Origin of the sequence: Nocardia sp. NPDC050793 (assembly GCF_040654065.1) — a bacterium.
Classification (GTDB): domain Bacteria; phylum Actinomycetota; class Actinomycetes; order Mycobacteriales; family Mycobacteriaceae; genus Nocardia.
Genome location: NZ_JBFAHG010000005.1, coordinates 343,834 through 459,176 on the forward strand (window position 1 = coordinate 343,834; position 115,343 = coordinate 459,176).

At 69.6% G+C, this 115,343-nt stretch carries 102 protein-coding genes and 1 pseudogene (2 of these 103 only partly in view); 39 read left to right on the plus strand and 64 right to left on the minus strand.

Features of this window, described 5'->3' with window-relative positions:
* The 8 genes from AB0H50_RS19655 to AB0H50_RS19690 form a co-directional block, all read left to right on the plus strand.
* Positions 1-558 carry the final stretch of a nitrite/sulfite reductase gene (locus AB0H50_RS19655; RefSeq protein ID WP_357454325.1) on the plus strand. 1,239 nt of this gene lie to the left of the window's left edge, so the window shows 558 of its 1,797 coding nt (coding positions 1,240-1,797); the start codon falls outside the window, past its left edge; the stop codon is at positions 556-558.
* Between the two features lie 34 nt (positions 559-592).
* Entirely contained in the window at positions 593-1,312 is a 720-nt protein-coding gene (locus tag AB0H50_RS19660) for a phosphoadenylyl-sulfate reductase (RefSeq protein ID WP_357454328.1), read from the plus strand.
* Positions 1,291-2,238 (plus strand): sulfate adenylyltransferase subunit CysD, encoded by a 948-nt coding sequence (cysD, locus tag AB0H50_RS19665; RefSeq protein WP_179830894.1) that lies wholly within the window; start codon positions 1,291-1,293, stop codon positions 2,236-2,238. The genes AB0H50_RS19660 and cysD overlap by 22 nt, the downstream gene beginning before the upstream one ends.
* A 1-nt stretch (position 2,239) precedes the next feature.
* Positions 2,240-3,535, plus strand: coding sequence for a GTP-binding protein (locus tag AB0H50_RS19670; RefSeq protein ID WP_357454332.1), 1,296 nt, complete (start codon positions 2,240-2,242; stop codon positions 3,533-3,535).
* 1 nt (position 3,536) lies between these two features.
* The gene (locus AB0H50_RS19675) at positions 3,537-4,346 is read left to right on the plus strand and encodes a sirohydrochlorin chelatase (RefSeq protein ID WP_357454335.1); all 810 of its coding nucleotides are present in this window, start codon (positions 3,537-3,539) and stop codon (positions 4,344-4,346) included.
* A gap of 225 nt (positions 4,347-4,571) precedes the next feature.
* Positions 4,572-4,910 (plus strand): helix-turn-helix transcriptional regulator, encoded by a 339-nt coding sequence (locus AB0H50_RS19680; protein ID WP_357454338.1) that lies wholly within the window; start codon positions 4,572-4,574, stop codon positions 4,908-4,910.
* A complete protein-coding gene (locus tag AB0H50_RS19685) occupies positions 4,907-5,737 on the plus strand; it encodes an ImmA/IrrE family metallo-endopeptidase (protein WP_357454341.1) in 831 nt (276 codons plus the stop codon). The genes AB0H50_RS19680 and AB0H50_RS19685 overlap by 4 nt, the downstream gene beginning before the upstream one ends.
* Positions 5,734-6,378 (plus strand): hypothetical protein, encoded by a 645-nt coding sequence (locus tag AB0H50_RS19690; RefSeq protein WP_357454344.1) that lies wholly within the window; start codon positions 5,734-5,736, stop codon positions 6,376-6,378. The genes AB0H50_RS19685 and AB0H50_RS19690 overlap by 4 nt, the downstream gene beginning before the upstream one ends.
* A gap of 218 nt (positions 6,379-6,596) precedes the next feature.
* Here the strand turns inward: AB0H50_RS19690 and AB0H50_RS19695 are convergent, their stop codons facing one another.
* Complete coding sequence (locus AB0H50_RS19695) at positions 6,597-7,196, minus strand: TetR/AcrR family transcriptional regulator (RefSeq protein ID WP_357454347.1); 600 nt, start codon at positions 7,194-7,196, stop codon at positions 6,597-6,599.
* Positions 7,197-7,298: 102 nt separating this feature from the next.
* Here AB0H50_RS19695 and AB0H50_RS19700 point away from each other — a divergent pair, with 102 nt between their 5' ends.
* Positions 7,299-8,720, plus strand: coding sequence for an MFS transporter (locus AB0H50_RS19700; protein WP_357454349.1), 1,422 nt, complete (start codon positions 7,299-7,301; stop codon positions 8,718-8,720).
* A gap of 8 nt (positions 8,721-8,728) precedes the next feature.
* Positions 8,729-9,421: an SGNH/GDSL hydrolase family protein gene (locus tag AB0H50_RS19705; RefSeq protein ID WP_357454352.1), complete on the plus strand. Its 693-nt coding sequence runs from the start codon at positions 8,729-8,731 to the stop codon at positions 9,419-9,421.
* Positions 9,422-9,512: 91 nt separating this feature from the next.
* Here AB0H50_RS19705 and AB0H50_RS19710 read toward each other — a convergent pair whose 3' ends face one another.
* The 3 genes from AB0H50_RS19710 to AB0H50_RS19720 form a co-directional block, all read right to left on the minus strand.
* Complete coding sequence (locus AB0H50_RS19710) at positions 9,513-9,638, minus strand: hypothetical protein (RefSeq protein ID WP_357454355.1); 126 nt, start codon at positions 9,636-9,638, stop codon at positions 9,513-9,515.
* Positions 9,639-9,762: 124 nt separating this feature from the next.
* A complete protein-coding gene (locus AB0H50_RS19715) occupies positions 9,763-10,446 on the minus strand; it encodes an MspA family porin (protein WP_357454358.1) in 684 nt (227 codons plus the stop codon).
* A gap of 310 nt (positions 10,447-10,756) precedes the next feature.
* Entirely contained in the window at positions 10,757-11,704 is a 948-nt protein-coding gene (locus AB0H50_RS19720; protein ID WP_357454361.1) for a WYL domain-containing protein, read from the minus strand.
* Between the two features lie 96 nt (positions 11,705-11,800).
* Between AB0H50_RS19720 and AB0H50_RS19725 the strand changes: the two genes are divergently transcribed.
* A complete protein-coding gene (locus AB0H50_RS19725) occupies positions 11,801-12,214 on the plus strand; it encodes a VOC family protein (protein WP_357454364.1) in 414 nt (137 codons plus the stop codon).
* Between the two features lies 1 nt (position 12,215).
* Here the strand turns inward: AB0H50_RS19725 and AB0H50_RS19730 are convergent, their stop codons facing one another.
* A complete protein-coding gene (locus AB0H50_RS19730) occupies positions 12,216-13,016 on the minus strand; it encodes an HAD hydrolase family protein (protein ID WP_357454367.1) in 801 nt (266 codons plus the stop codon).
* A 40-nt stretch (positions 13,017-13,056) separates the two neighbouring features.
* Positions 13,057-15,252: an Hsp70 family protein gene (locus AB0H50_RS19735; protein WP_357454370.1), complete on the minus strand. Its 2,196-nt coding sequence runs from the start codon at positions 15,250-15,252 to the stop codon at positions 13,057-13,059.
* A gap of 542 nt (positions 15,253-15,794) precedes the next feature.
* Between AB0H50_RS19735 and AB0H50_RS19740 the strand changes: the two genes are divergently transcribed.
* Positions 15,795-16,556: a glucose 1-dehydrogenase gene (locus tag AB0H50_RS19740; protein WP_357454373.1), complete on the plus strand. Its 762-nt coding sequence runs from the start codon at positions 15,795-15,797 to the stop codon at positions 16,554-16,556.
* Between the two features lie 105 nt (positions 16,557-16,661).
* Here the strand turns inward: AB0H50_RS19740 and AB0H50_RS19745 are convergent, their stop codons facing one another.
* From AB0H50_RS19745 to AB0H50_RS19780, 8 genes are all read right to left on the minus strand, one after another.
* Positions 16,662-18,248: an FAD-dependent oxidoreductase gene (locus AB0H50_RS19745; protein ID WP_357454376.1), complete on the minus strand. Its 1,587-nt coding sequence runs from the start codon at positions 18,246-18,248 to the stop codon at positions 16,662-16,664.
* 13 nt (positions 18,249-18,261) lie between these two features.
* Positions 18,262-19,266, minus strand: a complete 1,005-nt coding sequence (locus AB0H50_RS19750; protein ID WP_357455321.1) for a diiron oxygenase — start codon at positions 19,264-19,266, stop codon at positions 18,262-18,264.
* 180 nt (positions 19,267-19,446) lie between these two features.
* A complete protein-coding gene (locus AB0H50_RS19755; protein WP_357454379.1) occupies positions 19,447-20,514 on the minus strand; it encodes an Hsp70 family protein in 1,068 nt (355 codons plus the stop codon).
* Positions 20,515-20,997: 483 nt separating this feature from the next.
* Complete coding sequence (locus tag AB0H50_RS19760; RefSeq protein WP_357454382.1) at positions 20,998-21,993, minus strand: sulfate ABC transporter ATP-binding protein; 996 nt, start codon at positions 21,991-21,993, stop codon at positions 20,998-21,000.
* Positions 21,990-22,796 carry a sulfate ABC transporter permease subunit CysW gene (gene cysW, locus AB0H50_RS19765; protein ID WP_357454385.1) on the minus strand — a complete coding sequence of 269 codons (807 nt, stop codon included), beginning with the start codon at positions 22,794-22,796 and terminating at the stop codon, positions 21,990-21,992. The genes AB0H50_RS19760 and cysW overlap by 4 nt, the downstream gene beginning before the upstream one ends.
* Entirely contained in the window at positions 22,793-23,593 is an 801-nt protein-coding gene (gene cysT / locus AB0H50_RS19770; RefSeq protein WP_357455324.1) for a sulfate ABC transporter permease subunit CysT, read from the minus strand. The genes cysW and cysT overlap by 4 nt, the downstream gene beginning before the upstream one ends.
* A 129-nt stretch (positions 23,594-23,722) precedes the next feature.
* Positions 23,723-24,769, minus strand: coding sequence for a sulfate ABC transporter substrate-binding protein (locus AB0H50_RS19775; protein WP_357454388.1), 1,047 nt, complete (start codon positions 24,767-24,769; stop codon positions 23,723-23,725).
* A gap of 208 nt (positions 24,770-24,977) precedes the next feature.
* Positions 24,978-25,067 (minus strand): Ms4533A family Cys-rich leader peptide, encoded by a 90-nt coding sequence (locus tag AB0H50_RS19780; protein ID WP_309546086.1) that lies wholly within the window; start codon positions 25,065-25,067, stop codon positions 24,978-24,980.
* A gap of 71 nt (positions 25,068-25,138) precedes the next feature.
* Here AB0H50_RS19780 and AB0H50_RS19785 point away from each other — a divergent pair, with 71 nt between their 5' ends.
* The gene (locus tag AB0H50_RS19785) at positions 25,139-26,200 is read left to right on the plus strand and encodes a M48 family metallopeptidase (protein ID WP_357454391.1); all 1,062 of its coding nucleotides are present in this window, start codon (positions 25,139-25,141) and stop codon (positions 26,198-26,200) included.
* A 142-nt stretch (positions 26,201-26,342) separates the two neighbouring features.
* Here AB0H50_RS19785 and AB0H50_RS19790 read toward each other — a convergent pair whose 3' ends face one another.
* Positions 26,343-26,615 (minus strand): hypothetical protein, encoded by a 273-nt coding sequence (locus tag AB0H50_RS19790; RefSeq protein WP_357454394.1) that lies wholly within the window; start codon positions 26,613-26,615, stop codon positions 26,343-26,345.
* 126 nt (positions 26,616-26,741) lie between these two features.
* Here AB0H50_RS19790 and AB0H50_RS19795 point away from each other — a divergent pair, with 126 nt between their 5' ends.
* Positions 26,742-28,688: a glycoside hydrolase family 15 protein gene (locus tag AB0H50_RS19795; RefSeq protein ID WP_357455327.1), complete on the plus strand. Its 1,947-nt coding sequence runs from the start codon at positions 26,742-26,744 to the stop codon at positions 28,686-28,688.
* Positions 28,689-28,702: 14 nt separating this feature from the next.
* Here AB0H50_RS19795 and AB0H50_RS19800 read toward each other — a convergent pair whose 3' ends face one another.
* From AB0H50_RS19800 to lepA, 3 genes are all read right to left on the minus strand, one after another.
* Positions 28,703-30,493, minus strand: coding sequence for a dynamin family protein (locus AB0H50_RS19800; protein WP_357454397.1), 1,791 nt, complete (start codon positions 30,491-30,493; stop codon positions 28,703-28,705).
* A 66-nt stretch (positions 30,494-30,559) separates the two neighbouring features.
* Entirely contained in the window at positions 30,560-32,710 is a 2,151-nt protein-coding gene (locus tag AB0H50_RS19805) for a hypothetical protein (protein ID WP_357454400.1), read from the minus strand.
* Between the two features lie 221 nt (positions 32,711-32,931).
* On the minus strand, positions 32,932-34,782 hold the full coding sequence (lepA, locus tag AB0H50_RS19810) for a translation elongation factor 4 (protein ID WP_357454403.1): 1,851 nt from the start codon (positions 34,780-34,782) through the stop codon (positions 32,932-32,934).
* Between the two features lie 246 nt (positions 34,783-35,028).
* On the opposite strand from lepA, the gene AB0H50_RS19815 reads away from it, so the two are divergent.
* Entirely contained in the window at positions 35,029-35,580 is a 552-nt protein-coding gene (locus tag AB0H50_RS19815; protein WP_357454406.1) for a type II toxin-antitoxin system PemK/MazF family toxin, read from the plus strand.
* A 54-nt stretch (positions 35,581-35,634) separates the two neighbouring features.
* Here AB0H50_RS19815 and AB0H50_RS19820 read toward each other — a convergent pair whose 3' ends face one another.
* The 3 genes and pseudogenes from AB0H50_RS19820 to AB0H50_RS19830 all read right to left on the minus strand — a co-directional run bounded on the left by AB0H50_RS19820 (position 35,635) and on the right by AB0H50_RS19830 (position 37,139).
* Positions 35,635-36,423, minus strand: a complete 789-nt coding sequence (locus AB0H50_RS19820) for an aquaporin (RefSeq protein ID WP_357454409.1) — start codon at positions 36,421-36,423, stop codon at positions 35,635-35,637.
* Between the two features lie 93 nt (positions 36,424-36,516).
* Positions 36,517-36,627 (minus strand): annotated as a pseudogene (locus AB0H50_RS19825) (transglutaminase family protein); the annotation flags it as partial.
* Between the two features lie 374 nt (positions 36,628-37,001).
* A complete protein-coding gene (locus AB0H50_RS19830) occupies positions 37,002-37,139 on the minus strand; it encodes a hypothetical protein (RefSeq protein WP_357455382.1) in 138 nt (45 codons plus the stop codon).
* A 405-nt stretch (positions 37,140-37,544) separates the two neighbouring features.
* Between AB0H50_RS19830 and rpsT the strand changes: the two genes are divergently transcribed.
* Together rpsT and AB0H50_RS19840 are read left to right on the plus strand one after the other, a co-directional pair.
* Entirely contained in the window at positions 37,545-37,808 is a 264-nt protein-coding gene (gene rpsT, locus AB0H50_RS19835) for a 30S ribosomal protein S20 (protein ID WP_357454412.1), read from the plus strand.
* A 161-nt stretch (positions 37,809-37,969) separates the two neighbouring features.
* On the plus strand, positions 37,970-38,218 hold the full coding sequence (locus AB0H50_RS19840; protein ID WP_245668855.1) for a hypothetical protein: 249 nt from the start codon (positions 37,970-37,972) through the stop codon (positions 38,216-38,218).
* Between the two features lie 67 nt (positions 38,219-38,285).
* Here the strand turns inward: AB0H50_RS19840 and AB0H50_RS19845 are convergent, their stop codons facing one another.
* The 3 genes from AB0H50_RS19845 to holA all read right to left on the minus strand — a co-directional run bounded on the left by AB0H50_RS19845 (position 38,286) and on the right by holA (position 41,353).
* Positions 38,286-38,498, minus strand: a complete 213-nt coding sequence (locus AB0H50_RS19845) for a hypothetical protein (protein ID WP_357454415.1) — start codon at positions 38,496-38,498, stop codon at positions 38,286-38,288.
* A 114-nt stretch (positions 38,499-38,612) separates the two neighbouring features.
* On the minus strand, positions 38,613-40,130 hold the full coding sequence (locus AB0H50_RS19850; protein WP_357454417.1) for an LCP family protein: 1,518 nt from the start codon (positions 40,128-40,130) through the stop codon (positions 38,613-38,615).
* Positions 40,131-40,381: 251 nt separating this feature from the next.
* On the minus strand, positions 40,382-41,353 hold the full coding sequence (gene holA, locus AB0H50_RS19855) for a DNA polymerase III subunit delta (RefSeq protein ID WP_357454420.1): 972 nt from the start codon (positions 41,351-41,353) through the stop codon (positions 40,382-40,384).
* A gap of 339 nt (positions 41,354-41,692) precedes the next feature.
* Between holA and AB0H50_RS19860 the strand changes: the two genes are divergently transcribed.
* Entirely contained in the window at positions 41,693-42,208 is a 516-nt protein-coding gene (locus tag AB0H50_RS19860) for a hypothetical protein (protein WP_357454423.1), read from the plus strand.
* On the opposite strand, the gene AB0H50_RS19865 is transcribed toward AB0H50_RS19860, so the two are convergent.
* The 16 genes from AB0H50_RS19865 to AB0H50_RS19940 all read right to left on the minus strand — a co-directional run bounded on the left by AB0H50_RS19865 (position 42,170) and on the right by AB0H50_RS19940 (position 59,998).
* Positions 42,170-44,926, minus strand: a complete 2,757-nt coding sequence (locus AB0H50_RS19865) for a ComEC/Rec2 family competence protein (protein WP_357454425.1) — start codon at positions 44,924-44,926, stop codon at positions 42,170-42,172. The genes AB0H50_RS19860 and AB0H50_RS19865 overlap by 39 nt on opposite strands.
* A complete protein-coding gene (locus AB0H50_RS19870; RefSeq protein WP_357454428.1) occupies positions 44,923-45,738 on the minus strand; it encodes a ComEA family DNA-binding protein in 816 nt (271 codons plus the stop codon). The genes AB0H50_RS19865 and AB0H50_RS19870 overlap by 4 nt, the downstream gene beginning before the upstream one ends.
* Positions 45,739-46,744: 1,006 nt before the next feature.
* Entirely contained in the window at positions 46,745-46,951 is a 207-nt protein-coding gene (locus AB0H50_RS19875) for a hypothetical protein (RefSeq protein WP_357454431.1), read from the minus strand.
* Positions 46,948-47,790, minus strand: coding sequence for a DegV family protein (locus AB0H50_RS19880; protein WP_357454434.1), 843 nt, complete (start codon positions 47,788-47,790; stop codon positions 46,948-46,950). The genes AB0H50_RS19875 and AB0H50_RS19880 overlap by 4 nt, the downstream gene beginning before the upstream one ends.
* Positions 47,791-48,522 carry a diglucosylglycerate octanoyltransferase gene (gene octT, locus AB0H50_RS19885; protein WP_357455330.1) on the minus strand — a complete coding sequence of 244 codons (732 nt, stop codon included), beginning with the start codon at positions 48,520-48,522 and terminating at the stop codon, positions 47,791-47,793.
* A 1,186-nt stretch (positions 48,523-49,708) separates the two neighbouring features.
* Complete coding sequence (locus AB0H50_RS19890; RefSeq protein ID WP_357454437.1) at positions 49,709-50,368, minus strand: histidine phosphatase family protein; 660 nt, start codon at positions 50,366-50,368, stop codon at positions 49,709-49,711.
* Entirely contained in the window at positions 50,365-50,769 is a 405-nt protein-coding gene (gene rsfS, locus AB0H50_RS19895; RefSeq protein ID WP_357454440.1) for a ribosome silencing factor, read from the minus strand. The genes AB0H50_RS19890 and rsfS overlap by 4 nt, the downstream gene beginning before the upstream one ends.
* Before the next feature lie 6 nt (positions 50,770-50,775).
* Positions 50,776-51,417 (minus strand): nicotinate-nucleotide adenylyltransferase, encoded by a 642-nt coding sequence (gene nadD, locus AB0H50_RS19900; protein WP_357454443.1) that lies wholly within the window; start codon positions 51,415-51,417, stop codon positions 50,776-50,778.
* A 151-nt stretch (positions 51,418-51,568) separates the two neighbouring features.
* Positions 51,569-52,000 (minus strand): hypothetical protein, encoded by a 432-nt coding sequence (locus AB0H50_RS19905; RefSeq protein ID WP_357454446.1) that lies wholly within the window; start codon positions 51,998-52,000, stop codon positions 51,569-51,571.
* Positions 52,001-52,013: 13 nt separating this feature from the next.
* Complete coding sequence (locus AB0H50_RS19910) at positions 52,014-54,140, minus strand: ATP-binding protein (protein WP_357454449.1); 2,127 nt, start codon at positions 54,138-54,140, stop codon at positions 52,014-52,016.
* Between the two features lie 164 nt (positions 54,141-54,304).
* The gene (locus AB0H50_RS19915) at positions 54,305-54,982 is read right to left on the minus strand and encodes a hypothetical protein (RefSeq protein ID WP_357454452.1); all 678 of its coding nucleotides are present in this window, start codon (positions 54,980-54,982) and stop codon (positions 54,305-54,307) included.
* A 101-nt stretch (positions 54,983-55,083) separates the two neighbouring features.
* Positions 55,084-55,962, minus strand: coding sequence for a hypothetical protein (locus tag AB0H50_RS19920; protein WP_357454455.1), 879 nt, complete (start codon positions 55,960-55,962; stop codon positions 55,084-55,086).
* Positions 55,963-56,024: 62 nt separating this feature from the next.
* Positions 56,025-56,363, minus strand: a complete 339-nt coding sequence (locus tag AB0H50_RS19925; RefSeq protein WP_357454458.1) for an MmcQ/YjbR family DNA-binding protein — start codon at positions 56,361-56,363, stop codon at positions 56,025-56,027.
* Position 56,364: 1 nt separating this feature from the next.
* Entirely contained in the window at positions 56,365-57,792 is a 1,428-nt protein-coding gene (locus AB0H50_RS19930) for a VWA domain-containing protein (protein WP_357454461.1), read from the minus strand.
* 3 nt (positions 57,793-57,795) lie between these two features.
* Positions 57,796-58,671: a MoxR family ATPase gene (locus AB0H50_RS19935; protein WP_357454464.1), complete on the minus strand. Its 876-nt coding sequence runs from the start codon at positions 58,669-58,671 to the stop codon at positions 57,796-57,798.
* A 61-nt stretch (positions 58,672-58,732) separates the two neighbouring features.
* Entirely contained in the window at positions 58,733-59,998 is a 1,266-nt protein-coding gene (locus AB0H50_RS19940; RefSeq protein ID WP_357454467.1) for a glutamate-5-semialdehyde dehydrogenase, read from the minus strand.
* Between the two features lie 117 nt (positions 59,999-60,115).
* On the opposite strand from AB0H50_RS19940, the gene AB0H50_RS19945 reads away from it, so the two are divergent.
* The 5 genes from AB0H50_RS19945 (at position 60,116) to AB0H50_RS19965 (ending at position 66,647) form a co-directional block, all read left to right on the plus strand.
* Entirely contained in the window at positions 60,116-60,994 is an 879-nt protein-coding gene (locus AB0H50_RS19945; protein WP_357454470.1) for a ribokinase, read from the plus strand.
* Positions 60,995-61,114: 120 nt separating this feature from the next.
* Positions 61,115-62,476: a glutamine synthetase family protein gene (locus AB0H50_RS19950; protein ID WP_357454473.1), complete on the plus strand. Its 1,362-nt coding sequence runs from the start codon at positions 61,115-61,117 to the stop codon at positions 62,474-62,476.
* Entirely contained in the window at positions 62,476-63,576 is a 1,101-nt protein-coding gene (locus AB0H50_RS19955) for an amidohydrolase family protein (protein ID WP_357454476.1), read from the plus strand. Before AB0H50_RS19950 ends, AB0H50_RS19955 begins: the two co-directional genes overlap by 1 nt.
* A 301-nt stretch (positions 63,577-63,877) precedes the next feature.
* Positions 63,878-65,101, plus strand: coding sequence for an RtcB family protein (locus AB0H50_RS19960; protein ID WP_357454479.1), 1,224 nt, complete (start codon positions 63,878-63,880; stop codon positions 65,099-65,101).
* A 127-nt stretch (positions 65,102-65,228) separates the two neighbouring features.
* A complete protein-coding gene (locus tag AB0H50_RS19965; RefSeq protein ID WP_357454482.1) occupies positions 65,229-66,647 on the plus strand; it encodes a lipase family protein in 1,419 nt (472 codons plus the stop codon).
* A 69-nt stretch (positions 66,648-66,716) separates the two neighbouring features.
* On the opposite strand, the gene AB0H50_RS19970 is transcribed toward AB0H50_RS19965, so the two are convergent.
* Positions 66,717-67,199 (minus strand): hypothetical protein, encoded by a 483-nt coding sequence (locus AB0H50_RS19970; RefSeq protein WP_357454485.1) that lies wholly within the window; start codon positions 67,197-67,199, stop codon positions 66,717-66,719.
* 181 nt (positions 67,200-67,380) lie between these two features.
* On the opposite strand from AB0H50_RS19970, the gene AB0H50_RS19975 reads away from it, so the two are divergent.
* Positions 67,381-69,513, plus strand: coding sequence for a RecQ family ATP-dependent DNA helicase (locus AB0H50_RS19975; protein ID WP_357454488.1), 2,133 nt, complete (start codon positions 67,381-67,383; stop codon positions 69,511-69,513).
* A gap of 128 nt (positions 69,514-69,641) precedes the next feature.
* On the opposite strand, the gene AB0H50_RS19980 is transcribed toward AB0H50_RS19975, so the two are convergent.
* Positions 69,642-69,950: a hypothetical protein gene (locus AB0H50_RS19980; RefSeq protein ID WP_357454491.1), complete on the minus strand. Its 309-nt coding sequence runs from the start codon at positions 69,948-69,950 to the stop codon at positions 69,642-69,644.
* Entirely contained in the window at positions 69,947-70,198 is a 252-nt protein-coding gene (locus tag AB0H50_RS19985) for a DUF6364 family protein (RefSeq protein ID WP_357454494.1), read from the minus strand. The genes AB0H50_RS19980 and AB0H50_RS19985 overlap by 4 nt, the downstream gene beginning before the upstream one ends.
* A gap of 106 nt (positions 70,199-70,304) precedes the next feature.
* Here AB0H50_RS19985 and ligD point away from each other — a divergent pair, with 106 nt between their 5' ends.
* From ligD to AB0H50_RS20020, 7 genes are all read left to right on the plus strand, one after another.
* On the plus strand, positions 70,305-71,264 hold the full coding sequence (gene ligD / locus AB0H50_RS19990) for a non-homologous end-joining DNA ligase (protein ID WP_357454497.1): 960 nt from the start codon (positions 70,305-70,307) through the stop codon (positions 71,262-71,264).
* Between the two features lie 162 nt (positions 71,265-71,426).
* Complete coding sequence (locus tag AB0H50_RS19995) at positions 71,427-72,377, plus strand: D-isomer specific 2-hydroxyacid dehydrogenase family protein (protein WP_357454500.1); 951 nt, start codon at positions 71,427-71,429, stop codon at positions 72,375-72,377.
* A gap of 262 nt (positions 72,378-72,639) precedes the next feature.
* Complete coding sequence (locus AB0H50_RS20000; RefSeq protein ID WP_357454503.1) at positions 72,640-73,626, plus strand: alpha/beta hydrolase; 987 nt, start codon at positions 72,640-72,642, stop codon at positions 73,624-73,626.
* A 1-nt stretch (position 73,627) separates the two neighbouring features.
* Complete coding sequence (locus tag AB0H50_RS20005; RefSeq protein WP_357454506.1) at positions 73,628-74,527, plus strand: SDR family NAD(P)-dependent oxidoreductase; 900 nt, start codon at positions 73,628-73,630, stop codon at positions 74,525-74,527.
* 10 nt (positions 74,528-74,537) lie between these two features.
* Complete coding sequence (locus AB0H50_RS20010) at positions 74,538-75,458, plus strand: ferritin-like domain-containing protein (protein WP_357455333.1); 921 nt, start codon at positions 74,538-74,540, stop codon at positions 75,456-75,458.
* 11 nt (positions 75,459-75,469) lie between these two features.
* A complete protein-coding gene (locus tag AB0H50_RS20015) occupies positions 75,470-76,975 on the plus strand; it encodes an NAD(P)/FAD-dependent oxidoreductase (RefSeq protein WP_357454509.1) in 1,506 nt (501 codons plus the stop codon).
* A 154-nt stretch (positions 76,976-77,129) separates the two neighbouring features.
* On the plus strand, positions 77,130-77,891 hold the full coding sequence (locus tag AB0H50_RS20020) for a MerR family transcriptional regulator (RefSeq protein WP_357454511.1): 762 nt from the start codon (positions 77,130-77,132) through the stop codon (positions 77,889-77,891).
* A gap of 6 nt (positions 77,892-77,897) precedes the next feature.
* Here the strand turns inward: AB0H50_RS20020 and AB0H50_RS20025 are convergent, their stop codons facing one another.
* Together AB0H50_RS20025 and AB0H50_RS20030 are read right to left on the minus strand one after the other, a co-directional pair.
* The gene (locus tag AB0H50_RS20025) at positions 77,898-78,809 is read right to left on the minus strand and encodes an ABC transporter permease (RefSeq protein WP_357454513.1); all 912 of its coding nucleotides are present in this window, start codon (positions 78,807-78,809) and stop codon (positions 77,898-77,900) included.
* Positions 78,796-80,076 (minus strand): glycosyltransferase, encoded by a 1,281-nt coding sequence (locus tag AB0H50_RS20030; RefSeq protein WP_357454516.1) that lies wholly within the window; start codon positions 80,074-80,076, stop codon positions 78,796-78,798. The genes AB0H50_RS20025 and AB0H50_RS20030 overlap by 14 nt, the downstream gene beginning before the upstream one ends.
* A gap of 68 nt (positions 80,077-80,144) precedes the next feature.
* Between AB0H50_RS20030 and AB0H50_RS20035 the strand changes: the two genes are divergently transcribed.
* The 3 genes from AB0H50_RS20035 (at position 80,145) to AB0H50_RS20045 (ending at position 84,194) form a co-directional block, all read left to right on the plus strand.
* Positions 80,145-82,754, plus strand: coding sequence for a cytochrome P450 (locus AB0H50_RS20035; RefSeq protein WP_357454519.1), 2,610 nt, complete (start codon positions 80,145-80,147; stop codon positions 82,752-82,754).
* A 135-nt stretch (positions 82,755-82,889) separates the two neighbouring features.
* Positions 82,890-83,990, plus strand: a complete 1,101-nt coding sequence (locus AB0H50_RS20040) for a methyltransferase (protein WP_357454522.1) — start codon at positions 82,890-82,892, stop codon at positions 83,988-83,990.
* Positions 83,991-84,020: 30 nt separating this feature from the next.
* Entirely contained in the window at positions 84,021-84,194 is a 174-nt protein-coding gene (locus tag AB0H50_RS20045) for a hypothetical protein (RefSeq protein WP_357454524.1), read from the plus strand.
* 3 nt (positions 84,195-84,197) lie between these two features.
* Here AB0H50_RS20045 and AB0H50_RS20050 read toward each other — a convergent pair whose 3' ends face one another.
* The 8 genes from AB0H50_RS20050 to AB0H50_RS20085 form a co-directional block, all read right to left on the minus strand.
* The gene (locus AB0H50_RS20050) at positions 84,198-85,133 is read right to left on the minus strand and encodes a hypothetical protein (RefSeq protein ID WP_357454527.1); all 936 of its coding nucleotides are present in this window, start codon (positions 85,131-85,133) and stop codon (positions 84,198-84,200) included.
* Between the two features lie 73 nt (positions 85,134-85,206).
* Positions 85,207-85,827, minus strand: a complete 621-nt coding sequence (locus AB0H50_RS20055) for a nitroreductase family protein (protein ID WP_357454530.1) — start codon at positions 85,825-85,827, stop codon at positions 85,207-85,209.
* Positions 85,824-86,810 (minus strand): ScbA/BarX family gamma-butyrolactone biosynthesis protein, encoded by a 987-nt coding sequence (locus AB0H50_RS20060; RefSeq protein ID WP_357454533.1) that lies wholly within the window; start codon positions 86,808-86,810, stop codon positions 85,824-85,826. Before AB0H50_RS20060 ends, AB0H50_RS20055 begins: the two co-directional genes overlap by 4 nt.
* Complete coding sequence (locus tag AB0H50_RS20065) at positions 86,807-87,730, minus strand: nucleoside-diphosphate kinase (RefSeq protein ID WP_357454536.1); 924 nt, start codon at positions 87,728-87,730, stop codon at positions 86,807-86,809. Before AB0H50_RS20065 ends, AB0H50_RS20060 begins: the two co-directional genes overlap by 4 nt.
* A 5-nt stretch (positions 87,731-87,735) precedes the next feature.
* On the minus strand, positions 87,736-88,827 hold the full coding sequence (locus AB0H50_RS20070; protein ID WP_357454539.1) for an SDR family oxidoreductase: 1,092 nt from the start codon (positions 88,825-88,827) through the stop codon (positions 87,736-87,738).
* Positions 88,820-89,083, minus strand: coding sequence for an acyl carrier protein (locus AB0H50_RS20075; RefSeq protein WP_357454542.1), 264 nt, complete (start codon positions 89,081-89,083; stop codon positions 88,820-88,822). The genes AB0H50_RS20070 and AB0H50_RS20075 overlap by 8 nt, the downstream gene beginning before the upstream one ends.
* Positions 89,080-92,505 (minus strand): AMP-binding protein, encoded by a 3,426-nt coding sequence (locus AB0H50_RS20080; RefSeq protein WP_357454545.1) that lies wholly within the window; start codon positions 92,503-92,505, stop codon positions 89,080-89,082. Before AB0H50_RS20080 ends, AB0H50_RS20075 begins: the two co-directional genes overlap by 4 nt.
* Before the next feature lie 16 nt (positions 92,506-92,521).
* Positions 92,522-95,386 carry a PEP/pyruvate-binding domain-containing protein gene (locus AB0H50_RS20085; protein WP_357454548.1) on the minus strand — a complete coding sequence of 955 codons (2,865 nt, stop codon included), beginning with the start codon at positions 95,384-95,386 and terminating at the stop codon, positions 92,522-92,524.
* 219 nt (positions 95,387-95,605) lie between these two features.
* Between AB0H50_RS20085 and AB0H50_RS20090 the strand changes: the two genes are divergently transcribed.
* The 3 genes from AB0H50_RS20090 to AB0H50_RS20100 all read left to right on the plus strand — a co-directional run bounded on the left by AB0H50_RS20090 (position 95,606) and on the right by AB0H50_RS20100 (position 98,325).
* Entirely contained in the window at positions 95,606-96,319 is a 714-nt protein-coding gene (locus AB0H50_RS20090; protein WP_357454551.1) for an ESX secretion-associated protein EspG, read from the plus strand.
* Between the two features lie 147 nt (positions 96,320-96,466).
* A complete protein-coding gene (locus AB0H50_RS20095) occupies positions 96,467-96,841 on the plus strand; it encodes a hypothetical protein (protein ID WP_357454553.1) in 375 nt (124 codons plus the stop codon).
* Complete coding sequence (locus AB0H50_RS20100) at positions 96,838-98,325, plus strand: hypothetical protein (protein ID WP_357454556.1); 1,488 nt, start codon at positions 96,838-96,840, stop codon at positions 98,323-98,325. The genes AB0H50_RS20095 and AB0H50_RS20100 overlap by 4 nt, the downstream gene beginning before the upstream one ends.
* Positions 98,326-98,900: 575 nt before the next feature.
* On the opposite strand, the gene proB is transcribed toward AB0H50_RS20100, so the two are convergent.
* The 10 genes from proB to AB0H50_RS20150 form a co-directional block, all read right to left on the minus strand.
* Positions 98,901-100,016, minus strand: a complete 1,116-nt coding sequence (gene proB, locus AB0H50_RS20105; RefSeq protein ID WP_357455335.1) for a glutamate 5-kinase — start codon at positions 100,014-100,016, stop codon at positions 98,901-98,903.
* Between the two features lie 136 nt (positions 100,017-100,152).
* A complete protein-coding gene (obgE, locus tag AB0H50_RS20110) occupies positions 100,153-101,613 on the minus strand; it encodes a GTPase ObgE (RefSeq protein WP_357454559.1) in 1,461 nt (486 codons plus the stop codon).
* Between the two features lie 142 nt (positions 101,614-101,755).
* On the minus strand, positions 101,756-102,022 hold the full coding sequence (gene rpmA / locus AB0H50_RS20115; protein ID WP_068065451.1) for a 50S ribosomal protein L27: 267 nt from the start codon (positions 102,020-102,022) through the stop codon (positions 101,756-101,758).
* Positions 102,023-102,044: 22 nt separating this feature from the next.
* A complete protein-coding gene (rplU, locus tag AB0H50_RS20120) occupies positions 102,045-102,356 on the minus strand; it encodes a 50S ribosomal protein L21 (protein ID WP_068065454.1) in 312 nt (103 codons plus the stop codon).
* A 295-nt stretch (positions 102,357-102,651) separates the two neighbouring features.
* Positions 102,652-105,870, minus strand: a complete 3,219-nt coding sequence (locus AB0H50_RS20125) for a translation initiation factor IF-2 N-terminal domain-containing protein (RefSeq protein ID WP_357454562.1) — start codon at positions 105,868-105,870, stop codon at positions 102,652-102,654.
* 535 nt (positions 105,871-106,405) lie between these two features.
* Entirely contained in the window at positions 106,406-106,822 is a 417-nt protein-coding gene (gene ndk, locus AB0H50_RS20130) for a nucleoside-diphosphate kinase (protein WP_355000843.1), read from the minus strand.
* 237 nt (positions 106,823-107,059) lie between these two features.
* Positions 107,060-107,491: a DUF4233 domain-containing protein gene (locus AB0H50_RS20135; RefSeq protein ID WP_357454565.1), complete on the minus strand. Its 432-nt coding sequence runs from the start codon at positions 107,489-107,491 to the stop codon at positions 107,060-107,062.
* A 43-nt stretch (positions 107,492-107,534) separates the two neighbouring features.
* Entirely contained in the window at positions 107,535-108,905 is a 1,371-nt protein-coding gene (locus tag AB0H50_RS20140) for a folylpolyglutamate synthase/dihydrofolate synthase family protein (RefSeq protein ID WP_357455338.1), read from the minus strand.
* Positions 108,906-108,988: 83 nt separating this feature from the next.
* The gene (locus AB0H50_RS20145; protein ID WP_357454568.1) at positions 108,989-111,670 is read right to left on the minus strand and encodes a valine--tRNA ligase; all 2,682 of its coding nucleotides are present in this window, start codon (positions 111,668-111,670) and stop codon (positions 108,989-108,991) included.
* A 235-nt stretch (positions 111,671-111,905) separates the two neighbouring features.
* Positions 111,906-112,865, minus strand: coding sequence for an NAD(P)/FAD-dependent oxidoreductase (locus AB0H50_RS20150; protein ID WP_357454571.1), 960 nt, complete (start codon positions 112,863-112,865; stop codon positions 111,906-111,908).
* 322 nt (positions 112,866-113,187) lie between these two features.
* Between AB0H50_RS20150 and AB0H50_RS20155 the strand changes: the two genes are divergently transcribed.
* A complete protein-coding gene (locus AB0H50_RS20155; RefSeq protein WP_357454574.1) occupies positions 113,188-113,778 on the plus strand; it encodes an XRE family transcriptional regulator in 591 nt (196 codons plus the stop codon).
* Positions 113,779-113,892: 114 nt separating this feature from the next.
* The gene (locus AB0H50_RS20160) at positions 113,893-114,585 is read left to right on the plus strand and encodes a hypothetical protein (RefSeq protein ID WP_357454577.1); all 693 of its coding nucleotides are present in this window, start codon (positions 113,893-113,895) and stop codon (positions 114,583-114,585) included.
* Positions 114,586-114,591: 6 nt separating this feature from the next.
* On the opposite strand, the gene AB0H50_RS20165 is transcribed toward AB0H50_RS20160, so the two are convergent.
* Positions 114,592-115,343: the 3' portion of a YegS/Rv2252/BmrU family lipid kinase gene (locus tag AB0H50_RS20165; RefSeq protein WP_357454580.1), read on the minus strand. Its footprint extends 217 nt past the window's final position; the window shows 752 of its 969 coding nt (coding positions 218-969); the start codon falls outside the window, past its right edge; its stop codon occupies positions 114,592-114,594.

Below are 115,343 nucleotides of genomic sequence, written 5' to 3' on the forward strand. Positions count from 1 at the left end.
GACCGTATCCGCTTCACCCCGTACCAGAAGCTGATCGTGCTCGACGTCGCCGACGACAAGGTCGAGCAGCTGATCGCCGAACTGGAACCGCTCGGGCTGCAGGCCCGCCCGTCCATCTGGCGGCGAAACCTGCTGGCCTGCAGCGGCATCGAGTTCTGCAAGCTCTCCTTCGTCGAGACACGCAAGCGCTCCCAGGTACTCGCGCCGGAGCTCGAGCAGCGGCTCGCCGACGTCAACGCCCAGCTGGACGTGCCGATCACGGTGAACATCAACGGCTGCCCGAACTCGTGCGGCCGGTCCCAGATCGCCGACATCGGCTTCAAGGGCCAGCTGGTGGACGACGGCGAGGGGAATCAAGTCGAGGGCTTCCAGGTTCACCTCGGTGGCAGCCTCGGACTCGACAGCGGCTTCGGCCGAAAGCTGCGCCAGCACAAGGTGACCAGCGCCGAACTCGGCGACTACATCGAGCGCGTGGTGCGCAACTTCGTCAAGAACCGGAACGCGGACGAGCGGTTCGCCCAGTGGGCGGTCCGCGCCGACGAGGCCGACCTGCGATGAGCACGATCGTGACTCGGCTGACGGGAGATCAACTGTGACAACGAAACTCGCGAACAAGCTCGCCGAAGACGAGCTGCGGGCGATCGCCGAACGCGGCGCGGCCGAACTCGGCCCCGACGCCTCGGCGCTCGACCTGCTGCGCTGGACCGAGGAGACCTTCGGCTCCGGGTACATCGTCGCCTCCAACATGCAGGACGGCGTGCTGGTCCACCTCGCGGCGCAGGTCCGCTCCGGTGTCGACGTGCTGTTCCTGGACACGGGCTATCACTTCGCCGAGACCATCGGCACCCGGGACGCGGTCGAGGCCGTGTACGGGGTCAACGTGATCGACGTCCGCCCGGAGCACACCGTTGCCGAGCAGGACGAACTGCTCGGCAAGGACCTGTTCGCGCGCGACGCGGGCGAGTGCTGCCGCCTGCGCAAGGTGGTGCCGCTGAAGAAGTCGCTGACGGGCTACAACGCCTGGGTCACCGGCATCCGCCGGGTGGAGGCCCCCACCCGCGCCAACGCGCCGCTGATCTCCTACGACGAAGCCTTCGGCCTGGTGAAGATCAATCCGATCGCACCGTGGTCCGACGACGAGATGCATGCCTACATCGAACAGCACGGCATCCTCGTCAATCCCCTGGTGGAGGAGGGATATCCGTCCATCGGCTGCGCTCCGTGCACACGGAAGCCGGAGCCGGGATCCGATCCGCGAAGCGGCCGATGGGCCGGCCTCGCCAAGACCGAATGCGGGTTGCATCAATCATGACCGAGACCATCAGTGAACGCTCCCTAGGCATCTCCGACTTCGACACCCTCGCGGCGCTCGAGTCGGAGGCCATCCACATCTTCCGCGAGGTAGCGGGCGAGTTCGAGCGGCCGGTGATCCTGTTCTCCGGCGGCAAGGACTCCACCGTGCTGCTGCACTTGGCGCTCAAGGCCTTCTGGCCCGCGCCGCTGCCCTTCGCGCTGCTGCACGTGGACACCGGCCACAACCTGCCCGAGGTGCTGGAGTTCCGCGACAAAGTGGTCGAGAAGTACGGGCTGCGCTTGCATGTCGCCAGCGTCGAGGACTACCTGGCCGACGGCAGGCTCACCGAGCGCCCGGACGGCATCCGCAACCCGCTGCAGACCGTGCCGCTGCTGGACGCCATCTCCGAGAACCGCTTCGACGCGGTGTTCGGCGGCGGCCGCCGCGACGAGGAGCGCTCCCGCGCCAAGGAGCGAATCTTCTCGCTGCGCAACGCCTTCGGCCAGTGGGACCCGAAGCGGCAGCGCCCCGAGCTGTGGAACCTGTACAACGGGCGGCACGCGCCGGGCGAGCACGTGCGGGTGTTCCCGCTGAGCAACTGGACCGAGCTCGACATCTGGCGCTACATCGCCAGGGAGAACGTCGAACTCGCGACCATCTACTACGCGCACGAGCGCCCGGTGTACCAGCGCGACGGCATGTGGATGACGCCGGGCGTGTGGGGCGGCCCGCGCGAGGGCGAGGTGCTGGAGACCCGTTCGGTGCGCTACCGCACCGTCGGCGACGGATCGACCACCGGCGCCATCATTTCCGACGCGGCCGACAACGAGGCGATCCTCGCCGAGGTGGCCGCGTCTCGACTGACCGAACGTGGTGCGACCCGTGGCGACGACCGGGTTTCCGAGGCCGCGATGGAAGACCGCAAGCGAGAGGGTTATTTCTGATATGTCCGACCTATTGAGGCTGGCCACCGCCGGTTCTGTCGACGACGGTAAGTCCACCCTGGTCGGACGGCTGCTCTACGACACGAAGTCCGTGCTCGCCGACCAGATCGACGCCGTCACCCGCGCGTCGGTGGACAAGGGTCTGGCCACCCCGGATCTCTCACTGCTCGTGGACGGGCTGCGCGCGGAGCGGGAGCAGGGCATCACCATCGATGTCGCCTACCGTTACTTCGCAACGCCCAAGCGGTCTTTCGTGCTCGCGGACACCCCCGGGCACGTGCAGTACACCCGCAACACCGTTTCCGGCGCGTCCACCGCGCAGCTGGTGATCCTGCTGGTCGACGCGCGCAAGGGCGTCATCGAGCAGACCCGCAGGCACGCGGCGGTGCTCGCGCTGCTCGGCGTGCCGAAGCTGGTGCTCGCGGTGAACAAGATCGACCTCGTCGACGACGCCGCGAGCGTGTTCGCCGAGATCTCCGCCGAGTTCAACAAGCTCACCAGCACCCTGGGCTGGACGGCCGAGGACGTGCTGGAGATCCCGGTCTCGGCGCTGCACGGCGACAACATCGCCAGCCGCTCCGAGAACACCCCGTACTACGACGGGCCGTCGCTCATCGAGCACCTGGAGTCGGTGCCGGTCGACGCCGACAACTCCGGCGCGCACTCGCTGGGTCTGCGCTTCCCGGTGCAGTACGTGATCCGCCCGCGCACCGCCGAATACCCGGACTACCGCGGCTACGCGGGTCAGATCGCGGCCGGTTCGGTGGCGCCAGGTGACGAGATCGTGGTGCTGCCCTCGGGCGTGCGCACGACCGTGGAGCGCATCGACACCCCGGACGGCGAGCTCGCCGTCGCGCAGGCCGGGCGCAGCGTGACGCTGATCCTGGCCGACGAGGTCGACATCTCCCGCGGCGACATCATCGCCGCCGTCGCCGACGCGCCGGAACCGATCGACAGCTTCGACGCGACGGTCTGCTGGCTGGGCGACAAGCCGCTGCGCCCCGGCGCGCGGCTGCTGCTCAAGCACGGCACCCGCACCACCCAGGCCATCGTCGGCGCGCTCATCGAGCGATTCGACGAGCAGCGGCTCGCCGCTGACCCGAACCCGGAAGCGTTGGAGCTCAACGACATCGGGCGCATCTCGGTGCGCGTCGCCGAGCCGATCGCGGCCGACGACTACCGGGCGAACCGGCAGACCGGCAGCTTCCTGCTGATCGATCCCGCGGGCGGAAACACGCTCGGCGCGGGCCTGGTCGGCGATGTGCTGACCGCGGTCGAGGTCGGCACCGAGGCCTGAGATGACCGACGTGTTCGCCCCGCGCGGCATCGGCGCGCAGCCGGTGCCGCCGCGCGGCGACCGTCGATTCACCGCACCCGCGCTGATCGCGGTCGCGCACGGCAGCCGCGATCCGCGGTCGGCGGCCACCATGTCGGCGGTGGTCGCCGAGATCGCCGCCGCAAGGCCCGATCTCGACGTCCGCCTCGCCTTCCTCGATCTGAGCGCGCCCTCGGTCGAGCAAGTGGTGGAAGCCATTGCGGGGCAAGGTCATACGCATGCCATCGTGGCGCCCCTCTTGCTGGGCAGCGCCTTTCACGCCCGCGTCGACCTGCCGGGGCTGCTGGACGCATGCCGCGCCCGGCACCCGCGCCTGCGGCTCACGCAAGCGGACGTGCTCGGCCCCGATCCGCGCCTGATCGACGCGCTGCGGGACCGCGTGCTCGACGCCATCGGGACTTCCACGACCCTCCCTGCGGACCGTGTCGGCGTCGCGGTGGCCGCGGTCGGCTCGTCGTCTTCCGCGGCGAACGCCCGCACCGCCGCGGTGGCGCGCCGCTTGGCCGCGATCACCGGCTGGCACACCGAGATCTGCTTCGCCACCACGGAACCCACGGTGCACGAAGCGGTTTCCCGCCTGCGCGCACGCGGCGTCGATCGCGTCCTCGTCGCGCCGTGGTTCCTCGCCCCCGGCCTGCTCACCGACCGATTGGCTGCCGCGGCCCCGAACCTCACGCACGCCGGCGTCCTCGGCGTGCATCGCGCCATGGCCGAGATCGTCTGGGATCGCTACGCCGCCGCGCGGGCGACCGCCCTACCGCTGTCCGCCTGAGTTCACGGCACTGCCACACGACTCGCACGCGTATTACCGATGCGCGGAATGTCAGACACCGGTGCGCAGAAGGTGCTCGCCGGGCACGCTCGGGCGGGCCGTTGTCGGCTTGCTCAGTGGCCACCGCCGCTCAGCCGACCCAATGACCAGCAGGAATATTGCCGCATCCTCCGAGTTTCCCTATACTGAATCACATCGAAGAAACTTGATTCAGGAGGTCAGCTCGTGCCTGCGACGTCGATCGGTCAGCGAATCGAGCGAGCGCTCGCCGCCGCGAAACTCAGTCAACGCGAGCTGGCCGCCGAGACGGGAATTTCGCAGTCGACATTGTCGCGCACCATTTCCGGCGAGCGAGTGGCCAAGATGAACGAACTGGTCGCGATCGCCCACGCCACCGGTGTCACGCTGGCCGCACTCACCGGAACCTCCCGGGTGCCCGGGCAGGTGCAGTGCGCCGCACGTTCGGCGAACGGTGCCTCGATGGACTCGATGTACGAGCAGATGCTGCACTTCCTCGAGCTCGATGCCTATCTCGATGACCAGGCCATCGCGGCGGTCGTATGAGCGCGGAATCCGAAGGCCGGGAGGCCGCAGAGCGCTTCCGAAAGCAACATCGCCTCGGCGTCCAACCCCTTGGGGATCTGGTCACCTTGATCGAACAGACCGTCGGCGCCGATGTCGCGGTACTCGACACCGACGTCGATCAGCATGGCGTGACGATGCGCCGGGGGGATATGGGACGGGTGTACATCGCTGTGGCCCGAACTACGCGGCCGATGCGGCAGCGGAGCACGCTCGCGCACGAACTGGCGCATGTCGTCTTCGATGACTGGTCCAGTGAACCCGAGGTCGACTCGACCAGCCCGACGGAGAGCCGGGCGAATTCGTTCGCCCGCCATCTGCTGCTCCCGCTGCAAGGAGTGAGTGATCTGGTGGCGGAAGGTGGACGAGGCGGCGAGCTCGTGATGCTGTCGACGGTGGTTCAACGGTTCCTTGTCTCGCCACAGATCGCCGCGATTGCCTTGGCGCAAATCGGATTCATCGATGAGGTCACCAAGAGGCAGTTCATGTCCGAGACCACACCCCGGCTGGCTGCGCGGTTCGGCTGGTCGGATCAGTACCAGGCGATGCAGCTCGAATCGAATCGCCGGAGGGCACCTCAGCGCCTGCTGGCCCGAGCGATCTCCGGCTGGCTGCAGAACGCCGTTTCGATCCAGACAATTGCGCTGCTTAGAGGTCTCGATCCAGCCACTGTCGAGAAGGAGCTGACCGAGGCCGGTCTCGCACCTGCCGAACTCACTCCAGCCTGGAACGACCCGGCCGACCTACCCGAGGCCGGCATCGACCTCGCAGAACTCGACTTCGACTTGGGCGACGGCGGCACGGAATGAGCGCCGAGCCGGTGCTCGACGCCGGGCCCGCGCTGAACTTCCTGGCCGCCAACCAACAACGACTGTTGATCAGCGTGCTTGGAAAGATAAGCACACCCGAGACCGTCGAAAGCGAAGTGCTGCGAAAGTCGAGGACCAATCCCAGGTTCAAGGGCGTCGGATTGACGTGGTCCAAACTGACACCCAAATGGATCGAAATCCTCTGCGATGACGTGACCGATGAGCTGAGTGCGGTGTGCCAACGCGTCGGTGAAACGGGCTTGACCGACCGTAAGAAGCGGGCGAAGGACCTCGGCGAGCTGCTGGTCGTCGCGCATGCGGTTGTTGCGGCCGAACAAGGCCTCGACGTCACCGTGGTCATCGACGACCAGTCCGGCGCGACGATGGCGACTTCTGAAGCGCAGCGTCTCAATCGGTTTCGCGAACAGGGGAAGCCATTCGGCCGGATTGTTCTCGTCAACACCGTAAGCATCCTGGCGCGGGCAGCCGGCGGTTCATACGTACCCAATCGAGCAGCGATGAAGACGATCTACGCCAAGCTGCGTGAGTACGACGACGGTCTGCCCCCGATCACACAGACCACACTGCTATCTCCGCAGCTGTGGCCCCGTGTCGGCGCGCAGACCCTCGGGTCGAACTGATGCGGTCCTGGCATGTCATCGACCGGCTGTCATGCTCGACCTGGGCCAATGCTCGCTCAAAATCCCCGCACCGGCGACAGCCGTCCGCTCGAGGCCCCATACAGGCGGTTCCGCCCGCCACCGCCCGAGTCACCGCCAGCATCGGAACCACGGGCATCACTGGCCAGCCGACATCCACTCGCTGCAGTTACGCCGAAATCGCACGCCCCGAGAGCTTTTCACGACAGTAGCCCGTCGACGATGCGCCGTGCCGTGTGCACCTTGGTCTCGTCGCCGAGTTGGCGCGCCGTGCTGACCGCACTGAGGAGCGCGTCCAATTCGAAGGCGAGGGCGTCCGCGTCCCGGCCGGCCAGGTCGCCCTGATCCTGGGCCTTGCGAATCTCTTTGGTCAGGAAGGCGAGCCAGTCCTCGCGGTCGGCGGCGATCGCGTCGTGCACCGGGCCCGGTCTGCTGTCGAATTCGACCAGGGTGGCGGTGCGGAAACAGCCGCCGGGAAAGACAGGCTCGGTGACGTGGGCGAACCAGCGATCGAGCAGTGCGCGCAGTCGCGGTAGACCGCGCGGCACGCCGAGGGTCGGCTCGATCACCTGCGCCACGAACACCTCCTTCGCCGCCTGCACCGCCGCGAGCTGGAGGGATTCCTTCGAACCGAAGAGCGTGGCGATCCCGCTCTTGCTGATCCCGAGGTCGGCGGCCAAGCGCCCGATGCTCACACCGTTCAGCCCTTCGACCGACGCCACATCGGCGGCGTGCCGGGCGATCGATGCCCGGGAGCGGGCGCCCTTGACCAGGCGCTGATCGGTTGTCGTCTCGGCCATGACCCCATTCTTCCACCGAGCGCTTGCAAATACGAACGGTCGGTCGTACTTTTATTGCACGAACGGTCGTACGTTTTGTTATCGCTTCCCGAAGGAATCTCCATGACCGAGGTGTCCGCACGGACCACCGCCAGTCCTCCCGCGATGAGCGCCACCGCCACGTTGCTGATCGCGTGCGGCGCGGCGTTCATCGCCTTCCTCGACCTCTCCGTGGTCAACATCGCCTTCCCGGCCATCTCCCGCGACTACTCCGACACCGCGGCAACCACGCTGACCTGGGTGGTCAGCGGTTACGCCGTCGCGTTCGCCGCCCTGCTCACCCCCGGCGGCCGGTTCGCCGACGCGCTCGGGCGACGCAGGCTGTTCCTCGTCGCGCTGGCCGGTTTCGCGCTCACCTCATTGCTGTGCGGGCTCGCGCCGAACGCGGCCTTGCTCATCGCGGGCCGGGTGCTGCAAGGCGCGACCGCCGCGCTCATGGTGCCCGCGGCGCTGGGCTTGGTGCTCAGCGTCACCCCGCGCGAAAAGATCGGCGCTGCCATCGGCGCCTGGTCGGCCTCGGGCGGATTCGCCGCGGTCGTCGGACCGGCGATCGGCGGCGGCCTGGTGGAGGCGTTCGGCTGGCGGTCGGTCTTCGTGATCAACGTGCCGGTCGCGCTCGCGCTCATCCTGCCCGCCTTGCGGATTCCGGTATCCGACCCGCGGCCCGTCGGCAACGCGCTACCGGACCCGCTGGGCACGGCGGCCGTCGCACTCGGGTTCGGCGCGGTAGTCGCCGGGGTCACCGAGGGGCAGCGGTGGGGCTGGACCTCGCCGGGAACCCTGGCCGCCCTCGGCGTCGGCGCCGCCCTGTTGGTCACGGCGCTGGTGCGTTCGGCGCGGCACCACAATCCGGCCATCGCGGTGGAGCTGTGGCAGAGCAGGCCGTACGCGCTGGCCAATGCCGCCTCGTTCGTCTTCGGCGCGGCGATGTTCGCCTGGCTGCTGTCCGGACCGCTGTTCCTGGACGCGATCTGGGGCTATTCGGTGCTCGGCTCGGCCGCCGCGCTCACCGTCGGCGCGGTGGTGTCGATGGTGACCGCCACGTTGGCGGGACGGGCGACTTCGCCCGTCGCTCGCCGCTGGATCGGGGTGCTCGGCGCGGTGATGTTCACCGCGACCCTCGCCTGGATGAGCACCGACGCGTTCGGGCCGACGCCCGCGCTGTGGTCGGCCTGGATCCCCGCCGGGGTGCTCGGCGGCGGCGGTGTCGGCATCGTGGTGACGGTGCTCGGCACGGCGGCCGCGAGTTCGCTTCCCCCGCAACAGTTCGCGGCGGGCATCGGGATGAACCTCACGGCGCGACAGGTCGGCGGCGCGCTGGGCGTCGCCGTGCTGGCCGCGGTGTTCGCCGCCCACCCCGGTGACGCGCTCGCCGGCTTCCACACCCTGTTCGCGGTCTGCGCGGGCATCGCCGCGGTGGCGGCCTGCCTGTGCGCCATACCGACGCGGCAGCTCGACCCGGCCGCGGCCACCGTCACCGACTAGGAGTCACCATGACGCACAACGACATTCACACCGAAGCCGACGACCCGATGCTGCTGGCGCCCGACGCGGCCCGCGAACTGCTGGCGGGCGCGCCGTGGCGGCGCTTCGCCGTGCTCGGCGATTCCATCGCCCGTGGCGTCGGCGACCCGAGCCCCGGATACGAGACGACCGGGTGGGCCGATCGCCTCGCCGCCCTGCTGACCTCGGTACGGCCTGGTCTGGCCTACCTCAACACCGGACGCGTCGGGGCGACGACCGCGCAGGTCCGTGACGAACAACTCCAGCGGGTGCTGGAGTTCGAGCCCGACCTGGTGCATGTGACCTGCGGCGGCAACGATCTGTTCCTGCCCGGCGGCGACGTCGACCAGGTGCGTACGAACCTCGACGGGCTGTTCGCCGCGGTGAGCCGCGGTGGCGCACAGGTCATGACATTCACGATGGCCGATGTCTGGGAGGTCGAGCGCATGGCGCCGATGCGGCCGATGCGCGACCGCATGGCGGTACTCAACGACATCATCCGGGACCTGGCCCACCGCTATGATGCGGTGCTTGTCGATTTCTGGGACCACCCGTTGCGGTTGCGGACGCAGGTCATGAGCGCCGATCTCATCCACTTCACGACCAGTGGCCACGCGGTGGTAGCCACGGAAGTGGTCCGGGCGCTGAGCGCACGAATCCTCGCCGACACTGCCGCCAACTGAACTTCGCGACCGAGAACAAACGGATTCGTCGCGATCCGCTCGAGCGGTAGGTCGCCGAGCCGACCGGGACGACCCGCTCCGGCTCGGCGGCCTACCGCACGATCGACGTGGACGCCTGCGCCGGGGCGGCGATTCCGACGAACGCCGCAGCGGCCGCCAACAGCAGCGCCCCCGCGATCAGTTTGCGACCTGCGTTCTCGAAGGTCCTCCAGATCATGGTGGTTCTCGCCTCTCACCGATCGTCGAATGTGCGTGCAGTACACGGCCACTCACCCTGTCCCCAAGGCGAACGGTCGGCCGGTCGTCGCCTTCGCCCCCGACGCACGATCGGGCGTCGCGGCTCAGAACACGAATTGCTGCCCATAACCCGTCGTCTGCACGATGCCGTTGGCGGCGTCGGCGCGGACGGTGATGAACGGCATCGCCGATGCCGGGGTGAGGCATCCGTTGATGTTCAGCGCGGTGTTGGAGTGCGCGAAGGTGAAGGGGAACGAGGAATCCTCGTCCAGGTTCGCCTCGGCGATCACGGCCGCTGTCACGCTGCCCGGGTTGATGGCCACGGTGATCTCCCCACCGATTTCGCTGAAGACGCCGAAGGTGACGTCTCCGCCGAGATCGATGCCGAACTCCCCGGCGAAATCGACGATGACCTCCTCGCCGACATTGATACCGAACGGAACATTCAGGCTCAGCCCGAGAAGTCCGGTGGTGACAGAGACGTTGCCGCCCGCGGCGGCCGCGATGCTGACGTCGATACCATCGGAGATGTCCACCGCGCAGCCGACCAGATATCCGGCGATGATCTTCCCCCTGCGCAGCGGCGAGGCTCCATCGAGGGAGGTCGAGAAGTTCCCGGACACCTTGGCCGAGTGGCCGAACGGGACCCCCAATACGAGATCACCGGTGGACTTGACAAAGTTGGCGTCCACTGACGCGACCAGGTGCATCCCGCCGGAGTCGACCTCCCCCGGCTCGGCGCGAGCCACGTTCTGAACACCGGCAGCGCCTGCGACGACTACCAACACTGCGGTGATCGCAGCCAGGACAGGTGAATGCTTGCGGTTCATAACGCTCCAGTCGAATCTGATCGAAACGGAACTTTCACAAACGAACTCGCACGCCGACCGTCGTCGCGGATACTCCTCGGCGGGTGCGGACGGGCATTCCAAATCTCGCTGTAGCCCAGCGCTGGTAACCGTACAGCAACGGCGAGTCGCCGAGGAAACCGGCGCGCGGTGGGTCGGGAAAGGGTATAGGTGGCGAGCTCGCGCGTCCGCGCCGAGACCGTGACAATTCAGGCGAACCGGCGAATCGTCTGCGCAGGATGGTTTTCGGTCACTCGGCGCTCCCGTACCGTCGCACCAGTTCCGCGCCAAGCCGCGCGAGTTCCTCGCACACCTCCGGCGGGCCGAGCACTTCGATTTCCGCGCCCCACCCCGCCAGCTGCTGGGCGATCATCCGCGGCGTCGGGGCGGTGATCCGAACCTGGACCCGGCCGTCGGCGACCGGGCCGTCCACCTCGCAGTGCCTGCCCTGCTGATCGCGCAGCACCGGGAGCAACGCGGGAGCGATCAGGGCGGTGGCCGATGTGGCCGCGCGGCGCCGCTCCATCGCGCCGACCACCTCGTCCCAGGCCGCCGACAAAGCGAAATCATCCGGCCGGCGAAAGGTTTCGTCGGTCAGCTGCGCATCGACGATCCGGTCCACCCGGAAGGTCCTGCTTCCCTTCTCGGTGCCCGCGATCAGATACCAGATGGCGTCCTTGTCGACCAATCCCCACGGGTCGGCCATCCGTGTCGTCCGGGCGCCCGCCCGCTCGTACGCCAGCCGAACCCGTCGCCGCTGCACGACCGCGCGCTGCAACAGATCCACCACGCCGGGCCGGTTGCGATCCCGCTGACCCCAGCGCGCCGGATCGATGATCACCGCGTCGGCGGCCGCCTCGGCGTCGGCGCGGAAGGTCTGCGGCAGCGCCCGAACCAGTTTGCGCAGCGCCGATTTCACCTCCGGGTTCGCGCTCGCGGACGCGCCGGCCAACAGGAACAGCGCCCTGGCCTCGGGTTCGGACAAACCGCTCAGATCCGTGCGCGCCCCGCCCACCAGCGACCAGCCGCCACCGCGGCCCTGCTGCGGATACACCGGAATGCCCGCCGCGGAGAGCGCCTCCAAATCGCGCCGCGCCGTCGCCACGGAGACTTCCAGTTCCGCGGCGACCTCCGCGGCGGTCACCCTGCCTCGGGCCTGCATCAGCAGCAATGTGGCCACCAGACGATCCGCTCGCATACCGGAAATTCTGCCGCATAAAGTGCTCAATTGGTGAGCACTTTATGCGCGAGGATGGTTCCACCAGCACGAACCGATCATCGAAGGAGCACCGACATGCTGCGCGGAATGGCCACCATCACCTACTACGCCGACGATCTCGAAGCCGCCAAGGACTGGTACGCCGGGTTCCTCGGCATCGCGCCCTACTACCACGTGCCGAACGGGTACTACGAGTTCCGCATCGGCGACTACCAGCACGAACTCGGCATCGTGAACCGCGCCTACGCACCGCGCGGCGCGCGCAACGAGCCGGGCGGGGGCGGCGTCCTGTTCTGGCACGTCGACGACCTAGCGGCCACCTTCCAGCGACTGCTCGATCTCGGCGCCACCGAGTACGAACCGATCACCCCGCGCGGCAACGGCGGAGGTTTCGTCACGGCCGCGGTGGTGGACCCGTTCGGCAATGTTCTCGGGATCATGTCCAACCCGCACTACCTGGAGGTCGTCGGCAAGACCGGCGGCGTGTAGTTCAGCGGCCGAACCAGCGCTCCAGCACCGTGGCGACACCGTCGGCGTCGACGTCGCCGGTCACCTCGTCGGCCAACCCGCGGACGTCGTCGGGCGCGTTGGCCATGGCCACCGAATATCCAGCCCAGCGCAACATTTCGCGGTCGTTGTAGCCGTCGCCGATGGCCAGGGTCGCGGCGCGGGAAATGCCGAGCGACAGGCGCAGACGTTCGAGCGCCCAGCCCTTGGACACCCCGCGGCGCGACACCGTCAGCCACGGACCGAATTCGCCGTGCACCCAGCTCGCGCCGGGCACGGTGAAGGTCCGCAACAGTGTGAGCATCTCGTCCAGCGACCCGTCCGGCCACCAGCCGTTGAGGCGTGGCGTCGGCTCGCTGCTCAGCGCACCGTGATCGACGAGAAGGTAATCGCCGATGGGGAATTCGCCGGGGCTGCCGCCCGTCGCCCAGGTGCCGACGCCGACCTTCTCCACCGCGAAGATCATCTCCGGGAACAGAGCGCGCAGCGCGGCGACGGCGGGCGCGGGGTCGAACGCCTGCACCGCCACGGGCACGCCCCTGGCCACGTCGATGTGCACCGCGCCGTTGGAACACAGCGCATGCCCCTCGACCAGCCCGAGCTCCGCGAGCACCGGACGCGTCGTCAGCAGCGTTCGCCCGGTCGTCACCACCACGTGCGCTCCGGCCGCTACGGCCGCCGCCACCGCGGCGGCGACCCGCGCACTGACCGGCGATCCCGTCTCGAGCAGCGTGCCGTCCACATCCAAAGCGATCAGCCGCGGCGCTCCCCCAAGCACTTTCACCAATCCATTGTGCCCCGCGGCTCGATGACTCGTCTTCGATTCAGCGCCGGGCGCCACCGACTCCGCCGCCACCCCCACCGGCCGAGCCGCCGCCGGACTTGCCCGCACCACCCATACCGCCGGAGCCGCCCGCGCCGCCGCCGAACTTCGAGCCCGACCTGCCGCTGCCGCCGGAAGACGCACCACCGGAAGAGGTTCCGCCGGAAGATGATCGGCCCGACGAGGATGCTCCGCCGCCGGAGGACGCGCCTCCACCCGATGAGGTTCCGCCGCCGGAAGACCCACCGCCGTGTGATGAGGCTCCGCCGCCGGAGGATGCACCACCACCGCCACCGGAAGACGTTCCGCCACCCGACGAATGACCGCCGGAGGCAGCGCCACCGCCCGAAGCCGCACCGCCGCCGGAAGACGTTCCGCCGCCGGAGGAATCACCGGACGAAGCAGCACCACCACCCGAGGACGCACCGCCGCCGGAGGACGATCCGTCGCTCGAAGAATCACCACCGGACGAAGCACCACCACCGGAAGACGATCCACCATCCGAAGAATCACCACCGGACGACGTACTGCCGCCCGACGAGACACCACCGCCTGTCGAACCACCGTCCGCGTCCGGCCCGGACGCCGCACCGGAGCCATCCCCGCCCGTACCGCCGGAAGTCGTTCCCCCCGAGGACGTCCCCTCTGTGCCGCTCACAGCGCCGCCGCGCGCCGGATCTCCGGCCGTACCACCGGAAGCAGCGCCGCCGGTGGACGTGTCGGTAGTGCTCCCCGGCGAGGTCGCTCCCCCGCTAGCCGGTGATCCGGGAGAAGTCGGCGTGCCCGGCTCGGGTTGAGTGTTGCCGGGGACCGAGGGATTCGGGGCCGGTTGGGTGTTCGGCCAGGAGGGCAGGCTGACGCTCGGGATCGTCGGGCGCTCCCACCCGGGCGGGGTCCCCCGCGGTGTCCGCTGGCTGAAGGGCAGCGGATTCACGAACTGGGCCGGGTTGGCGTATTGCTGTCCCGCGTATCGGCCGTTGCCGCAGCAGGTTCGAGGATCGCTGTGGGTCCCGGGGCGGGACTCGCCGACCGAGGGCCCGAACGTGGTGCTGCGCGCGGCCGCCGAGACGCGCCGGTCGTAGCCGCTCCCGTCGAAGTAGGCGTACTGCGCCGGCGTCGCGGGGATGCCCTGCCGGACGGCGCGGTCGAAGACGGTGTCGCCGTTGGGTTCGTAGAGCAGCGTGTCGCCCGGGATCGGTGCGGCGGCCGGGAATCGGTCGAGCACCGGGAGCGATCCGCCGGAGCCGCCGAAGACCGTGGCCGCCGACATGGCCAGCGCCGAAGCGACTGCGGCACTGGAGAACACGGCGACGCGCGGCGCGGGCCGTTCCTCGGTGCTCGCGGGCGCGAAGGTCCGGGCCGCGAACCGCGCGGCGCCGACGGCCACGATATGACCGGGATCGGCCGAAACCACCACCGGGCGGCCGAGTTCGGCCAGCGCGCCTGCCACCTCGGCGGGCCGGGACGCGCCGCCGACGAGCAGCACGCGACCGATGGCGGAGAGGCTGAGCCCGGTGGAGCGCAGGCAGGCGCGCACCACGCCGAAGGAGTCCCTGATGTGCTCGGCGCGCAGAGCGTCGACGTCGACGATGGAGGTCATCGACACCGTGGTCGCGGACGCGCCGGGCCGCGAGTAGCGCGCGATCATGTCCCCCAGCGGGCGACCGCCGAAATCGTAGGAGCGCTGCGGCTTTCCGACGATCGGGTGGTTCTCCCAGTCCGGCCCGACGCGCACGATGGAGACGTCGAGGCTGGTGCCGCCGAGGTCGTAGACGAGGACGAAGCCGGTCTCCAGCGGACCATGTTCGTAGTCCAGCCATTCGGCGGCGGCCACCGGCTCCGGCACCAGCATGACTTGCCGCGCGCCGTTCAGGTCGAGCGCCTGGCGTAGTCGGACGAGTTGTTTGTCGGTGTAGACCGCCGGGTAGGTCGCCACCGCGCCCACGCTCGGCTCGGCCGCCTCCAGCAAGCCGGTGACCACCGCGGCGACGAGGTTGGCCGGGGAGTACAACCGCCCGCCGACGACCAGCGATTCCGGGTCACGCGCCAGATCGGCGAAATCGGTGGCGGCCGAGTTGTATTGGGGAATACCGCCGATGCGGGCCGTGCCCGCCGGGTCGAAGCCGATTGCCGTGCGCTTGGTGCGCACCGTGGGTCGGATCAGACCATCGGTCACCGAAGCCGCTACGGAGTTCACTGAACCGATGCTGAAACCCAGACATGTAGTCATTCGCTATCCCGTCAACGCACCGTGACCACGTCCAGCACACAGTCGAGCCGTGTGGCCGCGGTCGTCTTCCAAACAGCCCCCACAGGTTAGCTGTTCGCGAACTTTCCGGATGCCGAATTGATATGAAACGTTTGGCTTCCGGCAACAATCTGTCGAATACCCAGGTAAACAGTGCCGCACGAAAGGTTCAGCCCCCGCGACACATCGCAAAAGGGCCGCGGCCGACCCGATTCCGCTATCACGCAGCGACTGCTCGTCGCGATCGACGGCGGCCGAAACGGACCATGGGGCGCCCGTGGCAAACGGGGCCACACACACCGACCGGTCGGTAACCGATACTTAGCCAGAACTAATTCCTCGACCACTCGGGCGTGTCGCCCCTGATAGATGACACATCAAATGCGGCGTCCGTTTGCCGCCAGCGATGCCGTCCCACGCTCGGTTGACTGATTACGGCGGCACCGACCGCCGCAACGAAAGAGCAAGCACGGGAAGGAAAGTGAACTCGAATGTCGACACGGTTCGCGGAGCAGGTCGCGGTCATCACCGGCGCCACCTCGGGCATCGGCAAGGCGGTGGCGCTGCGGCTGGCCGCCGAGGGCGCGGCGGTGGTGCTCGGCGCGCGCGGCAAGGACGCCGGTGATCAGGTCGCCGCGGAGATTCGCGCGGCGGGTGGCCGGGCCCTGTTCGTCCCGACGGATGTGACGGTGGAGGCCGACGTGGCCCGGCTGACCGAGACCGCCGTCAGCGAGTTCGGCCGTCTGGACGTGGCATTCAACAACGCGGGCGCGGTGCGGGCGTTCGGACCGGTGGCCGAGATCGATGAGGCCGGCTGGCGCGCCGATCTCGAACTCAACCTGACGGCCGTGTTCTACGGCCTCCGCCACCAGGTGCCCGCAATGGTCGCGTCGGGCGGCGGCGCGATCCTGAACAACGCGTCGAACCTGGGCGTGGTCGGCATGGGCTCGGTCGCGCCGTACGTGGCCGCCAAGCACGGCGTCGTCGGGCTGACCAAGGCCGTCGCGCTGGAATCCGCCGATCAGGGTGTGCGTGTCAACGCGCTGGTGTCGGGCGCGGTGGACACGCCCGCGTTTCGCGACTCGATGGGCGCGACGCCCGAGGGCGAGGCGGCCATCGCGGCGCTGCACCCGCTCGGCCGGATCGCCGCGCCGGACGAGATCGCCTCGTTCTGCGCCTATCTGCTGAGCCGCGAGGCCAGCTTCGTCACCGGCGCTGCTCTCGCCATCGACGGCGGATTCACCGCGCGCTGAACGCCGAACGCCGAACGCCACGACGTTACGTACCGTCGTGGCGTTCGGCAGTCAGTGGCTCGGCAGACCTCATCGCGCAACCGAGCCCGCAGGTACGCCCCGCCTTCAGACCCGGGCGAGCAGCCTGCGCAGCGGCTTCACCAACGGTGCCGCCGCCGCGCCGCCCACGACGACCTCGGGCCTGCGGCCGCGCACCAACCGCTCGAAATCGGCCGCACCGCGCGCGGGTTCGGGCAGACGGCCCGCGTTGTAGTCGTCGGCGAGCTGCCGCACGGTCTGCTGCGCGCAGGACTTGTTGGTGCCGATGAAGCCGGTCGGACCGCGCTTGATCCAGCCGGTGACATAGGCGCCGGGCAGCACCGCGCCCGCCTCGCCGAGCACCCTGCCGTCCGCGTTCGGAATCACACCCGCCTGATCGTCGAAGGGCAGACCCCGCAGCGGCACACCGCGGTAGCCGACCGAGGTGAGCACGAGCCCGGCCTCGATCCGCTCGGTCTCGCCGGTGGCGACGGCCTTGGTGCGTCCGTCGGCCTCGGTGACGAGCTCGTTGCGGCCGATCTCCACACCGGTCACGCGGTCATCGCCGAGCACGGCGGTCGGCGCGGCCAGGTAGCGGAAGACGATCCGCTTGCGCTGCCCGGACGGGCGCTCGGCGACCCGGTTCAGCAAGCGCAGCTTCTGCTCGATCCGGTACGGCAGGTCGGCGGTGATCTCCGGCAGCTCGCCCTCGACCGCGATATCCACGTCGGAGCCGAGCAGACCCACGAATTCGGGCACGGTGAAGGCGGATTCGGCCGGACCGCGGCGGCCGAGCACGACCACCTCTTCGATCTTGCTCTCGCGCAGCGCTTTCAGCGCGTACGGCGCGATATCGGTGCCGACGAGGGTGGCCGGATCGCTCGCCAGGATGCGCGCCACGTCCAGCGCGACATTGCCGTTGCCGACGATCACCGCGCGCCGCTGCGACAGATCGAATCGCGCGTCCGCGTGGTCGGGGTGCCCGTTGTACCAGGCAACGAAGTCGGTGGCCGAGACATTGCCGGGCAGGCCCTCACCCGGGATGCCGAGCTTGCGGTCCGAGGACGCGCCGACGGCGTAGATCACCGCGTGGAAGTGGTCGAGCAGCTCCTCGTGCGAAACGTGCGTGCCGACCTCGATGTTCAGGTACGAACCGAAGCCGGGCTGACCCGAGATCACGTCGAACAGCTCGCTGACCTGCCTGGTCTTGGCGTGGTCCGGCGCGACGCCGTGCCTGGCCAGACCGTAGGGCACCGGCAGCCGGTCGAACACGGTGACCGAGACGTTCGGCTGGGTCAGCAGCTCGTCGGCGGCGTACATCGCCGACGGACCGGAGCCCACGATCGCCACCCGCAGCGGCGCCCGCTCGGCGCGGATCTCCGCCGCAGGCACCGGCCGGGCCAGCAGCGGACGCGGCCGGGACTGCCGGTAGAAGTCGGCGTTGATCTCGATGAAGGGCTTCTGCTCCTCGGTCAGCCGCTTCGACGAGGTGATGGCGTCGACGGGGCAGGCCGTGGCGCACGCGCCGCAGTCCACGCAGGCCTTCGGGTCGACGTACAGCATCTCCGCCGTGCGGAAGTCCGGTTCGTCCGGCGTGGGATGGATGCAGTTGACCGGGCAGGCGTACACGCAAGACGCGTCGCTGCAACAGGATTGGGTGACGACGTAGGGCATGGTCGACCGCCGCTCAGCCCGCGTGCACGACGCGCAGCGGCTCCGAGCGGTAGCGGCTCATCGGACCGTCGATGCCGAGCAGCTTCCACACCCGCTTGGAGATCGGGTTGATCAGGCCGAGCTCCTTGGCGAGCGCCCGCACGTCGACGAAGTAGTCGGCGAAGACCTGCTCGGCTTCCTTGGAGCCGTAGAACAGTTCCTTGCGCACCTTCGCCGGAATGTCGAACTCCTCGAAGAACTTCTTCGGTGGGGTCGCGATGGAACGGCCGAGGATCCACATGACGATCGGCATCGCGATCGACAGCACGAACCGGTTGGCGGCGCTCTGCTCGGGCACGTGGTTCTTCAGGAACTCGTGCGCAAAGGAGATGTGGCGGGCCTCCTCGGCGACGTGGATCGCCATCACGCCGAGCATGATCGGGTGGACCTCTTCGCCGGAGCGCAGGATCTCCTTCTGGATGTGGTCGATCGGCTCCTCGCCCGCGAGCACGGCCATGAAGAACAGGTTCGGGAACTTGGCGGCGACCGGCGCGGCCAGGTACTTGAACTTGCTCACCAGTGGGCCCATGCCTGGCACGTCCAAGCCGATCCGGTTCACCATCTCCTGGAACATCAGGGTGTGGTTGTGCTCCTCGATCATCTCGTGGGAGCAGTAGCGGAACTCGGGCGAACCGTTGGGCAGGCCGAAGTTGTGAATCACCATGCCGCTGATGAGGATCGACTCGAACTGCAGACCGACCTTGGCGACGTTGGCCTGGCGGTACTTGCCGAGCTCGATCTGCTTGCCCTTGGGCAGGGCCAGGTACCAGGGGTGGCGGCCGAGCGGGTCGGCCGACCGCGGCAGGATCCAGCGCTCCTCGCCCGCGTCGGCGGCGTAGTCCGGGTTGTCCCAGTCGATGTCCTCGAACGGGTCGAAGTGCTTGTTCACCGAGCCCTCGGACAGCAGCAGCAGCTTGGCGGCGTATTTCTGCGCCTGCTCGAGATCTGGATCGATAGCGTGCTTCTCGGCTGTCGACATCGTCGTCACTGCCTTCCTCGGGGGACGTTTACCTGTACCTTATAGTTACACTTACGGTCGGTGACGTCAACTCGCCCGCACTGCGGAGGCGGGCCGGGCCCGTGCGGTGCGCGGAAGACTCCGCGAACGAGTCGGCGGCGGCCGGGTGTGTTCACCCGACCGCCGCCGTTGTGACCAGGGTCAGAACAGTCCGAACGGTGCCGATCCCGCGACCGCACCGTCTGCGGGCAGCGCGAAAGCGAGCACGACACCGCACGCGGACGCGGCCGATGTCACCCTGATCAGCTTGCGCCGCGCGCGCAGCAGGCCCTTTCCCCTGCGAGGCGCGCCCGCGGCCGTCTCTTCGGCGGACGCCGCCGTCTGCCGCGCGACCAGCGCCGCGCCGTCCGCGATCGTGCGTTCCGGATCCGGCGCGATGTACACAGGTCGCGCCAGCGCCTCGGCGAGCACGCCGGACACCTCCGACGGGCGGGCCGCGCCGCCGACCGCGAGGACGTAGTCGACGTCGGCCATGGTCAGGTCGGCCCGCCGGAGGCAGCGGTAGACCAGTTCCAGCGAAGCGCGCACGTGCTCGGCGCGCAGGGCGTCGGCGGCCGAACCGTCCAGTGCGCCTACCGCCGAGGATCCACCGCCCCGCGCCGCGACCAGCGCGCCGAACGCGCGCGCGCCGAATTCCGCCGAACGCAGCGGGACGCCGACGATCGGATCGTGCGGATTGCCCGCGCCGACACGAACCAGCGCGACGTCCAGGCTCGCGCCGCCAAGGTCGTAGACCAGGGCGAGGCCGGGCCTCAACGGACCGTGCACCGCCTCCAGCCAAGCCGCCGCCGCGACCGGTTCGGCGACCAGCGCGACATGATTCAGGCCGATCGCGTCCAGCGCGCCGCGTAGCTCGGTCAGTTCGTCGGCGCCGTAGCCCGCCGGATGAGTCAGCGTGACTTCCGCGCCCACCGCCCTCTGGTCGTTCATCACCTCGGTGATGAGGCAGTCGGTGACCACCGCGACGAGCTCCGCGGGCCCGAGCGTGCGGTGGCCGACCCTGGCCGTCGCACCGCCGCGCCTGCCGAGATCGGCGAATTCGGTGATCGCCCTGCCGTGCCGGGGAATCAGGCCGACGCGTGCCAGCCCGGTGCTGTCGAAGGTCAAGGTGGTGCGCCGGGTGACGGACGGTGCGGGTCTGGCGTGCCGTCGGTGGCCGAGCCGACGCGGCGGTGTTTTGGCCGATGCGGTGTCCGCCAACGCGATCACCGAATAGACCGTACCGATGCTCAAACCAAGACCAACTGCCATCGCGTTTCACCCGATCGACGAGCCGATGTGCTTCGAACACCACACAGGCAACCACTCGGCGACCGCCGTGCCAACCACCGGACAGCCGGTTGTCCGCACCCCGCCGGTCACCGTGGGCCCCGGCCCGACCACCGGCGCGCCATCCGACCTGCCCAATCACCCCTGGGACACGCCAGTCGCACGCGATGCCACACGGCGCGTCGCGGATCACCGATCGCCGGTGTGCATTTGCCGGGCGACGCCGCGCCGACGGCACCACACCGCAAGCCAGCTCCGTCAGCAATGCTCCAGCAGCCCACCGGCATTCGACGGCACACCTACGAAACCGTTCTGGAACAGCGCATTCCGCGCCACCGACCGGCGACCACGCATGCCTTCCACACGCTTCACAGCAGTTACAACCTCTGCGAAGGGTGTGAAACCTCTGCGAGGGCCGAATACTCAGCCCGCGGGGAGCTCCGGGATCCGGGTCGCGCGGACGTAGACCGTCTCGCCGTCGGAGAGCCGCAGCGCCTCGGCGTCACCGCGGGTTACCTGGGCGGCGAAGTGGTCGCCGGTGGCGGCGTTGCGCAGTTCGACGCGCACCTCGAAGCCGAGGTGCACGACCCGCTCCACGGTCGCGCGGGTGACGCCCGCCGATTCCGCGGTGCCCTCGTCGGCGGCGCGCGCCATGCTCGCGTCGCGGCCGACGCGAATGTCGTGCGGGCGCACCAGATGTCCGTTCAGCCGCGCGACATCGCCGAGGAAGGACATGACGAATTCGTTGGACGGCCGATCGTAGACGTCCTCGGGGGTGCCGATCTGTTCGATCCGGCCCTTGTTCATCACCGCGATGCGGTCGGCGACGTCGAGCGCCTCCTCTTGGTCGTGGGTCACCAGCACGGTGGTCACGTGGACCTCCTCGTGCAGGCGGCGCAGCCAGGTGCGCAGGTCGGCGCGGACCTTGGCGTCCAGCGCGCCGAACGGCTCGTCCAGCAACAGCACCTGCGGGTCCACCGCGAGCGCGCGGGCCAGTGCCATGCGCTGGCGCTGGCCGCCGGACAGCTGGGCCGGGTAGCGGTGCTGGAAGCCGTCCAGGCCGACGATGCCGAGCAGCTCGTCGACCCGCTTCGCGATCTCGTTCTTGGGCCGCTTGCGGATCTTCAGACCGAAGGCCACGTTGTCGCGCACGGTCATGTGCTTGAACGCGGCGTAGTGCTGGAAGACGAAGCCGATGTCGCGCTTCTGCGGCGGCACCCTGGTCACATCGTTGCCCGCGATGGTGACGATGCCGGAGTCCAGCGACTCCAGCCCGGCGATCGACCGCAGCAGCGTCGACTTTCCGGAACCGGAGGGACCGAGCAGCGCGGTCAGCTCGCCGGACGGGATGTCGATGGTGACATCGTCGAGCGCGGCGAAGGTGCCGTAGTTCTTCCTTGCGTTGGTCACGGTGATCATTTGGCGTCCCGCTTGCGTTCGAGAAGAGTCATGAGAAGAAGAGTCACGAGGGCGATGCCCATCAGCAGGGTCGCGGCACAGTAGGCGCCGAACGTGTTGTGGTCGTTGATGTAGCGGCCGTGCACCAGCAGCGTCAGCGTGAGCGACTGGCCTGGCAGCGCCGAGGACACCATGATCACCGCGCCGAACTCGCCGAGCGCACGCGCGACGGTGAGCACCACGCCATAGGTCAGGCCCCAGCGGATCGCGGGCAGGGTGATCTGCCAGAACGTCTGCCACCGCGACGCGCCGAGGGTGGCCGCGGCCTGCTCCTGGTCGTCGCCGATCTCGTGTAGCACCGGCTCCACTTCGCGCACCACGAACGGCAGTGTGACGAAGATGGTGGCGATCACCATGCCGGGCAGGTTGAAGATCACCTTCAGACCCGTGTTCTCCAGGCCGCCGAGCCAGCCGCCCGCGCCCCAGAACAGGATCAGCGCGACACCGACGACGACCGGCGAGACCGCGAACGGCAGGTCGACGATGCCCTGCACCAGGCTGCGACCCGGGAAGCGCCCGCGCACCAGCGCGATGGCGGTCACCACGCCGAAGACGACGTTCACCGGCACCACGATCGCCACGATGAGCAGCGACAGCTGGAACGCCGAGATGGCCGCCGGCGTGGTGATCGAGTCGATGAACGCGCCGACGCCGTTCTCGAAGGTGCGCCACAGGATGATGAGCAGCGGAAGCAGCAAGAGCACGAACAGGTAGCCAAGTGCCACCGTCCGCAGCGAAATGCGAGTCAGGACGGACGGTTTCATCGGCTCGCCTGCTCCTTACGCGCGCTGCGGTCCGCGAGCAGACGCAGCACGAGCAGCGTCACGAACGAGATCGCCAGCAGCGCCACCGATACGGCCGCCGCGTTGACCGGCCGATCGATCTCGATCTGCTTCTGGATGTATTGCGAGGCCATCTCCGTCTTGCGCGGGATGGCGCCGCCGATCAGCACGACCGAACCGTATTCGCCGATCGCGCGGGCGAAGGCGAGGCCGCCGCCGCTGATGATCGCGGGCGCCAGCGTGGGCAGCACGATCCGGCGGAAGGTGGTCCAGTTGTCCGCGCCGAGCGAGAGCGCGGCCTGCTCGACCTCACGGTCGGCCTCCATGAGCACCGGCTGTACCGAGCGCACCACGAACGGCAGCGTGACGAAGGCCAGCGCCACCACCAGACCGGGCTGGGTGGCGTTGAGGTGGATGTCGATCGGGCTCTGCGGGCCGTAGAGCGACAGCAGCACGATGCTGGCGACGATGGTGGGCAGCGCGAACGGCAGGTCGATCAGCGCGTTGACGACCCCCTTGCCGGGGAAGTCGTCGCGTACCAGCACCCAGGCGATGAGGGTGCCCATCACCACGTTGATCAGCGCGACGACCACCGACACGAGGACCGTGATGCGCAGCGAGTCGAGCGCGGCCGGGGCGGTGATCGCCTCCCAGAAGCCGGACCAGCCGTCCTCGAAGGAGGTCACGGTCAGCGCAGCCAGCGGCAGCAGCACGATGATGCTGAGCCACAGCACCGTGGTCGCGATGCCGAGCGGGCCGACCGAGCCGCTCACCCGCAGCCACGACCAGCGCGAGCGCGCCGGGCGTGCTGTTTCCTTGGTTACGCCGGGACCGGGGGCGGCCCCGGTCTCGGCGGTACTGCTGTCAGTCACAATCGTCCAGTATCCCGTGTGCTGTGGGTCACCCGGCTACTTGGTGGCGTTGTCGTAGATGACCGCGACACTGCCGGTGTTGGGGGCGAACAGTTCCTTGTCCACGACCTTCCAGCCGCCGAGGTCGGCGATCGTCCACAGCTTCTGCGGGGTCGGGAAGTCCTTGGCGAAGTCACTGGCGACCTTCGGGTCGACCGGACGGAAACCTGCCTCGGCCCAGGCCTGCTGACCGGCCGGAGTGAACAGGAAGTCGCGGAAGGCGACGGCCTTCTCCGGGTTCTTGCTGTTCTTCAGCACCGCGACCGGGTTCTCGATCTTGAACGTGGTCGGCGGGATGACGTGCTCGATCGGGTCGCCCTTGCGCTCGGAGAAGATGGCCTCGTTCTCGTAGCTGAGCAGCACGTCACCGGTGCCTTGCAGGAAGGTCTCGGTGGCTTCCCTGCCCGACTTGGGCTGCACCTTGATGTGCTCCGGGGAGACCAGCCTGCTCAGGTAGTCCAGACCGGCCTGCGGGTTCTTGCCGCCGTCGGACTTGGCCGCGTACGGCGCGAGCAGGTTCCACTTGGCCGAGCCGGAGCTGAACGGGTTGGGCGTGACGACCTCGACGCCCGGCTTCAGTAGGTCGTCCCAGTCCTTGATGCCCTTGGGATTGCCGGGACGCACCACGATCGCGACCACCGAGCCGAACGGAATTCCCTTGGTGGCGTCGGCATTCCAGTTCGCGTCGACCAGGCCCGCGTCGACCAGGCGGGTGATGTCGGGCTCCACCGAGAAGTTCACGACGTCGGCCTCGGCGCCGTCCTTGACCTTGCGGGACTGATCGCCGGAGGCGCCGTAGGACGGCTGGATCTGCACGCCCTTACCCGCCTCGGTCTTGTTGAACTCGGGAACGACCTTGTCGAATCCCGGCTTGGGGACGGCGTAGGCGTACAGGTTCAGGGTGCCGCCGCTGCCGTCGGCCCCACCCCCGCCCACCACGTCGCTGGCTCCGCCGCCGCAGGCGGTGAGCACGACCGCCGCTACCGCGGTGAGCGCGGCGGCGGCATAGCGTCGGCGCGGGGCGAGCCAAGTGTTGCGAGACATCCGGGTGGGACCTTTCCTGCGGACCGCCACACGGATCTAAAAGACCGTGGCGGCAAGATATTCGGGTCGATCGGGGAGACCTGCCGCCGATGACGCGGCAGTGGCGCGACTACCGGCCGGAAGCGGCCGACGCGGGGGTCGGGAACGTCTGCGAAAAAGTGCACGCCAGTCTACGGGGCAGGGACGCGCAGACGTGCCCGGTCACCGATCAACGACAGAGAATGTCCGCGACCGCGAGATTGCCGACAGCGATCAACGCCAATTCATGGCGGACCTGCGGGACGGCACTCGAAGACACGGGCAGACTGTAGCAGAGCACAGCTCACGAGTTCGAATCGAAGAGTTCCTGAACAAGGGGGGTTTCATCCCATGACGATCAGTCCGGATCGGGTCCGCACGCGTTTGCCCGGCATCAGCACTCGCGCGTGGGAACATCCCGCCGACCGCACCGCCCTGGTGGCGCTGCGCTCGCTGACCGGATTCGACACGGTATTGCGCACTCTCTCCGGTTTGCTGCAAGAACGCCAGCACCGGCTGCTCTACCTGGCCACCGCCGTCCGCGTGGACGAACGCCAGTTCCGCACGCTGCACGACTTGCGCGCGGACTGCGTGCAGATCCTGGACGCGCCGATCACACCGGAGATGTTCGTGTTGCAGAGCCCGCACGTGAACGCCTTCACCATCGGCATGGACCGGCCGTTCATCGTGCTGACCACCGCGCTGGTCGAGCTCATGGACACCGAGGAGCTGAGGTTCGTGGTCGGCCACGAGCTCGGGCACGCGCTGTCCGGGCACGCGGTCTACCGCACGATGCTCATGCACCTGCTGCGGCTCACGGCGAGCGTCGGCTGGATGCCGGTGGGCGGCTGGGCGCTGCGCGCCATCGTGGCCGCGCTCATGGAGTGGAGCCGCAAATCGGAGCTGTCAGGCGACCGGGCGGGACTGCTCTGCGGCCAGGACGTGGAGGCGTCGGTGCGGGTGCACATGAAGACCGCGGGCGGCGCGTGCGTGCACGAGATGAACCACGGGGCGTTCCTGGCGCAGGCGGACGACTACCAGCGCGCGGGCGACCTGCGCGACGGCGTCCTCAAGCTGCTGAACCTGGAGTTGCAGTCGCACCCGTTCTCGGTGCTGCGCGCTGCCGAACTGCGTCGCTGGATCCAGAGCGGCGAGTACGACCGCGTGCTCACCGGCGACTACCCGCGCCGCGCGCACGACAAGAACACCAGCATCAGCGAGGAGATCAAGGAGGCGGCGCGCACCTACCGGCAGAACTTCGACCAGTCCGAGGACCCGCTGGTCCGCACGGTGCGCAACCTCGGCCGCGACGTCGGCGCGACGATCGGCACGGTCGGCCATGAGGTCGGCGAAACCATCTCCACTCTCGGCAAGCGCCTCGCCGACTGGCGCAACGGCGACGGAGCGAACTGAGCGCGCGGACTGTGCGCAGGCCTCGCAGGCATCGGAAGACCTGCGAGGCGTCGCAAGCCGCTGATTCAGCGGGTGAAGAACCAGGCGATGACGACGAGGACGAGCAGGGCGAGCAGGGCCAGTTGGACCCGGGAGCGTGGCATCAACGCGCTCCGCTCTGGACGGGGCTGCGATCGGCCGTGCGGTCGTCGACCAGGACCGGGGACGGCTCGGCGAGGACCGCGGCGACGGTGACTTCGGCGGCGCGGTCGCGACCGAGCAGCTGCAGCGCGGCGCGCAGCGCGCGGTCGAGCAGGTACGCGATGGCGAAACTCACCGGGACCATACCGACAAGGACAACGAGGAACTGTGGGATGAACGGCAATCCCGCGACCCACAGCTCGAAACCGTCCCACCAACCTGCAACGCGATGCACGGATACCAGCCTACTGGCCCAACCTGAGCAACCGACCGGCGCATTCGGGTGGACGGCGGGCATGGGCGGCACCCATGATGGGGTATGGCGTCAACGGATGATCTGACAATTCGACAGCCCGACGACCTGCCTGTGCTCAGCGCGCTCACCCAGTCCAGGCATCGCGGCGCCCATCCCCCGATCGACGACTACGCCTTCCTGTCCGACTGCGAGACCAGCTGCCTGATCTCGAGCAACGGCGCGGTCGAGTGGATGTGCGTGCCGCGACCGGACTCTCCCAGTGTTTTCGGCGCGATGCTGGATCGCAGCGCCGGGCATTTCCGGATCGGCCCATACGGCGTCAACGTGCCCGCCGCGCGCCGCTACCTGCCCGGCGGCATGATCCTGGAGACCACCTGGCAGACCGACACCGGCTGGCTCATCGTGCGCGACGCGCTGGTGCTCGGACCGTGGCACAACAATATCCAGCGCAGCAAGACGCATCGGCGCACCCCGATGGACTGGGACGCCGAGCACGTGCTGCTGCGCACCGTGAAATGCGTCAACGGCACGGTCGAGCTGGAGATGAGCTGCGAACCGGCCTTCGACTACCACCGCTCCACCGCGCGCTGGGAGTACACCGGCAAGGTCTACGAGGAGGCGACCGCGGTGTGCAGCGCCGATCCGAGCGCGGGCCCGACCCTGGTGCTCACCACCGATCTGCGCCTGGGTCTGGAGGGGCGCGAGGCTCGGGCGCGCACCAGGATGCGCGAGGGCGACCAGGTCTTCGTCGCGCTCACCTGGTCGGATCTGCCCGCCCCCAAGACATTCGAGGACGCCGCGGAGAAGATGTGGATGACCACCGAGTGCTGGCGGCAGTGGATCACCCTCGGTAAATTCCCGGATCACCCGTGGCGCAACTACTTACAACGCAGCGCGTTGACGCTCAAGGGCCTGACCTACGCGCCGACCGGCGCGCTGATGGCGGCGGCCACCACCTCGCTGCCGGAAACCCCCGGCGGCGAACGCAATTGGGACTACCGCTTCAGCTGGGTGCGCGACTCCAGCTTCGCCCTGTGGGGCCTGTACACGCTTGGACTCGACCGCGAGGCCGACGACTTCTTCTGCTTCCTCAACGACGCGACGACCGGCGACAACGGCGAACCCGTTCCGCTGCAAGTGCTCTACGGCATCGGCGGGGAACGCGACCTGGTCGAGAGCGAGCTGGAACACCTGAAGGGCTACGACGGCGCCCAGCCGGTGCGCATCGGCAACGGCGCCTACAACCAGAACCAGCACGACATCTGGGGCACCATGCTCGACGCGGTGTACCTGCACGTGAAGTCGCGCCAGCAGGTCCCCGAGACGCTGTGGCCGCTGCTGGAGCGGCAGGTGAACGCCGCCATCACGCACTGGCGCGAGCCCGATCGCGGCATCTGGGAGGTGCGCGGCGAACCGCAGCACTTCACCTCCTCGAAGGTGATGTGCTGGGTCGCGCTGGATCGCGGCGCCAAACTGGCCGAATTGCACGGCCAGTTCCAGCGCGCCACCGAGTGGTACACGATCGCCGAGGAAATCAGGGACGACGTGCTCGCCAACGGCGTGTCCAGCGAGGGCGTTCTCACCCAGGTCTACGGCGGGGACACCCTGGACGCCTCGCTGCTGCTCGTGGTGCTGACCCGCTTCCTGCCGCCCGACGACCATCGGGTGCGCGCCACCGTGCTCGCGATCGCCGACCGGCTCACCGAGAACGGACTGGTGCTTCGCTACCGCACCGAGACCACCGACGACGGACTCACCGGCGAGGAGGGCACCTTCACCATCTGCTCGTTCTGGCTGGTCTCCGCGCTGGTCGAGATCGGCGAGGTACAGCGGGCCAGGCACCTGTGCGAGCGGCTGCTCGGCTTCGCCAGCCCGTTGCGGCTCTACGCCGAGGAGATCGACCCACGCAGCGGACGGCACCTGGGCAACTACCCGCAGGCCTTCACCCATCTGGCGCTGATCAACGCGGTCACCCACGTGATCAGGGCCGAGGCCCAGCGCGAGGCCGGACAGTTCCAGCCCGCGCACTCCCCGCCGATCAGCCCAGCCTGAGGCGTCCCTGCCGGTTACGCGGCGAGCGAGTCGGCCCGGTCGCGGACGGCCCGCAGCTTGCCCAGGTTGGTGTCGAGTTCGGCGATCCGGTCCTCGCGCCGGTCGCCGTACTTGCCGTAGGCGTCCTCCGCGACGCGCAGCGCCTCGTCGGTGGTGCGCAGCGCGTCGGTGACGATGTCGGTGAAGTGATCGCGCAACGTCCGCTGCATGGCGCGCAACCGGTTTCGCGATTCCTTGCTCACCTGGAAGATCACGTCGTCCATCAGCCTCGCCACCGCCACCTTGGCCTCGGCGCGGCGGCGCAGCTGCCGGTTCTTGCGGTCGTCCCAGATCGCGTTGACGCCCAGCAGCACACCCGCGCCCGCCGAATACCAGTTCACCAGCGACATGCCGAGCAGACTGGTGGCGAGACCGACCATCAGGATGCCGCCGTAGGAACCCCGGAGGCCGGACAGAACCTGTTGGGTCACACTGGCTTTCGCGCTCTCCAGCGACTCCAGCGGCGCTACCTGCTCCAGCACCTCGCCAGGGTTGGTCAGGCGCAGGTCGGGCAGCGGCGGGGTGCGGTTGTCGGCGGGGAACTTCGCCGCCACCTGCTCGCACAGCTCCACCGCGCGGTAGTGCGCCATCACGAAGTTCTCCTCGACGGCCTCGCAAATGCGGGCGTCCAGGTCGGCGCCGAACTCCTTCCAGCCGCGCGCCGGATCGGCCTGGGCGATCTCGGCCTCGGCGTCGCGCACCAGGCTGCGTAGTCGATGGCGTAGGTCGTGCTCGATGTCGGCCATCAGTTCGGTCGCACCGTCGACCAGGGTGACCTGCCAGTTGGCGGTGCGCTGACGCAGCTGATCGGCCTCCTCGCGGGCCGCGAGCAGCTGCTGGGTGATCTGGGCGCGGCGGCGCGGGTCGCGCAGCGCCTCGGCCTCGGTGTACAGGGTGACCGCGAGATGGTCTGCCACCAAACGGATGTCGCGCAGGGCAGCGTCACGGGCCACCGCGTCGGCGCGCGCCACCACGTAGTCGCGCAGGTGGTCGATCAGCTGCGGCACCCCGGACTCGATATCGCGCTGGTAGTTGCCCGCCTGCCGGTGCAGCAGCGCCGAGACCGGCGCCACCGCGAACCCGAGACCGGCCGCGTCCAGCAGATCGCGGTTGCGCTGCTGCACGTGCGACCAGTGTGGGTGGATATCGATCTTGTTGAGGACGCAGACGACCGTCGGACAGAGCTGCTGCACCCGCTGCAGGTACTCCAGCTGCAGCGGGGTCAGCTCGGCCGAGGCCTCGGCGACGTAGAGCACCGCGTCGGCGGCGGCGATCATCGACCACCGGGTGTGCTCGTCGCCCGCACCCGGCGCGTCCATCAGGACGATGCCGTCGGCGAGCAGCGAGCTCGGCTCGGTGAACTCGGCTCGGATCACGCCGTGCGCGGCCAGGGCGGGACCTGGATTCAGCGGATCCACCGGCTGGCGTTCGGTGCGGCCCTGGCCGGTCGACTTGACCAGCGTGGCGCTCGACTCCGGGCCGTACTCCACGATCACCGGTGCGCTCAGCGCGGAATCGGTGGCGCTCACCTGCGCCCCGACCAAGCTGTTCACCAGCGTGCTCATGCCGTTCTTCGGGTCGCCGACGACGACGAGACGGACCCTGGGATCACCGACCCTGGCGCGCACCATGCTCAGCCGGCCGCCGAGATCGTCGCGGCCCGCGGATCTGGCCATCTCCCGCAGTTCGTCCAGTACCCGGATGAGCGGCGCCATCGCGTCCGGATGTTTCACCGTCGCGGACTCCAGTCCGGCTGCGGCAGACAAGCCTCCTCCTAATTTCTCGTGTTCGCGCTCGACCGTGCGACGTGCGTGCTCCCCCGGCGATCCGGGTCAGACCAGTGTCATATCCGGTCCGGCAACAGGATGGTGCGTCTCGGTCATGATGGTGGCCCCCGGCAACAGCCCCGCGTCGAGCCCGCCGTGGTCGATCGGCATCGCCGCGACCGTCTGGTGGTAGCTGACGTGGTCCAGCTCGTCGCTGATCGGGCGGGTCTTCGGCGGTTCGACCACGACCGGCGGTTTGACCGGCGCGACCTGGGTCGGCACGACCGGAACCGACGCGGTCGGCACGTCGATGTCGACCGAAGGAACGGTAGGCGCCTGCGTCGGGATGTCGTACGTCGGGGGTTGTGTGGGCACCGAAACCGTGGGGACGTCGGGCGTCGTCTGACCGCCGGTCGGGTACGTGGTGTCCACGCCGGAACCGGGGTATGTGGTGCCGCCGGTGTTTCCGCCGGTCGTGCCGGTGCTGCCACCGGTGGTGCCCGTACCGCCACCCGTGGTACCGGTGCCGCCGCCCGGGAGGGTGACGTCGTCGTCCGGAGTGGATGGCCGCGGCGTGACGGTCACACCGGGCACCTTGGTGGTCACGTCCGTGCCTGCGCCTGGCGTAGGCACGATCGTCACGGCCGGCGCCTTGGTGACGCCGGGTTCCAGGGTCGGCAGGGTGCCGATGTCGGGCTTGGTCGGCGTCGGGATGCTCGGGGTCGGCACCGTCTTGGTGATCGTGGTCGGCACGCCCGGCGCCGTGGTCCCCGGGTAGATGTCGGTCGGCTTCGGGGTGTCGGTCACCGACGTCGGGCCCGGGGTCGGCCGCGGGGGCGGGTCGAACAGCGCGGGAGCCACGGCCGCGGGGGCGGTCAGCGGGGACGGGCCCGCCGGGGTGCCGATGACGTTCGCGATGGGCGTGGTCGCGGCCTCCGGCTGGATGGTGGTCTGCAACGGGGTGGCCACCACCGGCGCCGCGACGGCGGCCGGCGCGACCGCGGCGGGAACCACGGGAGCGGGCGGCGGCGCGACGGGAGCCACCGGCGCGGGCGCTGCGGCGATCGCGGGAGCGATCGGCTGCGGCGCGGCGACCGCGGGCGCCACATGCGAGACAGGGGCACTCGCGGCGGGCGTCGAGAGGCCGCTCGCGACACCCGTGCCGCCCGCGTTCGGGCTGTGCTGCTCGGCGGCGGCGCGTGCGGAGCCGTTCTCCGGCCGCGGGCTCTCGAGCCAGTCCGAGAAGTCGTCGAGCTGGTCACCGATGTTGGTGCCCGCGGCCGTCTTCACGGTCAGGCCGGCGGACGCCTCGACCCGCAGATCGGTGGTCAGGTACGCGCCGTCGGGCCCGATGCCGAAATCGACGTCGAGATGGGTCCAGACCTCGGCACTCGCGTCGACGCCCAGGTACACGCCGAAATCCCCTGGCGTCCCCACCCCGTCGAACATGTCGCCGGCGCGCAGCGAATTGTCCAGCGGCTGAGTGCTTTCGGCGGCCGACTCACTGTCGCCCGCGGTTCTGGCGGCGGGCAGCTTCGGCGCGAACGGATTGGAGCCCGGCGCGAGGAAGCCCTCGTTACCAGGCATGCCGAAACCGTGTCCGGCCGGGCCGAGCCCGTGGCCGGGCAGGCCGAAACCCTGCTGCTGCTCCCACCATTCGTACGGGGAACCGGCGCCCGGCGCGGACTCGGCCGGCGCGTGCTGGGTCTGCTCCCACGGCCCGGAGTCCGGCGTCGGGGCGAACCCTGGCGTCTCGGCGAAGCCGGGCGTCTGGGCACCTTGGCTGTCCCACCAGTCGTAGGGCGACTCGGTCTCCGTCTCGCCGGGCCGGTTGCCGGTCCAGTACTCCGACGGCGCGGGCACGGGCGCGGGTTCGAGATGGAACTCGGGCACGGGCTGAGGCGCGGCGACGGTGTGCGGCGGCCCCGCCGTGAGCGGCGGCGGCGTCCAATCGGGCTCCGGATCCGGGAAGGTGACCACCGGGCTCGGCAGGTCGGGGTCCGGATCGGTGTTGTGCGTCCAGCCCGCGTTCCAGCTGTCCAATCGCTGGCCGCCGGCAGCCGGGACGCCGCCGCCGTTGGAGGCGATCAGTGCGCCGCCGGTCACATACGCCCCGGCCCTCGCGACACGGGCGACGCCGGTCGCCACACGGTACGCGGTGTCGCCCGAGGGCTCGGCAAGCTCGGTGTCGTCGTCGAAAGGCAGGTCACGCGTCATGCAAGCTCCACATCTCGGGTTTCCGAAGATCCTCATCTCGCCGGGAAGACCGAGTGAAGATCATCTAACGATATCCGGAAAACCCAGCTGTCACATTCTCCAAGACAGGAAAGAGCGTGACGGTAACGAGCACAACAACCTTGCCACCCTGCCAACCGGAACGGAAGCCCCCTTTTCGCGGGCCATTCGGACTGGACGACACCTCAATTGGAGGCGACGGCCTACTTCTTCTCCTTCGGCTTGTCGGCCTGCGCGTCGGAGGACAGCGCGGCGACGAAGGCTTCCTGCGGCACGTCGACGCGACCGATGGTCTTCATGCGCTTCTTGCCCTCCTTCTGCTTCTCCAGCAGCTTGCGCTTACGGCTGATGTCACCGCCGTAGCACTTGGCGAGCACGTCCTTGCGGATGGCGCGGATGTTCTCGCGGGCAATGATCTTCGACCCGATCGCGGCCTGGATGGGCACCTCGAACTGCTGGCGCGGAATCAGCTCGCGCAGCTTGGTGGTCATCTTGTGGCCGTAGGCCTGGGCCGCGTCCTTGTGCACGATCGCCGAGAACGCGTCGACCGCCTCGCCCTGCAACAGGATGTCCACCTTGACCAGCTGCGATTCCTGCTCGCCCGACTCCTCGTAGTCCAGCGAGGCGTAACCGCGGGTGCGCGACTTCAGCGAGTCGAAGAAGTCGAAGATGATCTCGGCCATCGGAAGCGTGTAGCGCAGCTCGACGCGGGTCTCCGACAGGTAGTCCATGCCACCCAGCTCGCCGCGCCGGGACTGACACAGCTCCATGATCGAGCCGATGAACTCGCTCGGCGAGATGATCGTGCACTTCACGATGGGCTCGAAGACCGTGCGCACCTTGCCTTCCGGCCAGTACGAGGGGTTCGTCACGATGTGCTCCGCGCCGTCCTCCATCTCCACCCGGTACACCACGTTGGGCGCGGTGGAGATGAGGTCGAGGTCGAACTCGCGCTGGAGCCGCTCCCTGGTGATCTCCATGTGCAGCAGGCCGAGGAAGCCGCAGCGGAACCCGAAGCCGAGCGCCACCGAGGTCTCCGGCGTGTAGCTGAGCGCGGCGTCGTTGAGCTGGAGCTTCTCCAGCGCGTCGCGCAGATCCGGGTAGTCCGAGCCGTCCACCGGGTAGAGGCCGGAGTAGACCATCGGCCGCGGCTCGCGGTAGCCGGTGAGCGCTTCGGTCGCGCCGTTGCGCGCGGCAGTGACGGTGTCGCCGACCTTGGACTGGCGCACGTCCTTCACGCCGGTGATCAGGTAGCCCACCTCGCCGACGCCGAGCCCGTCGGTCGGCTTCGGCTCCGGCGAGACGATGCCGATCTCCAGCAACTCGTGGGTCGCGCCGGTGGACATCATCTTGATCTTCTCGCGCGGGGTGAGCTTGCCGTCCACCACGCGCACGTAGGTGACCACGCCACGGTATGTGTCGTAGACCGAGTCGAAGATCATCGCGCGGGCGGGCGCGTCGGCGTCGCCGACCGGCGGCGGCACCTGCTTGATCACCTCGTCGAGCAGCTCGGGCACGCCGACGCCGGTCTTACCGGAGACGCGCAGCACGTCCGAGGGCTCGCAGCCGACGATGTGCGCCAGCTCGGCGGCGTAGCGGTCCGGGTCGGCGGCGGGCAGGTCGATCTTGTTGAGCACCGGAATGACGGTGAGGTCTTTGTCCAGGGCCAGATACAGATTGGCCAGGGTCTGCGCCTCGATGCCCTGGGCGGCGTCCACCAGCAGGATCGCGCCCTCACAGGCCTCGAGCGCGCGGGAGACCTCGTAGGTGAAGTCGACGTGGCCCGGCGTGTCGATGAGGTGCATCACGTAGTCGGTGCCGTCGACCTGCCACGGTAACCGGACGTTCTGCGCCTTGATGGTGATGCCGCGCTCGCGCTCGATGTCCATTCGGTCCAGGTACTGGGCGCGCATCGCCCGCTCCTCGACCACACCGGTGAGCTGCAACATCCGGTCGGCCAGCGTCGACTTGCCGTGGTCGATGTGCGCGATGATGCAGAAGTTCCGGATCCGGGACGGATCGGTGAACGTCTTGTCGGCGAAGCTGGCGGGCACTCCACTCCTCAGCTGGGTATCGGCAAACTGTGGTCTATCGTCCCATGGGCGCGGGTGGACGCGGTCCACTGGTCCGTCCCGGACGCTGCACTGTCCCGGTCCGCACCGCCACACCCGGTTTTCCGGGGTGTCCCCCGCGGCGACGGGTCGTTCGAGCGCCCGCGATCCTCTACCGCAAATCTTCAGCTGTGCCAAGCGGATTGCGTGCCGGATGAGAAGTCGTCATCACACCGTTATCCTCCAACGATGGCCCGAAGTTGGAACTCTCTCGGCAAGCAGTTGAGCCTGATCGCGAAGGAGCAGGGTCCCAAGATCGTCCGGCAGCAGGGACCTCGGCTGGTGGAGCGGCTGGTCGGCTCGCTCGCGCAGCGTCGCAACGGCAGCGTGTCCGTGCGTCCCGCCGCGTCAACGCCGGTCCCCACGGCGCAGCGAGCCAGGCAGATCGTCTACTGCCCGCACCTGGACGGACGCGCGGACCCCGGCGAGATCGTGTGGACCTGGGTGCCGTACGAGGAGGACCCGAGCAACGGCAAGGACCGCCCGGTGCTCGTCGTCGGCCGCGATCGCCGCACCCTGCTCGGGCTGATGCTCTCGTCGAATCCCGAACGCGCGCACGACCGCAACTGGATCGGCATCGGCAGCGGCAGCTGGGACCACGACGACAGGCCGAGCTGGGTGCGACTGGACCGGGTGCTGGACGTTCCCGAGGCGAGCATCCGCCGCGAGGGCGCCATCCTGGCCCGCAAGACCTTCGACCTGGTCGCGCACCGACTGGTCGTCGAGTACCACTGGAGCTGAACGCGACGGCCCGATTCCAGCCGTGCCGGAACCGGGCCGTAGCGCGAACCGCTCTCAGCTGATCATTTCCCGGCTCCGCCCGTACAGCAGGCCGTAGATCAGCGCGCCGAGCACGCCGCCGATGAGCGGGAAGACCACGAACGCCCACACCTGGCCTGCCGCGCCCTCCTGGTAGAACGCGACGGCGAGGCTGCGCGCCGGGTTCACCGAGGTGTAGTCGACCGGGATGGAGACCAGGTGGATCGCCGCGAGCGTGACGCCGATGGACAGACCCGCCAGCGGCACGTCCGAGATCTGGTCGGTGGAGGCGAGCACCACGAAGATCAGCAGCGCCGTCAGCATCACCTCGATGATGATCATCGCGGCCATGCCGTAGCCGTTCTGGACGACGACCTCGCCGAGCGGTCCGGTCTTCGCGGACGGGCTGTGCTTGCCCCAGCCGTTGGCGGCGAGGCCGTCGACCCTGCGGTCGTAGGAGGGCAGGTTCTTCGCGATCGCGAACAGCACGAGCCCGGCCAGGAACGCGCCGATCAGCTGCGCGATCGCATAGCCCGCCGCGCTGATCGTGGTCAGCCTGCCCATGATGAGCTGACCTAGCGTGACCGCCGGGTTGACGTGGCAGCCCGAGATCGGCCCGATCGTGTAGACCAGAAATATCAGCGTGAGACCGAAGGCGAGCGCAATCCCGAGCGCGCCGACCCGTTCACCGGCCAGCACCGCGGTACCGACACCGCCCATCACCAGAACGAACGTGCCGAGCGCCTCGGCCGCCCATTTCTTCCAGTCGGGAATCGGCTTGTCCTCGGCCAGTTCCTCGACAACTTCCTGCGCCGTGGGAGACATACAGACACACCTTCCGCCATCTCGAACCCGGTAGACGAGGTACTGCTGCGAAAACGAGATCATTCAAGATCAAACGGTGCTGCAGTGGGGACGCTACGCCAGACGGGTGATCTCTACAACGACTTCGAGATCCGTCGAGCCACCGCCGGAGAAGAGTCCGTTCAGCGGCGGCACGTCCGCGTAATCGCACCCGAAGCCCGCCGAGCCGCGCCCTTCCGGTAGCGCGTCTGGGGGCAGGAATTCGAGTTCGCCGCGCGCCCGGCCGCGCAGGCGCTGCGTCTCACGTCCGGGGCCCGCCCGCTGCTCGAACTCGGCGAGACAGGGCTCGGCGGCCCGCATCGAATGGAACACCGAGGACTGTTCCAGCAGACGAATTCGATGACCGGGCCCGCCTCCAGCGCGCCGCGATGGGTGCGCAGGGAGGTGGCGCGCGCCCGCCGGTCGCGACAGCGTCAACAGGCGGGCGAGGACGTGCGGTCACTTGCCGTGAGAGCAGCCGGCGCACAATCCGGTTTCGATGGGGCGGCCCGAGCGGCAGGAAGCGGTAACTCGTCGTCGTGGCTGAGCGTGGAATCCGATCACCGTGGGACCGGGTCGAGCGGGAAGGCGCGGGCGAGTGCGTCCGAGCGGCGCGCCAGATCCGCGACGTCGATGGGTGCGGGGGCGGCGAGGATTCCCTCGTACGGCTGACGCACGCGGCCGGCGCGGTCGAACATCTGTCGAAGGCCGCCGCGAACCAGCCCGCCCTGCACCCCTGGGCAGCTCCGTCGAGGTTGCCCGCCCGTTGCCCTTCCCCGCCCCTGGAGTCTGCTCGAGTTCGGCGCCCTGGACCGGCCCGAACGCGGGCGGGGAGGCGGAAGTCATGCGAAATCGCGCCACACGCAGCGGTAATGCCGTGTGAGACGCGGGTAGATTTCTTGCATCGCCCGGCCGCCGCCGAGCCGGGTGTCGGCTTCGAACCGGCCGGTCGAACCGGCCCGAGCGCGGCGATTTCGTGTGCCGCGCGGCGGCTGGTACCCTCGATCTTCGGCGTTGCGATACCCGTTTACTTCGGGCGTGTCGCACGCGCAAGACTTCTCAGCACATACCACTCAGCGACAAGGAACACGAGGGAAACAGGCGTGGCCAACATCAAGTCCCAGATGAAGCGGATCCGTACCAACGAGGCGGCGCGCAAGCGTAACCAGTCGGTCAAGTCCGCGCTGCGCACCGCGATCCGCAACTTCCGGGAAGCCGCTGCCGCCGGTGACAAGGAGCAGGCAGGCGAGCGTCTCCAGTTCGCCAGCCGCAAGCTGGACAAGGCCGCCTCGAAGGGCGTCATCCACGCCAACCAGGCTGCCAACAAGAAGTCGGCGCTCGCGCTGGCCTACAACAAGCTCGGCTGATTCGCCGGTCCCGGGCATCCGGGATCCATTCTTCTGACGCCAGCCGCCGTGGCCTCGACGACCACGGCGGCTTTTGTCGTGTCCGACTCGAATCCGAGCCTCGTCGACGAGTTCACCGGACCGTAGCCGAGATGTCGGTGTCGGGGGCTACGATTCCGCGCATGGTAACCGTGTACGCGAATCAGACCGTGGTCAGAGGCGAGGACCTGCCGGAGGTCATCCGCGCCGCCGAGGTGCTCGGGCTCGGCCTGAAGATCGAGAACGTCATGGTCCCCGACGACGACGGTGGTTACTCGCTGGAGTGGATCGTGACCCGGGAAGACGAAGTGCCCGTGTACGACGAATGGGAAGGCCGGTTCGAGGAATCGGACGAGGACGACGACGAGCTGCTGCTCAGTTCGGCGGACTGAGCGTTCAGCTCCACGGACTGAGCGTTCAGCTCGATGGACTGAGCGTTCAGCTCGATGGACTGAGCGTTCAGCTCGATGGACCGAGCGTTCGGCTCCACGGACGCCGTCCCGCGGCCGCGATTCCGGCCGACAGGCGGTTCAGCGTCATCCGTGAGCCGGAGTCCGCGGCTCGATAGATGATCCGCTGGTCGGGATCCTGCACGGGCATCAGCACCTCGCAGGTCACGACCAGCGGACCGACCTCCAGATGCGGCTTGTTCCCGCGCCCCTGCCCCTTCACGTCGTGCCGGTCCCAGGCGCACCGCTGCGCGGAGCACCCGGTCCTCGCAGACCTTTCACACGCCTCGCAGCACCTGCAACCCCTGCGAGGCGTGGAAACGGTCTGTGAAGACCCTCAGTTCACACAGGGGATCTGGTCGCCGGAGATGGTTGTCTCGACGGGTTTGCCGACGTCGGGCACAGGCAGGGTGGTCGGTGTGTACGAGGTAGTGGCCGATGCGCGGGCGAGGGCAGTGGGCATGGTGAAGTCCGAGCCGATGATGACCCTGAGGCGGTCCGTCGGCACGGTCGCGGACCGGATGGCCGGCAGGCCGCCGAGGGTCTGGGCTAAGCGGGCGGCGTCGGCGTCGTTGCCGGATTCGTAGTACACGGCCGAGGTCGAGCCCTCCGAGGATGTCGCGTAGCCGACCGTGCCCGTCTGGTAGCCGTGCGCGGCGAGGGCGGCGGAAACCCGTGCGGCGTAACCGTCTTCACCGCCGGCGTCGAGCACGTCGACGGTGCTGGACAGCAGCGGCGTTGTTTGCGTCGGCGATGTGGTCGGCGCGGTGACGCCGAACGCGGCGCGCACCTCGCGGCGGATGGCGGCCGGGTCGACGATGTTCACGTCTTGGCCGTTGATCACGTCGTACCGCAGCACCGGCAGCGTACGGAACTCCACGGTGGGTCTGGCTGCGGAACCGACGGTGCGCAGGAAGTCGGTGACGTTCCAGCCGTCGGAGAGCACGATATTGCGGTGCGCGACGTCCATCAGGGCGGAGAGCTTGCCGACGTCGGTGAACGTGCCCGCGTTGCGCAACTCTTTGGCGACCGAGGTGAGGAAGGCCTGCTGGCGGTGGGTGCGGTCCAGGTCGCCGTTCTCCAGGCCGTGGCGCTGGCGGACGAAGGCCAGCGCCTGGGCCGGATCGAGGCGCTGGCGTCCGGCCGGGAAATCGGCGCCGGAATAGTCGAGATCGCGCACCGGCTTGCGCAGGCACACCTCGACGCCGTCGAGCGCCTTGGCCAGATCGTAGAAACCGGCGAGGGTGATCTCGGCGAACCGGTCGATCGGCACGCCCGTCAGATTGCGCACCGCCTGCACGATGGAGGCGCGGCCCGCTTCCCGCCCTGCACGCTCCAGCTTCGTGCGATTGGTCTCGCCTCGCGCTTCCAGTTGTTCCTGCACCAACGCTTTCTTCAGGCCGTACGCCTCCTTGATCTTCATGTGGGTGTAGCCCGGGATGCCGGAGACGGCCACATAGTCGTCGCGCGGGATGGAGACCGCGGTGATCTTCTTCATGTCGGCGGGGATGTGCACCAGGATCAGCGTGTTGGCGTTGTAGCCGCCCTGGTCGCTGTCGCCCGCGTGCAGCTGATCGAGGATCTCCTGCGGAAGGTCGTTGCCGTTCTGGTCTTTTCGTGTATCGAGGCCGATCAGCAGGATGTTCATCGCGCCGTCCAGTGATCGCGGCGCGTCATCGCCGAGCGCGCGGGAACGGCCGAAGCCGCCGTCGAAGCCGTTCTCGGCGGCCCAGCCCACGGCGGCGCCGGCCAGCACGAGCGCCGACAAACCGCCCGCCACCACCTTCGCCACCGTGCGGCCGACGCCGCGGCGCTGTATTGAATCAGTCGCGCCACGGCGCGGTGTCGAATCCATCGCGCCACGGCGCGGTGTCGAATCGGACGCACCGCGGCGCTGTGGTTCATCGGTCGCGCCACGGCGCGGTGGTTCATCGGTCGCGGCGCGGCGCGGGGCGAGCAGCCGACGCACGCCGCGAGACGCCCGACGCCGCCCGATGCGGTCGGAAGCATCGATGCGGGAAGCCCGCGCTCGTCGCTTGTCCATCCCAATCCAGTTTGACACGAATTGGGTAACCGATCATTTGCCGCTTCGGTACTCTTTGGGGTTCATCCCGCGCCGTACAGGTCGAGAATGCTCGCCAGTGCGTGTTCCAGGGCGTAACTGGAGTCCGCCGCGCCACCCTTCACGTCGGCGTTCAAGGTCGCGACGACCTGCATGGCGGTGCCGATGGTGGCCGGCGTCCAGCCGCGCGCCTGCGCCTGCGCCTTCTTCACCTTCCACGGCGGCATGCCCAGCTGCTGGGCCAGTTTGAACGGGTCGCCGCGGCCCGCCGAACCGACCCTTGCGATGGTGTGCACCGAATCGGCGAGCGCGTCGGCCAGCAGCACGTGCGGGACACCGCGATCGTTGGCCCACCGCAGCGCCTCCATCGCGCCGGGCCGGTCGCCCGCGACAGCGAGTTCCGCCACGTCGAACCCGGACACCTCCGCCTTGCCCGAGTAGTACTGCCGCACCGCGGCGACATCGATCTTGCCGCCGGTATCGGCCGCCAATTGCGAACAGGCGGCGGCCAATTCACGCAGATCCGAACCGACCGCCTCCAGCACCACCTGCACGACCTCCGCCGCCACCCGCACCCCCGCGGCTCGGAATTCCCCGCGCACGAACTCCGTCCGCTCGGCCGCCTTGGTCAGCTTGGCGCAGTTGTGCACCACCGCCCCCGACTTCTGCAGCGCGGGTGCGAGCGCCTTGGCCCGCCCGCCACCGGAATGCAGCACAACCAGGACCACGCCGTCCGGCGGATCTCCCGCGGCCTCGGTGATCACCGCGACGGCTTCCTTCCCCGCCTCGGCCGCCGACTCCAGAATGATCACCCGATCCTCGGCGAACAGCGACGGACTCAACAGCTCCGCCAGCTCCGCGGTACTCGCGTCCCCCGCCCGCAGCCGGTCCACAGGAACCGCGTCCCCGTCCGGCGCCACCGCCCTGACCTGCGCGGTGATCCCCGCCACCGCACGTTCGATCAACAGCTCTTCCTCACCGAGGACCAGATGCACCGCCGCAGACCGTTCGCTCACCCGCCCGATCCTACGGTTACCCGCCGACAGGGTTGCTCGCCCGCACCGACGCCCCGGGACCACCTGGGCGGATCCGCGACAGCTTGGGCAAGTATGCGTCGTCGGAGCCGCGGGCCACAACGATCGCTCCGGGACTGCGCCACCTCACGCCGTCGGTATAGACCGGACGCAGGCCGACGGGTGCGGTACGACCGGGCGCAGACCAACCCGGTGCAGACCGACCGGGGCACCAGGGGCGATTCCCACCGCCTGGCCGAGGCGCTGGCCGGCAAGGGAATGACGCTGCTGACCTGATTCTCGATGAAGAGAAACCCGCCAGAGTGACCGAGAATGAGCCTCATGTTCGAACTGAACATTCCGATAGAAGACCTGAGGGTCGACTCCCGCCGACCCCAGCTCTACCTCAACGGCAGAGTCTGGATCACAATCGACGGCTACGACTTTCCTGAGCACGGCTGGTTCGACAGCCCGCTGTCGTTCCTGGGGTCTCTGCGCGCCGCGCTCGGGAACGCCCGCAACGGTGAGGAAGCGGACTTCTACTTCTGGGAAGGAAGCTACTTCGTCAAGCTCGTCCCCATACCGGCTACGCCCGACGCGCGACATGTCGAGCTGTTCGCGGTGGACGACCGCGGCCGTGGTCTCGATGAGGGCGGCAGCGTGGAGACAAGTTGCGTTTGCACACTGAACGACCTGGACGACCAACTGCGGGCCACGCTCGGCCAGCTGTCCCAGTGGGCACACGACCATCAAGAATCAGAACTAATGGAATTCTTGACTCGGATGACCTCGGCACCCGACATGATCGACCTCGGCCGTTCACGTGTTCGAACCGGATCGCGTGGTGAGGATGCGTAGGTCGGACGGACCTCCGGCGACGAGTACATCCCCGTCCTGATCGGTGCGAGCGATCATGGTGCCGAGGCCATGCAATTCGGTGAGGATCTTGGGATGCGGGTGGCCGAAGGTGTTGTCCGCACCGGAGCTGATGATGGCCAGTCGAGGGCGCACGGCGTCGAGGAATTCGCTTGTCGTGGTGCGTGATCCGTGGTGTGGGACCTTCAAGATGTCGGCGCGCAGCGTGGCCGGGTCGCGGAGCAGGCGCAGCTGGGCCGGAGACTCGATGTCACCGGTGAACAGGATTCGACCGGCCGGAGTGGCGGCAGCGATGACCAGGGAGCGGTCGTTCGGTTCGTCGGCGAGGTGCGGACCGCCCGGACCAGGCGCGGCAGGCGCAAGCACGGTCAATTCCACTGCGTCGAAACGAAGTACATGTCCTGCGGCGAGTTCGAGCAGCGGTATTCCGTTGCGTCCCGCGATCTCCGCCACCTGCGCCGCGCCGGTGAGCGGCGTGCGTTCATCGGTGGCGCGTCGTCGCTCAGGTGCGGCGATCTCACCATTGTCCGGCGTGATGGCATCGGTCGCACGGACTGTCGTCGTCCTTCCTGTCGAGCGCACGGTGTGTGCGGTCGACTCGGGATAGGCCGACGCCGCGACACACGCAGCTGGCGATCCGACTTCACCGGTACGGGGGCAACCGAGCTCGGACGGGACGGCGGGAAGACCCGAAGGCACCACTTCGCCGAGCTTCGCAGGGACTGCAGGAAGTCCCGAAGGCATCGCTTCGCCAAGTTTTCCCGGCGTAGCGGAAGCGACCGGAGACATTCCGTCGTCGAGTTCCCCCGGCGCGGTGGCGATGGCGGCGACTGTGCGGCCGTGGAGTGCGCCGGTCAGGCCGCCGATGTGGTCGGCGTGGGGGTGCGTCAGGGCGAGGAGGGCGATGTGGCGGATGTGGAGGCGGTCCAGGCAGGCGCGCATGGGGCGGGGATCGGGGCCGACGTCGATGACGATGGCGGTCCCGGGGCCCGCGGCGAGGGCCAGGCCGTCGCCCTGGCCGATGTCGCAGGCCGCGAGAACCCAATCGGGCGGCGGCCAGCCGGGATGCCAGAGCCGGGCGGGCAGCAGCACGGCGCTCACGGCCAGCACCACGACGGTCGCGAGCCTGCGCACCATGGCGGCACGCAGCGCGCACACCGCCACGATGACGAGGGCGGCAGCGGTCAGGCCGCCGGTCGAACCGGCGGGCACGGTGATCGTCGCGCCGGGAAGCGCCGCGGTGCGTTCGGCGACTTCGAGCAACCACCACAACGGCGGACCCGCGCAACGCAGGACCAGCTCCGCGAGCGGTGACCACACGGATGCGCACGCGGCGGCCAGCGCGCCGACGACGGTGATCGGCGCGATCACCGGTGCGACAAGCACATTCGCCAGGATGGCGACGACGCTGACCCGCCCGGTCAGGGCGACCATGATCGGCACGGTGACCGTGAAGGCCGCGGCAGAGACCGCGACCACCTCGGCGGCCAGCCGCCACCAGCCGCGGGCCCGCAGCCAATCGGCCCACCCGGGCGCGAGCAGGATCAGTCCCGCGGTCGCCAATACCGACAGCGCGAAACCGGCGTTCACCGCGAGCTCCGGCCAGACCAGTAACAGCCCGATCACCGCCGCGCACAACGCGGGCAGCGCCTGTTTACGGCGGCCGGTGACCAGCGCGAGCAGTGTGACCGCCCCCATCGCGGCGGCCCGCAGAACGCTCGGATCAGGCCGGGCCACTACCACGAACATGAGCAGCGCCGCCGCCGCGGCCGTCGCCGCCGCACGGGGACCCACCGAGAGCGCGCGCACGACAAACAAGACGACCGACAGCAGGATCGTGAAGTTCGCGCCGCTCACAACGCAAAGATGTTGCAAGCCCGAGGTTTCGAAGTCTTTGCGGACGGGTTCGGGCAGCCCCGAAGTGTCACCCAGTACCAACGCCGGGATCAGTCCCGCGGCGTTCGAGGGCAACGCTGCGGCCGCAGCACCCGCGAAGTCGTCGCGCACCGACGCGGCAGCCCGCTGCCACCACGGCGGTGCCGCAACGGGCTTCGGAGGCCCCATGGCGTGCAGCGTGGCGACCGTCAGATCACGGTGTTTCGGCGGCTGCGGTTGCGCCCGGAATTCGATCGGTTGCCCGGGCACCAGGTCACCCCACTCCCGCCCCGAGGCAAGGATCACCACCCGGCCGCCGGACCCTACCGTCGCCTCGGCACTGTGATACTCGCGCAGCACGGCCCGGACGATCCAACGCGGTTCGCCGCCGAAACCGCTGGCCCGCATCGGTTTCGGGTCGTCCGTCGGAGTGACGGCAACCCGCATCGAAAGCCCGTAGGCCGCGCGCATCGGATGCGTCGCGACGCGATGCTCCCGCCACGCCGCCGCCATCGCGAAACCCGCCCCGAGCAGCACGGCAGCCAGCACCGTCCACGCCACTGCCCGCCGCCCCTCGGAAAACTCCCCGTTCCCTCGTATCCCCGACACGACCGCCGCCGTTGCTGAAACCCGCTGCACCAATGCCGCCAATCCGGCTGCGCTGACCAGCAATCCGAGTGCCACCGCGATCCCGATCGACCAGCCGGAGATCAGCACCGCAATCGTCGCTCCCCAGCAGCAGAGGGCGGCGGGGAGCAGCCGTGCGTCCACGATCGGCAGGGTGTCGGCTGCTTCCTGTTCCCGCGCATCGAGGGACGGCGTCATACCGTCACCAGATCGCGCAGCCGGGCCAGCCGGGCGGGGCCGATGCCGTCCACTTCGCCGAGTTGTTCGAGGGCGGTGAAGCGGCCGTTCGCCGTGCGCCACGCGACGATTGCGCCCGCGGTGACCGGACCGACGCCGGGCAAGGCATCCAACTCCGCCTCGGTGGCCCTGTTGAGATCGACCTTGCCGGATGGCCTCGAGCTCGGGCGGGAGGCCGCACTCGGGCCGGCGGCGGTGATCGTGGTGCTGCCGGGTTGGGTCGGCCCGGGCTCCGGAGCGGCGGGGCCGACGAGGATCTGGTCACCGTCTTGCACACGCCGGGCGAGGTTGATGCCGGTCAGATCTGCCCCTTGTCGAGGGCCGCCCGCCGCCGCGAGCGCATCCGCCACCCGAGCGCCTTCGGGCAAGCGCACCAATCCGCCGCGCTCGACCAGTCCGACGACACTGACAACCAGCTCGGCGGATCCGGCTGCGGGTATCGCCCCCGTTGTGGCTGGAACCGGCTGCGCCGGAACAGGGTTCGGACGCGAGCCGGGCGGAGTCGCGCTGGTACGCACCGCGGGCAACGGCGGCACCGCGTGCGCCACCGGGCGCTCACGGAAAACCACCACCGTCGCCACGAGCAGGGCGGCCAGCCCGACCATCGCCAACATCAGCACACCGCGGCGGCCGGGATCGATCCGCGCACCGTGAAAGCGCTCCGGGACGACGCGCTCCCACCAGCCCGGACCGCGCGGTGGTTCGTCCAGCCAACGCGGCGTACCGACCTGACCGACGATCTTTTCGTCCTCCGCGACCTCACGGGAATCCACGCCCTGACCGGAATCCGCGGAGCGATTGTCGGGCGCCGCCGATTTCGATGTCGATCGCGTACGGACGCGCCCGGGTGCTGCTACTCGACTTCCGGTACGAGCCCGTGCTCCCTCGGCTCGCGACGCTTCGCCATGTTCAGGGTGATCGGCCGCGCTCGATTCCCCGAACCCGTCCGATTCCCTCGGCGGCAGCCGCTCCAAGTGCCACCGGCCCGAACTGTTCTCAGACCGACTTCGGACGCGCTGCTTCTCCGGATGCGACGCAACGATAGACGCATCCCCTGCCGTTGACGGGCGCGCATTGCCAGCGGAGCCCATCGGCACGTCCTCGTCCGACGCATGCTGCGAGCCCACCCCCATCGCGGCAGATGGCATCTGCCGCATGCTGTCGTCGACACCCACGGGCTCGCACTCGTCCGACGTACGCTGCCAGCCCGCCTCGACCACCGGCGATAGCACCCCGCCACGCACCGAGCCGACACTCGACAGCGGAACACCGACATCCACGAATTCGGTCTCGCCCGCCCCAGAAGACCGACCCGCGAACGCCGAGCCAGGCGACGACGCTCCGACACGCGCCACGTCAACAGCCGCGTCCACGCCGACCGACGGCCGTGCGCTGTCATCGACGCCCACGGGCACATCCGGCGCACGCTGCCAGCCCACCCCCACGATGGCGGACGGTGACACCCCGCCCCGCACCGCACCGACACTCGACAGCCGACCACCGATATCCGCCGACCGGGAGCGACCGCCGGAGGGCACCGCCGGGGACCCAACGCCCCGGCTCGCACCTACCTGGACGGTCAGCGCGCCGAGCCGCCGTCTGATCCGCTCGCGTTCGTCATGTCGTCGCATGCCCAGGACCGTACGCAGCCTGCCGCACCGAACAGACTGTGTGACCAGGCATTTCACTAGACCTGTTGATAACCGAGAACCTGTGGACAACCCCGCCCGCGAAACCCGTCGCGGCGATCAGTGTGGTCGCCGCCAGCGGCACGCGGCATCACTTCAACTGCTTGGCAAAGCAATTCGACAGCGGCGAGCCCTCGTAGGGCGGAAAGATCGGGATGCGGTGGTACCCGCTGCGGACGTAGAACCGCACGGCTTCCGGCTGGAGGTGGCCGGTGTGCAGGATCAGCCGGGGCAGGCCCCCGGGGCGGGCGGCGTCTCCGGCTGCGGTCAGCAGCGCGTCGGCGGCGGCGAACCTCATGCGCAGCCACCCGGCACCACCAGCACGCCGACCGCGCCGAGGCCCAGGTGCACGCCGAGGACCGGCCCGAATTCCGCGACGATGAGTTCGCGGATCCCCGGAATCAGTTCGCGCAGTTGCCTGGTCACGGTTTCGGCCGCCTCGGCCGCCTCGAGGTGCTGCACCGCCACCGCCGCGCCGTCTTCCCCGGCGGCGTCCACCGCGGCGGCCACGAGCTTGGCCAACGCCTTGGAACGGGTGCGGGCCTTCTCGCGCAATTCGAGACGGCCCTCCACGATCTGCAGCAGCGGCTTGGTGACCAGCTCGCTGCCGAAGAACGCCGCCGCACTGCTCAGCCGACCGCCCCTGCGCAGTTGCTCGGTCCGGTTGACCAGGAAAAAGGTGCGGGCCCGGCTGGCGGTCGCGACCGCAGTGTCGTAGACGATGTCCAGCGGCGCACCGGCTTGCGCCCGCCGCGCGGCCGCCAGGGTCGGGAGTCCGGTGGCCAGACCCGCGCCGAGGGAATCGACGAGCCGCACCCGGTCGGCAGCGTCCATGTCGCGCACGGCCTGCCTGCCGGCCTCCCAGGTGCCGGACAGTTGACGCGAAAGATGCACCGCGACAACGCCGTCTCCCCCGCTACGCGCCAGCGCCCGCTCGTAGACCTCGCGCAGCTCGCCCGGCGACGCCGCCGAGGTGGTCACGGTGTCGGCGGCGTAGTCGATGTCGATCGGTTCGACGCCCTCGCGGATGGCGCGGTCGCCGACCAGGACGTGCAGCGGTACGACGGCGATATCCAGCTCGGCGACGTGTTCGGCAGGGAGGCTGGCGGACGAATCGGTGACGACCACGACAGCCAACTACCGAACCTCCTGCAAGGTCTTGACCATCGCGTTGGCGACCGCGGTGTGCCCGGCCCAACCCCAGTGGATGCCGTCCGGGTTGGCGTCACCGGAGAAGATGTTCTCCCGCACCGCTTCACCGAGATCCACCAGCGGCACCTTGCTGCGCTCCGACCATGCCTGCAACGCCTTCACCGCGCGCGGCCGTCCAGAGTGCACCCGTCCGTACGCCTCGCAGTTGTGCACCGAGGGCAGCACTGCGACGAACGGCAGATCCGGGCGCAGCTGCGTCAGCGCCTCGCGGGACTGCTCCAGGTAGTCGACGCTCACCCTCGGCGGCAACGCCACCGGACGACCCAGCTTCGACAGCTTGGGCTGGAGCCAGTTGTAGACCGAGCGAACGAGCCTGCGCAGGCCCGGCGGACGCACATAGCGGATCAGCTCGCGCAGCGCGGTCGGCAGCGGCGACGGCAGGGTGTCCATGCCGCCGACGGCGAAGACCACCGCCCCCGCCTTCGGCACGGCGGCCCACACCCGAGGGTCGCCGATCAGCGCCCAGTACCCGTCGCGGCAGGTCCAGCCGATCCGGCCGACCAGTTCCACATCCCAGTCGAGTTCGGCGCCCACGAGATTCGGCCAGATCCGCGGATCGTCGGCGGGCAGGCCGCCCTTCGGACCGAAGTAGGCGAGTGAGTCGGCGACCACCAAGAGGACCGGACGCTTGGCCGGATCTTCCTCGAGCGCGGGCACGACCTCGCCGACGGTCGCAGGGCTCGCGCCTTCGCCCGGGTGCTCGGCGAGAAGCTCTTCACTCGAGTGCTCGGCGGGAATCTCGGGCGCGGCCGAAAGTGGTGCGGCGGAGGGAATCAGCGCCGAAACGGAGGCAGACGCGGCTACCGAATCGGATGCCGATGCCGATGCGGTAGTGGAGGCGGCCGATGCGGCCGTCACTCCGGGAACCGACGCAGGGTCCACCGACTCGGGTTCACCGGTCGGCACGGAGGCCGCATTGTCGCCGCTCTCGGGCGTCGAAGGCGATGGGTCGGCCTCTCCGGCAGCCTCTTCCGCCGAACGTTCGATAGATTCGGATGCCGCACCGTTCGAGTCGTCCTCGGCCCCATCGGATCGCAACTCACCGACGACAGCCTCGCCGCCCTCGCGCACGGCTCCGGCTCCGGCTCCGGCTCCGGCTCCGGCTCCGGAATCATTATCCGAAACCGACGCTTCACTAACCGGAATCGATGCTTCGACCACGTCGCCCGCATCCGTAACACTTGCCCGATCGGAACCATCGCCAGATCCGGCGACGCTCGGTCCAGCCGCGCCACCGGCTTGCGCCGTCGTCTCAACCGCTGCCTGCCCACGCGAGGCCGGCTCTTGGGACGCCGCGTCGACCGTCCGGCCCGCCAGTTCGCCACCCCCGGAACTGTTTCCGGCGGCACCCGGCTCGCCATCAGCCACCGCAGCACTATCGGCCACCGCAACACCATCAGCCACCGCGACGCCGTCGGCCACCGCAACACCATCAGCCACCGCGAGACCGTCAGCCACCACAACACCATCGGCTACGACACTCGGGTCACCACCCACCCCATCGGCATCCGACTCGTCCGCGACCTCACCATCCGAACCGCCAGACCCGTCACCGACGCCAACACCGGACGGGGAATTCGCCCCCGCCCCCGCCGAATCAGCGTCCCGCTGCGGCGGCGGTCCGCCGAACAACGCATCCGGCAGATGCCGTTCCGGCTTCGCCGTCACCTGCTTGAACAATTCGTCCGGCACCGTCCGGACGGGTTCTTCGCCCTTCGCGGTCTTCTTCCCCGACGGCGCGGGCTCGGCGGCGGGGCCGCCGAACAACGCATCGGGAAGCTGGCGTTCCGGCCGGGCGGTCACCTGCTGGAACAGTTCGTCCGGCACCGATCTGATCGGCTCTTCAGAGGACATCGGGAGCTACCTTTGCCGCTGCGTTCCACACATCGAGGCGCCACCCGGGCTGTTCGATGCCTGGACCGTGGCTGCTCAGTTGCACCCAGCTGGTATTGGCCAGTCCACCGAGGATCGGCCAGTTCTGTGGCGGCAGGTCGAGCAGCGCAGCCGTCAGGGCGGCGATCAGCCCGCCGTGCGCCACCAGGATGATAGTCCGGCCCGGCCAATCCTGTCGCTCGCTGAACAGTTCCTGGACGACGGGAAGAGCGCGCGCGCCCACTTCGAGCTTGCTTTCGCCGTTGGGCGGCCGGTACGTCGCGTCCAGTCGCCAGGCGACGCGCGCGCCGGGATAGTCGGCGTCCACCTCGAGGTGGGTCAGCCCCTCCCAGTCGCCGAGGTGGGTCTCCCGCAGGCGCGGGTCGCGCACGACGGGCACCGTGGTGTGCTCCCCCAGCGCGAGCGCGGTGTCGTAGGCGCGCTTCAGATCGGAGGAGACGATCGCGATGGCGTTGCGTGAGACCAGCTCGCGCGCCGCCTCTTTGGCTTGTCTGCGGCCGAGATCGGTGAGATCGGTATCGATCTGGCCCTGCATCCGATCCGCGGCATTCCATTCGGTCTGCCCGTGCCGCAACAGGATCAGGGTACGCACACCGGCATACTTGCTCACTCGGCGCCGTTTCGCTCGTCGCCCTCCGCGGCTCGCGGATCGCCGACGCCTGCCACCGGAACCACCGGGCAGTCCTTCCACAGCCGTTCCAGCGCATAGAAATTGCGCTCGTCGTTGTGCTGGATGTGCACGACGACGTCGACGTAGTCCAGCAGCGCCCAGCGGCCCTCGCGGGTGCCCTCCCTGCGGACCGGCTTGTGACCGGCCTGCCGCAGCCGTTCCTCCACGTTGTCGACGATCGCGTTCACCTGGCGCTCGTTCGGCGCGGACGCGATCACGAAGCAGTCGGTGATCACCAACTGCTCGGAGACGTCGAGCACGACCACGTCGGCAGCCAGCTTCTCGTCCGCCGCCCGCGCGGCGACCTGCGCCATCTCGACCGCCTCGACAGATGCGCTCATGCCTCTTCAGCTACCTTCCGCTGCTCCGGGCACGTAGAGGTGCCGCTTCGATATGTACTGGACCACGCCGTCGGGGACGAGGTACCACACCGGCCGATTCTCGGCGGCGCGTCGCCTGCACTCACTCGACGAGATGGCCAGGGCCGGGACCTCGATCATCGTCACCGCATCGGCCGGAAGATCACGCAGATGTTCCTGGAGATGATCGGCGTTCAGCTCGTAGCCCGGACGGCTCACCCCGACGAACTTCGCCAGTTCGAACAGTTCCGCCCAATCCTGCCACGACAGGATGTTGGCCAGTGCGTCCGCTCCCGTGATGAAGTACAGCTCGGCGTCCGGATACTGGGCGTGCATCTCGCGCAGGGTGTCCACGGTGTAGGTGACCTTGCCGCGATCGATGTCGGCCCTGCTCACCGAGAACCGCGGGTTGGACGCCGTCGCGATGACGGTCATCAGGTACCTGTCCTCGGCCGGACTGACCTTCTTGTGTGCTTTCTGCCACGGCTGTCCGGTGGGGACGAAGATCACTTCGTCCAGGTCGAACCGGTTGGCGACTTCGCTGGCGGCGACCAGATGCCCGTGGTGGATCGGGTCGAAGGTGCCGCCCATCACCCCCAGCTTGCGTCCGGTCCGGCCTATCTCGTGCATGAGTGCCGAGCTTAACGCTCCGCCGCGAACCGCCGCCCGGACGCCCGGTCCTGGGACGAACGTCTGGTTCGGCGGAGCCTGGCCGGTCCCGGGGCGGAAGACCGCCGGCGACCGAGTCGGTCGCCGATGATTACGATACGGCCGGGGCGGATCAGGCCCCGTCCGTCGAGCCGAAACGGCGCACGAACTCGCCCGCGAGTCCCCCGCCCGCCGCGGCGACCAGCGCGCCGACGGCCGGATGGACGATCAGCCCGGTCACCGCGCCCGCGAGCTCGGGCAGCCGCCGCGCGAACCAGTTGCGGACGTACTCCATGGTGGACAGGTCCGGCTCGGCGGCGGTCACCGCCTCCTCCAGCTCGTCGACGCGCTCGGCCGCCTGCTCACGCAGCGGGCCTTCGGCGGGCAGCTGCGCGCGCAGCCGCTCGAACTCGGCGCGCAAGGCGGTGAGATCGGCGCCGACGTTCTGGGTGGAGTCACCGCCCGCCTCCACTCGGTTGACGGTGTTGTGGTGCCCGACGGCGATCTGCCCCGACACGTTGCCGCCGACGTTCAGGTGGTGGCCGGCTCCGAATGCTTCGGTCACTGGTGTTGTCCTCTCAGTTGGTGGGTATGGGCGGGACGGGGGTATCGGGTGAGCTGGATGACGGCGGAAGAGTCACCGTCGACGAGGGCGGAAGAGTCACCGTCGACGACGGTGGGATGGTCACCGTTGGCGACGGCGGGATGGTGGTCGGCGAAGTGCTTCCGGTCGGTTCGCGCACCGCGGTGCCGCGCAGTTCGAAGGTGATGGCCGAACCGCCCGAGTCGGACGGGATGACCAGCTTGGCGGCGTAGTCGCCGGGTTCGGTGGGGCTGAAGGTGAAGTCGTACACGCACTCCCCGGCCTGGGCGGGCGGACAGGGGTTGGGCGTCGCCTGGAACACCTTGTCGCCGGAGAGGGCGGCGGCTCCCTCGTTGTCGCACGACAACCAGAGAAAACTGCCCGGCCGCGTCACGGGCGCACCGCCCACCACCGCCTCGAAGGTGACCAGATAGGTCGCCGGACTGCAGTCGGTGGCCCCCGGCCCCGGATCCGTCCGCTTCGTCGCGGGCGGCAGTGGCGGGGGTTTGGCCGGACCGCTCGTCTCCTCCGGTGTGGCGGCCGGAAGCAGCGTGGTCGTCGCGGAGGGCAGCACCGTCGTCACCGGCCCCTGACCGACCGCGGGCGGAGCATCGCCGGAGGTGAGGCGAACCCCGGTGACCGTCGCGGCCATCGCCAGCACCGCGACCACGGTACCGGTCGCCATGGGATGACCGAGCGCGACCGAACGCAGCGCGCTCTGCATCGTCTGCGATCCGGCTTGCTGCGCCGCGACGACCGTGGCGCCCGCCCCGACGCCGACGGTCAGCCCGACCGCCATGCCGAGTGCCTGCTCGCGCACGCGGCTCTCCCTGGTGAAGTACGCGAGATCGGCGGCGTGGCCGACCTGGGTCGCCGCCTGCAGGCCTGCGGCGAGCACCTCTTTCCAGCATCCCCAGCGCAGCGACCTGCCGAGGGCCGGCGCAACGGCCCTGGCGAGTTCGCGCACCGAATCGTGCCGTCCGCGAACCATGCCCGCCCGCAATACCCGGACGACCACGACGTCGAGCTCGACTATCTCCGCGGCCGTGGCTGTTTGGACGGCCCAATCCCGCAGCGGGGCAACGAAATCAGCGGGGTCGGGCAGCGGACCTTGCCAGTCGGCGGTGAGCGCGGTCGGGCTCCCGGTCAGGCGATAACCCGTGGCGGTCGGCTCCGCGAGGTGAATGCGTTCCAGCGCCGCCAGTGCGCCCGCCGCATCCGGCCTGCGCAGCAAAACTCCGAGCAGCGCGGGCTGCACCGGTACACCGGCTAGCGCGCACAGCACGCCGAGCGCGTCGCGCACGTATCCCGCGAGTCCGGCGATCATCGCGCGTTGCAGTAGTCCGGGGTCGGCGAAGAGTTCGCCCGCGCCCGAGTGCGCGACCCACGCGGCGGCCCGCACCAAGGCGAGCGGGTGCCCGCGCGCCGCACGGCACAACCGCAGCGCCGCGTCCGAGTGGCCGAGACCGCGGCCGACCAGGCGCGTGAGCAGCGCCATCGCCTGCGGCTCCGGCAGGCCCTGCAATTCCAGCGAACGTCCTTGCCCCCACAGCGTTCTCGTCGCCGTCGCGACGATCAGATCACCCCCGGGCACGAGGTCGAGCACGCTGTCCAGATCGGCGGCGGAACCACCGAAATCATCGATCACGACGAGCGCGCGGATGGATCCCATCAACCGCCGCAGCACCGTCGGCTCCGGCCGGTAGTCGGCGGCGTCGTAGCAGGCCTGGAACAGCGATTGGATCAAGTCCTCGACTGCGAGTCCGGCCGCCGAAAGATAGACAACGGGATGCCCGCCGCGGGCGCGGTCCGCCGCGAACCGGCGAAGCACCGTCGATTTCCCGACACCCGGCGGACCCGAAATCTCCACCGGCACACCCCGATCGAGCGATTCGGCGACGAACCGCAATTCGCGCAGCCTGCCGATCATGTCGGTGCTCGCCCGCGGAATCGGCACCCCCACCGGCCGCGTCCGCCGCCGCACGTCGGGCGGCGGTCCGTCGCGGACGAAAACCTGTGATCCCTGCGCGTTGATCACGACGTTGTGCTCGCCGACGACAACTTGGCCCGCGACGCTCCCGCCGACAGTGACGCGGTGCAACCTGTTGTCTTCCCCATCCATGCGAATTCTCCCCGGCGACGTCAGCCGAGCGTCAGAGTAATCGATGGATTACCGTCGGGCGCAGCCATTTTCGCGATGTGAAAGCCTCGGATATTCGTTCGGATAATCAGTCAATTCTCCGCATACCGGAGAAATGCCAGGAGCGATCGGTGCGAAGAAATAGCTCAGCCGCCGACCACCGCACGCATTCCCGGCGCGAGGACCGCGTCCAGCTGGTACCACGGGACGGTGACCACGATGTCGCCGGTGGGGTCCTCGGCCGGGGCGCCGAAGTGGATCTGCATGCCCGCCGGGGTCGCCAGCCACACGCGGTAGTTGTGCTCAGCGGGCTCGAGCGCGCTGGCCGGAAGGCCGGATTGCGGCGGGAGGAGGTCGGCGGCCCGGGCTGCGAGGGTGTCAAGGCCACGGTGGGGATCGGTGAACAGGTCGGCGAGGGTGAGGGTGCGGCCGGTTCGCACGTCGGTCACGTGACTGGTGCGCAGCACGACGGTCGCGCCGCCGGTGTCGACCGAGACCGACAGCAGCCCGCCGAGCACCCGCGGCCCGAGAGAGGTGACCTGGCCGGGGCCCGGCGCGAGGGTGGTTCGCGCGTCCACTTGGTCGATCCAGAAGCGCGCCGCCGCATGCATTCCCGCGTTGAACGCCGCTGCGGCGGGATCGCCGCCCACGACCTGCGGGACGTCGAGGACGTATCCGGGTCCGGTGACGAGCTCCGAGACCCCGGCGTGCGCCACGACGCTCGGCGGGCCCGCCACGACGTCCGGCTCGATGGCGGCCGCACGGGCGGTGAGCAGCCCGGCCATCGCTACCACGATGGCAGCGGCGGCGGCGTAGATCTTCATTCCGGTCTCCGAATTCGCGACGCACCGAGACGTTCTCGATGTCTGCCGCTACCGTCCGGCACGCCGCCAAAGAACCGCTGAGCATCCGCTGAAGAACGCCGTCAGCGCTCCCGCATGTCCGCGAGCTGGTTGCGCGTGTATTCGAGTTCGAGAGTCACCTGGGCCGAGGGTTCACGCTGCGCCAGCGCCTCGAGTTCGGCGAGCACCTCACCGAGCGCGGCGATCCCGTCCTCCCGTTCGGACTCCGAGTCCGCGGACCAGTACCGCAGCCAGGCCGCCGAACGCAGGCAGCGCGAGCGCGGGCCGATGCGGCCGAGCTCGCCCCACAGCTGGGCGGCGCGCAAGTACGCGGGCCGCGCTCGGTCCTCCGCGCCGCCCGCGTCCAACGCGGAGGCGGCCGACCAGAGCAGCTCGGCCTGGAGTTCGAGGCGCGCGGGATCCGTGCGGATCAGCTGTGCGCCCTCGAGGAACTGCTCGCCTGCTTCGCGATACTTGCCGGTGAGGCGCAGCGACTTGCCGAATTGTCCGCGCAGCACCGCCATTTCGGCTGCGGGATAAGGCGCGGCGCCCGCCGCGAGTGGTGGCTCGAAGAGCTCGACGGCCTCGGCGTGCCGCCTCGCCCGGTGCAGTGCGCGCGCGGCGACCAAGGTCAGATGCACCGCGTCCGCGTCGGACACTCCGCCCCAGCGCGCGGCGGCGTGCAGGGCCGTCTCCGCCAGTTCCAGCTCCCGGCCAGGACGGCCCGCCAGCACCATGACCAGCTGCGAATGCCACCGCGCGAGCGTTTCGGCGGGCAACGCGCCCGCGCCGAGCGCCAGCGCCTTCCGCAGATACTCCTCCGCCTCGCCGGGGGCGTCGAGCAGCCGAGCCGCGGCCAGCCCGGCCAACCGCTCGGCATCCTCGCCCCGTTGATCCCCTTCCCCGTCGCCGGTCTGCCCGACGCACCCCGCCTCGACGCCTTCCGGCGCTCCGTTCCCCATGCGGGGGATGGTGATCGGGGTCGCCAAAGAAACGCTTAACGAATCCTGAACGTCGCCCGGAACTACTTGGGGCGCTTGGACTTCGGCAGCTTGCTCACGATCGCGTCGTAGGACTGATCGACGAGCTCGCGCAGCTCGTCGGGCGGGACCGCACCGTCGACCCGGATGCTGTTCCACCCGTAGCGGCCGATGTAAGCCGACGCGGTGACGTCGTCCGGGTAGATGTGCACGAGTTCGTCGGCCTCCTCCCGGGTTCGGCCACATTTGAGGCCGACCGATTCGCCGCCGAGGAACGCGAAGATCTTGTCGCCGACCTTCGCGACTACGTCGCCCTCCCACGGCTCGTCCTGCCACGCGCCCGGCTTGGCGAGGCAGTAAGCCAGCAGCTGCGCGCCGTCCATCTCAGATCGGCAGGAGCCGGGAGACCACGTCGGTCAGCTGTCTGGCCGAACGGCATTCGTGCATCTCGATCACCTCGCGGTAGCGGTCGGCGGCGGAATCGCCTGAGCCCCACTGGGTTCGCGGCTCCGGGTTGAGCCAGTGCGCGTGCTTGGCGACCCCGACCAGCGAGCGCAGCGTATCCAGCTGCGGGTCACGGTAATTCGTGCGGGCGTCGCCGAGAATCAGCAGCGAGCTACGGCTGGTGACGGCGTCGGGGAAGTCCCGGGCGAACGCGGTCAGCGCGCCGCCGTAGTCGGAATGCCCGTCGAAGCCGACGACGTCGGACTCGGTGAAGATCTTCGTCATCGACTCGTCGAGCTGGGTGTTCGGGTCGAAGAACCGGGTCACCTCGTCGGTGTTGTCGACGAACGCGAAAATCCGCACCCGCGAGAACTGTTCGCGCAACGCGCTCACCAACAGCAGGGTGAAGTTGCTGAAACCGGCGACGGATCCGGAGACGTCGCACAGCAGCACCAATTCCGGCCGCCCCGGATGCGGCTTGCGGTTCACCAAGTCGATCGGCACACCGCCGGTCGACATGGACTTGCGCAGGGTGCGCCGCAGATCGATCTCGCCGCGGCGAGCGTGCTTGCGCCGCACGGCAAGACGCGAGGCCAGGATTCTGGCCAACCGTTGGGTGCTGCGCCGCAGCTCGGCCAGCTCCCGTTCGGAGGCGCGCAGGAAGTCCACGTCCTCGGCCTGCCGCGCGACGCCGTAACTGGCGACCCGCTCGCGGCCGATGCGTTCGGCGACCCGCCTGCGGGTCTCGGCCTCCACGGCGGTGCGGAAGCCCGCGATGCGCTGCCGCGCCGCCCTGCGGGCGACCTCGGCGTCGAACGCGCTGGTGTCGGGCCCGACCGCCAGCCCGGCCAGGATCTTGGCGAGCAACGTCTGCGGCTGAACCTCCTTGAGCGCCTGGTAGGCCGAGAACGACGGACCGCGCGCGGACTGATACTGGCCGAGTTGTTCGACCAGCTGTCCCACCAACTGGTCGAGCTGCCGCCCTGGGTCGTCCATCGCGAGCAGTTCGGCCAGCAGTTCGCGCAGGGCCGGAATGTCCACCTCACCGGCGGGCGTGCGCGGAATCGCCACCTCGTCCGCGGCGGTGCCGCGCTGCCCCACCGCGACCGGGAACCACAGGTCGAACAGCCCGTCGAAGGTGGCACGGTGGGTAGTGCGGCGCAGCAGCGCGCAGGCCAAGCCCTCGCGCAGCACCTCGCGGTCCAGCAGATCCAGCACCGTCATCACCCGGCCCGCGTCAACGGTCTCCGAGGGACCGACCGGAATACCGCGCGCCCGCAGCGCCTCGACGAAGCCGACGAGATGACCCGGCAGCCCGTGCGGGGCGTCCAGCGACACCGTCTCCGCCGGGCCCGATCCCGTGACCATGGTTCAGGCCAGCTTCAGCTCGGCCAGCGCGCGCTGGTGATCGCTCCGATGCTTGAGCACCACGCCGAGGGTGGCGCGCACGGTGGAGTCGTCCAGGTCCTTCAGACCGAGCGCGAGCAGGGTGCGGCCCCAGTCGATGGATTCGGCGACCGAGGGCAGCTTCTTCAACTGCATGCCGCGCAGCACGTGCACGATGCGCACCAGCTGGGCGGACACCGCGGCGGACAGCTCGGGCACCCGGCTGGCCAGGATGCGGCGCTCCAGTTCTTCGTCCGGGAAGTCCAGGTGCAGGTACAGGCAGCGGCGCTTGAGCGCCTCCGACAGCTCCCTGGTGGCGTTGGAGGTCAGCACCACGAACGGCCTGCGGCTGGCGGTGATGGTGCCCAGTTCCGGCACGGTGACGGCGAAATCGCTCAGCACCTCCAGCAGCAGGCCCTCGATCTCGACGTCGGCCTTGTCGGTCTCGTCGATCAGCAGCACCGTCGGGTCGGCTCGGCGGATCGCGGTGAGCAGCGGACGGGAGAGCAGGAACTCCTCGGTGAAGACGTCGGCCTTCGTTTCCTGCCAATCGTTTTCGCTGGAGGCCTGGATGCGCAGGATCTGCTTGGCGTGGTTCCACTCGTACAGCGCGCGGGCCTCGTCGACGCCCTCGTAGCACTGCAAGCGCACCAGCTCCGCGCCCGCGGTCTGCGCGACGGCGCGGGCCAGCTCGGTCTTGCCGACACCGGCCGGGCCCTCGATGAGCAGCGGCTTGCCCAGCCGGTCGGCGAGGAACACCGAGGTGGCGGTGGCCTTGTCGGCCAGATAGCCGGTGGTGGCGAGCCGCTCGATCACATCATCGACCGAGGTGAAGATCGGCTCTTGCGGTGCATCGGCCACTGGTCAGTCCTTCCTTCGAAAAGCAGGAGGCGGTTGCCTCCGAAAAGCCCGCGGCGGCAGACTACGCCGGGCGGATCTGCCCGTCGCCCCACACGATCCACTTGGTGGACGTGAGCTCCGGCAGTGCCATCGGGCCGCGCGCGTGCAACTTCTGGGTCGAGATGCCGATCTCGGCGCCGAAGCCGAACTGCTCGCCGTCGGTGAACGCGGTGGACGCGTTGACCATCACCGCCGCGGCGTCGACCCGACTGGTGAACTCCCGCGCCGCCGCGAGCTCGCCGGTGACGATGGCCTCGGTGTGGCCGGTGCCCCAGGTGTTGATGTGCTCGACGGCGGCGTCGAGATCGTCGACGATCTCGAGCGCGATGTCCAGGGTGAGGTACTCCTCGCCCCAATCGGCGTCGGTGGCGGGCACCTGGCCGGGCAGGTTGCCGTGGATGGTGACGCCGTGCCGCTCCAGGGCCGCGGTGAGCTTGGGCAGCGCGATGTCGGCGATTGCCTTGTCGATGAGGACCGTCTCGGCCGCGTTGCAGACGCTCGGACGGCGGGTCTTGGCGTTGATCAGGATCTGCTCGGCCATCTCCAGATCGGCGGCCGCGTGCACGTAGACGTGGCAGTTGCCGGTGCCGGTCTCGATGGTCGGCACGGTGGCGTCGCGCACCACCGCGTTGATCAGGCCCGCGCCGCCTCGTGGGATCACCACGTCGACCAGGCCGCGCGCCTGGATCAGGTGGGTGACGCTGGAGCGGTCGTGGCTGGGCAGCAGTTGCACGGCGTCGGCCGGGATGCCCTGTGCCGTCAGCGCTTTGCGCAGGACGTCGACCAGGGCGGCGTTGGACTCGGCGGCTGAGGAGGAGCCGCGAAGCAGTGCGGCGTTGCCCGACTTCAGCGCCAGACCGAAGGCGTCGACCGTGACGTTCGGCCGCGCCTCGTAGACCATGCCGACCACGCCGAGCGGCACCCGCACCTGGCGGACCTCGAGCCCGTTGGGCAACGTCGAGCCGCGCACCACGTCGCCGACCGGGTCCGGAAGACCCGCGACCTGACGCAATCCGGACGCGATGCCGTCGATGCGCGCTTCGGTGAGCCGCAGCCGATCCAGCAGCGAGGCCTCGGTGCCTGCGGCCTCGGCCGTCGCGATGTCCTTGTCGTTGGCCGCGAGCACGGTGTCGGCCGCGGCGAGCAGCGCGTCCGCCGCGGCGTGCAGCGCCTCGTTCTTCTGCGCGGTGGTCAGCTGCGCCAGCGCCCTGGACGCGACGCGGGCCTTTCGCGCGGCGTCGTGTACCGCCTCGCGGACATCCAGCTCGGTCGTCGTTCCTGCCGTCATGGCTAACAGCCTACGCACCGGGTCGGCGGCGCTTTCCACCTGCACGAGCGGCCCGGCGCGCGGCCGGGGGGTTCGGATGCGTGCGGGCGGGGCGACCGCGGACTACGGTCCCGGGGTATGACCGCTGACGTCCCCGTGATCGCCGTGCTCGGCAGCATCAACATGGATCTCGTCACCACCACCCGGCGGCGGCCCGCACCGGGGGAGACAGTGCTCGGCAGCGGGTTCACCATGGTGCCCGGCGGCAAAGGCTCGAATCAGGCGATCGCGGCGCGACGGGCGGGCGGCGCGGTGGCTTTCCTCGGCGCGGTCGGATCCGACGTGTTCGCGGGTGACCTGCGCCGGGTGCTCACCGAATCGGGCGTCGGCGCCGACCGGCTGCGCACGCTGCCCGGTCCGAGCGGGATCGCCGCCATCGTGGTGGACAGCACGGGCGAGAACAGCATCATCGTGGTCGGCGGGGCGAACGCGGCGCTGACCGAGCTGACCGCCGACGATCTCGCGCTGATCGGCGCATCCGATGTCCTGCTGTGCCAGTTGGAGATTCCGATCCCGACCGTCGCCGCCGCGGCCAGGCACGCGCGCGCGAAAGGCACCGTCGTGATGCTCAATCCTTCCCCTGCGCAACGTCTTCCGTCCGACATGTGGGACGACGTCGATGTGGCCGTGGTGAATTCGGGCGAGGCGGCCCAGCTCGGTGGCGCGCTGCACGCCGTCCGGCACCTGGTCGTCACCCGGGGAGCGGCCGGGGCGACCTATCGCGGACCGGACGGTTCGGAACTGTCGGTTCCCGGCGTCCCGGTGGACGTCGTCGACACCACCGGAGCGGGCGACGCCTTCACCGGCGCGCTTGCCGCCGCCTGGCCTCGCGGACCGCGCGCCGCGCTCGAATGGGCGTGTGCCGCAGGCGCTCTCGCAACCACCCAGCTCGGCGCCAGCAGTGCTATTCCGGACCGGGAGCGCATCGAGGCCCTGCTGCGCGAGCGCGCGAACTAGCCGGACGTCCCCGCCTTTCCCGGCCCGCCCGCGGAACCGCGCGGGCAGCCTCGTCGGACCCCGGCGCGTCCACCCGTGTTGTCCCGCGACCGCGCTGTACAGCGCCTATCGTTGGGATTCATGCCCACCATGCCCGAGCGCATTCCGGCCGACGGTGACGCGGCGGCGCCGATCGATCGCGTCGACGCCGAGATGATCGCGCTGTCCTTCGTCGACAACGCGGGCATCACGCGGGTCAAGACGGTCCCTGCCGCGCGTTTGGCGCATGCCGCGCGGTTCGGTGTCGGCGTCTCGCCGTGTTTCGAGACCTTCGGTTTCGACGATCTGATGACGGTGGGCCGCTATCTCGGCGGACCCGACGGGGACCTGCGGCTCGTGCCCGATCTCGGCGCGCTCACCGAACTCGCCGGTCAGCACGGATGGGCGTGGGCGCCCGCCGACAAGTACACCCAGGACGGCACACGATTCGCGGCCTGTCAGCGCGGTTTCGCGGCGCGACAGGTCGAGGCGGCGCGGCGAGCGGGATTGCGGCTGTCGATGGCCTTCGAGACCGAATGGGCACTGGGCCGAGCCGAGGACCCGATCGGCTTCACCCCCGCCGTCCACGGCCCCGCCTACGGCATCATCCGGCTCGGCCAAGTGGCGGAGTACGCCCGCGAATTGGTGAGCCTGTTGATTCGGCAAGGGCTCAGGGTCGAACAGTTCCACCCGGAATACACGGCGTCGCAGCTGGAGATCTCCATCGCGCCCAGCGATCCGGTCGCCGCGGCCGACGCGGCGGTGCTGCTGCGGCACACCATCCGGGAGCTGAGCGGGAAGTACGGCTGGCGCGCGACGTTCGCGCCCTGCCTGGTACCCGGCGGCACCGGTTCCGGTGCGCACCTGCATCTTTCGGCGCACGACGAGAGCGGTTCGCTGTTCGCCGACGGACCGGGCCCCTACGGCATGAAGGAGGCGGGCGCGGCGTTCCTCGCCGGCGTGCTGCGGGAACTGCCCGCGCTGGTCGCGGTCGGCGCCGGGAATCCGGCCAGCTTCCTACGGCTGCAACCCTCCCGATGGGCGGGGATCTGGCAGTGCTGGGGACGCGAAACACGCGAAGCGGCATTGCGTTTCGTCACGGGTGTGCAGGGGACCGAGCGCTGGGCAGCCAATGCCGAGGTCAAATGCTTCGACGGGACGGGCAATCCGTATCTCATCGTCGGGTCCGTGATCGCCGCCGGGCTCGCGGGCATCGCGGAGGGACTGGCCCTGCCCAAGGAAATCACCGGTGACCCCGCGACTTTCGCACGCCGGTACCAGGTGCGCAGGCTCCCGGCCGATGCCGCGGAGGCGGCCGCGCATCTCGCCGCGTCCACCGTGCTCGCCGACGCCATGGGGCCCGAACTGCACGACGCGCTGGTCACCGTGCGGCGGGCCGAGGCCGAACGCTACCGCGCCGCCAGACCCGAAGAACTCGTCGCGTTCACGCTCTGGCGGTTCTGATGACGCTCACCGGCGACGTCACCCTCACCGATCACCACTGCCACGGCGTCACGGCGGCCGACCTCGACCGTCCCGGCTTCGAGGCGCTGCTCGGCGAGGGCAGGCGCGGTTCGTTCGACTCGGCCCTCGGGCTAGCCGTCCGGCGCTGGTGCGCCCCGGTCCTCGACCTGCCGCCGCACACCGGAGCGGACGCGTACCTGGCGCGCCGCGCCGATCTCGGCTGGCGCGACGTGAGCGCGCGACTGCTCGGCGCGGCGGGCACGGCCCGCTGGCTGGTCGACACCGGCCTGCCCGACGGGCTCACCGGCCTGACCGAGTTCGGTGAACTGGCCGGTGGGGAGATCGGCGAGATCGTGCGGCTCGAACAGGTCGCCGAAGAGGTCGTCGCCGAGGTGGGCGGCACCGCGAAGGCCTTCGACCGCATCGAGGCCGCGGTGCGCGAACGGGCCGCGGGCGCGGCAGGCCTCAAGACGGTCGTGGCCTACCGGACCGGCCTGGACTTCCCGCTGACCGATACGCCGCCGCCGACACTCGCGCCCGAACACCGGCTCAGCGATCCGGCCACGCTCGGCTGGCTCGTCGGACTCGGCGCGCGGGTCGGCGCGGAACTCGGCCTGCCGCTACAGATCCACACCGGCTTCGGCGACCCCGACCTGCGCCTCCAGCACGCGGACCCGCTGCTGCTCACCGACTTCCTGCGCGCGACCGCGCACACCGGACTCACGGTCGTGCTGTTGCACTGCTGGCCGTTCCACCGCAACGCCGCCTACCTCGCGCACGTCTTCGAGCACGTCCGGATGGACCTCGGACTCGCCATTCCGCACGTCGGCCGCGGCGCTCGCACGCTGCTCGCCGAAGCACTCGAACTCGCGCCGTTCCACTCGGTGCTCTACTCCTCCGACGGCTACGGCCTCCCCGAACTGCACTACCTCGGCGCCGTGCTGTGGCGCGACGCCCTCGGCGGGCTGCTCGACGAATGGCTGGCCGACGACGTCATCACCACCGCCGACGCCGAGAGCCTCGTCTCCGCCCTCGCCCACGGCAACGCCATGAGGGACTATCCGTTCTCCGGCACCTCCGGGAAGCCCCAGCCGCGGTAGAGCGCGATCGCCGCGACACGGAAACCTCGGTGCGCTCGATCATGCGGACATTCTGGACTTTCTGATTCGGCAGCAGCCGCATGATGGCCTGATTGTTCGCGGACCCGGGGCGACGCTGATGCCCGAGTCGAGCGTCGAATCGGCGACAACGACTCGCATCGAGGCGGCCACGGCGGAACGCGCCGGTCAGGCGGCGCCGTGCGGTGCGACGAGCCGCGGTGACGGGGCGTTTTAATCGAGTGCGCAGCGGTCAACCAGTCTTTACCGTGGAATCATCAAGAGAAAGAAAGAAGGTAGACCGATGTTTCCCGTCGAGCTGCGCGGTACCAGGGCGCAGACGCTGATGTGGGCCAATGAGCACGATATCGAGCCTGCCGCGCTGCGGCAGCTGCGAAACATCGCGCAACTCGAGTGGGTGCACGGGGTGCGCGTGATGCCGGACGTGCACCTTGGCAAAGGGGCGACGGTCGGGTCGGTCATCGCGATGAAGAACGCGGTGGCGCCCGCGGCCGTCGGTGTGGACATCGGGTGCGGTATGGAGAGCGTCCGGACGAATCTGACGGCCGCCGACCTGCCCGACAACCTGCATTCGCTGCGGTCTCGGATCGAGGCCGCCGTGCCGGTGGGTTTCCACGCGCACGACGACCCGGTGAACGTCGGCAAGATCGGCGCCGAGGCCTCGGCATTCGGGGTGGGTACCGCCACCTTGCGCTCGGGCTGGGATCGGTTCTGGGGTTCGTTCACCACGCTGGACAAGGGCGTTCGCGCGCGAGAGTCCAAGGCGCACAAGCAATTGGGCACCTTGGGCTCGGGCAATCACTTCATCGAGATCTGCCTGGACCAAGACGACACGGTGTGGATCCTGCTGCATTCCGGTAGCCGCAATATCGGCAAGGAACTCGCCGAGCGGCATATGACGGTCGCCCGTTCGCTGCCGCACAACGTGGACCTGCCGGACCGGGATCTGGCCGTATTTCTCTCCGGCACACCGGAAATGGACGCTTACCGGCACGACCTGACCTGGGCGCAGGAATACGCGGCGCGCAACCGCGCGGTGATGCTCGCCCTGGTCTGCCGTGCGGTGCGCGACGAATTCGCCGGTCGCGAGGTGCGTTTCGAAACGCCGATCTCCTGCCACCACAACTATGTGGCGGAGGAGATCATCGACGGCATACCGATGCTCGTCACCCGCAAGGGCGCCGTCCGCGCGGGCGAGGGCGATCTGGCGCTGATCCCGGGCTCGATGGGTACGCGCTCGTATGTCGTGCGAGGCAAGGGAAACCCGGACTCGTTCCAGTCCGCCGCGCACGGCGCGGGACGGCGCATGAGCCGCAACGCCGCCAAGCGGCAGTTCACCGTCGCCGACCTGATCGCCCAGACCGAGGGCGTCGAGTCCCGCAAGGACGCAGGCGTGGTGGACGAGATCCCCGCCGCCTACAAGGACATCGACGAAGTCATCGCCGCCCAGCGCGATTTGGTCGACGTGGTGGCGACGCTACGCCAGGTCCTCTGCGTCAAGGGCTGAGCTCCGCCCCGGCCGGACCCTCACGGTCCGGCCGGGTCCGCGCGGCCCAGCCGGTGCGTCGGCGCGGCGAAGGTGTTCGTCGCGCGATAACGCGAACAGGAATTAGAACGCGTTCTATAGTCTGCACATGTGGACAGCGTCGAGCGGGCAGCCGGGTGCGGGGCGGGCCAACCCTGGGCGGGCGTGGCGGAGGCGGATGGCGGCGCTCGTCCTCACCGTCTCCACGACGTGTGCGGCTTTGGTCGGGCTGGGCACCCCTGCGGCGGCGATTCCGAACACCACCGATACGTTCTATCTGCCTCCGGTCGGTTACGAGTCGACTGAGCCGGGCACTGTTCTGCGGTCGCGGCCGATCACTCCTGCCGCGCTCCAGCTGATTCCCATGCGGGTCCGCGCCTGGCAGTTGCTTTATCGGACAACCGATTCGAACGGCGATCCGTATGCCGCGGTGACCACGATCCTGATGGCGGATCACGGCAGGCCCGCGACCGCGATCCTGTCCTACGACAGCATGATCGACGCCATCGCGCCGAATTGCATGCCCTCGCAGGTTCTGCGGACCGGCGCGCCATGGTTCGAGTTCGGGGGTAGCGGCGGGCCGATCACGCTGTCGACGACAGCCAGCGAAACAGCGATGATCGCGGCGGGACTGGCCCAGGGGTGGGTAGTCTCGGTGCCGGACCTCGGTGGTGTCGAGAACCGCTTCCTGACGCCGCGGGAACCGGGATACGTTGCGCTCGACGGTGTTCGAGCCGCGGAGAACTTTTCCCCACTGGGTCCGATCGGAGCGGATACGCCCGCGCTGTTCTGGGGGTACTCCGGTGGCGGAATCGCCACGACGTGGGCCGCTCAGGTTCAGCCGAGCTATGCACCCGAATTGAACGTGGCCGGTATGGCGATCGGTGCGCCAGTTCCAGATTTCGCCGCCGCGATCTTGAACGGAAATGGTTCTCCAGTAGCTGGTTTGGTCGCGGTCGGCGTGGCAGCGTTGCAACAGGACTCCCCCGAATTCGCGGCGCTGCTCGATCGCATCGTCACCGAGGAAGGCCAGCGGCTGCTCGCGGCAGCGGCGGCGAGCTGCACACCGCAGAACCTGGTCAGCTTCGCGTTCCGTGACTTCGACAGCCTCTTGACCGAGCCATTGCAGCAGGTCATGAGCGCACCGCTCACCCAGCGCGTGCTCGCGGAACGAGCACTGGGCGACACCGCCCCCACCGCGCCGCTGTATGTCTACAACGCCGTCGACGACGAATTGAGCACCATCGCGTCCGCCGATCAGTTCGTCGACCAGTATTGCGCCGCAGGGACTTCCGTGACCTATCGGCGCGATGTCATCGCCAGCGTGGTCTCCGCGCACACTTTCGAATGGGGCCTCGGCGCGCCCGCCGCATTCGCCTGGCTGAAGGATCGAGCCGCCGAGGCGGGCCTCCCGCCGACCGGTTGCGATATCCAGACAGTGTCGACCCCGACCACACCGGCGGCGCTGGGCACCCTCGGACCGGACTACACCGGCGGACTGCTGGCCGCGATCCTCGGGCATTGGTAAACCGCGTCGTACCCGAACTGTGCGCCACCTCGAGCGCGACGGTCTGGTGCGGCGCACGGTGCCGCCAATTCAGCGGCGGCGCAATGTGCCCGCGATTCCCGCGCCCACCAGCAGCACCCCGGCGAGGAAGATGCTGCCGTTGATCACCCAGGCGTGCACCGCAAGTCGCGTCTCGGCGGACATCAGCGGGAGGTTGTCGATCAAACGGAAAGTGTCGTCCGGGAACAGGAAGTAGACGATGCCGGGGAACACGCCCCACACCAGACCGGCCAGGATCGTTCCCACGGGCGAGTAGGCCGCGAGGGCGGCGACCAAGAGCAGAAGTGCTGCGCCGCCGATGATTTGGAAGGTCGAGCCGAGGCGGTCGGCGGTGTCGCCGAGGATCACCCACTGTCTGGTGTCGGCAGCGCCGTGCGCGGCCAGCGCGATCCCGATCGGCGTCACCACCAATCCTGTCAGCACCGCGACGAGCGTGCGTCCTGCGTTCCCGCTCGTGCGGAACTGCGCGCCGGGCGGGGTCCAGTTCGGGGGCGGCTGATACTGGTACGACATCGTTCGCCTCCTGCGCTCCCACCATCGCTGTTCATCGTCACCCCGGTTCTCGCGCGACCACGGGGTACCACGATGATCCCGCGAAGCCGCCGGATCGGTGGCGGATCGGGACTTCGCGGGAATCTGCTCGGCGTGTCCACGCGGGGGCGGGCGGCGGAAGGTGTCGGTGGGGTGAGGCACCATGGAGCGCGTGACCACGGCCGAGGAGAGTTTCGCGATCGACGGCACCGCTTCCGACCTGCGGGAGCGGGCCGAATGGCTGCTGCGCGAGCTGGCAGGGGCGGGCGCGCGGCTACGGGAGGATCAGTGGACCGCGATCGAGGCGCTGGTGGTGCGGCGGCAGCGCGCCCTGGTCGTGCAGCGCACGGGGTGGGGCAAGTCGGCCGTCTATTTCATCGCGGCGAAGCTGCTGCGCGCCGAGGGGCGGGGCCCGACGGTGATCGTGTCGCCGCTGCTGGCGCTCATGCGCAACCAGGTGGCGGCGGCCGAGCGCGCGGGTGTGGTCGCGGCGACCATCAACTCGGGCAATGTCACCGAGTGGGACGAGATCCACCAGCGAGTCGCGGGCGGCGAGATCGATGTGCTGCTGGTCAGCCCGGAGCGGCTGAACAATCCGGACTTCCGTGATCAGGTGCTGCCGAAGCTGGCCGCCGACGCGGGCCTCGTGGTCATCGACGAAGCGCACTGCGTCTCCGACTGGGGCCACGATTTCCGGCCCGACTACCGCCGCATCCGCACCCTGATCGCCGATCTGGGCTCGGACGTGCCGGTCCTCGCCACCACCGCGACCGCCAACGACCGCGTGGTCACCGACGTCGCGACGCAGATCGGCACCGACACCCTGGTGCTGCGCGGCACGCTCGACCGGGAGTCGCTGCACATGTCGGTGGTGCGCTTGGACGACGCGGTCGAACGCACGGCCTGGCTGAGCGGCCACCTGCATCGGCTGCCCGGTTCCGGCATCGTCTACACGCTGACCGTTGCCGCCGCCCACGACCTGGCCGACGTGCTGAACTCGCACGGCCACACTGTGGCGGCCTACACCGGGCAGACCGATCCGGCCGAACGCGAGGCGCTGGAATCGGCGCTGCTGCGCAACGAGGTCAAGGCGCTCATCGCGACCTCCGCGCTCGGCATGGGCTTCGACAAACCCGATCTCGGTTTCGTCGTGCACGTCGGGGCGCCCTCCTCACCCATCGCCTACTACCAGCAGGTGGGCCGCGCCGGTCGCGGCACCGAGCGCGCCGAGGTGGTGCTGCTGCCCGGCCCGGAGGACACCCGGATCTGGAGCTACTTCGCCTCGGTCGCCTTCCCACGCGAGCACATCGTGCGCACCGTGCTGGACGCCCTGGATATGGACCGTCCGCTGTCCACCGCGGCGCTCGAGCCGCTGGTCGAGCTGAACCGTTCCCGGCTGGAGATGGTGCTCAAGGTGCTGGACGTGGACGGCGCGGTGCGCCGGGTCCGCGGCGGCTGGATCAGCACCGGCGAACCGTGGGTCTACGACACCGAACGCTACGAACGCCTGGCCTCGGCCCGCGAGGTCGAGCAGCAGGCGATGCTGGACTACCAGTCGACCACCGGCTGCCGGATGAACTTCCTGCGCCGCCAGCTCGACGACCCCGGCCTGCCCGCGCTGGACGCACACGCACCCGGCTGCGGCCGCTGCGACAACTGCACCGGTGCACGGCCCGACGCCACGGTCGACGCCGGCGCCGTCGCGGCCACCCGCGCCCGCCTCGATCGCCCCGGCCTCGACCTCGCGCCGCGCAAACAGTGGCCGACCGGCATGGCCAAGCTCGGAATCCCGTTGTCCGGCAAGATCGCCGATGGCGCGGAGACCGGCCGCGTGCTCGGCAGGCTCACCGATCTCGGTTGGGGCCAACGCCTGCGCGCCCTGCTGGACGCACCCGACGACCCCGTCCCCGACGTCGTCTTCGACGCCTGCATCGCGGTCCTGCGCGAATGGGATTGGTCCACCCGCCCCACCTCGGTCCTGGCCCTCGCGTCCGAGCGCCATGCCGTGCTGACCGCCACTCTCGCCGCCCGCCTCGCGGAGGTCGGCCGACTCCGCGACCTGGGCACCCTCGCGACCCGCCCCGGCCACCCACCGGTCTCCGCAGCCAACTCCGCGCACCGCGTCGCGGGGCTCCACGACTCCTGGGATGTCCCCGACCTCTCCGGTCTCGACGGCCCGGTTCTCCTGGTCGACGCCCGCACCGACACCGGCTGGACCCTCACGCTCGCCGCCCACGCCCTCCGCCGCGCGGGCGCACCCGCCGTCCTTCCCTTCGCGCTGGCCTCGGTCACCTGACCGCACGCAGGCTCATGGCGTGCGCGATGGCGCTCCGTGCCGGTAACCGGCGCTGCCCCGAGCGCTGACAGCGACACACCCTCGGCGACCAGACCAACTGGCACGTGCTTTGCCGCACTTCCGCAGATCTACAAACTCAACGTCGCCCGCAGACTCGCGTCCAGCGACTCGCTCTCCGCTGCGGTCAACTTCCCCAGCTTCTCGGTGAGCCAAGGGCGGTAGGCCCGGTGCAGTTCCAGTGCGTCCGCCCAGCCGTGTTCGGTGTACACCCCGAGCACGTGGCCGGGATCGCTGACCACCACCGGGACGACGTGCAACCAGCGATACGGCGAGGTGATGACGGCCGGATCGGAGACCAGCACCACCGTGCTGCGCCGGGGGAAGGGGGTGCCGTCGCTGAGAGTCGGTGCGTAGCCCCAGATTTCGCCGCGCCTCATGCGGCACCGCGGGAGCGGCGGCGCGCGTCGGCGGCGGCGGACTCGGTGAGGTCGAGTTCGTCTTGGGCGGCGGACAAGTCGGCGGCGTCGTCGACGGTGAGGCTGGTGAGACTGTCGTGCACCAGCGCGGAACGCAGCGACGCGTTGATCAGCGACGAAAGGCTGCGGTTCTGACGCTCGGCGGCCTGCTTGGCCCATTCGGCGACCTGCGGATCCAGCGTCACCGTGATGCGCGTCGCCTTGCTCATACCTTCATGCATACCAGAACGGTGCATCGCGCGGAACCACGATCGGACGCCGCGGGGCCCGCGTTTTCGACGGACGTCGTCCGATCTGGACCGTTAAGCTCGGACCGTGGCGAGCAAGTCCTCATCGGCCGTCGAGCTGGACGTCGGTGACCGCACGGTGCGCATCTCCAACCCGGATCGGGTGTACTTCCCCGAGACCGGCGCGACCAAGCTCGATCTCGTGCAGTACTACCTGAGCGTCGGCGACGGCATCGTCAACGCTCTGCGCGACCGTCCCTGCATGCTGCACCGCTTCCCCAAGGGCCTGTCCGGCGACAAGGTGCATCAGAAGCGCCTGCCGCAGGGCGCGCCGGAGTGGATTCCGACAGTGCGGGTCTTCTTTCCGCGCTACGGCAGGCACGCCGACGAGCTGTGCGTGCGGGAACTGGCCGACGTGATCTGGGCGGTGCAGATGTCCACCGTCGAGTTCCACCCATGGAACTCCCGCCGCGCCGACACCGAACGTCCCGACGAGTGGCGCATCGACCTCGACCCGATGCCGGACTGCCCGTGGTCGCGAGTGCAGCGCGTGGCGGGCGTTGTGCACGAGGTGCTCGACGAACTCGGCGCCGTAGGCTGGCCGAAGACCTCGGGCGGCAACGGATTGCACGTGTACGTGCGAATCGCGCCGGAGCAGGGTTTCGCCGACGTGCGAAGGGCCGCGCTGGCATTCGCGCACGAGGTGGAGCGCCGCGCCCCCGACGACGTCACCACCACCTGGTGGCGGCGCGACCGCGACCCGAAACTGCTGTTCGTCGACTACAACCAGAACGCACGCGACCACACCATCGCCGCGGCTTATTCGGTGCGCGGCGTGCCGGAGGCGACCGTCTCCACGCCGGTCCGCTGGGACGAGATCCCCGACATCGATCCGCGCGACTTCACCATGAAGACGGTGCCGCCGCGCTACGCCGAGGTCGGCGACCTGCACGCCGGAATCGATGACGCCGTCTTCGCCATCGATGAGCTGCTGGAGTGGGCCGACCGGGATCGTCTCGAGACGGATCCGCCGGAGGAGGATTCCTAGTCCCGCGTGGTGCTACCGTCGCGGTGGCGAGCAGTCGGTCCGAGCACGGGCCGTCGGTGCCGGGCGAAGGAGGTCCGCGATCATGATCGAGCGTCAGCGAGTGATCCAGTGGCTCAGCGCGTCCTCGCGCGCGACCGAGCCGAGCGTCGGCGAGGCGCGGTCGTGAACGAGACGGCAGTACCGATCGCCATCGGACCCACCCAACCCGCGCCGACGCTGCTGGAGAAGGCGGTCGCCGAGGGCGGCGCGACGCTGAGCGACCTCGCCGAGGCGAGGGCGTTGATCTGGGCGGGCGGGCCCGGCGAGTTTCCCGAGCGGCTGCCCGACTCCATCGAGTGGGTGCAGCTGCCCGCGGCCGGCGTCGAGGACTGGTTCACCGGAGGTCTGATCGCCCGTCATCCGAACGTCCGGTTCACCTCCGCCGCAGGCGCTTTCGCCGCCAGCGTGGCCGAGCACGCGCTGATGATGCTGCTCGCCGGGGTGCGCTACCTGCCCGAACACCTGCGCGCGGGCAGCTGGCGCCAGCAGGACTTCTTCCCGCACGTCGGCTCCCTGCGCGGTAAAACCGTCACCATCGTGGGCGCGGGCGGCATCGGCCGCGCACTGATCCCGATGCTGGTCCCGCTGGGCGCGCACATCATCGCGGTGAACCGGTCCGGGCGACCGGTCACCGGCCCCGGAATTCCGCCGACGGTCGAGACGATCTCGGCGGCGCAGGTGTCCAAGGTGTGGCCGCGCACCGACCACGTGGTGGTGGCCGCGCCCGCGACCGCCGACACCCAGCACTTGATCAGCGCCGAGGTGCTGGCCCGGCTCAAGCCCTCCTCGTGGGTGATCAACGTGGCCCGCGGCAGCCTGGTCGACACGGACGCGCTGGTGGCGGCGCTCGCCTCCGGCGCGATCGGCGGCGCCGGACTCGACGTCACCGACCCGGAGCCGCTTCCGGACGGACACCCGCTCTGGGTGTTGCCGAATGCCATTGTGACGCCGCATGATTCGAATCCGCCGCAGTTGCGGTTCGCCGCCTTCGCCGACCACGTCGAGGCGAACGTCGTCCGCTTCGTCACGGGGCGCGAACTGCTCGCGCCGATCGATCCCGCGCGCGGCTACTGACCGCCGCGCGGACCCGACGACCAGACCCTCCCCACACAGGCATACGAACACTCAGCCGACACCGCCTGCACGGAGCTCGCAAGGCGCCGAACAGGCTCTGCTGCCGAATACCCGCAGCGGCGCGCTTCGCAAGTTCGGCGAACCGCACACGTTCGGCGGGTCTACCACAGCTGCGCCGACACCCGTCCGCGATGACGTCGTAACGGGAGCGGCACCTATCTGCCATTGACAAATGGCACATTCACAGATGATCCTTGAATCCATGACAAGGTCAACGAGGACCTCGGTCCCCGGCGTTCCCGCCGCGCCCTCCCTGCGCGCCGGACTTGCCGCCGCGGCCGCCGAGTACGGATTGCGGCCGCTGAACTGCGCCATTCCCCTGAACACGCCGGGCATCTGGTTCGCGCGCAACCTGATCGCCGCGATCACGGCGGCCGCCGGACCGCCCCCGTCCGGCACCATCGTCGACCCGGTCCGCGCGGACGCTGTACGCGGCGAATGGGTGCGAGCCCCGGGCGTCGAATTCAGTGGGCGCGCGATCTACTACGTCCACGGCAGCGGGTACGTCCTCTGCTCGGCCCGCACCCACCGCGGGCTCGCCGCCCGGCTCTCCCGCGAGACCGGTCTCCCGGTCTTCCTCATCGACTACCGTCTGGCGCCCGAGCACCGCTTCCCCGCCGCGGCCGACGACGTGGCGGCGGGCTACCGATGGCTGCTCCAGCGCGGCTACCAGGCGAAAGACCTTGCCATCGCTTGTGATTCGGCGGGTGGGCACCTCGCCCTCGATCTGCTGGTGCAGAACGGGACCCGCGCGCTGCCGCCACCGGCCGCCGTGACGATGTTCTCGCCGCTGCTCGACCTCACCCTGAGCCTCGCCGCCGAACAGGAACGACGCAAACGCGATCCGGTCATCTCGGCGCGCGCCGCGGCGCGGCTGCCCCGCCAGTACACCCGCGGCCATCCCGCCGACGCGCCACGGCTGAGGCTCACCGTGCCCGCGGGCATCGAACTGCCGCCGATCCTGGTCCAAGCCGGTGGCGCCGAGATGCTCAGCGCGGACCCGCGGCGGCTGCGCGAACTGGTACGCGCCGCGGGCGGCGTCTGCGAGCTGGAGATCTGGCCTGGTCAGGTGCACGTCTTCCAGGCGCTGCCCCGGCTGGTTCCGGAGGCCGACCTCGCGCTGCGCCGGGCCGCGCAATTCCTCGGCGCGGCATGGGCCGCGCGCACCGATGTGGAACGGGTGAGTTGAGATGTTGGAAAGACTTGTCCCACTGAGCTTTCGATCGCGCCGCAGCCACGGGGCGCGGGCCGTGGTGACCGGCGCCGGCAGCGGCATCGGCCGCGCCTTCGCTATCGAGCTCGCCGCTCGCGGCGGTCGGGTCGTCTGCGCCGATATCGACCAGGCGCGCGCCGAGGAGACCGTCGCGATCATCGAGCGCACCCATCCCGGCGCCGCGCACGCCTTCCGCTGCGATGTGTCCCAGCGCGCGGATGTGGAGGTGCTCGCCCGCTTCGCCGAGTCGGTCTTCGACGAGCCGGTCTCGCTGGTGATCAACAACGCGGGCGTCGGCATCGGCGGAAAACCCGTGGGCGCCATCGGTTTCGCCGACTGGGAGTGGGCGCTGGGCATCAACCTGTGGGGCGTGGTGCACGGCTGCGAGATCTTCACCCCGATGCTGCGGGAGGCGGGCCGCGGCGGCATCGTCAATGTCGCCTCGGCGGCCGCCTTCGCGGCCGCGCCCTCGATGGCCGTGTACAACACATCCAAGGCCGCGGTGCTTTCGCTGTCGGAGACCATGGCCGCCGAGCTGAGCGGCAGCGGGGTCGCGGTCACGGTGCTGTGCCCGACCTTCGTCAAGACCAACGTGGCCAGGGACGGTCGCATCACCACCCAATCCATGCGACTGGCCGAAACCCTCATGCGCTGGACCGGTTTCACCCCGGAACACGTCGCCCGCGTCACGCTCGACGCCAACGACCGCGGCAGCCTCTACGTGCTGCCGCAGCTCGACGCGCAGCTGATCTGGCGCCTCAAGCGCTACTTCCCCGCGCCGTACACCTTCGCCCTCGGCCTGCTGGAACGACTGCTGCCGCAGGACGATTCGACCGCTCCGGACCGCCACGCGGTCACCGACAAGACGGGAGTCTGACATGGCCGCCATCGCTATGGACTTCGAGGACATGCTCCGCAAGATCAAGGACCGCCAGTGGGCGCTGGCCGACATCGACTGGGACGCCCCAGGCGCGGAGACCATCACCCCCGAGCTGCACGCGCGCCTGAAGCCGTTCATGGCCGACCTCATGTGGATCGAGAACGTCGGCGCCCGCGGTTTCGCGGCCATGGCCAAGAAGGCGCCCACCGAAACCCTGCGCGAGATCTACCGCTACTTCCACGCCGAGGAACAGAAGCACGCCAATGCCGAGCTGGCGCTGATGCGCCGCTGGGGCATGCTGGACGGCGACGAGATCCCGCAGCCGAACGTGAACGTCAAGCTGGTCATCGACTTCCTGGACAAGTATTCCGACGACATGTCGCTGTCGTTCCTCGGCACGGTGATCCCGATGCTCGAGGTGGCGCTGGACGGCGCACTGGTCAAGTTCATCATGGACGAGATCGAGGACCCGGTCTGCCAGGAGGCGTTCAAGCGGATCAACGCGGATGAATCCCGGCACCTCGCGGTCGATTTCGCGGTGATGGATCTGCTCGGGCACGCCGAGATGCGCAAGCTGCTCATCGAGCTGATCGGCGGTTGGGTCAAGCCGACCTTCCTGATCGGTGTGCTGAGCTACGTGCCCCTGCTGAACAAGATGCGCGACAACATCGTCGCGATGGGCGTGGACGAGGAGAAGCTCTACACGGCGCTGAAGCGCTATCGCAATGTCGGCGAGCGCAGCGATTTCGCCCGCAGGCTGCCGATGTATCAGATCGTGAAGATGCACGGCGGCTGGGTGGTGAACCGAGACCACCCGTATCACCTGCTGGCCGACGCCCTGGTCAAGATCACCGCGCGGGTGCCGAAGCGGTTGCTGCGCAGAGATCCCAGCTGGGCCGAGGAAATCACCTACGAGCCCGCGGCATGAGGAACGACGTCATGACCACTACCCAGACGCTGGACGTCGCGGTGATCGGCGGCGGCTTCGCCGGCATCGGCGCCGCGATCCGGTTGAAACAGCACGGCATCGAGAACTTCGCCATCCTGGAACGCGGCACCGCGCTGGGCGGCACCTGGCGCGACAACACCTATCCCGGTGCGGCCTGCGACATTCCGTCGCGGCTCTACTCCTACAGCTTCGCGCCCAATCCGAACTGGTCGCAGACCTATTCGGGCAGCGCGGAGATCCTCGGCTACATCGAGGCGATGGCGGCACAGTATCGGCTCGGCCCGCACGTCCGATTCGGTTGCACCGTCAAGGGAATCGTGTTCGACGAGGACGCGGGCATATGGGACATCGCGGTCGAAGGCGCCGCGCCGGTGCGGGCGCGCACCGTGGTGCTCGCCTCCGGACCGCTCGCCAACGCGAGCTTCCCTGCCCTCCGCGGCATCGAGACCTACCAAGGGCACAAGATCCACAGTGCCCGTTGGGATCACGACTACGACTTCACCGGCAAGCGGGTCGCGGTGATCGGCACCGGGGCGAGCGCGGTGCAGATCATTCCCGAGCTGGTCGACAAGGCCGCCTCGGTCAAGGTGTTCCAGCGCACGCCGGGCTGGGTGCTGCCCCGGGTGAACCGGCGCACCAGCCCGCTCACCAAGAGCCTCTACCGGCACGTGCCAGGGGCGGAATCGCTGGCCAGGCGCGCCTGGTTCTACGGGCACGAGTCGGTGGCGCTCGGCGTCGTGTGGAACACCCCGCTGACCCGCGTGGTCGAGCTGGTCGGGCGGGCCCAGCTGCGCAGGCAGGTGCGCGATCCGTGGCTGCGCCGCCAGCTGACGCCGGACTTCCGCGCCGGGTGCAAGCGCCTGCTGATGACCGACGACTACTACCCGGCATTGCAGCGCGACAACTGCAAGCTGATCACCTGGCCGATCGCGCGCCTCGCGCCGAACGGTATCCGCACCGCGGAAGGCGTTGAACACCAGGCGGATTGCATCGTGTTCGCGACCGGGTTCGACGTGTCCAAGACCGGCACGCCGATCCCGATCACCGGCCGCGACGGCCGGGTGCTCGGCGAGGAGTGGTCGCGGGGCGCGTACGCGTACAAGAGCGTCGCCGTGTCGGGCTATCCGAATCTGTTCTTCACCTTCGGGCCGAATTCCGGCCCCGGCCACAATTCGGCGCTGGTGTACATGGAGGCGCAGATCGACTACCTGGTCGAGGCGATCGGCGCCATCCTGGACCGCGACCTGCGCATGCTCGACGTCCGCAGGGACCGCCAGGACCGGTACAACGCGGCGATCCAGCGCAGGCTCACGGCGACCACGTGGAACTCCGGCTGCCACAGCTGGTACCTGACCGACGACGGTTTCAACGCCACCATGTATCCCGGTTTCGCGACGCAGTACGTGCACCAGCTGCGCGATCTGCGGCTGGAGGACTATCACGTGGTGGCCGCCGACGCGGGCGCGCGGGCGGCCAGGATCGCGGCGGTCTCCTGACGGACGCTCCGTCCGACCGGCCGCGGCGACGCGGGCCCGGCGCGCGCCCTGCCGGTGCCGCCGGGCTCGTCTCGCTAAACTCGGTCTTTTCGACGATCAAGGTCGCGGCCGCCGGGATATCCGGCCCGCCGCGGCGGGCGAGGAGGTGAGCGCGGTGGCCGAGTACCGGATCGACGATCTGGCCCGCGCGGCGGGCACCACCACCCGCAATGTGCGCGCGTACCAGGAGCGCGGCCTGCTGCCGCCGCCGATCGGCAAGGACGGCAGGGCCAGCATCTACGGCGAGGCGCACCTGGACCGGCTGCGGCTGATCGACGCGCTGTTGCAGCGCGGCTTCACCACCGCGCACATCGCCGACTTCATCACCAGCTGGGAGACCGGCAAGGATCTCACCGAGGTGCTCGGCCTGCAACACGCGGTCACGGCCTCCTGGGCGAAGACCGAGACCTTCGAGGTGCCGCGCGAGCTGATCGACACGCTGCTCGGCAGCGAGGCCACCGATCTGGTCGACCGGCTGACCGAGATGAAGCTGGTCCGGGTCGAGGGCGACACCGTCGTGTTCACCGACACCCAGCTGCTGGCCTCCTTCGCCGAGCTGCACGAATACGGCCTGGAGCTGCGCACCCTGATCGAGATCTACGCCAAGGTCGCCGACCGGATCGACGACATCACCCACATCATGATCACCGCCGCCAAGCAGCACATCATCGACGAGCACGGTCCGGGCTGGCTGCCGCAGACCAGCGGCGAGATCGCCGATACCACAACGATGTTGAACAAGATGCGGGAGCTGGCCACCGCCTCGGTGCACGCCACGCTCGCGCGGTCGCTCGATGTGACGCTGCGCCGCGAACTCGGCGAGTATCTCGCCACCGCCGCCGAGCGGGAAGCCAAGCGCACCGGCAAACGCTCCTGACGCAGGTCATCGCCGCGCGTACAGCACTGCGGCGCAGCCGTATCCGATGACGGTGAGTCCGAGGCACCACAGTACCGCCGCGACGGCCTGCCCTGCTCCGCCGGTCGCCAGGAGACTTCGCACGGTGCCGATCACCGGTGTGGCGGGCTGATGCTCGGCGAACGGGCGCAGCCAGCCCGGCATGGTGTCGATCGGGACGAACGCGCTGCTGACGTAGGGAACGAACATGACGGCGTAGGTGAACCCGCCCGCGGCCTCCGGGCTCCTGGCCAGCACGCCGAGGGCGACGGCGATCCAGGTGACGGCGTGCACGAACAGCACGATGAGCCCGAACGCCGCCATCCAGTCGAACACGCCCGCGCCGGAACGGAATCCGAGCGTGAAGGCGATCGCGAGCACGATGCCTACGGCGGCGAGGTTACGGACGACGCCCTCCCCCACGTGCCCTGCCAGCAGCGCCTGCCGGAAGGCGGGCAGCGTGCGGAACCGCTGCACGGCGCCGGAGATCATGTCCGCCGATACCGCCGTCGCGGTGATGGAAGCACCGAAACCGGTGCACAGCAGGATGATTCCCGGCAGCACGTAATCCAGGTAGGGCATGCCGACCTGAATCGCGCCGCCGAAAACGTAGACGAACAACAGCATGATGAGGATCGGCAGCAGCAGCGAGACGATCAAGGTGTCTCGGCTGCGCAGGGTGCGGCGCGTCGCGCGCCGGAACATGACCGCGGAATCCGCGATCGCCTCCCCCAGCCGCCTCATCCGCGCCCGGCGAGCGCGCGCGTCGTCCCACCAGGGCTCGGCGGGCGGGTACCGAGGGCATTGGACGCGGTCGTCGCCGCCGAGGTCGGCATGGTGCGGGAGGGCCGGTTCGGCGCCACCGGCCGCCGCGACACGGTCGGGATCACGTCGCGGCACGCTCGACGATGTCGGCCGTCCGCTGGGTCGCGTCCGAGCTCGAATTCAGCTGCGCTGCCAAGTTTTTCGCCCGCTGCCCGGTCTCAGGGGCGAGCAGGGTCCGTACGCCTTCGGTCAGCCGCTCCGCGTCCAGCCGCTGGAACGGCAGGTGTGCGCCGACCCCGAGCCGTTCGACCTGACCGCCCCACATCGGCTGATCGAACGACACCGAGCAGACAAGTGTCGGCAGGGCCGCGCGCAGGCTTTCGAAGGTGGTGCCGATCCCGCCGTGGTGCACGGCCGCGACGCACAACGGGAAGACGATGTCGTGCGCGAGCGGTCCGACGACCCGCACGTTCGGGCCGGTCTCGGCGTTCGCGGCGTCCAGATCGCTCCATCCCGCGCTCACCAGCCCGCGCTTGCCGAGCCGTGCGCAGACCTGCTCCACGATGGCCAGCACCGCGTGCGTGTCCCTGATGGGCATGCTGCCGAATCCGAAGTACACGGGCGGCTCGCCCTCCGCGATCCAGGCCAGCACCTCGCCGTGGTCGGCGGCGAGCTCACCGACCGCCTCGCGGGCCGAGCGCTCGAGCGGCAGGAAGCCGACCAGCGGCCTGCGCTCGCCCCACTCCTCGGCCAGACCCGGCACCAGCGCGCGGTCGTAGATCTGAACCTCGGGCACGCCGCGGCGATCCAGCACGGCCGCCGGGCTCGCCACCGACCTGCGCAAGCCGAGTTCGCGGCGCAATTGGTCGAGGTAGCGCAGGAACACCACCCGCCGCAAGTTCTCGGCCAGCGTCCAGGTGGCGCGGTTGACCGCGGCGGGCGGACGCCAGTGCGGCGGCAGCGCGCCGGGGAACGGATACGCCCCGTTCTTCCGGCCGGGAAATCCGTGCATGGTCACCATCGGCACCCGCATCGCCTCGGCCACCGACGCGGCCCGATCCTCGGTGAGCAGCGTGGAGACGATGATGTCGGCGTCGCGGCAGACCTCGATCACCTCCCGGTTCATCCGCTCGGCGTAGTCGGCCATTTGCTTGCCGACCAGCTGCATCAAGCGGAAGCTGCTGCCCGCGGCCAGCGCGCGCTGCCCCTCGTCGGAGGCGTACAGCTGCTGCACGTCCGGACCGCACGGAATCGCGGTCAGCCCGGCGCGTGCGGTGAAATCGGCGAGATTGGGCGGAGCGCCGACGGTCACCTCGTGGCCGCGGCGGCGCAGTTCCACACCGAGTGCCACCGCGGGTTGCACGTCCCCGCGCGTGCCGGTCAGCGGTATCGCCACCCTCATGCCGTCGCCTCCAGCCGGTCGGCGCGATTCTCCCTCATCGGACCTCCTGCGTCCGTACGGTGGTGGCCATGCACGTCGCGTTGTTCACCGACTTCCATCCCGCCACTCTCGGCGGAATCCAGACATCGGTGAACGCCCTGCGGCGCGGTCTGGCACGTGCCGGTCACCGGGTCACGGTGTTCGCCGCACCCACGCCGGAATCTACCGAACCCGACCCCGACCTGGTGGTCCTTTCGGCACTCGCGGGCGTGCGGGTGAACGGATTCGCGATGGTGCTGCCGACGTCGGAGAACACTCGCCGCATCGACGCGGCCATCACCGCCCGCGGTCCGGTCGACGTCGTGCACCTGCACACCACCTACGGCGTCGCGGTCGCCGGGCTGCGCGCCGCACGCCGCCACGGGATTCCGGTCGTGCAGACGGTGCACAGCCGCGACGACGCGTTCATCCAGCACACGTCGCCGACGCCGTACCTGTCCGCGCTCGCCGTGCGGGTTCTGCACGGCCGCTTCGTTCCGCATCGGGAATCGTTGTCGCGCAACGACGAATCGCGCGCGGCGCGGCACGCCTGGCACACGATGGTGAACCACGCGCGCGCCGCCGACCGGGTGATCGTGCCGACCGAGCACTTCGCCGACCGGTTCCGCGCGCACGGGCTGGATCGCCCGATTCGGGTGATCTCCAACGGCATCGACGACGCACTGCTCGACGAGGCCCGCGCCGCCGCCGCGACCACGCACTCGGCGGACAGCGGCGAAACGAAAAAGGCCACAGCGACTTTCACCGGCACCGTCGCGGAAGACCCGGCGCCCCTGCGGGTGCTGTGGTGCGCGCGGTTGTCGCCGGAGAAGCGGCTGCTGGAAGCCATCGAGGCCGTGCGCCGGACGCCCGGCTGCACGCTGGACGTGTACGGCACCGGAGATCTGGAGGCCACGGCCGGCGCCGCGATCGAGGAGGGCGGGCTCACGGACCGCGTCCGGCTGCACGGCGGCGTGTCCCAGCTCGAGTGCCTCACCGCGATGGCGGCGCACGACGTACTGCTGTTCCCCTCCACGGGATTCGACACCCAAGGCATGGCGCTGCTGGAGGCCGTGGCGATGGGGCTGCCGGTGGTCTACTGCGATCCCGATCTCGCGGAGACGGTGCCTGCGGGCGGCGGTGTCCGGACATCCGATCCCTCGGTCGAATCGATCGCCGCGACACTGCGCGACCTAGCCGCCGACCCGGCGCGGCTGATCCCGATGCGAAAGGTGCTGAGCGAGTTCGCCGATACGGCTCGGCAGTCGCGGCTGACCGCTCGGGTCGTCGCCGAATACACCGAGCTGACGGGCGGTGCCGACCGCGCCTCGGCGCAGGCGGCCATTCCCACCGCCCCCGGTCGTCTCCCGCTGCTCGGTCACAGCCTCGCCGCGTTGCGCGGCGGGCTGCCGTTCGTCGCCCGGCTGGCCGAGATCGGGCCGATCGTGCGTATCTACCTCGGTCCGCGCCCCGCCTACGTCCTGACGACGCCCGAGCTGATCCGCGAGGTCGGCTTCGGCGAGGCCGGGTCGTTCCACCGCGAGGAGCTGCGGGACGCGACGCGCGAGGTGATCCGCGGCGCGTCGAACGTACTCAGCGGCACACCGCACGAGCTGCGCCGCCGCATGATCGCGCCCGCGCTGCGTCAGCGCAGGCTCGCCGAGTACACCGCCGTCGCCGCGGAGCTGGCCAACGCGTGGGCGGACGGACTCCCCGCCGATCGCGAGCTGAACCTGGTGGACGAGGCGCACCGGCTGGTGCTGGACATCATCTCGGCCACCCTGTTCACCGCCGACTTCGGCGCGTCGGCGAAACGTGAAGTGCGCGACAACATTCCCTGGCTGCTCGGCCAGGTGATCCAGCGGGCCGCGCTGCCGCCGCCGGTGCGACGGCTCCGGGTGATCGCGAATCGCCGCTTCGCCGCGAAGTCCGCCGCACTGCGGGCGCAGATCGGCGCGGTGGTCGCCGAATATCGCAGGGCAGACCGGGATTTCCACGACGTGCTCTCGGCCCTGGTCCGCCACACCGACGCGGAGACAGGCGCGCGCCTGTCCGACGAGGAGATCGTCGACGAGCTGATCCTGATGCTTGCTGCGGGCGTCGGCTCGACGGCTTCGATCATGGCCTGGGTCTGGCACGAGACCATGCGCAACCGCGACGTCGGCGACGAATTGCGCAGGGAGCTGGACGATTTCGTCGGCACGGCGCCGGTCCGGCCGGATCACGTGGTCGCGCTGCCGTATCTGCGGCTTGTGGTGCTGGAGACATTGCGGTTCTGGGGGCCGTGGGTGAGCACGCAGACCGCCGACGGGCCGGTGACCGTCGGCGGCGTCACCCTGCCCGACGGCGCGATGGTGGTGTACAGCCCGTACCTCGTGCACCACACCGAGCGCTACTACCCCGCGCCCGAAACCTTCGATCCGGATCGGTGGTTCGCCGGACGGGTCGAGGAGATCGACAAGAAGGCGATCCTGCCGTTCGGCGTGGGAGCGCGGCACTGTCCCGGCAACAACTTCGCCGTCATGACCGTCACCCTCGCCACCGCGGCGCTGTTCGCGCGCTGGCGGCCGACACCCGATCCGAAGTATCGGGTGCGGCCGACCACCCTCGATTTCGTGCCCTCGCCGTCCAAGCTGCCGGTGACGCTGCACCCCAGGTGAGCCGCGGACCCGGCCGGCGACATACCGGCGCTTCCCCGCTTCGCCCCCTGCATAATCCGCCGAACGGCCGGTCGAGGGACGTACGCTGCTCGGTGAGCGTGAGTGCCGACGACCGACCGATGGAACGGACCGCCTATGGCCTACGGACGAACCACGATGCCGCCCCTTCCCCTGCTGCACGCCGTCGAACGTTTTCGCGCCGCGCTGGCCGTGCTGTATCGAAGGATGGTTCCCGGCCACATCGCGCTGATGGAGATGATGACGTCCGGCTGGCTGACGCAGGCCATCGCGGCGGCCGCCGAACTCGGCATCGCCGACGAGCTCGCCCGCGGTCCGCGGCAGGGGTCGGAGCTGGCCGCCGCGGTGGGCGCCGACGAGGACGCGCTGCATCGGCTGTTGCGCCTGCTGATCAGCCACGGCATCTTCGCGCAGCGACGCGACGGCGCCTACCGGCTGACTCCGCAGGCGCGGGCACTGTGCCGGGACAACCCGGTCTCGCTGCGCGACGCGTTCCTGTTCTTCGGGTCCGCCCGGCATCGCGACCACTGGTCGCATCTCACCGACGCGGTGCGCACCGGGATGACGGTGCGCACCGGGGTGAACGGGATGCCGTTCTTCGACTACTTGCAGACCGACCGCGAACTCGGCGAGCTGTTCGACAACGCGATGACGAGCATCAACACGCTCGCCCTCGAACCACTCTTGGCGGCACACGATTTCACGCGCTACGACACCATCGTCGACGTCGGCGGCGGACGCGGCAGCCTGCTCGCCGAGATCCTGCGCCGCGCACCGCGATCCCGCGGCATCCTGTTCGACCTGCCCGAGGTGGTCGCCGACGCGGCGCCGGATCTGACCGAGCGCGGCGTGGCCGAACGCTGCACCGTCACGGCCGGATCGTTCTTCGAGTCCGTGCCCGAGGGCGGCGACGCCTATCTGCTCAAGCACATCATCCACGACTGGCCGGAACCGGACGCGGGCCGGATTCTGCGCGCGCTGCACACCGCCATGCGCCCAGACGCGCGGCTGCTGCTCGTCGAACTGGTGCTGCCCGAGCACAATCGGCCGCATCCCGGCAAGTACATCGATATCGAGATGCTGGTGAACGCCGGTGGCCGCGAACGCACCGCCTCGGAATACCGGGACCTGTTGGCGCGCTATGGTTTCACACTGCTGCGCGTCATCCCCACCGCGTCACCCGACAACATTCTCGAAGCATGCCCGATCGATCGGTAGCATTGTGGTAGTGATCCAGAGGGGGAAGCCTTGGCACACGACGAATCTCGCGATCGATCCGAAGACCCACGCGCGCACTGGCGGCATCTCCCGGCGGAGCCCACTCGGCACATCGAGGAGATCTACGTCGGCCCCGGTGCGTCCGACTACGACCTCCCGGCCGTCGACCCCGATCAGGACTTCATCCGGCGCTACGGCGGTTGACGCTCAGGTCGTGCAGACCACCGCCTGCGCGATGAGCGCTAGGTAGAGGCCGAACACGAAAGCGACGGCGGGCAGGACCGGATGCTCGGGCTCGTCCGAACGTAGGAACCGCCATTCTCCGTACGCCGGGATCAGCAAGAGCGCCAAGGGAATCCAGGCCACGACGGCATGCGCACCGCTGCGCTCCCACGGCTGCACCAGCACCAGGTCGACCGCCACCGCGAGGCCGGCGAACCCGAGGATCGCGACCACACAACCCATGACCCCCAGTCGATTCGAGTACAGGTGCTCCCCGGGACGCCGTTCCCGTGCGGTCTTGCGGGCGAACTCGAAATGCAGGAACGCGCCCGCGAACACCGCCACGACGGCGACCGCCTGCCAGCGGGCGGCGACCTCCCCGGTCTCGATCGCCGAGATCAGCACGTAACCGGCGATCAGAATCTGAATCGGATACGTGACAACGAGATTGAGCACGATGCCGGTGCGCACTGCGGTCGACCATCGCTCCACGGCCCACAGGAACAACCCGTACGCCAAGACCGCGGCGATCGCCACGCCGGAGACCGCCGCCAGGACGAGACTCGCGCCGACCGCGCCGACCGCGAGCACGCCCATAGCCGCGCGCAGCTCGCCCGCGCTCACCTCACCCGTGACCAGTGGCCGATCCGGATTGTGTACCCGGTCGTAGTCCAGATCCTTCTGTTCGTCGACCATCCGCAGGTACAGCAGCACGAGGGCGACGACCACGATGCGCGGCACAGTAGCCCCGCTCGGCCGCCACGGCGTCTCCGGTTGGGAGACCAGGGCGGCCGTTCCCTCCAAGGCCAGCACGAAGACGACGGCGTAGAGCAGGTAGTACGGTTTGTACATCACGGCGGTGAAGCGCGCGAGGCGCCGCACCGAATCGAGTGGACTCGGATCCCGCACCTCGCTGCTCATGCCTTCGCCTCGCTGGCGCTCGGCTCCGGCATGCGCGACGCGCGCTGGCACATGATTCGCTCACTGCCTTCGCTCATGCCCCACCCCACCGCTCCCACGCGGTGACCTCACTCGCCGGCAGCCTGCGCGGGGCCCGCTTCGGCAGGCCGGGCCGCAGGTGCGCGACCGGAAGCAGCGCGACCTGCGTGACCTCGTCGAAGGGAATCGCCAGCAGCTCGGCGACCTCGCGCTCGTAGGCCAGGTGCGCGGTGGTCATGGTGCCGCCGAGACCCCGATCGTGCAGTGCAAGGAGGAAATTCCAGACGGCCGGATAGATCGAGCCGTAGAAGCTGGCCAGGTGCAGCGCCGAACCGGTCGCGGGCGGGCGGCCCAGCGAGCACGCCAGCACCAGCGCGGGCACCTCGTGCATGCGCTCGGCCAGATACCGGCCGGACGCGAGGTCGCCGAGCTGGTCCGGCCGCGGGGTCCGGGCGGACAAGTACGCCGCGAACCCCTTGCGGTAGTACTCCGCGATCTGCTGCCGGATGCGCGGATCTTGGACGACGAGGAAGCGCCACGGCTGCCGGTTGGTGCCGCTCGGCGCGTGCACGGCGGTGTCGAGGCAGTCCAGCAGCTCGGCGCGGTCGACGGGACGGGTGAGGTCGAGCCGCCTGCGGAACGCGCGGGTCGTCCGCAGCAGTTCGGCGGCGTTCACCGTGGTCCGCCGATCGACTCGGAATCCAGAGCGTCCGCGTCGAATTCGAGGTCGAGCCGAGCGGCGACGGCGCCCGCCTGCCGGATCTCGCAGTGCACGACGGTGGTGTCGAGGCCGGGCTCGGTGATCTCGGCGACGCACTCGGCGGGCAGATCCAGTTCCACGAACCGGTCGAAGGTGCTTGCCAGACAGACCAATCGGGGCTGGGCACGCAGCACCATGCTCAGCGCGGTCTGCCTGCACGCCTCGATCAGCAGGCTGCCAGGCACATGGTCGAGCTGGTGATCGAACAGAAAAGGGTGGGACAGATCGAGGACGAGGGCGGCACGGGTGATGCGGCCGTCGGCCTCCGGGGGCGCGATCACGACGTTTCGCCGGTTCTCCCGGCCGACCACAGCTGCCTCGGCGCGCTCACCGAGAGCCGACGCGCCATGAAAGGCGCCGAGTCCCAGGCTTTCTCGGAATTGATCACGCAACGCCGCCCACTGTCTCGGCGTCGTCCAGGAAAAGGAACCGTCCACGGTGAGCATCGGCTCGCCGCCGGAGAAGATCTCCAGCACCATGTCCAGGCCCTGCAACACTTCGCCGCGGTGGTGCCTGCGCGGCACCCGCACCTGCATCACCAGATCCGCGGGGGCGATGCCGATCTCCCACGCCGGCGTGTCCGAGCCTGTGCCGTTGAAGGTCCGCACGATGAATGCCATATCCGCGGGAACGCCGCAGAACTCGTGGGTCACGGCGATGGCCGCCTGCCGCGCCGCTTCCATCACCACCAGCGGGTCGTGGCGCATGCCCAGCGATCCGGCGTGGTCGCCGTAATAGGCGTGCATGCGGGGTAGTTGCGCGCCGACCAGGAAGGCGTCGGGCCCGATGGCGTCCAGCGAAGTGACGAACACCTCCGAGACCGCGCAGCGGTGCGCCAGTTGCCTGGGGATGGTGCGGTTGTGCGTGGCGGTCTTTTCGACTGCCGCGTGTGTTGTCACGATCGGCCCTCCAACCATTCTCGCGCGGCCACCGGCGGCAGCGTCTGCGACCGCGTACCGACCCGCATCGGAAGCACATAGGACCCGAGCACCAGGACAGACCATGGATCCAGCTCCACGCCCGCAGCGCACGCCGAATACAGCAGCCGCGCGCCGTCCGCGTCTTCTGCTGGGCCCGGGTCGATTCCGGCGCGGCGCAGCGCGTCGAGGACGGAGCGCAGCGCGTCGCCCCGGTCGAAGCTGCGGACCGGGACCCGCGCGTACAGATCGGCGGCCAGCGCGCTGACTGCCGCCGTGCGGTCCACCCGCGCCGCCGCCTGCCCGAGCAGATCCGCGCGGGTGTCCTCGTCGAAATAGACGGCCAGTTCGCGCAGCACGTCGGCCGGGTCGTCGGGCGTGTGCACCAGGTTCAGCAGGAAGTTGTGCCTGCCGAGCAGGTAGCGGAGTTCGCCGGGCTTGCGTTTGCGCGGATCGGTGGCGCCCTTGGCCTCGGTGAGGCGGACCGGCACCGGTAGCGCGTCGTCGGCGCCGTGCACCACCAGCACCAGCACCTCCGAAATGTCGATCAGCAGGTCGGCCAGCCGCCTGCGCTCGGGCGAGGCGATGTTCCACGCGAAGTACCACAGCGCGCGCACCAAATGCCGGTTCACGCGCATCCGGTGCGCCGCGACGACGCGGAAACCGTTGGCGGGCAACCATTGCAGGGTCGGCTCGACGGCGCGCGCCACGATCGCGTCCGGCTTGAGCAGCAGCAGCGAGTGCTGCCTGGCGAAGCCGACGGGATCGATGCCGAGCCGTTCGAGCTGGTCGACGGCCTCCTGCACATACGTGTCGTCCGCGTAGGCGTCGATCTTGGCCGGGGTGGGCGTCAGCTCGGCGAGCAGCGCGTGCAGCGACGCGCCGCTCCGATCCAGTGGCATCGCCGTCATCGCGTCGCCCCGCCGAAACCGTTGGCGGCCAACACTTCGTCGATCGAGGGCAGCGGGACGCCGAGGTAGCCGGATTCCAGGCAGTAGTCGAGCAGCAGGCGCAGGTACTCCTTGCCGGTGGGCGGCGCGGGGCGTCCGAGCAGTATTTCCGCACGTGTGGCGTCGAAGTCGAGCCTGCGCACGAAGTAGCTGGTGTAGAGCGCACCGATCCGGCGGTAGTACTCGCGCTCGACCGGATCCAGATCCTCTTCGGCGAACGTCGATTCGGGCACGAAGGTCGCCACCTCGAAGGACGGGTACTCGGCCAGCACGTCGGACACCTCGCGCAGCGAGAGCGCGTCGCGACCGAGCGCGTGCAGGGTGCGGAGACTCGCCGAGTCGAAATCCAGTACGGCCGCGGCGATCACGTCGGCCACGTGGTCCACCGGCGCCAGCGCCAGCGTCGCGTCGTAGCGGCCGGGCAGGGTCCGCAGCTTGCCCTCGACCATCAGCTTCACGACGGTGTACAGGTTCTTGTACTCGCGGATCTCCCCGGTGGACACTGCGCCGGTGACGATGCCGGGCCGCACGATCGCCCACTGGAGTCCCTGCTCGCCCGCCGCGCGAACCGACTGTTCGGCGCGAAACTTGCTGCGCTCGTATCCGTTTCCGAACGACTGACCGACGTCGAGCTCGTCCTCGCCGACGGTTCCGCCGCGCATCCCGCACACGTACGCGGTGCTGACGTGCACCAGCGGCACGTCCCACTCCCGCGCCAGGGCGATCGCGTGTTCGGCGCCGCGCACGTTGAGCTCGTCGTAGTCGGCGGCGGGCGCGTCGAATGCCGTGGTGGCCGCGCAGTGCACGATCATGCCGACACGCTCGGCCAGGTCGGCGGCGTCGCGCGCCGACAGGCCGAAGCCGGGGCGGCGGATGTCGCCCGCGACGGGAGTGCCCGCCTCCAGGACCGTGCCGTCGTTGCGGACGATATCGGCGTTGCTGTGCAGCACCGCGGCGACCGGCCTGCTCGCGGCCGAGAGCCGGGCGACCACCTCGGCGCCGACCAGGCCGGTCGCGCCGGTGACCAGCACGGTCTCGCGCTCACCCATGATCGTTCCCCCGTGCTGCGCCCGCGACCAGCGCGATCACCTCGCCGACCCGGCGGACCCCCACGAGATCCTCGGGACGTTGCCTCGGTAGCTCGAAAGCCCGCTCCAGCACCACGGTCAGCTCCATCAACCGCAGCGAGTCGAAGCCGAGATCCTCCACGAGGCGGTGCTCGTCGGCGAGGTCGGCGGGCGGTTGCGGCGCCATGGTCTGGACGAGGCGGCGCACCCGGGCGCAGATGTCGACGGCGGCGGTCATGAGGGTTCGCTTTCCCGGAGATGGGGCTGGTGGCCACCGGTGGTGAGCAGGTCGCGTGCCTCGTCGAGAGGCAGGTCGGTGTTCAGGTAGGCGGCCAGGCGCAACCAGTCGTAGCCGATGGCCAAGGTGCGCCGCCACTGTTCGCGCGAGTCGAAGGATGCGGGGAAGACGAGCGCCGCGTCGGCGCCACCCGCCACCTCGCGCACCAATGCGACGAAATCGTCGAGGATCGCCAGTCCCGCCATCGTGTCGCCGCCGCGCAACAGCTCGGAGAACCGCACCCCGCGTGCGGCATCGAGCTGCGCCAGCACCTCCGCGCGCCGCCGTGTGCCGGGCGGCACCGAGCGCGCGACCGTGACGGCCGGAGCGACGTCGGCGGGCAGCGGATGAATACCGAAGGCGGACAGCAACACCCGCACCGCCATAGCGACCAGGCGGTGCGCGGCGATCTCGGCGACACCGCCCTGACCGTTCTTCACCGCGCCCGCCAGATCCTCCCTTGCGTTCTCCAGCACGATGTTCGACCACACCAGGTGCAGAGCGCATTCGGTGAAACGCCGTGCGGGCAGCGGTGCCAGGGTGACGATCGCGTCGTCCCTGGCCGCGCCGGTCAGCCCAAGCGCGGGTCGGTGCGCGCTCGGCACCGGTGTGTAGGGCGCGACGGGCTTGCACATGGCGAGCGCGGGTTCGATCGGGCCCGCGCCCCGCCATTGCAATCCGACAAGGCCGAGGCGCACGAATTCGGCCAGCTCCGTGGCGATGTCGCGTGGGGCACGGCCGAGCACGTCGCGCAGGGAATGCTTGAAGACCACCGATCGCCAGGCGCGGGCGGCGTCGTCGGAGAGCGCGAAGACGTCGCGGTCGTCGCGGACGACGTGCACTCGGCCGCCGATGGTCCACGTCGTCACGCCGGGGCGGCGGGCGAACAGGATGCGGTGCGGGTCGTCGGATCGTTCGATACCGAGATCGGTGACCAACTCCCAAAGTTGTTGCCAGGTAGTGTCTTCGGTGCGGCGGACGTGGCCGTTGGTCGACGGATCGCCGTAGACACCGTCGTCGGCGATCGGCCATGCGGCTGGATGGCTCAGTTCCCGGTAACGGTCGACGAAAGCGTGAGCGCCGATCCGGTCCAGTTGGCTTGGCAGCCATTTGGTTTCGAGGTAGGTCTCGCCACGGCGGGCGGCCCAGGCCTTCACTGCCTGCAACAGTCCGTCGCGGGCCCATTCGCTCGCCTCGTCGGACGCGCGCAGCGTACGCAGCGCCGCCGCGTAGCGCAGCGCGTGCACCGCGCGGGCGGTCCACCAGTCCGACATCCGAATTCGGAAGTCGTCGTGCGGAAGGAGCGCCCGCAGACTGTCGAGGTCCACCGCGCCGAGCCGGACCACCGTCGCGCGCAGGAAACGCTGGCAGCGGTTGAGCAGGTCCTCGTCCAGCGCGGCCGGATCGCCCGTGGCGGCCTGTTCGAGCTGGCGCCGCAGCTGTGCCACCGAGCGGGTGCGCACCTCGACGCGGCGACCGTCGACGAACAGGACCGTCGGCAAGGTCGGCAGGTTCTCCGCTCCGGGGACGACCGCGAGAAAATCCACGTCGGAGCCTTCGTTGCCGAAGCCCTCGGCCAGCGAGCCCTCGAAAAGCACCGCCGAATCATCGGGCAGTGCAATGCTTTCCAGCGCGGCGTGGAGCAGCTGCCGCACTCGCTCCACGGGCAGCGCGGGGGCGGGTTCAGCGGAACTCGCCGATGCCCCGGTGATAGATCCGGTGGTTCCGTCGGCCTCGTGGACCTCCGCCCCGGCGAGTCCGCCGTCCCGGAACAGCTGCCACAGGTGGCGGCGGCGCGGCTTTCCGCTGGAGGTGCGACGGATGATGCCGCGCGGGCCCGTGACGATGGTGATGGTGGCGGCCGGACCAAGCTCACCGCGAATCACTCTGCGCGCCTGGCTGATCCACTCACCGGACGGCGCTTCGGCGAACAACGCGATGCCGGGTGAGCCCAGCTCGGTGAGCGCTACGGCGGCCAGCTTGCCTTTGGTGATGCCGGTTTCCCGGGCGACGCGGGATTCGACGTCCTCCATGAACACCGAGCGCCCGCGCACCTTGAGGCTGGTGCCCATCCGACCCAGCACGAAAACCTCACCGTGATAGAGGAATCCGGCGTCGCCGGAGTAGAGCTCCCCGTCCCGGATCCTGGTTGCGCCGCCCTCGCCTTCCCCGGTGTAGCCCATGGCCACCGAATCACCGACGACCACCAACTCGCCTAACACCCCGTCGGGCAGCTCCCGCCCCGCCTCGTCCACGGCGCGTACGGTCGATTCCGGTGTCGAATAACCCAGGCCGGTGATCCAGCCCGCTCCCTCGACCCGATGGGCGTCGTCCAGCTTCCCCTCGGCCAGCACTCGAATGGGCTGGCCGAACCGCAGATTCGGCGTGTCGAGGCGCAGCGCGGTGATCGGCCGACGCCGGGCCGATGAGGTCACCATGAGCGTGGCCTCGGCCAGGCCGTAGGCGAGGGTGTAGGCATCCATCGAGAACCCGCGGGGACCCGTCAGCTCGGCGAACGATTGCAGATCGGCCACCTCCACCGGCTCGGAGCCGACGGCCAGGGTGCGCCAGCCGGACAGGTCCAGATCGGCGATCTCGTCCGCCCGGACCCGGTGCGCCACATAGCCCAACGCGAACGAGGGCGAGGGCGAGTGCTGAGCCGAGGCCATCGCACGCAGCCAGCGGGCCGGGTCGCGGACGAACTGGTCGGGGCGCATCAGGTAGAGGTCGCCCTGGTTCGTGACGGTCGTCAGGAACGCGCCGACCAGACCCATATCGTGGTAGAGCGGCAGCCACGACACCATGGCCTCGCCGGTGCGCCACTCGATGAGCCGGGAAATCATGGCGATGTTGTTCGCCAGGTTGTGCCAGCTGACGCGCACCCCGCGCGGCGTTCCGGTGGAACCCGAGGTGAACTGCAACAACGCGCAGTCGGCTGGTACGCCCAGTTCGCGCAGGCCGGGTGCCTGCGGCAGATTCGCGCCGATCACCAGCGGCTCGTCGGTCCGATCGGCCGCGACCGCCGCCCGGCGCACCAGGTCCTCGAATTCCGACGAGGTGACCACCAGCCGCGGCCTGGCGGCGGTGAGGATGGTGGCGATGTGCGCGATGATCTGGTCGAGATCGCCGAACATGGGCGGCGCGATCGGCGTGAACACACCGCCGCAGGCCCAGACCGCGTAAAAGGCGGCAGCGCAGGCGAATCCGGTGGGCGTGATCACGCAGGCGCCCTCGCCGCCCGCGAATCCGTGTTCGCGCATCAGTGCGGCGATGGACCACGACTGCTCGGCCAGCTCGTGGTAGCTGCGGAACTCCCAGCCGTCGGCCTCGTCGGCGAAATGGACCCCGGTCTCCCGCGCTGGCCGCAGGAGCCAATCTCGCACGGCCGCAACATCTTTGTCAGGTACCATCGCGGCGATCTCCTTCGGACAGCACAGTAACCGTTCCGGCCGTTCCGTCCACCCGAATTCGCATACTGGTCCGTATTCTCTTCGTGACGTCCTTGACCTGGACGACGGTCGGCACCCCGAGTTCGCGCGCCACGATCGCCACGTGGGTCAGCGGGCTGCCGCGCTCGATCACCAGCGCCGACGCCGAGGGCAGCGCCGCGACCCAGCCCGGGTCCGTCCGGTAGGCCACCAGGATGCCGCCCGCCACGTCGCTCGGCTCGCCGACGACCACCGCCTCGCCCTCCACGATCCCCGCCGCCGAGGGCGTGCCGCCGAGCACGGTGCCCACGGTCGCCGCGGGCATCTCGCGGACCGGCACCCAGCCCTGCGCGGCCAGTTCCGCGCGTCCGAACGCGCCGCCCCTTGTGACGAACCGGGCGGGCGCGACCAGCTCCGCGTCGGCGGCGCGCTGCGCCTTGCGGGCGGCGACCAGCGCGCGCAACGTCCCGGTGTCGGCGCCCTCGTAGCAGCCGCGCAGTTCGTCCACCGTCAGGTAGAACACGTCGGCGAACTCGTCGATCACGCCGCGTTCGACCAGGTCACGGCCCATCGCCCGAATCATCCGCTTCACCATGCCGAAGGCCCTGGTGCGACAGAACCGCAGGCGCTCGCGATGGGCGGCGCACCGCGACACCTTGCCCCGCAGACGCTCGTAGACCCGGCGGCGAGCGCCGCGCAGATGGGCGTCGAGATAGGCCTCGGCCTCGTCGCGCCGATCCAACGGCGCTGTGGCTTCGTCGCGCCGATCCAACGGCGCTGTGGCTTCGTCGCGCCGATCCGGCGGCGCGGTGGCTTCGTCGCGCCGATCCGGCGGCGCGGTGGCTTCGTCGCGCCGATCCGACGGCGCTGTGGCTTCGTCGCGCCGATCCGGCGGCGCGGCCGCCTCGTGCACCCGGCCGAGCGCGCTGCGCAGCATGATGAACAGACCCGACGGGTCCTCGCGCAGATCCGGCGTCTCCAGCTTCAGCTCGTCCAGGCTGCGGTAGCCGTAGCGGTCCAGGTAGGCGTCGACCTCGGCGCGGAAATCGGGGTGGTCGGCCAGTGCGGCGAACATCCGGTCCGGCGGGGTCGACCGCACCAGCGCCGTCAGTTCCGGATCCGCGTCCACCGATCTGGCGAGCGCGGTCATTGCGCGGGCGGGCTCGGCCGATTCGACGTCGGCGCCGGGCCCGACGACCGCGTAGCGGAACCACTCGGGCGCCTTCGGCAGCAGCGCCTTGGTCAGCGCGTAGAGCAGGCCGGTGCAGGTCAGCAGGATCGCGTCGAGCACCATCAACGGACCCCAGCGCTCGACGAGATCGCGATCGACCCTGCGGTAGGCGGCATAGACCTCCGCGCCGGACAGCGACGCGTAGTCGAGTCCGTCGTATTCGTCGTAGACGCGGTAGAACTCGGCGAGAAAGTCTTCGACCATGGCGTCGATGCCGAACAGCCGCCGCAGATAGGTCGCCGTGGTCACCGCGCGGGATCGCAATCGGGCCAGCGGGTTGCGGAAGGTGAAGGGCCGCAGTGTTTTCGCGAGGTCGTCCGCGAGCGGCTCGGCCACACCCAGCGCGGCCTCCAGCACCCGGCGGTTGAGCGGGTAGCCCGGCGCGATGCCCACCATCCGGTACCAGTGCAGCAGGTTGTAGTACACCCTGCCGTGAAAGTAGCCGAGCAGCACCGGAGTCCAGGCGTCTGTCTGCCGCAGCTGGGCGGGCGGCACGCGCAGCGAGGCGGCATAGCCGCGGTACACGCGACCGTAGATGCCCGCCGCGGTGGTGTAGGTCAGCGGGGAGGTGATGCCGCTGAAACTCTCGATGATGTTCGAGTTGTCCCAGATTCGCAGTTCGCCGGGCGCGAGCGTCTCACCGGCGCCGCGCAGCTGTGCGTCCGGTGCGTTCGCGGGCACGGTGGTGATCGGACGGGACTGGAGTACCCACAGTCCCATGTCGTCCAGCGCCCACTCGATGTCCTGCGGTGCGCCGCAGACGATTTCGATCTTGCGGCCCAGCTCTGTCAGCTCGGCGATCTCGGCGTCGGTCAGCACGGCGCGCTCGCGCAGCGCCGCCGCCACCTCGCCGATTTCGCACCCCTGCTCAGCGGCGGGGGTGTAGCTGCTGTCCTTGTCGCCGACAATCATGTCCAGCACAGCGCCAGTCGCCTTCTCGACGGTGACGGTGTCCGCGTCCACCGCGCCGGACACCAGACCCTCACCGAGGCCGTACACCGCGCTGATCAGCAGTTCCCCCGGCGCGCCCGTGCTGGGATTCGCGGTGAACAGGACGCCGCTGGCTCGCGCGGACACCAGCCGTTGCAGCACAACGCCCGGCGCGCCGCCGACCGGACGCGACCGCGCGAAGGCGTACCGTATCGACCGCTCGGAGAAGGCGGACGCCCAGCAGTCCCGCACCCGGTCGGCCACCGCCGCGACCCCGTTGACGTTGAGGAAGGAGTCGAACTGTCCCGCGTAGGAGTGCTCGGCGCCGTCCTCGACGACCGTCGAGGAGCGCACCGCGACCGGCCCGCCGCCGATCCTCGCGTACCCGTCGGCGATCAGCTCCCGCAGGTCGGGGGGCAGCGGCGCGGACCCGATCGCGGCGCGCAGATCGGCGCCAAGCGCCAGCGCGCGCTCGAGATCGTCCGCCGCGCCGATCGCGGAAACCCGCTCGGCCAGTTCGTGTTCGGCGAGGAAGCGCTCGAACGCGTCGGTGCCGAGCGCCACCCAGTCGGGGACGCGGAAACCGCCGTTCTGTACGGTGTGCAATCCGCGCGCCTTGCCGCCCGCCAGCGCGGCGATCCTCGCCCGTTCGTCCCACGACCCGAGTACCTGCACGGCATCTCTCCCATCGCCTTGATCGACGCGCCGGAGCCGGGCGCCCCGGGCCCACGATCGGCCGCGCGAAAACCAAGGGTTTGTCTGGATATATCCGAGTTGTCGGCGCGGCGTTAGCCCCTGATCCAGTGGTACCAGTTCCCGGACAAGTTCGTCGCGCGATGCGTAACACCGTTATGCTGCGGGCAGTTCGGTGGGTTCGGTGAGGAGTGATTCGGCGTGGGTTGGACGTTCACCCCGGACGAGTTCGCCCACATATGGCGGGAAACAGACGTGGATCGTCACCCGTACCCGCTGCGCATCCTGGAGACGCCGCGCACCGAATACGAGGCCGAGGCGCTGCGCTCCCAGCTGAACCAGCGCCTGCCGCTCGGCGCCGACCCTGACTTGTCGGCCTGCTTGCGGATCCTCGCCGAACCCCACACCAGGATCGTGGCCATCGGCGGCGCGCACACCCCGAACAGCGAGCTGCGGTTGCTGGCCTGCGCGGTGTACGACCGCGCGGTGCTCGCCATCCAGGAACCCGGCGCCCGCACCGATTTCGGCGGTCGCGTGCGTATCTCGATCGGGCACGCGAGCAAGCTCGGCAGCCGCATCGCCACGCTGCTTCCGAGAACACCCGCCGGGCGCGAACCCGCCCGCGCCGCCACCGCCGCCGCGGTCCGCGACACCGAGACCGTCGTCGCCGCCCAACCCGCCGCGACCCTCATCCGCAGGCTGCTGCTCAAACCGCACACCGCCGAAGGACACCTGCGCATCGAAGCGCGGCTGGACCGTGACGAACCGGGCCCCGCGATCCACTACACCTGGATCGATGTGCAGGGGGACGGGCGTTACCTGATCAAAGCGGGCGACACGGTGCACATCGTGCCCGCCTCCCCCGAGCAGATCGCCGCGCAATTGCAGAAACGCATTCCGGCTCGAGCGAGGTGAGCGGCGGCTTCAGGCGTTGGATTCCGTTTAGCCCAGCACGTATTAGGCGTGCCTTGCCTCTGCTGTGGCCACGCGCACGATTTGGACGGACTCCGTCCGGCGGCACCCATTAGGCTTAGGCGGACCGACCGATCAACGGGGGTGCGCATGACGATCGAGACCAGCCGAGCCGATATAGCGCGGTTCAAGCAGGAAGCGCAGGCAGGCACCGTCAAGTTCGATCCGGACGCCGCGCGGCGGTGCGCCGAGATGTACGACAATCAGGCCGACCGGCTGATCTATCTGCAGCAGCGGCTCGAATCCGTAGCCGAACTACAGGGATTCGGCGGCTTCGTCTCGGCGCAGCAATTACAGGCCGGCTTCGGACACAAAGCCCGCGACGCGGCGGCACTGCTCGACCATTACATCGAGGCCGCCTACCGCATGAAGGAAGCGTTCCTGATCAGCGCCGGACTCTACGAAGAAGCCGACGCCGCCAACGCGGCCGCGCTGCGCGCGGTGGAAACGAGGCTGCCCCGATGACCGGCACCGACCCCACCTACATCAACTCGATGGAGCACTTCGAGTCGATGCCACACGAGGAGATCTACGCCAAGACCCAGCAGATCGACGCGGGCGAAATCCTGCGCGCCTCGGTCACCTGGCTCGAGGTCGCCGCCGCGCTGGCCACGTCGATGCCGCTCACCCGCGGCGGCGCCGACCGCGTCATGAACGGCATGGAATGGGAGGGCGCAGCCGCGGGCGCCGCCTACGCGAGCACCCGCAGCTTCGCCGCCTCCGTCGACGAACTCAGCGCCGTCATGGGACAGGTCGGCGCGCGGCTCGGCGGCGTGGCGGCGGCGGCCGAAGCGGTCAAACTGGCCGTCGTGCCGCCCGGTAGCTCAGGGCCGATCGGCGCCATCGCGCAACTGCTCGAGGCGGCGAATGTCATCGACGCGCAGATGGCGCAGGAAGCGCTGCGGCAGGAAGCCGTGCTCGCGATGAACATGGTGTACAAGCCCGCCTACACGATGGCGGCCAACGGCGTCCCCGCCCTGCCGGAACCGCCTGTGCTGTCGGCAGTTCCGGATGCCGGAGTGATCCCGCAGTCGTCGAACGGTTCGACGGGGTACGGCGCGCCGGGCAGCGAGGCCCCGGGAGGAACGGAAAGCATTCCACCGGAATCGGATTCGCAGTCCGAGCCGCCCATCCATTCGGAACCCGAGTCCCCGGAATCGCAGACCCCTGCCCCCGACGCGCCCCCTTCCCAAGACGTCCGGCCGCCGACGCACGAGACCCCGGCACCGCCGACCACCGAGGCACCGCCGACCGGGGACGCACCGCCTATCCAGGACACCCCGGTACCGCCGACCCAGGATGTGCCGCCGACGCAAGAGGCTCCAGCACCGCCAACCCAGGACGTGCCGCCGCCTACACAGGAGGCACCGGCACCGCCCACCACCCATGCGCCGCCAACCGTCGACACGCCACCGCCAACTCAGGGCACCCCGGCACCGCCAACCGAGAACACGCCGCCGCCTATGCAAGAGGCTCCGGCACCGCCGCCGATCCACGAGCCGCCAAATCAGAACGTCCCGACTCCTACCCAGGAAGCCCCGGCACCTCCCCCCACACAGGCGCCACCGACCCTGGACACACCACCGCCCACCCAAGAGGCCCCGGCACCACCAACTCAGCAGGCGCCCCCGCCAACCCAGGACATCCCCGCGCCACCACCCACCCAGGCTCCCCCAACCCTGGACACACCACCGCCCACCCAAGAACCCCCGGCACCACCAACTCAGCAGGCGCCCCCGCCAACCCAGGACATCCCCGCGCCACCACCCACTCCCGAAGCTCCGCCTCCACCCACCCCGGCACCGGCCCCGCCGCCCGGCGAAACCCTGCCGCTACCCGACCTGGGCGGCCAACCCGGCGTCACCGGTCCCATCCCGGACGCCCAAAACCAGGGCTCCTCTCACACCGACCAACCCGGCGTAGTCCCCCAATCCGGCACCACCAGCTAGCGTGCGAAACCCGCACTACCCCACCGCAACACCCTCGCAGCCCATCCACACTCCTCGCAGACACCACACCCTCTGCGAGGCGTACACAAGCCCTGCGAGGCCGAACAAAGCTCGCCGCCGGGGACAGCCCCGGCACGGGCGCTCCCACACACCGCTTGCACGCCTCACAGAGCTACTGCCTATGTGAGGCGTACGAACAATGTGTGGAAGCCGCAGATCCCTCGGCCAAGCGATCCGTAGGGACCCAGCCTGCACGAGAGCGCTGCTCATCCAACTGTCGCCTGGGCCGGAGCGCTTCGGTGTGCGCGAAAGGTTCGCCGCCAGCGCGACCGCCCCGGCACGGTCCTCACACACCGGTTGCACGCCTCACAGAGCTACTGCCTATGTGAGGCGTACGGACGGTGTGTGAGGTCGCATGCGCTCGAGAGCCAGCGAGTTGAGGTGGACCAGCTGGCGTCGCGGTCGGGTAGGCAATCGCCGGGTAGGGCATAGCGGCCGAGGAGCGGCTCAGAGGTGTCCGGTGGGCCGGGTGATCAGGGACCCGGGGCCGCGCCGAGGTCGGCAGTGCCAGTGGCTCAGGCCTTGACCAAGTCGTCGGCGTGGATTACCGGGCGTTGCATGGTGTCCGGGAGTTCGGTTGTGGAGCGGCCGAGCATGGTGGAGAGTTCGGTGCTGTCGTATTCGACGACGCCGCGGGCGATCAGGCGGTGATCGGGCGCCAGCAGGTCGACTACGTCGCCGCCGTAGAAGCGGCCGCGGACGGCGGTGATGCCTGCGGCGAGCAGCGAGCGGCGGCGGTGGGCGACGGCCTGCACGGCGCCGTCGTCGAGGACGAGCGCGCCGCGGCTGTCGGCCGCGTGCCGGACCCAGAACTTGCGGGCCGACAGGCGAACCGGGCGCGCGGCGAAGGCGGTGCCGACGGTGCCGGAGGCGAGCGCGGTGGCGGCTTCCTCGGCGGCGGCGAGCAGGACGGGGACGCCTGCGTCGGCGGCCAGCCGCGCGGCGGAGAGCTTGGAGGCCATGCCGCCGGTGCCGAGCGCGCCGCCGCTGCCCGCGATGACACCGTCCAGATCGGCGCTGCTGCGGACCTCGGGGATGAAATTGGCGGCGCCCTTGCGGGGATCACCGTCGTAGAGGCCCTCCACGTCGGAGAGCAGGATCAGGGCGTCGGCGCCAACCAGGTGCGCGACGAGCGCCGCGAGCCGGTCGTTGTCGCCGAACCGGATCTCTTCGGTGGCGACCGTGTCGTTCTCGTTGACCACCGCGACCGCGCCGAGCGAACGCAGTCGGTCCAGGGTGCGCTGGGCGTTGCGGTGATGCTCGCGGCGGGAGAAATCGTCGGCGCTCAGCAGCACCTGCCCGACGGTCCGGCCGTAACGGGCGAAGGAGGTGCCCCACGCGTGCGCCAGCGCCAGCTGGCCGACGCTGGCCGCCGCCTGCTTGGTCGCCAGATCCCTTGGGCGGCTGGACAACCCGAGCGGAGCGATACCCGCACCGATGGCGCCGGACGAGACGACGACGACGTCCGAACCCGCGCGCATGCGGGCCTCGACGGCGTCGGCGAGACGGTCGAGCCGCGTCGTGTCCAGACCGCCCTTCAGGCTGGTCAAGGCCGACGAGCCGATCTTCACCACGACACTGCGCGCCGCGGTGATCGCCTGCCGCGCCTCGCTGAGCCCGCCGGGCGACATCGCGTCCGCTAGCTCCGAATTCACCTGCGTCACAACTGAACTCCTTGTACCGCAACCGAAAGTGCTGTCCAGTCTGCCAAAGCCGTTCCCGCGAGACCGCCGCCGGACGTTCGAAACCGTTCGGCGGCGGCGCTTTTCACGACCGGTCCTCGTCCTCCGTGACCAGGCCGCGACGCACGCGAGAGGCGTGCTTGCGCTCGGCGGCGCCGACCCGGTCGCTCTGCTCCAGACGAACATCGGTGCCGCGACCGGTGGGCACCCGGTCGATGCCCGCCGAGATCTGCGGCTCCCAGTCGAAGCTGACGTCTCCGATGGTGACCGGGGCGCCCGGTTCGGCGCCGAGACGCACCAACTCGTCCTCGACGCCGAGGCGAGCCAGCCGGTCGGCCAGGTAGCCGACCGCCTCGTCGTTGTCGAACTGGGTCTGCCGCACCCAGCGCTCCGGGCGCGCGCCGCGCACGATGAAGCCGCCCGGCTCGTCCGGGTCGGCGATCACGCTGAAGCCGGACTCGTCCACCGCGATCGGCCGGATCACCGGACGCTTGGGCGCGGCCTTCGGGTGCGCCTCGCGGTATTCGCGCACCAGGTCGGCGAGCGCGAAGGTCAAGGGGCGCAAGCCGGCTCGGCTCACGGCGGAGATCTCGAAGACCGGCCAGCCGCGCTCGGCGAACTCGGCCGTGACCATTTCGGCCAGCTCAGCGGCGTCAGGGACGTCGGTCTTGTTCAGGATCACCACGCGGGGGCGATCGGCCAGATCACCGAGACCGGCGTCGGCGGCGAGCGCGGGCTTGTACGCGGCCAGCTCGGCCTCGAGCGCGTCGACGTCGGAGACGGGATCGCGGCCCGGTTCGAGGGTCGCGCAGTCGACGACGTGCGCGAGCACCGCGCAACGCTCCAGGTGGCGCAGGAAGTCGAGGCCGAGACCGCGGCCTTCGCTGGCGCCGGGGATCAGGCCGGGCACGTCGGCGATGGTGAAGGTGGTGTCGCCGCTGGCCACCACGCCGAGGTTCGGCACCAGCGTGGTGAACGGGTAGTCGGCGATCTTCGGCTTGGCCGCGGAGAGCACCGAGACCAGCGAGGACTTGCCCGCCGACGGGAAGCCGACCAGACCGACGTCGGCGACCGACTTCAGTTCCAGGACGAGCTCGCGTTCCTCGCCCTCCTCGCCGAGCAGCGCGAAGCCGGGCGCCTTGCGTGCCTTGGACGCCAGCGAGGCGTTGCCGAGCCCGCCGCGTCCGCCACGAGCGGCGACGTATTGGTTGCCGACGCCGACCAGGTCGGCCAGGATCTCGCCGTCCTTGTCCAGCACGACGGTGCCGTCCGGCACCTTCAGCAGGAGGTCGCCGCCGGTCTTGCCGTCCCGGTTGCCGCCCTCGCCCGGCTTGCCGCTGCCTGCCTTGGCGTGCGGGTGGAAGTGGAAGTCGAGCAACGTGTGTACGTTGCCGTCGACCTCGAGGATGACGTCGCCGCCGTTGCCGCCGTTGCCGCCGTCCGGTCCGCCGAGCGGCTTGAACTTCTCGCGGTGCACCGACGCGCACCCATGACCGCCCTTCCCGGCACGCACGTGCAGCACGACACGGTCGATGAATTTCGACATGGGTCGAATCATCCTCCTTCTGGGCTGGTCGTTCTTCGAGGGCTCGCGCTGATTCGTCGGCGGTCGCCGCCAGGAGAACGCGAAAAGCGGGTCAGGGTGACGTACCCTGACCCGCTCGGCTTTGTCTGGATCGGCTAGGCGGTCAGGCCTGAACCGGCTCCGGGACGACGATGTTGACGGTCTTGCGGCCACGCTTGGTGCCGAACTGGACCGCGCCCGCCTCGAGGGCGAACAGGGTGTCGTCACCGCCACGACCGACGTTCACGCCGGGGTGGAAGTGGGTGCCACGCTGACGCACCAGGATCTCGCCTGCCTTGACGGTCTGGCCGCCGAAGCGCTTGACGCCGAGTCGCTGGGCGTTGGAATCGCGTCCGTTCCGGGAGCTGGACGCGCCCTTCTTGTGTGCCATAGCTGAGTCTCCTCGGGATGTCTTACTTGATGCCGGTGACCTTCAGGACCGTCAGCGGCTGACGGTGACCTTGGCGCTTGTGGTAGCCGGTCTTGTTCTTGAACTTGTGAATGCGGATCTTGGGGCCCTTGGTCTGCTCGACCAGCTCCGCGGTCACCGAACGCTCGGCCAGCTTGGCCGCGTCGGTGGTCAGTTCGGCGCCGTCCACCACGAGGACGGGCGAGAGCTCGACGGCGGAACCCGGCGCACCCTCGATCTTTTCGACCTTCACCAGGTCACCGACCGCGACCTTGTACTGCTTTCCGCCGGTCTTGACGATCGCGTACGTTGCCATCGGTCGGCTTCCTCCACTCGATGTCTTCTCGTGCTTCACTCACGCCACAGGTCGCGACGTGAATTGTCTTGGCTGGTTGCTGCACGGGGCGCATACCTCGCTGCGTTCAGCAGCTTTGGGCGCATCGCCAGGCAGCGACCGTCCAAGGTTACCAGACCCCCGGTCCAGGACCCAATTCGGCGGTCGGCACTCGCTCGGCAATCCCGTCAGGGGCGGATTTCACCGAGCTGTCCGACGCCCGAACGGATTCGGCCGGTCGCCCCTCTCGGGTCCGACCGGCCGAATCACACGCGACTCAGCTGGGCGTATCGACCGGCGGGCCGGCGGGACGGCCGACAGCCCTGCGGCGCGGACGCCCACGTTGCGGCAGTTCGACCGGCTGGGGCTCCGAGTAGTCGACCGCGGGCGCGCCGCCCTGGTCGGCGCTGGACAGCACGAACACGGCTCCGGCGCTGTCAGCGGCCGGCGCGGCCGCCGAACGTGCCACCCGGCGGCGGCGAGGCGCCAGCCGGGGCGCCGGTTCACCGTTGGCAACCGCTCGGTCGGCGGCGGCGACAGCGGCCTCCTCTCGCACCGGCGCGGGCTCTTCGGTCACCGAAACCAGGTCGGTCTCCGCGGGTGCCGAAACAACCGTTTCGACCTGCTCCTCCAGCGCCTCGGCCACCTTCTCGGCCTCGACCTCCTCGGCGACCGCCGCTTCCGCGACAGCCTCCTCGGCCACGACCCCGACGGCTTCCTCGGTCACCGCTTCGACCTCGGCGGCCTCCTCGGCCCACGGCTCGGCCTCGGCAATTTCCTCGACAATCGCCTCTCGGGCGGCTGCCACGGCATCGGCCACATTCGCCGCCACCGCATCGGCATCGGTAGCGACGACCTCGGCCTCGGCGACCGGCTCCTCGGTCTCGGAGTCCGCGGTGTTGTGCGCGGCCATGGCCAGTGCCACCGGATGCGCCCGCTTGACGGCGGCCTCTTCCTCGACCGACTCGCTCGGCGGCGGCGTGCCGTTCGTGGCAACCGCGGCGGCCGCACTCTTGTCCCGGCCGCGGCGGCGACGCGAGCCGCCCTCCCGACGGGTCGAGGTGTCCTCGGCCGGCACGAGCTCCACCGGGTAGGTGTGCACCAGGATGCCGCGGCCGTGGCAGTGCTCGCAGGTGGTCGAGAACGCCTCGACCAGCCCGGTGCCCAGCTTCTTGCGGGTCATCTGGACCAGGCCGAGCGAGGTCACCTCGGAGACCTGGTGCCGGGTGCGGTCCCTGCCGAGCGCCTCGGTCAGGCGGCGCAGCACCAGGTCGCGGTTCGACTCGAGCACCATGTCGATGAAGTCGACGACGATCATGCCGCCGATGTCGCGCAGCCGCATCTGGCGCACGATCTCCTCGGCCGCCTCCAGGTTGTTCCTGGTGACGGTCTCCTCCAGGTTGCTGTTGCCCGACCCGGTGAACTTGCCGGTGTTGACGTCGATGACGGTCATGGCCTCGGTGCGGTCGATCACCAGGGTGCCGCCGGAAGGCAGCCACACCTTGCGATCGAGCGCCTTGCCCAGCTGCTCGTCGATACGGAAGGTCTCGAAGACGTCCACGCCGTTGTTCTCGTGCCGGGAGACCCGCGCGAGCAGGTCCGGCGCGACGGTGCGGATGTAGTTCTCGACCGTGCTCCACGCCCGGTCACCCTCGATGACCAGCCGCGAGAAGTCCTCGTTGAACAGGTCGCGGATAACCTTGACCAGGAGATCGGGCTCCTCGTACAACGTCTTCGGCGCGCCGCCGTCCCTGTTCGCCTGCTGCTCGATGGAACGCCACGTGGTCTGCAGCCGCTCCACGTCGCGGGCCAGCTCGGCCTCGCTGACGCCCTCGGAGGCAGTGCGAATGATCACACCCGCGTCGGCGGGCACGATGTCGCGCAGGATCTCCTTGAGGCGCTTGCGCTCGGTGTCGGGCAGCTTGCGGCTGATGCCGGTGGAGGTGCCGCCGGGCACGTACACCAGGAAGCGACCGGCCAGGCTGATCTGGGTGGTGAGCCTGGCACCCTTGTGCCCGACCGGGTCCTTGGACACCTGAACCAGCACCTGATCGCCGGGCTTGAGCGCCTGCTCGATCTTGCGCTCCTTGCCGCCGAGCCCGGCGGCCTCCCAGTTCACCTCGCCCGCGTACAGCACGCCGTTGCGGCCGCGGCCGATGTCGACGAACGCCGCCTCCATGCTGGGCAGCACGTTCTGCACCTTGCCGAGGTAGACGTTGCCGACCATGGAGGCCTGGCCGGTGTTGGTGACGAAGTGCTCGACGAGGATGTTGTCCTCGAGCACCGCGACCTGGGTGGCGGCCGGGTGTTCGGGGAACGACTTCTCGCGCACCACCATCACCCGGTCGACCGCCTCGCGGCGGGCCAGGAATTCCGACTCGGTCAGGATCGGCGGGCGGCGGCGACCGGCCTCGCGACCGTCGCGGCGACGCTGACGCTTCGCCTCCAGGCGGGTGGAGCCGGTGATGCCCTGCACCTCGTCCGAGGCGGCCCGGCTGCGGCTCTTGTTACGCGGCTCACGCTCGTGCACCACGGTGTTCGGCGGGTCGTCGTCGGAGGGCTCGGCGTCGCCCTCACCACCGACCTTGCGGCGACGGCGACGGCGACGACGGCGGCTCGCGCCCTCCGGCACCGCGTCCTCGTGCTCGCTGTCGGCCTCGCCCTCCTCGCTCGCCTCGGCGGCTTCCGCGCCCTCGGCGGCGGGCTCCTCCTCGGACTCGGACTCCTCGTCGTCCTCGGTGTCGGAGTCGGCGTGCTGCTCGCCGCGGCCACGGCCGCGACCGCGCCTGCCGCGGCGACGACGGCGCGGCAGGCCTTCACCGTCGCCGTGCTGCTCGGCGCTGTCCTGCTCGTCCTCGGTGGTCTCGGGTTCCTCCTCGACGACCTCCTGCGCGACAACCTCCTGCGCGGCGATCTCCTGCGCGGCGATCTCCTGCGCGGCGATCTCCTCGGCGCGCTTGGCCTCGCGCTCGGCACGGCGCTGCTTGCGCATCTGCTCGGCGGCCGCCGCGTCGGGCGACAGGAACAGCGGCGCGGCAACGGACGGCGCCTCGAAGACCGGCGGCGCCGCGACCGGCGGCTCGACGGGTTCGGCGTGGGTGAACAGCTGCGTCGGCTTGGCGCTCGCCGTCGGTAGCCCGGTGTGCACCGGATCCGGGGCGGAGAAGAGCAGTCCGCTCGGTTGCGCGGCCTCCGGCTTCTCTGGCTCCGGCGCGACCGCCTCTGCCGCCGCTGGCTCGGCGGGAGGCGGTTCGGCTTCGGCGGCGGGAGTCGCCGCGTCGGGTTCGGTGGCGACGAGCGCGTCGCGCACCGTTTCCGCGACCGCCCGGTCGACGTTGGATTGCGCGCTGCGCGCGTCGGCGCCCAGCTCGGTGAGTTTGGCCAGGATGCGCTTGCTCGTCACTCCCAGCCGCTTGGCAAGCGCGTGAACTCGGATTCGCTCCGGCAATTGATCGGCATCCTGTGATGTTGTTTCCAGCGGCTCTTGATCGGCCACGAAGTCTCCTCGGGCCCCCGGGCGCGTCCCTCCCGGTACGGAGTGACGCGGCCAACGCGGGGGCGCTGTCCGTACACCTCACGCCGTCGACGCGAGGTCCTGTGGTCTCGCCCCGCGTGCCCGGTTGTCACCTGGTTCTTCGTCTTCGGGCTAACTGGTCACGCGGCGCCTGGCTGTTGGCTGAACTCCGTGGAAACGAGCGCTCATCCAGCGTGCCTGCGCGGACCGCCACACCCTCAGCAACCGGGCGCGACTGTCCGTGGCAGCGATGATCGGCATCGAACCGCGGTGTCATCCGGTCGCCATCGCCGCCGGCCATTCGCGTACCTGCGCGAACGGTCGGTGTCGTTGACGACCACTGCCAGTATCCCACATCGTGCGCCCGTGGTTCGCCATCGGCGCGTGAGCGGCCCGATGCCCCGGGTTTGCCCCATCGGTACGACCCGGCGTGACAAGGGGCGATGTGATGCGCGAGCCCGCGATGCCCGCGCGGTTCTCGCCACGCCGGAGGGGCGCGGCGAGTGGGCGGCGGAACTCAGGCAGGGAACTCGGGGAACCAGAGCCCGATCTCGCGCTTGGCCGACTCGGGAGAGTCCGAGCCGTGCACGAGGTTGTACTGGGTCTCGAGGGCGAAGTCGCCGCGGATGCTGCCCGGCACCGCCTTCTCCACGGGGTCGGTGCCGCCCGCGATCTGCCGGAACGCGGCGATGGCGCGCGGGCCCTCCAAGACTGCGGCCACGACCGGGCCGGAGGTGATGAACTCGATCAAGGAGCCGAAGAACGGCTTCTCGGCGTGCTCGGCGTAGTGTTCCCCGGCCAGTTCCTCGGACACCTGCTTCAGCTCCAGGGCCGCGATCTTCAGGCCCTTGCGCTCGATACGGGCCAGCACCTCGCCGACCAGGCCACGGGCCACGCCGTCCGGCTTGATGAGTACCAACGTCTGCTCAGTCACGGCGCACAGCGTAATCGACCTCCTCCCCCACTACCGAACCAGCGTTCAGCCGCGATGCTCCCACCCGCGTTCGATCCGCGTCAGCAGCCGTTCCGGACCGCTGATGGACACCGCCGGACGCAGTCCGCCGACAGCTCGCGTATGGCCGGAGCGAAGGCTGGAGGTACGCCCAATGGACACTGCCGGACGCAGTCCGCCGACAGCCCGCGCATGGCCGGAGCGAATGCGGAGGTACGCCTACCGGTTCATTCGCTGGCTGGGCAGCAGGCCCTGGTCCATGCGGCGCTTGACCTCGGCGCGCAGCATCAGGATGAACGCCCAGACGGCCGCGAAGAGCAGGCCGATGATGCCGATGGACAGGTGGATGAACGCGCCGAGTATCACCAGGACCTGGAGGCCGAGGTTGAACGGCAGCGCCCAGGACCGGCGCTGCAGGCCCGCGCCGAGGATCATCAGCAGCGCGAGGATCACCAGGTAGCTGCCGGACAACCAGCTGATGCCGCCGCCGACGTCGGCGACCACCGGCAGCGCGAGCAGCACCACGATGGACTCGAGGATCAACGTGCCCGCCATGACGCCGCGCAGGCCCTTCCACGGATCGGGCGCGGAGGCCGCGGCCGGTCGTTCGGAAGCGGCCGCGTTCTGATCGCGCTCGCTTGGCTCACTCATGCTGTGCTCACCGGCCCCTTCGTGGATGTGGGTTCGCCGCCGATCACGCGGGATCCTTGCCGAACAGTGCGCGCGCCGCGCCCGCCGTGACCACCGAGCCGGTGACGACGACGCCCGCGCCCGAGACCGCCTCGACCGGGTCGCCGACCTCCTCGGCGATGGCGATCGCGGTCTCCAGCGCGTCGGGCAGCGTGTCGGCGGTGACCACGCGCTCGTCGCCGAACCGCTGCACGGCCAGGTTCGCCAGGCTGTCGATGTCCATGGCGCGCGGCGAGCCGTTGGTGGTGACGACGATCTCGTCGAACACCGGCTCCAGCGCCTCGAGAATGCCCGCGGCGTCCTTGTCGCCGAGCACCGCGACGACGCCGACCAGCTTCCGGAAGTCGAATTCCTCGTCGAGGGTGGCGGCGAGCGCCCGCGCGCCCGCCGGGTTGTGCGCGGCGTCGATGAAGATGGTCGGCGCGCTGCGCATCCGCTCCATGCGGCCCGGGCTGGTGACGGAGGCGAATCCGGCGCGCACGGCGTCGATATCGAGCTGACGCTCGGCGCCCGCGCCGAAGAATGCCTCCACCGCGGCCAACGCAAGCACCGCATTGCGCGCCTGGTGCTCGCCGTGCAGCGGCAGGAAGATCTCGTCGTACACGCCTCCGAGACCCTGAAGCTCGAGCTGCTGGCCGCCGACGGCGATGCGGCGCGCGAGCACCTGGAACTCCGAGCCTTCGCGGGCCACTGCGGCATCCACCTCGACGGCCCGGCGCAGCAGCACCTCCATGGCCTCGGGCTCCTGCTGCGCGATCACCGCGACGTTGTCACGCGGAACCAGGCCCTCCGGAGCGCGTTTGATGATCCCGGCCTTCTCCCCCGCGATGGCGGCGAGGTCGGGGCCGAGGTAGTCGACGTGGTCCAACCCGATCGGGGTGATCACCGCGACCTGGCCGTCGATCACGTTGGTGGCGTCCCAGGTGCCGCCCATGCCGGTCTCCACGACCGCCACGTCGACCGGCGCCTCCGCGAACGCGGCGTAGGCCATGCCGGTGAGCACCTCGAACTTGCTCATCGCCGGACCGCCCGCCGTGGCGGACTGCGCGTCGATCATCTCGACGTAGGGCTGTAGCTCGCGATAGGTCTCGACGTACTTGGCCGGGCTGATCGGCGCATTGTCGATGCTGATCCGCTCGGTGGCCAGTTGCAGGTGCGGGCTGGTGATGCGGCCGGTCCGCCGGTGCAGCGCGGTGAGCAGCGCGTCGATCATGCGGGTGACCGAGGTCTTGCCGTTGGTGCCCGCGATGTGGATCGCCGGATAGCTCTGCTGCGGTGAGCCGAGCAGGTCCATCAGGGTGGCGATGCGGGTGAGCGAGGGCTCGATCTTGGTCTCCGGCCAGCGCTGGTCGAGTTCCGCCTCGACAAGCGCCATCTCGGCGAGCTCCACCGGCGACGGCCCTGACCCGAGCCGGGCGCCTCCGTTGTCGTCGCGGTACTGCCGCTCCGGCTCGTCGTTCACTTGACTGCCAGTTCCGCTAGCCGCGCCCCGATGCGCTCCACCTCGGCGGCGGCGACATCGCGGCGGTTCTTGATCTTGGCCACCACCGGCTCCGGAGCCTTGGCCAGGAACGCCTCGTTGCCGAGCTTGGCCTCGGTGCCCGCCAGTTCCTTCTCCGCGGCGGCCAGATCCTTCTCCAGGCGTCGACGTTCGGCGTCCAGGTCGACCGCGCCAGAGGTATCCAGCTCGACGGTCACCGTCGCGCCGCTCAGGCGCACCTCCAGCGCGGCGGTGGCGGCGAACTCGGCGCCGGGCGCGGTGAGCCGGGCCAGGTTGGTGACCGACGGCTCCAGCGCCGTGAGGTCGGCGTGCTCCAGGCCGATCAGCTTGGCCGCCACCTTCTGCTTGTCGGCAAGGCCCTGGTCGCTGCGGAATCGGCGGATCTCGGTGATCAACCGCTGGGCGTCCGAGATACGCTGCGCCACAACGGTGTCGGCGGCGTTTCCAGTGGCCTGCGGCCACGCCGCGATCACCACGGACTCACCATCGGTGAGCGCCTGCCACAGTGCCTCGGTGACGAACGGGATCACCGGGTGCAGCAGCCGCAGCACCGAGTCGAGCACGTTGCCGAGCACGGTCCTGGTCGCGGCCGCCCGCTCCTCGGACTCGGCGAACTGCACCTTGGCCAGCTCCAGGTACCAGTCGCACAGCTCGTCCCAGGCGAAGTGGTACAGCGCCTCGCACGCCTTGCCGAACTCGTAGGCGTCGAAGGCCGAATCCACTTCGGCCAGAACCTGATCCAGGCGATCCAGGATCCATCGGTCGGCGTCGGTGAGCGCCGCGCGGTCGGGGAGCGCACCGGGCTCCGCGCCGTTCATCAGCGCGAACTTGGTGGCGTTGAACAGCTTGGTGACGAAGCTGCGCGAGGCAAGCGCGTGCGGCTCGCCGACGGACAGGTCGCCGCCGGGCTGTGCGCCGCGGGCCAAGGTGAAGCGCAGCGCGTCCGCTCCGTATGCCTTGATCCAGTCCAGCGGGTCGATGCCGTTGCCGCGCGACTTCGACATCTTCTTGCCGAACTGGTCGCGGATCAGGCCGTGCAGGAAGACGTCCTTGAACGGCACCTGCACCGCGCCGGAGTTCTTGCCCGCGACGATGGCCGGATCCTCGGAGACGAACATGCCGAACATCATCATTCTGGCCACCCAGAAGAAGAGGATGTCGTAGCCGGTGACCAGCACGCTGGTCGGATAGAACTTCTCGAGCTCCGGCGTCGCGTCGGGCCAGCCCATCGTGGAGAACGGCCACAGGCCGGAGGAGAACCAGGTGTCGAGCACGTCCGGGTCCTGCACCCAGCCTTCGGGCGCGGTCTCGTCCGGGCCGACGCAGATCACTTCGCCCTCGGGGCCGTACCAGATCGGGATGCGGTGGCCCCACCACAGCTGGCGCGAGATGGTCCAGTCGTGCATGTTGTCGACCCACTCGAACCAGCGCGGCTCCTGGCTGGCCGGGTGGATGACGGTGTCGCCGTTGCGGACCGCGTCACCCGCGGCCTTGGCCAGCGACTCCACCTTGACCCACCACTGCATGGAGAGCCTGGGCTCGATGGGTTCGCCGGTGCGCTCGGAATGGCCGACGCTGTGCTGGTACGGGCGCTTCTCCGCGACGACGCGACCTTCCGCGGCGAGCCGCTCGCGGACCTTGACGCGGGCCTCGAAACGGTCCATCCCGTCGAATTCGGTTCCGGTGTGCGCGATCCGGCCGCGCTCGTCCATGACCGTCGGCATCGGCAGGTTGTGCCGCAGGCCGATCTCGAAGTCGTTCGGGTCGTGCGCGGGCGTGATCTTCACGGCGCCGGAACCGAACTCGGGGTCGACGTAATCGTCGGCAACGATCGGGATCTGGCGGCCGGTGATCGGGTGTTCCAGTGTGGTGCCGATCAGCGCCTGGTAACGCGGGTCCTCCGGGTGCACCGCCACCGCGGTGTCGCCGAGCATCGTCTCCACCCGGGTGGTGGCCACGATGACGTGCGGTTCGTCGTCGTTCATCGAGCCGTAGCGCAGCGAGATCAGCTCGCCGGCGACTTCCTCGTGCTTGACCTCGATGTCGGAGATGGCGGTGCGCAGCTCGGGCGACCAGTTCACCAGTCGCTCGGCGCGATAGATCAGGCCCGCGTCGTAGAGGCGCTTGAAGATGGTCTGCACGGCCCGCGAAAGGCCCTCGTCCATGGTGAAGCGGTCGCGGCTCCAGTCGATGCCGTCGCCGAGGGCGCGCATCTGCCACTGGATGGCGCCGCCGGACTCGCGCTTCCAGTCCCAGACCTTCTCGACGAACAGTTCGCGGCCGAAGTCTTCCTTGGTCTTGCCGTCGACGGCGAGCTGCTTCTCCACCACGGTCTGGGTGGCGATGCCCGCGTGGTCCATGCCGGGCAGCCACAGCACCTCGTAGCCCTGCATCCGCTTGCGGCGGGCGAGGGTGTCCATCAGGGTGTGGTCGAGGGCGTGGCCCATGTGCAGGGTGCCGGTGACGTTCGGCGGCGGCAGCACGATCGAGTACGGGGGCTTGCCGCTGGCGGTGTCGGCCTGGAAATATCCAGCCGCTACCCAGCGCTCGTACGTCTCGGCCTCCACGACGCTGGGGTCCCAGCTCTTGGGGAGGGCATCGGCACGATTACGCGAGTTGTCAGGGGCTGCGCTGGTCACTCCGTGATTCTAGGGGTTGGCTCGACATGGTCTCGCCGCCTCCCCGCTGCCCGCGCTCCGCGGCGCGAACCGGGGTGCGGAAACGAAAGGAGGCGGAGCCTTCGGTGGATGAGGGACACCGAACACTCCGCCTACGCCTCACAGCTTACCGGCGATCCAGAGGCCGCCCCCGAATACACAAGTAATTCTCAGCTTCCGGCGACACCGTCGACGCACACCCGGCAGCGGGTCTGCGTCAGCGCGCCACGACAGGGACCGCCGACTCCTCTTCGACCAGGTCACCGTTGATCGCGATGGCGGCCGTCGATCCCGCGCCCGCGGCGGAGATCACCTGGGCGCCCGGGTCGGCGACATTGCCCGCCGCCCAGACCCCCGGCACGCTGGTCCGTCCGTGCGCGTCGGTCATGACCCAGCCGTCCGCCCCCGTCTCGCACCTGAGCGCGGTCAGCACGTCCCCGTTGGGCACGAAGGTCGGCGCGACGAACACCGCCGATCGCGGCACCGCGCGACCGTCGGCCAGCTCCACACCGCGCAGCCTGCCGTCCTCGACAGCCAATCGCGCGACCTCGCCGATGACGACGCGCACGCCCCGCGCGGCGAGCCGATCCAGATCGATCCGAGTCAGCTCCATCGTGTGCGGGAAGAAGGTCACGTCGGCCGACCACTGCGGCAGCAGCAGCGCGACGTGCACCGCCCTGGCCACCGCACCTGGTTCGGTGCCGCCGAGCACGCCGAGCGGCTGATCGCGCACCTCGTAGCCGTGGCAGTACGGGCAGTGCAGGACGTCCGCGCCCCAGCGCTCGCGCACACCGGGCAGGTCGGGCAGCACGTCGCGCAGTCCGCTCGCGACGAGCACGCGCCGGGCCGTCAGCCGCCTGCCCGAGACCAGGCGGAGCGTGAATTCACCTGTGTCCCGGTCCCTTTCGGCGTCTGCCACCTCGTCGTCGAGCAGCTCGCCGCCGTATCCCGCCACCTCGGCGGCGCCGGTCGCCAGTAGCTCGGTGGGCGGCAAGCCATCCCTGGACAGGAAGCCGTGCATGTGCTGGGCGGGCGCGTTGCGCGGAGCGCCGCCCTCGACCACCGCCACTCGCCGCCGCGCCCTGCTCAACACCAGCGCCGCCGAGAGTCCCGCCGCGCCGCCGCCGACGACGACCACGTCATAGGTCGCCTGATCCCCGGTGTTCTGTTCGCTCATGCCTTCACCTCGCTGGCGCTCGGTTCCGGCATGCGCGATGCGCGCTGGCACATGATTCGCTCACTACGTTCACTCATACCTTCACCTCGCTGGCGCTCGGTTCCGGCATGCGCGATGCGCGCTGGCACATGATTCGCTCACTACGTTCACTCATACCTTCACCTCGCCGACCCTCGGCTCCGGCATGCGCGATGCGCGCTGGCACATGATTCGTTGTCTCCGTTCACTCATCCGCGATCACCTCCGCGTTCAGGTTGCCGGTCACTGCCCGGTATCGGCAACGAAATTTGCCGTTTCCGGGAAACGAGCGTGCACTGGGGACATGTACGACCAACCGGGCATCAAGCGGGCGCTCGCCGATATCGGCCCCCGCCTGAAGGCGCTGCGCACCCACCGCACCATCACACTGACCGCGCTGTCGGCGACCACCGGCATCTCCAAGAGCACACTGTCGCGGCTGGAATCCGGGCAGCGCAAGGCGAGCCTGGAGTTGCTGCTGCCCATCGCGATGGCCTTGCAGGTGCCGCTGGACGAGCTGGTGGCGGCGCCAGAGATCGCGGACCCGCGTGTGCACGCCACCCCGCGGCAGGTCCACGGATACACCGTGCTGCCGCTGACCACCCGCCCCGGCCCGCTGCAAGCGTTCAAGATGATCCTCCCGCCCGAGCGCAAGGATCCCGACCCACGCGTGCACGAGGGCTACGAATGGCTGTACGTGCTCTCCGGCAGGCTGCGGCTGATCCTCGGCGAACACGACCTGATCATGGGTCCCGGCGAGACCGCGGAATTCGATACCCGGCAACCGCATTGGTTCGGCAGCGCCGGGCGCGGTCCGGTCGAGATCCTGTCCCTGTTCGGCAGTCAGGGCGAGCGCATGCACGTGCGAGCGCGGCCACGCCGCAGCCAGCGGTGAGTTTCCCCGACTCGCCGGGCAATCCGGCCGGTCGCGCCGAATCATCCCTTCATCGTCGTGATCTCAGGGTTTTCCCGGTTGCCGAATCGGACCGGACTAGGGAGTCTGGAAGGGGTGAACCCCCCGCTCGATGCTCTACCCCTGCACTCCCCCGCGCCGCGCTTGCCGCTGGCCGCCGCCGGCGTGGTGACGCCAGTCGGCGTGCACGATCTACGCGGCCAGACGATCGATGAATTGCGTTACCCCCCAACGGCGGCACTGATCTTCGCCGGAGTGCCGGGCGCGGGCAAGAGCACGGCGTTGCGGAGGTTCTTCGGCGCGGACGCCACGGCCGAGGCGCCGCCCGCCGGGCCGTCCGGTTCGATCGTGCTGGATTCGCAGCACGCGCGGAACCGCTGGCGGCACCGGCTCGGCTGGCTCCCCTATCCGCTGTGGCGTCCGGTCGTGCACGTCGTGCACTACGCGAGCATCCGGGCGGCACTGCGCGACGCCGAGGGCCCGGTGGTGATCCACGATTGCGGCACCTTCGGCTGGAGCCGCAGGATGATCGCGCGCTGGGCGAACGCCTACCGCAGGGACTTGCACGTCGTCATGCTCGACGTGCCCGCGACGGTGGCCAGGGCTGGTCAGTACGCCCGCGGCCGCCGCATCAACGGGATGTTCTTCACCCTGCATTGCCGGCGCTGGGATCGCCTGATCCGCGATATCGACAGCGGCGACCGCGCCGCCCCGGCTCCGTCCTCCTCCGTCGTCCTCGTGGACCGTTCCACCGTCAACCGCATGACACGCGTCGCGTTCGACGGCTGAGCGCGCTCATGGCATGAGCACCGTCAGCGCCGCGGGCACCGCGCGCAACGTGATGGGCAGCATCCCCGCCGGTTCGCCGTCGGCGGTGGCGGGCGCGCCCGGTGCGGTGAGAGTCACCGCCTCGGCACGGTATTGGGCCACGGCGGGATGATCGATGCGCTTGCCCGCCGACAGCGCGGGCAGCAGGCGCAGCATCTCCAACCGCGACACCGCGCCGACCACCGTGAGATCGAGCAGCCCGTCGTCCATCTCGGCGTCGGGGCAGATCAGCATGCCGCCGCCGTAGGTGCGGGTGTTGCCGACCGCGACCATCACCGCGTCGGTCTCGATCACGCCGTCGCCCGGCGGGTTGTCCACCGCGCCTTCGGCGATGCCGGACAGTTCGATCCGATAGGGCACGGTGAAGCCGCCGGTGATCTCGGCCAGGGCCGCGACGGTGTAGCGGAGCCTGCCCTTCGGCCAGCGCATCTCGTTCGCGCGCAACGTCACCCGCGCGTCGAATCCGGTTCCCGTGACGGTCGCGAACCACATCGGAGTGGCATCCGGCGCGTCCGACTCGATCCGGCCGAGGTCCATCACCTCGGTGCGTCCGGCGAGCACCACGTCGACCGCGGCCGCCGGGTCGTCGGTGGGGACGCCGAGCGCGCGCGCCAGATCGTTGCCCGTGCCGCTCGGCACCAGGCCGAGCGGCACGCCGGTCTGCGCGACGGCCTCGAGGATCACACAGATCAGGCCGTCCCCGCCGACGCACACCACCG

What these genes read in the sequence shown, in the direction of transcription:
- AB0H50_RS19760 (WP_357454382.1), bottom strand. Translation starts at nt 21,993, where the DNA reads ATGATCACCGTGACCAACGCAAGGAAGAACTACGGCACCTTCGCCGCG.
- AB0H50_RS20050 (WP_357454527.1), bottom strand. Translation starts at nt 85,133, where the DNA reads ATGAGCAGCGAGGTGCGGGATCCGAGTCCACTCGATTCGGTGCGGCGC.
- AB0H50_RS19805 (WP_357454400.1), bottom strand. Translation starts at nt 32,710, where the DNA reads ATGACGCGTGACCTGCCTTTCGACGACGACACCGAGCTTGCCGAGCCC.
- AB0H50_RS19775 (WP_357454388.1), bottom strand. Translation starts at nt 24,769, where the DNA reads ATGTCTCGCAACACTTGGCTCGCCCCGCGCCGACGCTATGCCGCCGCC.
- AB0H50_RS20150 (WP_357454571.1), bottom strand. Translation starts at nt 112,865, where the DNA reads ATGAGCGAACAGAACACCGGGGATCAGGCGACCTATGACGTGGTCGTC.
- AB0H50_RS19815 (WP_357454406.1), top strand. Translation starts at nt 35,029, where the DNA reads ATGGCCCGAAGTTGGAACTCTCTCGGCAAGCAGTTGAGCCTGATCGCG.
- obgE (WP_357454559.1), bottom strand. Translation starts at nt 101,613, where the DNA reads ATGTCGAAATTCATCGACCGTGTCGTGCTGCACGTGCGTGCCGGGAAG.
- AB0H50_RS19960 (WP_357454479.1), top strand. Translation starts at nt 63,878, where the DNA reads ATGTTTCCCGTCGAGCTGCGCGGTACCAGGGCGCAGACGCTGATGTGG.
- AB0H50_RS20155 (WP_357454574.1), top strand. Translation starts at nt 113,188, where the DNA reads ATGTACGACCAACCGGGCATCAAGCGGGCGCTCGCCGATATCGGCCCC.
- AB0H50_RS19950 (WP_357454473.1), top strand. Translation starts at nt 61,115, where the DNA reads ATGCCCACCATGCCCGAGCGCATTCCGGCCGACGGTGACGCGGCGGCG.
- AB0H50_RS19745 (WP_357454376.1), bottom strand. Translation starts at nt 18,248, where the DNA reads ATGCCCTACGTCGTCACCCAATCCTGTTGCAGCGACGCGTCTTGCGTG.
- cysW (WP_357454385.1), bottom strand. Translation starts at nt 22,796, where the DNA reads ATGAAACCGTCCGTCCTGACTCGCATTTCGCTGCGGACGGTGGCACTT.
- AB0H50_RS20030 (WP_357454516.1), bottom strand. Translation starts at nt 80,076, where the DNA reads ATGAGGGTGGCGATACCGCTGACCGGCACGCGCGGGGACGTGCAACCC.
- AB0H50_RS19690 (WP_357454344.1), top strand. Translation starts at nt 5,734, where the DNA reads ATGAGCGCCGAGCCGGTGCTCGACGCCGGGCCCGCGCTGAACTTCCTG.
- AB0H50_RS19820 (WP_357454409.1), bottom strand. Translation starts at nt 36,423, where the DNA reads ATGTCTCCCACGGCGCAGGAAGTTGTCGAGGAACTGGCCGAGGACAAG.
- AB0H50_RS19785 (WP_357454391.1), top strand. Translation starts at nt 25,139, where the DNA reads ATGACGATCAGTCCGGATCGGGTCCGCACGCGTTTGCCCGGCATCAGC.
- AB0H50_RS20135 (WP_357454565.1), bottom strand. Translation starts at nt 107,491, where the DNA reads ATGAGTGAGCCAAGCGAGCGCGATCAGAACGCGGCCGCTTCCGAACGA.
- AB0H50_RS20065 (WP_357454536.1), bottom strand. Translation starts at nt 87,730, where the DNA reads ATGCCACTGGATCGGAGCGGCGCGTCGCTGCACGCGCTGCTCGCCGAG.
- AB0H50_RS20095 (WP_357454553.1), top strand. Translation starts at nt 96,467, where the DNA reads ATGACGATCGAGACCAGCCGAGCCGATATAGCGCGGTTCAAGCAGGAA.
- AB0H50_RS19915 (WP_357454452.1), bottom strand. Translation starts at nt 54,982, where the DNA reads ATGAAGATCTACGCCGCCGCCGCTGCCATCGTGGTAGCGATGGCCGGG.
- AB0H50_RS20140 (WP_357455338.1), bottom strand. Translation starts at nt 108,905, where the DNA reads ATGGCGCTTGTCGAGGCGGAACTCGACCAGCGCTGGCCGGAGACCAAG.
- AB0H50_RS20075 (WP_357454542.1), bottom strand. Translation starts at nt 89,083, where the DNA reads ATGACCGCCGCCGTCGACATCTGCGCCCGGGTGCGCCGCCTCGTCCAG.
- AB0H50_RS19985 (WP_357454494.1), bottom strand. Translation starts at nt 70,198, where the DNA reads ATGAGCAAGGCGACGCGCATCACGGTGACGCTGGATCCGCAGGTCGCC.
- AB0H50_RS19910 (WP_357454449.1), bottom strand. Translation starts at nt 54,140, where the DNA reads ATGGATGGGGAAGACAACAGGTTGCACCGCGTCACTGTCGGCGGGAGC.
- AB0H50_RS19830 (WP_357455382.1), bottom strand. Translation starts at nt 37,139, where the DNA reads ATGTTCGACCGCGCCGGCCGCGTGCGTCAGCCGTACGAGGGAATCCTC.
- AB0H50_RS19725 (WP_357454364.1), top strand. Translation starts at nt 11,801, where the DNA reads ATGCTGCGCGGAATGGCCACCATCACCTACTACGCCGACGATCTCGAA.
- AB0H50_RS19840 (WP_245668855.1), top strand. Translation starts at nt 37,970, where the DNA reads ATGGTAACCGTGTACGCGAATCAGACCGTGGTCAGAGGCGAGGACCTG.
- AB0H50_RS19980 (WP_357454491.1), bottom strand. Translation starts at nt 69,950, where the DNA reads ATGAGGCGCGGCGAAATCTGGGGCTACGCACCGACTCTCAGCGACGGC.
- AB0H50_RS19740 (WP_357454373.1), top strand. Translation starts at nt 15,795, where the DNA reads ATGTCGACACGGTTCGCGGAGCAGGTCGCGGTCATCACCGGCGCCACC.
- rsfS (WP_357454440.1), bottom strand. Translation starts at nt 50,769, where the DNA reads ATGAGCGCATCTGTCGAGGCGGTCGAGATGGCGCAGGTCGCCGCGCGG.
- AB0H50_RS19925 (WP_357454458.1), bottom strand. Translation starts at nt 56,363, where the DNA reads ATGGACGGCGCGCAGCTGCTGGCTTACTGCCTCGCCAAGCCGGGCGCG.
- AB0H50_RS19685 (WP_357454341.1), top strand. Translation starts at nt 4,907, where the DNA reads ATGAGCGCGGAATCCGAAGGCCGGGAGGCCGCAGAGCGCTTCCGAAAG.
- AB0H50_RS19965 (WP_357454482.1), top strand. Translation starts at nt 65,229, where the DNA reads ATGTGGACAGCGTCGAGCGGGCAGCCGGGTGCGGGGCGGGCCAACCCT.
- proB (WP_357455335.1), bottom strand. Translation starts at nt 100,016, where the DNA reads ATGTCGCCCGGCGGGCTCAGCGAGGCGCGGCAGGCGATCACCGCGGCG.
- AB0H50_RS19865 (WP_357454425.1), bottom strand. Translation starts at nt 44,926, where the DNA reads ATGACGCCGTCCCTCGATGCGCGGGAACAGGAAGCAGCCGACACCCTG.
- AB0H50_RS19945 (WP_357454470.1), top strand. Translation starts at nt 60,116, where the DNA reads ATGACCGCTGACGTCCCCGTGATCGCCGTGCTCGGCAGCATCAACATG.
- AB0H50_RS19670 (WP_357454332.1), top strand. Translation starts at nt 2,240, where the DNA reads ATGTCCGACCTATTGAGGCTGGCCACCGCCGGTTCTGTCGACGACGGT.
- cysD (WP_179830894.1), top strand. Translation starts at nt 1,291, where the DNA reads ATGCGGGTTGCATCAATCATGACCGAGACCATCAGTGAACGCTCCCTA.
- AB0H50_RS19920 (WP_357454455.1), bottom strand. Translation starts at nt 55,962, where the DNA reads ATGGGGAACGGAGCGCCGGAAGGCGTCGAGGCGGGGTGCGTCGGGCAG.
- AB0H50_RS20040 (WP_357454522.1), top strand. Translation starts at nt 82,890, where the DNA reads ATGGCCTACGGACGAACCACGATGCCGCCCCTTCCCCTGCTGCACGCC.
- AB0H50_RS19750 (WP_357455321.1), bottom strand. Translation starts at nt 19,266, where the DNA reads ATGTCGACAGCCGAGAAGCACGCTATCGATCCAGATCTCGAGCAGGCG.
- AB0H50_RS19705 (WP_357454352.1), top strand. Translation starts at nt 8,729, where the DNA reads ATGACGCACAACGACATTCACACCGAAGCCGACGACCCGATGCTGCTG.
- AB0H50_RS20005 (WP_357454506.1), top strand. Translation starts at nt 73,628, where the DNA reads ATGTTGGAAAGACTTGTCCCACTGAGCTTTCGATCGCGCCGCAGCCAC.
- AB0H50_RS20070 (WP_357454539.1), bottom strand. Translation starts at nt 88,827, where the DNA reads ATGGGTGAGCGCGAGACCGTGCTGGTCACCGGCGCGACCGGCCTGGTC.
- nadD (WP_357454443.1), bottom strand. Translation starts at nt 51,417, where the DNA reads ATGCACGAGATAGGCCGGACCGGACGCAAGCTGGGGGTGATGGGCGGC.
- rpmA (WP_068065451.1), bottom strand. Translation starts at nt 102,022, where the DNA reads ATGGCACACAAGAAGGGCGCGTCCAGCTCCCGGAACGGACGCGATTCC.
- AB0H50_RS20000 (WP_357454503.1), top strand. Translation starts at nt 72,640, where the DNA reads ATGACAAGGTCAACGAGGACCTCGGTCCCCGGCGTTCCCGCCGCGCCC.
- AB0H50_RS19930 (WP_357454461.1), bottom strand. Translation starts at nt 57,792, where the DNA reads ATGGTCACGGGATCGGGCCCGGCGGAGACGGTGTCGCTGGACGCCCCG.
- AB0H50_RS19695 (WP_357454347.1), bottom strand. Translation starts at nt 7,196, where the DNA reads ATGGCCGAGACGACAACCGATCAGCGCCTGGTCAAGGGCGCCCGCTCC.
- AB0H50_RS19875 (WP_357454431.1), bottom strand. Translation starts at nt 46,951, where the DNA reads ATGAGGTTCGCCGCCGCCGACGCGCTGCTGACCGCAGCCGGAGACGCC.
- AB0H50_RS20015 (WP_357454509.1), top strand. Translation starts at nt 75,470, where the DNA reads ATGACCACTACCCAGACGCTGGACGTCGCGGTGATCGGCGGCGGCTTC.
- AB0H50_RS19860 (WP_357454423.1), top strand. Translation starts at nt 41,693, where the DNA reads ATGTTCGAACTGAACATTCCGATAGAAGACCTGAGGGTCGACTCCCGC.
- AB0H50_RS19675 (WP_357454335.1), top strand. Translation starts at nt 3,537, where the DNA reads ATGACCGACGTGTTCGCCCCGCGCGGCATCGGCGCGCAGCCGGTGCCG.
- AB0H50_RS19955 (WP_357454476.1), top strand. Translation starts at nt 62,476, where the DNA reads ATGACGCTCACCGGCGACGTCACCCTCACCGATCACCACTGCCACGGC.
- AB0H50_RS19975 (WP_357454488.1), top strand. Translation starts at nt 67,381, where the DNA reads ATGGAGCGCGTGACCACGGCCGAGGAGAGTTTCGCGATCGACGGCACC.
- AB0H50_RS19710 (WP_357454355.1), bottom strand. Translation starts at nt 9,638, where the DNA reads ATGATCTGGAGGACCTTCGAGAACGCAGGTCGCAAACTGATCGCGGGG.
- AB0H50_RS19850 (WP_357454417.1), bottom strand. Translation starts at nt 40,130, where the DNA reads ATGGATTCGACACCGCGCCGTGGCGCGACTGATTCAATACAGCGCCGC.
- AB0H50_RS19700 (WP_357454349.1), top strand. Translation starts at nt 7,299, where the DNA reads ATGACCGAGGTGTCCGCACGGACCACCGCCAGTCCTCCCGCGATGAGC.
- AB0H50_RS19720 (WP_357454361.1), bottom strand. Translation starts at nt 11,704, where the DNA reads ATGCGAGCGGATCGTCTGGTGGCCACATTGCTGCTGATGCAGGCCCGA.
- AB0H50_RS20100 (WP_357454556.1), top strand. Translation starts at nt 96,838, where the DNA reads ATGACCGGCACCGACCCCACCTACATCAACTCGATGGAGCACTTCGAG.
- AB0H50_RS19940 (WP_357454467.1), bottom strand. Translation starts at nt 59,998, where the DNA reads ATGACGGCAGGAACGACGACCGAGCTGGATGTCCGCGAGGCGGTACAC.
- rplU (WP_068065454.1), bottom strand. Translation starts at nt 102,356, where the DNA reads ATGGCAACGTACGCGATCGTCAAGACCGGCGGAAAGCAGTACAAGGTC.
- AB0H50_RS20035 (WP_357454519.1), top strand. Translation starts at nt 80,145, where the DNA reads ATGCACGTCGCGTTGTTCACCGACTTCCATCCCGCCACTCTCGGCGGA.
- AB0H50_RS19970 (WP_357454485.1), bottom strand. Translation starts at nt 67,199, where the DNA reads ATGTCGTACCAGTATCAGCCGCCCCCGAACTGGACCCCGCCCGGCGCG.